Raw genomic sequence first — 113,212 nt, 5'->3', positions numbered from 1 at the left:
CGCGCGACAGCGGCGTCTTCATCCCAGCCGTCGACCTGGGTCAGACCGTAACGGCCGGCCAGACCATCGGCCAGTTGATCGAACCGGCGCGGCCCGACCTGCCCGCGCGCAACCTGGCCAGCCCGCAGGCCGGCACCGTCGTCTGCCTGCGCGCCATCGCCCGCAGCGACGACGGCGATTGCCTGCTGCAGGTGGCCCCCGCCCTTTCCCTGGACTCCCTAGCCTCGTTGTACTGACCCATGCAGATGAATCCCCGCTTGTCCGGCCTGCGCTGCCTGCGCTGCGAAGCCCTGCTGCCTCCCGCCGACTACCCCGAAGGCTGCCCTCACTGCCTTGAAGCCGGCCATCCCGCGTCGCTGGAATGCCGCTACGATGCGGCGCCCGGCGATGCCATGGACCTGCCGGTCTGGTCTCCGGTCACCCTCGGCGAGGGCGCCACGCCCTGCCTGGAGGCCGGGTCCCTGGCGCAGGCCGAAGGCGTCGGGCGGTTGTGGCTCAAGTGCGAAAGCGCCAATCCCACCGGCAGCCACAAGGACCGCATGGCGGCCCAGCTGGTGTCGCGCGCACGCCTGGCCGGCGCCACACGCGTGGCGGCGGCCTCCAGCGGCAATGCCGGCGTGTCGCTGGCGGCCTACTGTGCCGCCGCCGGGCTGCAGGCCGACATTGCCATCACCCGCAATTGCCCGCCCCTGCAACGGGAGGCCATGCAGCGCTTCGGCGCCCGCCTCACGGCCTTCGACGACAGCCTGGCGCGCTGGCCGCACGTGGCGGACCTGTGCCGCAACCAAGGCGCCTTCGCCGGCACCAATTACCTGAATCCGCCGGTCGGCACGCATCCGTACGGGGTCGAGGGCTACAAACCCATTGCCCAGGAAATCCTCGATGCCTGCGGCCTGCCCACCGATATCGTGGTGCCGACCGCACGCGGCGACCTGCTGTGGGGCATCCTGCTGGGTTGGCAGCACCTGCTGCGCGCCGGCCGCATCCCGCGGCTGCCGCGGCTGCACGCGGTCGAGCCCTATGCCCGCCTGTCGCGCGCCCGCAGCACCGGCGATGCGCGCGGCCTGTGGGAAGGCGCGACCGATCAGTACTCGATCGCCGGCGGCACCGTCACGCTGCAATCGCTGGAAGCGCTGAAGCGCTCGGGCGGCTCGCCGGTCGAAGTCTCCGACGCCGCCGCCGCCCAGGCGCAGCAGCGGTTGGAACGCATGGGGGTGGCCACCGAACTGTCGTCGGCGGCGGCGCTGGCGGCGGTCACGCGCTTGCGGCGCGCCGGCCAACTGGACGCCGAATCGTCGGTGGTGCTGATCCTGACGTCCGACGGCCGCCGCGGCTGACCGCCAAGGCCGGCGCGAGGCCCCGCCGCGCCGGATCGGCCGCCTCCCGGGCCTGCGATCGCTCTTCGGCCTCAGCCGCGCTTGAGGCCGTAGCGTTCCACCAAAGGCGCCAGGGCCGCGCGCAGGCAGGTCGCCCAGAACTTGCCGGCTTCCGACAATGGCCGGCTGCCGTGCACGATCATGTGGCATTCGAAATGCACCGGCGCCGCCAGCGGCCGGTGGCACAGCCCCGCGGCCTCCAGCCCCACGGCCGTGGCGGGGTTGGCGATGCCGACGCCGTGTCCCGCCAGCGCCAGGTGGCACACGGTGCTCGAATACGGCGTCTCGATCGCGATCTTGAGCCCCAGGCCGGCCTGCAGCAACAACGCGTCCAGCCGCTGGCGCGAGGCATCCTCGGCATTGAGCGCAATCACATCGGCTTCGGCCAGCTGTGCCAGGCCGACCTGCTGCAGACGCGCCAGGGGGTGCCCATCGGGAAATACCGCCACCGCCCGCAGGCTTGCCAGGCGATGGCCGCGCAGGCCTTCGAGTTCGGACTCATCGGCGACCGCGGCCAGGTCCAGCTCGCCCGATACCACCATGTCGCGCAAGGTATTCGAATCGCGGATCTGCAGGTACAGCGGCGTATCGGGGTAGCGCTGGCGAAAACGCGTGATCGCGTCGCTGACGATCGCACCGCTGTAGGCATGGATGCAACCGATGCGCAAGCGCGGCTGGGCCGCGCCGCGGATGGCGCGGATCTTGCGGCCCAGGGTTTCCAGGCCCACGTTCAGGCGGCGGATTTCCTCGTACAGCAGCGTGGCCTCGGGGGTGCGCTGCATGCGCTGGCGCACGCGTTCGAACAGGCGCAGTTCAATCGCGGCTTCGAGCGCGGCCAGGGTGGCGCTGACGGTGGCCGGCGACACATCCAGGCGCCGGGCTGCGGCGGTGACGCTCTCCGTTTCATAGACGGTGCGGAAAGTCTCGACCTGTTTGAGCGTGAAGGTCATGGCCGGGCTCGCCGCGGGTTCAGATGCGTTGCAGATCCATCAGCACCCGGCGCGTGGCCAGGGGCCGGCCCGCCAGGTTCTCGGCCAGCCGCTCGCGCAGATCGCGGCGCAGCGCCGGCTCGATGACGGGGTCGTCGAAGTCGGGCTCGGCCTCGTCCACGCCATAGCCGGTTTCGCGCAGCAGCGTCCATTCGAAGCGGCGCAAGGCGCCGGCCGCGCGCGTGCCGCCCGACAACTGCTGCAAGGCCATGTCGTAGGCGTCGAACAGCAGGGGATGGGCGTCTTCGCGCGGCAACAGCCGCAGCAACAGTTCATTCATGTACCAAGCCGACATCAGGGCGGTGCCGTTCAGGGCGCGCACGCCCATGATCTCGGCGCGGGTCAGGGTCTTGACCTCGCCGTTGCCGGTCCAGGACAGCAGCAGCGGCTGGAACGCCGACAGCACCGGACGCAGCACGGAATACGGGCGCTTGGCGCCCTTGGCGACCATGGCCACACAGCCGTGGTCGCGCGAGAAAGTCTGAACGATGAGGGACGTCTCGCGCCACGCCGTGGCGTGGAGCATGTATCCCGGGCGGTCCTGGACGCGAGGCGCCCGTCTACTCATAGCCCAGGTCGCGCAGCGCACTCTCGCGGTCGGACCAGCCCTTGCGCACCTTGATGTAGATCTCCAGGTGCACCGGCTTGTCCAGCAGCTTGGCGATGTCCTGCCGCGCCTCGGAGGCGATGCGTTTCATGTGCATGCCGCCGGTGCCCAGCAGGATGGGCTTGTGGCTGTCGCGCTCCACCACGACGCAGGCGGCGATGCGCGCGCCCTTGTCGGTCTCTTCCCATTGCTCGATCACGACCGTACAGCCGTAGGGCAGTTCGTCGCCCACCAGGCGGAAGATCTTCTCGCGCACCAATTCGGCCGCGATGAAGCGCATCGGCCGGTCGGTCAGGGTGTCTTCCTCGAACATCGGCTCGCCTTCCGGCAGGCGCGCGGCGATTTCCTGCAGCAGCTGGTCGAGCTGCTGGTTCTTGGTGGCGCTGACCGGCACCACGGCGCCGAACGGATGCAGCGCCATGATCTTCGAGACGAAGGCGAACAATTCATCGCGGTTCTTGAGCGCGTCGATCTTGCTGACGGCCAGGATGGTGCGCTCCGGCGCCGGCAGCAACGGCAGCAGCTTGGCGTCGCCCTCCGACCACTTGCCAGCCTCGACCACGTGCACCACCACGTCGACGTCGGCCAGCGCCTGCGTCACCACGCGGTTCATCATGCGGTTCATGGCGCCGCCATGACGCGTCTGGAAGCCCGGCGTATCGACGAACACGAACTGCTCGTGGTCGCGCGTCAGCACCCCGTGGATGCGGTGGCGCGTGGTCTGCGCCTTGCGCGACACGATGGAAATCTTGGAACCGATCAACGCGTTCGTCAGCGTGGACTTGCCCACGTTGGGGCGGCCCACGATGGCCACGAAACCGGTACGGAAAGGGGTATCGCTCATTTAGTCTCTTGGGACACTGCCACGGGCAGCGACAACTGCGCGGTCTTGCGCGCCTTGCCCGACTTGCGGGCGGCCTTGGACGCCGGGCTGATGGCCTGCGCCGCCTCCAGCGCCAGCTTGGCGGCCGACTGCTCGGCCGCGCGGCGGCTGGCGCCGGGCGCGTTCACCTTGATCTCGAGCGCCGGAATGGCGCATTCGACCTCGAACTGCTGGCTGTGGGCCGCGCCATGCGTGGCCACCACGGTGTACACGGGCAAGGCCAGCTTGCGGCCTTGCAGGAATTCCTGCAGCAAGGTCTTGGCGTCCTTGCCCAGGGTCTTGGGATCGACCGAGGCCAGCACCGGCTGGTACTGGCGCACGATCACGCGGCGGGCGGCATCGAAACCGGCGTCCAGGAACACGGCGCCGAACAGGGCCTCGACCGTGTCGGCCAGGATCGACGGACGACGGAAACCGCCGCTCTTCAATTCACCCTCGCCCAGGCGCAGGTATTGGGACAGTTCCAGGCGCTGGGCGATATCCGCCAACGAGGCCTGCTTGACCAGATTGGCGCGCAGGCGCGACAGGTCGCCCTCGTCGATTTTCGAATAACGCTCGAACAGCATCGCCGCGACGACGAAGTTGAGCACGGAATCCCCGAGGAACTCCAGGCGCTCGTTGTGGCGCGCACCGTGGCTGCGGTGGGTCAGCGCCTGTTCAAGCAGTGCTGGGTCACCGAAGTGGTGATCCAGCCGGTTTTCTAGCGTGGCTAGCGACATAATCAGTTGAACCGGCCGATGCGGCTGAGATCGCTGAAATTCATCCAGATGAAGAACGCCTTTCCGACGATATTGGATTCCGGCACGAAACCCCAGTATCGGCTGTCGGCGCTGTTGTCCCGATTATCGCCCATGGCGAAGTATTGCCCCTCCGGTACTTTGCAGCGTACCCCATCGCGGGAATATTGGCAGTTCCCGAGGTTGGGAAATTGGTATTGCGGGCGATATTCCTGCGGCCTGCCTTCATCAAGCAGGATATTGTGGCTAACTTCGCCTAATTTTTCTTTATATTGTGCGATATAAGAGACACGATCGGGTTCGAAATAATCGCCATCCCGCACATGCGTCACCAATTGGCCGTTCACGTACAGCTTTTTGTCGATGTACGCCACTTCGTCGCCCGGCAGACCCACCACGCGCTTGATGTAGTCGACGTCCGGGTCCACCGGGTAGCGGAACACGAACACGTCGCCGCGCTGCGGCTTGCCGATATCGACCACCTTCTTGTCGATGACCGGAAGGCGCAGGCCGTAGCTGAACTTGTTCACCAGGATCAGATCGCCGGATTGCAGCGTCGGCAGCATCGAACCCGACGGAATGCGGAACGGTTCCACCACGAACGATCGCAGCACGAACACGAACAGGATCACGGGGAAGAAGCTGACCGCGTATTCGATCCACCACGGCACGCGACGGGCCTTGTCGCCGGCCTCGCGCCGCAGGCGCTCGGCTTCTTGCGAATCGCCGATCAGCGCCGCGTCGTACTGCGCCATCGCCTCTTGCGCCCGGCGCTCGCGGCCGCGCCGCAATACGGCCAGATCGAGCGCCCAGATAATGCCGGTCAGCACCAGCAGAACAAACAGGATCAGGGCAAAGTTCCAACTCATCAGCTAACCGCCTTCTCGGGTTCTATTTGTCTTCCACCTGCAGGATGGCCAGGAAGGCCTCTTGCGGAATTTCCACGGTACCGACCTGCTTCATGCGCTTCTTGCCCGCCTTCTGCTTTTCCAGCAGCTTCTTCTTGCGCGAGATGTCGCCGCCATAGCACTTGGCCAGCACGTTCTTGCGCAGCGCCTTGACGTTCTCGCGGGCGATGATTTCGGCGCCGATGGCGGCCTGGATCACCACGTCGAACATCTGCCGCGGAATCAGGCCGCGCATGCGCGTCACCACGTCGCGCGCGCGGTGGCGGGCGTTGCTGCGGTGGACGATCACGGCCAGCGCGTCGACGCGGTCGTTGTTGATCAGCAGGTCCACCCGCACCACGTCGGCCGAGCGGTATTCGAGGAACTCATAGTCCATCGAGGCATAGCCGCGCGACACCGACTTGAGCTTGTCGAAGAAGTCCAGCACGATCTCGGCCAGCGGGATCTCGTACACCAGGTGCACCTGGCGGCCGTGATAGCTCATGTTGATCTGCACGCCGCGCTTGTTGTTGCACAGCGTCATCACGGGACCGACGTAGTCCTGCGGCATGAACAGCGTGACCTTCACGATCGGCTCGCGGATATCGGCGATCTTGCCGATTTCCGGCATGCGCGACGGGCTTTCGACGGTGATCACCGAACCATCGCGCTGCTCGACCTCGTACACCACCGACGGCGCGGTGGTGATGATGTCCATGTCGAACTCGCGCTCCAGGCGCTCCTGCACGATCTCCATGTGCAGCAGGCCGAGGAAGCCGCAGCGAAAGCCAAAGCCCAACGCCTGCGACACTTCGGGCTCGAACATCAGCGCGGCGTCGTTCAGCTTGAGCTTCTCGAGCGAATCGCGCAGTTGGTCGTATTCGGAGCTTTCGACCGGGTAGAGGCCGGCGAACACCTGCGGCTTGACTTCCTTGAAGCCGGGCAGCGGCGCGGCCGCAGGCTTGCTCGCGAGCGTCACGGTGTCGCCCACCTTGGCGTCCTCGAGTTGCTTGATGCCGGCGATGATGAAGCCCACCTCGCCCGCCGACAGGTGCGGACGCTGCTGCGACTTGGGCGTGAACACCCCGGTCTGCTCGCAAAGGTGGGTGGCGCCGGAAGCCATCAGCAGGATCTTGTCCTTGGGCTTGAGCATGCCGTTGACGATGCGCACCAGCATCACCACGCCCACGTAGTTGTCGAACCACGAATCGATGATCAGCGCCTGCAGCGGCGCCTCGGGATCGCCCTGGGGAGCCGGCACGCGCGCCACGATGGCCTCGAGGATCTCGTCGATGCCCATGCCGGTCTTGGCGCTGGCCAGCACCGCCTGCGAGGCGTCAATGCCGATGACGTCCTCGACCTCCTGGCGCGCGCCGTCTGGATCGGCCTGCGGCAGGTCCATCTTGTTCAGCACCGGCAGCACTTCCACGCCCAGCTCGATGGCGGTGTAGCAGTTGGCCACGGTCTGCGCTTCGACGCCCTGCGAGGCGTCAACCACCAGCAGCGCGCCCTCGCAGGCAGAGAGCGAGCGGCTGACTTCGTACGAGAAGTCGACGTGCCCCGGGGTGTCGATCAGGTTCAGGTTGTAGATCTTGCCGTCCTGCGCCTTGTAGTGCAGGGCGGCCGTCTGGGCCTTGATGGTAATGCCGCGCTCACGCTCGATCTCCATGGAGTCGAGCACCTGGGCCGACATTTCGCGATCCGCCAATCCGCCGCAGCGCTGGATCAGGCGATCGGCCAGGGTCGATTTGCCGTGATCGATGTGGGCAATGATGGAGAAGTTGCGAATATGCTGCATGCTTGAGTTTAAAAGGGACGGAACATTCGGCAAACTGCCGGAAGACGCCGCCACCAGGGTAGGCACGGCTGACAGGGTTGCGGCTGGCGCGTCAAGGGCGGATGCCCGCGGTCGCGCCGCCCGGCCGCCCTGCCCGCCCGCGATCGACGGCGGCACGGGCAAAAACGAGGGGGCGCCAGGCGCCCCCTCTTGCGGCAACCAGCCATTTTAGCCGGTCTTGGGCCTTATTTGCTTGCGGGCACCGCCACCCACTGGGTCTGCTCGCCGCGGCGTACCAGCAGACCGACCGCGCGGCCCTTGTCCAGCTTGCCGACCAGCTCCGCGAACTGTTTGGCGCCGGTGACGTCGGTGTCGTTCAGAGCCAACACAATATCGCCTTCCTGCAGCCCGGCCTTGGCGGCCGCGCCTTCGGCGACCTTGACCTGCACGCCGCCCTTGATACGCAGCTTCTTCTGCACGTCGGCGGGCACGTCCACCACGCCAAGACCCAGCGCATTGGTGACTTCCGGCGCGGGCGTCGCGCCCTTCTTGCCCGGCACCGCCTTGTCCACGGGAATCTCGCCCACCTTGACCGACAGGGTCATCTTCTTGCCCTTGCGCCACACTTCCATGTCGGCGCGCGTGCCCGGCTTGGTTTCACCGACGATGCGGGGCAGATCGGTCCAGCGCTTGATCGGTTCCTTGTTGAAGGTCAGGATCACGTCGCCCGGCTGCACGCCGGCCTGTTCGGCCGGACCATCGACCTCGACACTGCTCACCAGGGCGCCTTCGGCCTTGGGCAGCCCGATGGCCTCGGCCACGTCCTTGCCCACTTCGCCGATCTGGACGCCCACGCGGCCGCGCGTGACCTTGCCGGTGGCGCGCAGCTGGTCCACCACCCGCATCGCCTCGTCGATCGGGATGGCCAGCGAAATACCCATGAAGCCGCCGCTGCGCGAGATGATCTGGGAGTTGATGCCCACCACCTCGCCCGCCAGGTTGATCAGCGGACCGCCCGAATTGCCCGGGTTGACCGCCACGTCCGTCTGGATGAACGGCAGGTATTCGCCCGTATCGCGGCCGATGGCGCTGACGATACCCGACGTGACGGTGGAATCCAGGCCGAACGGCGAGCCGATCGCCAGCACCCACTGGCCCTTCTTGAGCTTCTTGGGATCGCCGATCACCAGCGGCGTCATGTCCTTGGCTTCGATCTTGATCAGCGCCACGTCGGTGCGCTCGTCGGTGCCGATGACCTTGGCCTTGAACTCGCGGCCGTCGGTGAGGGTGACGTAGATGTCGGTTGCGTCGCTGACCACGTGGTTGTTGGTCATGATGTAGCCGTCATCCGAGATGAAGAAACCCGAGCCCACGCCACGCGGCACGGTACGCTCCTCGGGTTGCTGCGGCTGCGGACGCTGGCGCGGACCGGGCGCCTGGCCCGGCGGCTGGAAATCGGGGCCGAAGAACCAGCGGAACAGCTCGGCGGGATCGTTGCCGCCCGGGCCCACTCCGCGGATCGGCACCGTCGCCGTGGTGCGGATGTTCACGACCGCCGGATCGGCCTTCTCGATGATGCTGGTGAAGTCAGGCAGCGCCACCGTCGGAGTCGGCGTGTCGGCCGCCGGGGTCTGCGCCAGGGAGACGGGCGCGAACGCGGCCGACATCAGGAGCCCCGCCGTCGCGGCCGCCAGGAAGCGGCGCAGACCGGGGTTCGACACCATCAATGCTTTCATATGTTGCTCCGAAATCACTTCTTGCCGCGGCGGCCGCGCTTCACTTGGAATCGGCCGCCGGAGCGTTCGTCACGGGTACGTATTCGGTCGCTTCCGCCAATTGTTCCAGCGTCGCCACGGGCACTTCGCCCACGGCCGTCAGCCAGTAGTCGGCGATGCGCGTGCCATACACGGTAATGGAACCGCGCTGCGCCGCGCCAGGCGGAGGATGATGGCCGCGCTGGCTGTCGTAAGGCTCGATGAACACCGAAATGGCCGCCAGTCCATCCGACAGCACCATCTGGTTGACCGTCGCGCCGCGCCCCATCGAGCGCGCCACCTGCATGACCACCACAAAGCCCTTGGGCGCCGGGATGCGCCAACCCTGGGCGCTCAGGTCCACGGACTTCATCGAAGGCTCGAGCACGCGCCAGTCGCGCGTGTTCCAGCGCGACGACAGCGATTGCGGGTCGACGTCGGCTCCCAGGCGCAGGGACGTGAACGACACCTGCTCGACCACGCCGCGGGCGGCATTGAGGGTCTGGGCCTTCAGCAGCAGATTGGTTTCGACATCGGCACAGAGGCGATAGCCATAGCGCAACTTGTCCAGCGGTTCGATAGTGATCAACCGGCATTCGCGCCCGGCGACGCGGTGCAGCGCCGACTCGGTGCGGATCTTGTAGTGTTCGGTCAGGTTGGCGGGATCGCCCAGCAGCAGCCCAGGGAAGCGATCGCCGCGGCGGCGTTCGAGCAACACCGTTTTGCGCTCGGGAATCAGGCACTGCACGTCTTCGTTGTGGCGCAGGTATTCGCGCGGCTGGCCATCGAGGATCTCGAGGCGCTCGCGCTCGCCGGTGCCGTCGACGACGTGCACCAGGCGCGACGACTGGATCGTCTCGCCCTGCTGATACATGAATACGCCGGCGTAGTCCTGCTTGCGCGCAGCCTGCTGGATGCGCGAGAGCAATTGGACCACGTCATCGCCCTGCTGGGCGGGAGCGGCGTCGGCGGCGCGCGCGGGGTCATGCGCGGCCAGAAAAGCGGTCAGAAGCGTAGCGGCGAACCAGCCGGCGCGGTGGGCCTGCCACGAGGCAGCCCTTCCCAGCACCGGCCAACGGGTCGGAAGCACAAGGGCCATCAGCGCCCCGCTCCGACATCGAACGACACCTGGCGCACCGCGCTGGGGCCAGCCATCTGGCGATGGGCCTCCAGGTAGTCGCTCAGGCCCGAAGTGTCGGCGGAGCTGCCCAGGCTGGCGTCGGCCAGCACGCGGGTTTCAGCGCCCGGATTGCCGCCCGCCAGGTAGGGCTGGGCCACCCAGGCCACCGTGGCGACCGCGGCCGCCACCGCCAGGCCGGACAGGCCCAGGCGCAGCGGCGAGCGGCGCCGCGGCGCGGCCACGATCGGCAGCTCGGCATCCAGCGCGCGCGACAGGCGGGCATGGAAACTGGCGCTGGGCGTCAGCGCCAGATCACTGTTGCGCAGGGCATCACCAATGAGGTGATAGGTATCCCAGGTCTGCCGCCCCTCGCGGGTCAACAGGCCGGGAAGAATATCGTCGGTTTCTTCTCCGTCCATCCAGGCGGAAACGGATTCCTCCCAGGAGGACTCCGAGGAAACGACGGACTTGGCTGCTGTAGTCTGCATGACTGCCACTCCTTACCAGCGACGCTCGGCATCGGTGCCTAGCAATGGGCGCAACTTGGTCGCGATGGCCTCTCGCGCACGGAAAATGCGGGAGCGCACCGTACCAATGGGGCAGTCCATGCTCTGGGCGATGTCTTCGTAACTCATACCTTCGATTTCACGCAGGACGATTGCGGTGCGCAGTTCCTCGGGCAATTCCTCGATGGCCGCGTTCACCGTCTCGGCGATCTCGCGGCTGGCAACCATCGACTCCGGCGTGCTTATATCGGTTAGGTTGTCGGTTTCGTTAAAAGTTTCACCGTCTTCCGTTTCTATCGCGTTGGGCGCGCTCGGCCGCCGCCCCTGCGAGGCGAGCCAATTTCGGGCCGTATTGATGGCGATACGATACAACCAGGTATAGAACGCGCTCTCGCCCCGGAACTGGGGCAGGGCCCGATAGGCCTTGATGAACGCTTCCTGGGCCACGTCCTCGATCTCGGCCGGATCGCGGATCATGCGAGCCAGCAGGCGCAGGATCTTGCGCTGGTACTTGAGCACCAGCAGATCGAACGCTTTCTTGTCGCCGCGCTGGACACGGGCGACAAGCTCGGCGTCGACTTCGCGCTCGCTCATGGAGCCTCCCGCAAGCGCACCGCCGCAGGCTGGCGCCGCGCCGCGCCAGCCAATAGGCACAGGCGCCGCCAGCCGTCGGCCGGCAAGGCCGTCTGCCAGACGGTAAAAGTTACGTGTTGGTCGTTAAAGGCCATACTCCCGGAGGGCAAGGGCTGCAGGGTGAGCGTGAGCCATGCCGGTCCGCGTCGCTGATCCACCAGCGACGCTTCCCGCCAGCCGCCCGGCAGGCGTACCTGCCAGCGGCCAGCCCCGGCTGCCGTGCGCAAGGCCGATACCGGGGACGGGCTGAAACGGATCGAGTGTAACAGCCCCGCCGCCAACAGCAATGCGGCCAGTGCGGCGCCGGCCAGCCAGGCCGTGCCGTGCCAGAAAGCCGCGGTCACGATGCTGGCCACCGCGGCGGCCAGCCCCAGGACTGGCAACGCCGCGACGCCGCGCGGCCGCAGGACAGGCACGCCAAACGTCCAGCGCCCCTTGCCCGGGCCTTCCAAATCAGATCCGGCGAACGGCCATGGAGCCGTTGGTGCCGCCGAAGCCGAAGGAGTTGGACAGGCCGACATCGATCTTCATCTGCCGCGCCTCGTTGGCGCAGTAGTCCAGGTCGCATTCCGGATCCTGGTTGAAGATGTTGATGGTCGGAGGCGAGACCTGGTTGTAGACGGCCAGCGTCGTGAACACGGCCTCGATGCCGCCGGCGGCGCCGAGCAGGTGGCCGGTCATGGACTTGGTCGAGTTCACCACCAGCTTCTTGGCGTGGTCGCCGAAAGCCAGCTTCAGCGCATCGGTTTCGTTCTTGTCGCCCAGGGGCGTCGAGGTGCCGTGCGCGTTGACGTACTGGACGTCTTCCAGGTTCAGGCCGCCGTTGCGCAGCGCGTTTAGCACGCCGCGGCGCGGGCCGTCCTTGTCGGGAGCCGTGATGTGATGCGCATCGGAGCTCATGCCGTAGCCCGCGAACTCGCCATAGATGCGCGCGCCGCGCTTCTTGGCGTGTTCGTATTCTTCCAGCACCAGCACGCCCGCGCCCTCGCCCAGCACGAAGCCGTCGCGGTCGCGGTCCCAGGGACGCGAGGCCGTCTGAGGATCATCGTTGCGCGTCGACAGCGCGCGCATCGCGGCAAAACCGCCGATACCCAGCGGCGACACGGTCGATTCGGCGCCACCAGCCACCATGACGTCGGCATCGCCGTACTCGATCAGGCGGGCCGCGTCGCCGATGCAGTGCAGGCCCGTGGTGCAGGCCGATACGACGGCGTAGCTGGGGCCCTTCATGCCGTAGGCGATGGACAGATGGCCGGAGATCAGGTTGATCAGCGAACCCGGCACGAAGAACGGCGAGATGCGGCGCGGACCCTTGGCCATGTATTCGACCTGGGTTTCCTCGATGCGCGGCAGGCCGCCGATGCCCGAGCCGACGATCACGCCGATGCGTTCGGCGTTGGCTTCGGTGACTTCCAGGCCGCTGTCGCGCCAGGCCTGCATCCCGGCAGCCAGGCCGTAATGGATGAAGGTATCCATCTGGCGGGCTTCCTTGGCCGAGATATAGGCGCTGATGTCGAAGTCCTTGACTTCGCCGGCGATGTGGGTGGTGATGGCCGAGGGATCGAAACGGGTGATGCGGCTGATGCCAGAACGTCCGTTGACGATATTGTCCCAAGCGGTGGTCAGGTCGTTGCCGACAGGCGACACGATACCAAGGCCAGTGATGACGACTCGTCGCTTCACGGATGACTCCTCAAACAGACAAAAGAAAGGCGGTTTTCGGGATGCACTGCGCGTGCGGCACACGCAACAGCGGGTCGGGCGTCAATGCCCTTCCCGCGCGTGGACCACACGGCAAATTCCTGAAACCGCCCCGGTTCCCGGTTGGCGCCGAAATCGAATTCGGGGCAACCGGAAGGATATAGGCTGAGCTTACTGCTTACCGTTCGAATTGATGTAATCAATCGCTTGTTGCACGGTCGTGATCTTTTCGGCCTCTTCGTCGGGGATCTCGGTCTCGAATTCGTCTTCGAGCGCCATGACCAGTTCGACCATGTCGAGCGAATCGGCACCGAGGTCGTCAAGGAAGGAGGATTCGTTCTTGATCTCGGCTTCGTTCACGCCAAGTTGTTCAGCGACGATCTTCTTGACGCGCTGTTCGATGCTTTCCATGCAGATCTCCAAATGGGAAAAATCCCGCGAATTATAGCCAAGCGCAGAGTACTGCAAACGCCAGGCCGTGACAAAAATAACACCGCACACTTTGATCTGTCGCCCACGGGGCGCAGGAGTGCCGATATGCGGCGTTTCCGGATGAAGCGCGCGTTGCCCCGCGCCGGAAAGCCCGGCTGCGGCGCGGCGGCCTGGGCCGCCCACGCGCTTCGTGACTTATTGCATGTACATCCCGCCGTTGACGTGCAGGGTGGTGCCGGTAATGTAACCCGCCTGCGGCCCGGACAAAAAGGCCACCGCATGGGCGATATCCGTCGGCGAACCCAGGCGGCCCAGCGGAATCTGCTGCAGCAGCGCCGCCGTCTGGCTCTCGCCCAGGGCGCGCGTCATGTCGGTATCGATGAAGCCGGGCGCCACGCAATTGACGGTGATGTTGCGGCTGCCCAGCTCACGCGCCAGCGCGCGCGACATGCCCGCCACGCCGGCCTTGGCCGCGGCGTAGTTGGCCTGGCCGGGATTGCCGCTCGAGCCTACCACGGAGGTGACGTTGATGATGCGTCCCCAGCGGGCCTTCATCATGTTGCGCAGTACCGCGCGCGAGAGGCGGAAAACCGACGCCAGGTTGGTGTCGATGACGGCGGACCAATCGTCGTCTTTCATGCGCATTGCCAGCGTATCGCGGGTGATGCCTGCATTATTGACGAGGATATGGGGGCCACCGCCTTCTTTGCCGAGCGCGTCGATCAAGGCGTCGCAGGCTTCGGCATTGGTCACGTCCAGCACCACGCCACGGCCGCCGAACGGGGCCAGCGCCTCGGTGATGGCGGCAGCGCCGGATTCCGACGTGGCGGTGCCGACGACAACCGCGCCGCGCGCGGCCAGTTCCTGCGCAATGGCGCGGCCAATGCCGCGCGTGGCGCCCGTGACCAGGGCGATCTTGCCCTGCAGTTCGATCGAGGTGTTTTCCATGGTCTTAGTTTCCGTTGACCGCGGCCAGCGCGGCTTCGAGCGAGGCCGGATCCGTGATGGCCAGGCCGGTGAGCTCGGGGTCGATACGCTTGGTCAGGCCGGTCAGGACCTTGCCCGGACCGCACTCGATGACGTGGGTCACTCCCTGGGCCTTCATGGCGCGCAGCGTTTCGACCCAACGCACAGGATGCCACGCCTGGCGCACCAGCGCATCCCGGATTGCCCCGGGTTCGGTCGGGGCGGCGACATCGACGTTGTTGATGACGGGCATCTGCGGCGCCGCCACCGTCACCGCGGCCAGCGCGCCGGCCAGCACGTCGGCGGCGGGCTTGAGCAGGCTGGAGTGGAACGGCGCCGACACCGGCAGCAGCAGCGCGCGCTTGGCGCCGGCGGCCTTGGCCAGCTCGCAGGCGCGCTCGACGGCGGCCTTGTGGCCGGCGATCACGACTTGCGCCGGCGCATTGAAGTTGACCGCTTCGACCACTTCACCCTGGGCCGCCGAGGCGCAGGCAGCGCGCACGGCGTCATCGTCCAGGCCGAGGATGGCGGCCATGGCGCCGGTGCCGACCGGCACGGCGGCCTGCATGGCGTCGGCGCGCACGCGCACCAGGCGCACGGCATCTTCGAGCGCCAGCGAGCCGGCGGCCGTCAGCGCGGCGTATTCGCCCAGGCTGTGACCGGCGACGACATCGGGATTACGACCGCCCGCCGCGCGCCAGGCCGCGAAGAACGCGGCGCCGGCCGTCAGCATGGCGGGCTGGGTGTTGGTGGTCAGGTTGAGCTGTTCGGTGGGGCCCTGCGCGATCAGCGCGCCCAGGTCCTGGCCCAGCGCCTGCGAGGCGCGCGCCACGGTGTCGGTCACGGCAGCGACGTCGGCCCAGGCATCGAGCATGCCGACTGCTTGCGAACCCTGGCCGGGGAAGACAAAAGCGATTTTCATGATTGACCGTGTGGATTGATTCTGAGTCTGTGGAATGTCGAGCGTGCCATCCGGCAGGCGCGGCACTCCGCGCCATGCCGGACTCGCCCTTACATGCGGGCCAGTACCGAACCCCAGGTGAATCCGCCGCCCACGCCCTGCATCAGGACCAATTGGCCGGCCTTGACGCGGCCATCACGGCGCGCGGCGTCCAGCGCCAGCGGCACGCTGGCCGCGGAGGTGTTGGCGTGGCTGTCGACGGTGATGACAACCTTCTCGACCGGCACGGCAAGCTTGCGCGCCAGGAAATTCAGGATGCGGACGTTGGCCTGGTGCGGGATCAACCAATCGACATCGGCGATCTCGATCCCGGCTTCCGCGCAAGTATCACGGGCCGAGCGGTCCAGCACCGTGACGGCCTGCTTGAACACCGCCTGGCCGTCCATGCGCAGGAACGGATCGCCGGTGACGTCACCATAGGCCACGTTGCCCGCGGCGCTGAGGATCTTCATCTGGCTGCCATCGGCATGCAGCTGCGCGGCCATGATGCCGGGCTTGTCGGAAGCCTTGAGCACCACCGCGCCGGCGCCGTCGCCGAACAGCACGCAGGTGCTGCGGTCGTTCCAGTCGAGGATGCGCGAAAACACTTCGGCGCCGATCACCAGCGCGCAACGCGCGCGGCCGGCGCGGATGAAGCTGTCGGCGGTGGTCAGGGCGTAGACGAAACCGCTGCACACGGCCTGCACGTCGAAGGCCGCGGAGCCCTTGGCGCCCAGGTTGGCCTGCACCAGGCAGGCGGTGCTGGGGAACACGAAATCGGGCGTGGAGGTGGCCAGCACGATCAGATCGACCTCGGACGCGTCGACACCGGCATCGGCCAACGCGCGGCGCGCGGCCTCGGTGGCCAACTGGCTGGTGGTCACGCCGCGCTCGGCCAGGTGGCGCTGGCGGATGCCGGTGCGTTCGACGATCCACTCGTCGGACGTGGCGATATCGCGCGTCGCCAGTTCGGCCGCCAGGGCGTCATTCGAAACCACGCGTTCCGGCAGGAAGCTGCCGGTGCCCGCGATCGCGGAATATTTCATTGCGGTATCCATCAAGCGGTGTCCCCAGCCGCGCCCGGTTCGAGCGCCGAAACACCCGAAGCCGACTGGACGCGCTGGTTGATCTGCGCCACCGTCTGAGCGGTGCGCTCCAGCAGTTTACTCACCACGGCCTCGCGGGCCCGTTGCAAGGCGAAGCCGAAAGCGTAGGCATCGGCCGAACCGTGGCTCTTGATGACCACGCCACGCAAGCCCAGCAGCGCCGCGCCGTTGTAGCGACGGTTATCGACGCGATTGCGCAGGCGGTTGAGCACCGGCTTGGCCAGGGCGCCGACCAGCAGCGTGATCAGGTTGCGTTTGAACTCTTCGCGGATGACGCTGGACAACATCTTGGCCAGTCCTTCCACGGACTTGAGCACGACGTTGCCGACGAAACCGTCGCAGACGACGACGTCGACCGTGCCCTTGAAAATGTCATTGCCTTCCACGTTGCCGTAGAAGTTCAGCGGGCTGGCGCGCAGGAGCTCGGCGGCTTCCTTGACGACCTCGTTGCCCTTGATGACTTCTTCGCCGATGTTGAGCAGCCCCACAGTGGGGCTGTCGCGATGGTCCACCGCCTGCGACAGCGCGGCGCCCATGATGGCGAATTGCAGCAGGTGCTCGGCCGTGCAGTCCACGTTCGCGCCCAGGTCCAGCACCGTGGTGGCGCGGCCCGTCTGGTTCGGAATGGACGTGGCGATCGCGGGGCGGTCTATGCCGTCCAGCGTCTTGAGCACATAGCGGGAAATGGCCATCCATGCGCCGGTGTTGCCGGCGGAAACGCAGGCGTCGGCGCGCCCGTCCTTGACGGACTGGGCGGCCAGGCGCATGGAGGAGTCTTTTTTGCGGCGCAGGGCGACCTCGACCGGGTCGTCCATGGTGACGACTTCGGAAGCCGCCACGATCTCGAAGCGATCACGCTCGACGCCGCGATGCTCGGAGAGCGCCGCTTCGATAGCGTCCGGAAGCCCGACCAGCAACAGCCGGGTGTCCGGAAATTGCCGGGCGAACTCGATCGCAGCCGGAATCGTGACGGGCAGACCGAAGTCTCCGCCCATACAGTCTATGGCGATGCGTATCACGGGTGCCAGGTATCAGCGCTCAGCCGAAATGGTCCGAGTACGAGTTCGGCCCGGGGGCCTTATTCGTCGGCCTTGGTCTTCAGGACCTTGCGGCCACGGTAGAAGCCGTTGGGGCTGATGTGGTGACGCAGGTGCGTTTCGCCCGTGGTGGGTTCGATCGCGGTCGACGGATTCACCAGAAAATCGTGCGAGCGGTGCATACCGCGCTTGGACGGGGACTTCTTGTTTTGTTGAACGGCCATGATGACTCCTAGAAACGGGGCGCATTGTACGCGATGCGGCCCGATGTTGATCTCAATCTTTGTGCTTCAGTTGTTCCAGCACCGCAAACGGCGACGGACGCTTGACAACGGGCTCTTGGGAAGCCTCGCTGTCCTTGGCCTGCGCGCCCGGGCATACATCATGCTTGGGCACATACGGAACGCTCAGAATGAGCTCATCCTCGATCTGGGCCAACAGATCGAAGTGATGCGAACCCACCACCTTTTCAGGCTGGTTGGACACAAAACCATTTCCTGCGTTTCCTGCCTCGCCGTCCTCGTCCTCGTCGTCGAAACCCGCGGCGTGATCGCCGGAGGTAAAGCCGTCGTCGAGGTCGGCTTCGGACTTGACCAGTTGCAGCAGGACCTCGCTGTCCACCGGATAGGCGAACGGCTCATTGCACCGCTGACACACCACGACCGGATTCGCCCGCACATGTATGCGCAGGAGCGGCTGACCTTGCAGCAGCCCGGCCTTGCCCATCTCGCCGCGCACGGACCACGTCACAAGGCCGGCCTCACCCGCCGGTTGCTCGGGAAGTCCGTCAACCGCGCGCGTCAACCGCACAAGAGGTATGGTGCCTTGCGCTTCCTTGCCCGAATGGGCGAATGCGAATGCGTCGATGGGCTTGATGTTCTGTCCTTTCGCACGAGGCCGCCGGAAATGCGCATTCGCGCACAACCCGCACATCCCGTGCATTCGCGGCCATCCCAGGGCGCCAAACCGATGACTGACGCGGGGTGCGCCCCGCCCAAAAGTCATGCTGCCCTGCAAAAATGCCGCAAAACGTTAGATAATACTGTGACTTACGTCCCAGCGTCAAATATCGAATGCCCTCACAACCCAGCCTGATCCTCGCCTCCAGCTCGCGCTACCGCAAAGAACTGCTCACCCGCCTGCGCCTGCCCTTCACCGCCATTTCGCCCGATGTGGACGAAACGCCACAGCAAGGCGAATCACCCGAAGCGCTGGCGCTGCGCCTGTCGGTGGCCAAGGCCATGGCGGTGGCCGGCGGGCACCCCGGCAGCGTCGTCATCGGGTCGGATCAGGTTGCCACGGTGGACGGCCAACCCATTGGCAAGCCTGGCGATTTTACGCGCGCCCAGGCGCAATTGCGCGCACTTTCCGGGCAGATCGTGGAATTTCACAGCGCGTTGGCGGTGACTGACGGCCTCCGGGTGGAAAAAGCCGATATCGTGACGCGGTGCAGGTTCCGGCGCCTGAGCGACCAGGCCATCGACGCCTACCTACGCGCCGAGGAACCCTACGATACCGCAGGCAGCGCCAAGGCGGAAAGCCTGGGCATCGCCCTGATGGAGAGCATCCAGAGCGATGACCCCACCGCCATCATCGGCCTGCCGCTGATCGCCCTGACCCGGATGCTGGCCGGCTTCGGCCTGGACCCCCTGACGGCGCCCGGAGCGGCCGCATGAGTGGCTCGCTGCACCTGATTCCCGTGGGGCTGGGCGACGCCGCCCCCGAAAGCTGGCTGCCCGCCGACGCGCGCGAGCGGGCCGGCAGCCTGGACACCTACATCGCCGAAAACGCCAAGACGGCGCGGGCATTCCTCAAGCAGGTCGGCACCACCCGGCCGCTGCAGGAAATCACCATCCATACCCTGAGCGACAAGACCGACGCCGCCCAGATCGGCGCCTGGCTCGAGCCGGTGCGCCGCGGCGCCGACATCGGCCTGGTATCCGAGGCCGGCTGCCCGGCGGTCGCCGACCCTGGCGCCAAGGTGGTGGACGCCGCCCACCGGCTCGGCATCACCGTCAAGCCCTGGGTCGGCCCCTCCTCCATCCTGCTGGGCCTGATGGCCAGCGGGCTGGACGGCCAGCGCTTCGCCTTCCACGGCTACGCGCCGGTGGACGCCGGCGAGCGCGCCAGGCAGCTCAAGGCGTGGGAACAGCACTCCGCGCGGCACAACCAGACGCAACTGCTGATCGAGACCCCCTACCGCAACGCCGCCATGTTCGCCACATTGCTGGCCAGCCTGAAGGGCGACACCAAGCTGTGCGTGGCGCGCGCGCTGACCACCGCCGACGAATGGATCGTCACCCGCACCATCGCCGACTGGAAGAAGCAGCCCGCCCCGCAGCTGGACAAGATGCCCACCCTGTTCCTGTACCTGGCGCGCTGACGATGATCCGATCTGCAGCGGTATTGCTGGCCCTGGCGGCCCTGGCCGGTTGCGCCCAACGCGGCCCCGCGGGCCTGGACCTGGACACCTCCATCACCGCGGCCAGCCAGAGCAGCCGGGTGCGCTTCGTGGTCCTGCACTACACCTCGACCGACGACGCGCTGTCGATGAAGCTGCTGTCGCAGGGCAAGGTCAGCGCCCATTACCTGATCGATACGCCCGGCCGCGCCTACCGGCTGGTCGATGAGTCCCGCGCCGCCTGGCACGCCGGCGAAAGCGCCTGGTACGGCCTGAACGCCATGAACAGCACGTCGGTCGGCATCGAGATCGTCAACCCCGGCTGGACCGACGGCGATGACGGCAAACCGCAATGGCATGCCTACGGCGACCGCCAGATCCGGGCGCTGACCATCCTGCTGCGCGACATCATCCAGCGCCACGGCATCGCGCCCCGGAACGTGGTCGGCCACAGCGATATCGCGCCCCAGCGCAAGGTCGATCCCGGCCCGCTGTTCCCCTGGAAGCAACTGGCCGCGGCGGGCATCGGCCGCTGGTACGACGAAGCCGGCGCCGCCGCGCACCTGGCACGGCTGCAGGCCCAGGGCACGCCCGACGTGGCCTGGTTCCAGCAGCAACTGCAACGCCTGGGCTACACCAGCCCGCAAACCGGCACCCTGGACCGCGCCACCATCAATGTGCTGGCGGCCTTCCAGATGCACTATCGGCCCGCCCTGCACGACGGCCAGCCCGACGCGGAGACCGCGGCGATCATGCTTGCCATGCTGTAGCCCGACGCCCCGGGCGGTGACCGCGAAAGACACGGCACGCCCGACGAGAGGGGTTCACCCCGGGCGGCGGCGCCACCAGGCGACCAGCCGCCACCCCAGCAGCAGCGCCAGCACCGAGGCATAGAGGATCGGCTGCGACAGGTCGTTCTTGCCGGCCTTGTGCCACCAGTAATGCAACACCGCCAGCAGGCCGATGAGATAGATGGCGCGATGCAATTGCTGCCAGCGCCTGCCCAGCTTGCGCATGGCCCACTGGGTGGAGGTGGCCGCCAGCGCCGCCATCAGCACGAAAGCGGCGAAGCCCACCGTGATGAAGGGCCGCTCGCCAATATCCTGCAGCATGGCGACGGGATCGAGACCACGGTCCCACCAGACCCAGGCCATGAAGTGCATGGCGCCATAGAAGAAGGCGAACAGGCCGCACATGCGGCGCACGCGCACCAGCGCCGGCTGCCCGGTCAAGCGCCGCAAGGGCGTGATCGCCAGCGTCACGAGCAGGCACACCAGCGTCCAGGTGCCCGACGAACGGGTCAGGAATTCAACCGGGTTGGCGGTCAGGCCGTTGGAAAAACCCAGCCAGATCCAGCGCGCGAACGGCGCCAGGCCCAACAGGAATAGCCAGGGCTTGGCGCGCCCCACGGCCCGCGCCGACCATTGCGGCTTGCGCGCCGCGGCCGCGCCGGCGCCATCGGCCACCGGCGGCTTCAATAGTTGGCCTTCAGGTCCATGCCCTGGTAGAGCGACGCGACCTGCTCGGCATAACCGTTGAACATCAAGGTCTTGCGCTTGGGCGTGAACAGGCCGTCCTCGCCGATGCGGCGCTCGGTGGCCTGGCTCCAGCGCGGATGCGGCACGGTCGGGTTGACGTTGGCATAGAAGCCGTATTCCTGCGGCGCGGCCTTGATCCACGACGATACCGGCTGCTTTTCCACCAAACGGATCTTGACCAGCGACTTGCCCGACTTGAAGCCGTATTTCCAGGGCACGGCCAGCCGCAGCGGCGCGCCGTTCTGGTTGGGCAGCATCTTGCCGTAGACGCCGAACACCAGCATGGCCAGCGGATGCATGGCCTCGTCGATGCGCAGCCCTTCGACGTAGGGCCAGTCGAGGATGGCGGCGCGCACGCCCGGCATGTTCTCGCGCTGCACGGCCGTCACGAATTCCACGTACTTGGCATTGCCGGTGGGCTCGACCTGCTTGAGCAGCGCCGACAGCGAATAGCCGACCCAGGGAATCACCATGGACCACCCCTCGACGCAGCGCAGCCGGTAGACGCGTTCTTCCATCGGCGCGAGCTTGAGCAGTTCGTCGATATCGAAGGTGCGCGGCTTGCCGACCTCGCCCTCGACGCTGACCGTCCAGGGCCGGGTCTGCAGCTTGCCGGCGTTGGCCGCGGGCTCGCCCTTGTCGACCCCGAATTCATAGTAGTTGTTGTATGACGTGATATCAGCGAAGGACGTCTGCTTGTCCATGACGCTGAACGCCGCATTGGGCTGGCCCGCCAGGACGCCGGCACCGGCGCCCTGGGCGAAGGCGCTGCGCGTCGCCCACCCCGGCAACCCCAACCCCGCCGCCGTCACGCCGGCGCGCAGGATCAGGTCGCGGCGCGACCGCCAGACCGCTTCGGTCGTGATCTCGGAAGGAACGATGTCATCGGGCTTGCGTATCAACATGGGAATCTCCTGGGGGCCGGCGCGGCGAGTCGCGTCGCTGCCGCCCCGCTCAAACCGTGGACGTTTCGCGACCCCATGATATTCCGCCGGCGTAGCCGGCGGCGATCGGTAATAGACCGCCCCGCTCTCCCGGCGTTCCCGTCGGGACGGGACGCCTGCGGCCGTCAGGCAGCGGCCGTCAGGGTTCGGCTGAGCAGCCAGTCGCGCACCAGCGGCACGCTCTCCAGCACCGCTTGCGGGCCACAACCCTCAAGTTCCTTCAGGGTGTGTGCGCCGTAGGTCACGCCCAGGCCGTGCACGCCGGCATTGGTGGCCATCTGCATGTCGTGGGAGGTGTCGCCCACCATCACCACGCGGGCCGGATCGACGTCCAGCTCGCTCATCAACTCGTGCAGCATGGCCGGATGCGGCTTGCTGAAGGTTTCGTCAGCCGTGCGGGTGGCGTCGAACATGGGACCCAGGCCGGTCGCGGCCAGGGCGCGCGTCAGGCCCACGCGGCTCTTGCCGGTGGCCACGGCCAGGCGCACGTCGCGCTCGGCCAGCGCCTTCAACAGCTCGGGAATGCCGTCGAAAAGGCGCAATTCAGGATCGCGCAGCAGGTAGTGGGTGCGGTAGCGCTCGAGAAAGCGCGGCAGCATCGCCTGCGTCAGCTGCGGCACGGCGCGGCGCAGCGCGCTTTCCAGCGAGAGCCCGATCACCCAGCTGGCGTCGGAGGCCGACGGCACCGGCAGCTCCAGGTCGCGGCAGGCGCCCTGGATGGCGGCCACGATGCTGTGCGTGGAATCCATCAGGGTTCCGTCCCAGTCAAAAACGACCAGCGAATACGACATATCAGACCGACTCCAGTTGTTTCAGTATTTTCCGGCAGGCGGGCGGCAGTTCGGCCGTCAGCGTCATCGGCTCGCCCGTCAGCGGATGGTTCAGCGTCAATTGGTGGGCATGCAGGAACATGCGGCCAAAACCCATGCGCGAGAACTCGGCGCGAACCTCGTCATGGCCGTACTTGTCGTCGCCGACGATGGGAAAGCCGCTGGCCGCCAGATGCACGCGGATCTGGTGGGTGCGCCCGGTGCGCAGCTCGGCGTCCACCAGACTGTAGCGGCCGAAGCGCTGCTTGAGCGTGATGATGGTGTGGGCGGTCTGTCCGTCGGGATCGACCTTGACGCGGCGCTCGCCCGACTGGGTGGTCCACTTGGACAGCGACAGCTTGATGTGCTGGCGGTCATTGACCCAGTCGCCCTCGACCAGCGCGTAATAGTGCTTGTCGCTGCGCCCCTCGCGCAGCATGGCGTGCAGGGCCAGCAGCGCGCTGCGCTTCTTGGCGACCATGAGCAGGCCGGAGGTTTCGCGGTCGAGCCGGTGCACCAGCTCCAGGAACTTGGCCTCGGGGCGGGCGGCGCGCAGTTGCTCGATGACGCCAAAGGACACGCCGCTGCCGCCGTGGACCGCCACACCGGCGGGCTTGTCCACCACCAGCATCGCGTCGTCCTCGAACACCACCGGAAATTCGGCCGCCGGCACCGGTTTGGGCTTGCCCGGGTCGGGCAGCCGCAGCGGCGGAATACGGACCATATCGCCTTCCGCGACCCGATAGTCCACCGAGATGCGTCCCTTGTTTACCCGGACCTCGCCGCCGCGGATGGCCTTGTAGATGTGGGTTTTGGGGACGCCCTTGCACAGGCGCATCAGGTAATTATCCAGGCGCTGGCCGGCATGCTCGGCGCCCACTTCCACCATGCGGACGGAGGGGGTGGCCATAGGGGAGGAAGTTTCTTTGCGCATTGCGGAAAGCGACATATAATCGGGACAGCCTTAAGGGGCTGAATCAGCCGCTGGCGTAGAGATGCAACTCAAGTACGCAACTCCGTCGAGCGCGTGGGCCGCCATTGTACTGCCTGCTCATTCAACCCCTGGGTCATTTGGTCGCCGGCGCAACCGCGCCCTGCCGGATAGTGGTGTGGCATTCATTTTGCCCGCTGTCCCAGCAGGTCCGTTGCCTGCCGCAAGCGGCTTGAAGCACTGCAAGAATCGTCGCATATTTAAAGCACCAGCTGCGCGTCGGCAACCAATCCGGCCGCAACTGCCGTTCACAGCACATTTCCGTCAAACCACATTCAGTGAAGCTGACCCTCCTGCTGAAAGAACCCCGTGCCCCACGGCACGACGTGCCCGCCTGACCCGCGGCGGATACGCCTGGGCGCCGCCCAGGTACGGTCCGCATCTTCTTGCCCGCTTCAGCCGCAGCCCGAGTGGCCCGAGGTCACGCGCCGATATCGGCGCGTCATGACAACGGAGAAACCCTCTCATGAAGCGCATGCTGTTCAATGCGACGCACCAGGAAGAATTACGCGTCGCTATCGTCGATGGGCAAAAACTCATCGACCTCGACATCGAGACTGCCGGCCGCGAACAACGCAAAGGCAACATCTACAAAGGTGTCATCACCCGGATCGAACCCGGCCTTGAAGCCTGCTTCGTCAACTACGGCGAAGACCGCCATGGCTTTCTTCCCTTCAAGGAAGTGGCCCGCAGCTTCTTCAAGGAAGGCGTCGACGTCCGCACCGCCCGCATCCAGGACGCCCTGCGCGAAGGCCAGGAACTGATCGTCCAGGTCGAAAAGGAAGAGCGCGGCAACAAGGGCGCCGCCCTGACCACGTTCATCTCGCTGGCCGGCCGCTACCTGGTCCTGATGCCCAACAACCCCCGTGGCGGTGGCGTTTCGCGCCGCGTCGAGGGCGAGGACCGCCAGGAACTGCGCGACACGATGGAGCAGCTCGAGCTGCCCCAGGGCATGAGCATCATCGCCCGCACCGCCGGCATCGGCCGCAACGTCGAAGAACTGCAATGGGACTTGTCGTACCTGTTGCAGCTCTGGACCGCCATCGACGGCGCCGCGCGCGACAACTCCGCGCCCATCCTGATCTACCTGGAATCCAGCCTGGTCATCCGCGCCATCCGCGATTACTTCTCGCCCGAGATCGGCGAGATCCTGATCGACACGGACGAGATCGCCGACCAGGCCACCGCGTTCATGAGCGTGGTGATGCCGGACAACGTCCAGCGCGTGAAGCGCTACCGCGACGACATCCCGCTGTTCTCGCGCTTCCAGATCGAACACCAGATCGAAACGGCCTACTCGCGCACGGTGCAGCTGCCCTCGGGCGGCGCCATCGTCATCGACCACACCGAAGCGCTGGTGTCCGTGGACGTCAACTCGGCCCGCTCGACCCGCGGCGCCGACATCGAGGAAACCGCCCTGCGGACCAACTCGGAAGCCGCTGACGAAGTGGCCCGCCAGCTGCGCTTGCGCGACCTGGGCGGCCTGATCGTCATCGACTTCATCGACATGGAAGACAGCAAGAACCAGCGCGCCGTCGAACAGCGCCTGCGTGACGCCCTCCATTTCGACCGCGCCCGCGTCCAGATGGGCAAGATCTCGCGCTTCGGCCTGATGGAACTGTCGCGCCAGCGCCTGCGTCCGGCCCTGAACGAAGGCTCGCACATCACCTGCCCGCGCTGCAACGGCACCGGCGTGATCCGCGACGCCGAATCCAGCGCCCTGCACGTCCTGCGCCTGCTGCAGGAAGAAGCCATGAAGGAAAACACCGCGGCGGTCCACGCCCAGGTGCCGGTCGACGTGGCAACTTACCTGCTGAACGAAAAGCGCGCCGACATCACCAAGATGGAAGCCCGCCTGAAGGTCAACCTGGTGCTGATCCCCAACAAGCACCTGGAAACGCCGCACCACCACATCGAGCGCCTGCGCCACGACGATCCGCGCCTGGAGGAAGTGAAGACCAGCTTCGAACTGGTCGAGGCGCCGGCCACGGACGCTCCGTGGCAGCCGCGCGAAAGCGAAATCAAGGCGCGCCCCGAAGCGCTGGTCAAGGGCATCACGCCCTCGCAGCCGGCGCCCGTGTCGACCCCCGCCCCGGCGCCCGCTCCCGCGGCCGCCCCGGTGCAATCGGGCGGCGGCCTGCTCAAGCGCCTGTTCGGCTGGCTGACCGGCAATTCCGAGCCCGCCAAGACCGCGCCCGCCGCTGCCCAGGAAGAGACCAGCGCCAAGCGCGCCGCCTCGCCGGCACGTGGCAAGGGCCGTGGCGCCCATGACGGCCAGGAACGCCGCGGCGAACGCCATGGTTCCGACCGCAATCGCAACCGTCGCGGTGAATCGCGCACGGAAGGCGCCGAGGGCGGCGAAGGCGGCCGTCATCACATCCGTGGCAACCGCCGGCCCGAAGGCGAGCGCGGCGAACGCCAGGAACGCGGCGAGCGCAACAATCGCAACGAGCGTGGCGAACGCGACCAGGCAGTGCAGGCCGCACAGGCCTCGAGCCGTCCCGATGTCGCGCCGGAAGCCGCTGGCGACGACGCCGGCGCCGGCCGCAACCGCCGCCGTGGCCGCGGCCGCAACCGCCGCGAGGAAGGCCAGGCCGATACGCCGATGAGCGAACAGGAAAGCATGGTCGCCGCGCTGGCCCAGTCGGTCGCGACCGCCCTGCCTGAAGCCAAGCAGCCTGCCGATGCCCAGGCCGAACCGGCGGAAGCCGTCGAACTGGCCGCCGAGGGCGTGCCCGCCGCCGAAGGCGCCGAAGCCGGCGCCGATCCGGAACGCAAGCGTCGCCGCCGCCGCAGCCGTCGTGGCCGCCGCAGCGCGGACGAGGCCGGCGTGGCTGGCAGCGACGAGCAGCTGGAAGACGGCGCCGAAGACGACGCCGGCGAACAGGCCGAGAACCTGGCCGCCTCCGCGCCGGCAGCAGCCGCTCCGGTGGCAGTGGCAGCCCCCGCGGCCGACGTCCCCGCGACGCCGGTTCAGGCTCCCGCGCAACAAGCCGAAGCCGTCCAGGCTGAAGCCGCGCCGGCGCCGGTCCAGGCCGAACAGACGCCCGCCGCCGCGATCGAGCCGCAGGCCGAGCAGCCCACCCAGACTGCCGCGCCCGAGGCGACCGCTCCGGTGGCCGTCGAGCCCGCCAGCCAGGTTTCCGAGCCGGCCGCGCCCGTCGCGGCGCCGGTGCAAGCCGCTGTGGTGGAACCGGTGGTCGAACCCGTCGTGACGACGGCGCCCGCCGCGCCGGCCGAACCCGAAGCCGCTGCGGCCCCGGTGGTCACGCCCGCCCCGGCCGCCGCGCCGGCGCAGGCCGCGCCCACCAGCGCCCAGCCCATCGTGGTGCCGGCGACGGCGCCCTCGGCCAAGGCCCAGGCCCTGCATGAAGTGGTCAACGCCGCTGGCCTGCAGTGGGTGGAAACCGATCCCGAACGCCACGCGCAGACGCAACTGCGCATCGCCGCGGCGCACACGCCGGTCCGCCTGGGCCGCGAGCGCAAGCCGGTGGCGCCGGTCTCGAACGAACCCCTGGTTCAGGTCGAAACCCGCCACTGAGGCAATCCGCAAGCAAAAGCCCCCATCGAATGATGGGGGCTTTTTTTATTGCCTGTCGCTTGCCGCGCAAGCGTCTGGCACGGCCTGGCGAGGCCGAAAAAAAACCCTCGTTACCGAGGGCTTTTCATCACGCCGGATCGCGCAGCGATCAGAACTGGTACGTGTAGGTCAGCTGCACCGTATCCAGGCCCGGGTTCGGGCGCTTGATGCTGGCGTTGGAAAAGTGCGAATAGCGCAGGCCGATGCGGTTGTTCGGCGTCAGCAGGAAGCCCAGGCCGACGTGGTCGCCGAACTGGAAGGCGGTGCTGATGTTCTCGTTGGCGAAGCGGGTGCGCGAGAACACGGTGGCACCGATACCGGCTTCGAGGTAGAAGCGCTCGCCAGTCCACCAGCGGAACATCGGGATGGCGTTCAGCTGCCACACGCTGCTGGGCGAACGGTCGCCATCGGCCCACCAATACGACACGCCCAGTTCAGGCGTGAGATCCAGGCGCCCCCAATTGCCGCCGAACTGGTGGGTCCAGACCGACGGGGTTTCGTAGTTCAGCGTGAAGCGCTGGTAGTGGTCTCCCACGCCGTAGTGCAGGCTTACCCCGCCCTGGGTACCTTCGGACGACTGCGCGCTGGCGATGGTAGCGGCGCCAGCCAGGGCCAAACCGATGAGGCGGACAAGCATTTTCTTCTTCGTCGACTGCATTGGGAGCAACTCCGTATTTTTGTTGGGGCAAAAATCCCGGCATGATTCACGAGATTTTTCATCACTACGCAACATAGCAAAAACCAGACCAGAAGGCTTGCCCTGTGTCGCAATCTGGCAACACAAATCATGGAAAACACTGTTCCGCCCGGAGAACGAAAAATTCCATTTCCGGATCGGCTCGCATGTGGATGAAAAACGCCGCCGGCACGGTCGTGGCGGCGGCGTCTGGGTGCGGGCAGGAGGATCAGGCAGCCGTGACGACGTCGGCCGGCTGGTTGGTCAGCAGCGCGAGCAGGCGCGCGATTTCCTCGCGCAACTGGCGGCGGTCGACCACCATGTCGATGGCGCCCTTCTGCAGCAGGAACTCGGCGCGCTGGAAGCCTTCCGGCAGCTTCTCGCGCACGGTCTGCTCGATCACGCGCGGGCCGGCGAAGCCGATCAGGGCTTTGGGTTCGGCGATGACCACGTCGCCCATGAAGGCGAAGCTGGCGGACACGCCACCCATGGTGGGGTCGGTCAGCACGCTGATGAACGGCAGGCCCGCGGCCGACAGGCGCGTGAGCATGGCGTTGGTCTTGGCCATCTGCATCAGCGACAGCAGGCTTTCCTGCATGCGCGCGCCACCGGAAGCGGCGACACAGATGAAGGGCGTCTTGTTGTCCAGGGCGGCCTGGGCGCCACGCGCGAAGCGCTCGCCGACCACCGACCCCATGGAGCCGCCCATGAACTCGAACTCGAAGCACGCCAGCGTCGCCGGCACGCCGCGGATGGAGCCGCTGACCACCACCAGCGCGTCGGTTTCACCGGTCTGCTTGACGGCTTCGGCCAGGCGCTCGGGGTACTTGCGCGTGTCCTTGAATTTCAGCGTGTCCACCGACCGCGTCGACTGGCCGATCTCGACCCGACCTTCGAGGTCGAGCAGCGAATCGATACGGGCGCGGGCGCCGATGCGCATGTGATGGTCGCACTTGGGGCAGACGTGCAGGTTGGCCGCCAGGTCTTCGCTGTACAGCACCGTTTCACACGACGGGCATTTCACCCACAGGCCTTCGGGCACGCGGCGGGCGCCGCTGTCGCTGGTTTTGTTGATGCGAGGCGGCAGGAGTTTTTCGATCCAGCTCATTGTTTGTTCATCCCGTAAGGAGGTCGCGCCGGGCCGTTCAGGCCGACACGCTCGGTCGTTTCACTTGATCCAGCGCCTGCCGGATGGTGCGCAGCCAGCCGCTGGCGGCGGCGACTGCGGCGTCGGTTTGCTGGGCCGCGGGGACGTTCGCCACCGCCTGCTCCATGGTTTCAATCAGTTTGCTGCCGATGACGACCGCGTCGGCCACGCGCGCCACGCGCTGCGCGCTGTCGGCATCGCGGATGCCGAAGCCCACGCCGACCGGGATATCGCGCACGTGGCGGCGGATCACCGCCACGCGTTCGGCCACGTCATCGGTGTTGAGCGAGCCGGCGCCCGTCACGCCCTTGAGCGAGACATAGTAGACGTAGCCGCGGGCCACCCTGGCCACGGCCTGGATGCGTTCCTCGGTGGAGGTGGGCGCCAGCAGGAAGATCGGGGCGATGCCGTGGCGCCCGAGGGTGCCGGCGAACTCGACGACTTCTTCGGGCGGGTAGTCGACCACCAGGACCCCATCCACGCCGGCGGCCTCGGCACGGCGGGCGAATTCGGCCTGGCCCATGCGTTCGATCGGGTTGGCGTAGCCCATCAGCACGACCGGGGTGGCCGTGTCGCGCTGGCGGAACTCGGCCACCAGGTCGAGCACGCGGCCCAGGCCCATGCCCTGGGCGATGGCGCGCTCGGCGGCGCGCTGGATCACCGGACCGTCGGCCATGGGATCGGAGAACGGCACGCCCAGTTCGATGACGTCGGCGCCGGCCTCGACCAAGGCGTGCATCAGCGGGACGGTGGTGGCGGGCGACGGATCACCGGCGGCGATGTAGGGAATGAGCGCCGCGGCGCGGCCGGATTCGGCGGTGCGCGCGAAGGCGGCGGCAATACGATCGGAGCGTGAAGTCGTCATGTTAGAGCTCGATACCGGCACGTTCGGCGACGGTATGCATGTCCTTGTCGCCACGGCCCGACAGATTGACCAGGATGACGGCGTCGCGCGGCAGCGTGGGGGCCATCTTCACGGCCTGGGCGATGGCATGGGACGACTCCAGCGCCGGCATGATGCCTTCGATGCGGCAGCAATCGTGGAAGGCCTTGAGGGCTTCGTCGTCGGTGATGCCGGCGTACTCGGCGCGGCCGGAGTCCTTGAGCCAGGCGTGCTCGGGGCCGACGCCGGGGTAGTCCAGCCCGGCCGAGACCGAATGCGTTTCCTGGACCTGGCCGTCGGCGTCCTGCATGACGTAGGTGCGGTTGCCGTGCAGCACGCCGACCTGACCGGCAGCCAGCGACGCGGCATGCTTGCCGCTGTCCATGCCTTCGCCGGCGGCCTCGACGCCGATCAGGCGCACGTTTTCGTAGGGAATGTAGGGGTGGAAGATGCCCATGGCGTTGGAGCCGCCGCCGACCGCGGCCACGACGTAGTCGGGCTGGCGGCCGATGGCCTCGGGCATCTGCGTCAGGCATTCATTGCCGATGACGGTCTGGAAATCGCGCACCATGCGGGGATAGGGATCGGGGCCCGCCACCGTGCCGATGATGTAGAAGGTGTTCTCGATGTTGGTGACCCAGTCGCGCATGGCTTCGTTGAGCGCGTCCTTCAGGGTGCGCGAACCGGACGTGACGGGCACCACCGTGGCCCCCAGCAGCTTCATGCGGTAGACGTTGGAGGCCTGGCGGCGCACGTCTTCGCTGCCCATGTAGACCACGCATTCCATGCCGTAGCGGGCGGCCACCGTGGCCGTGGCGACGCCGTGCTGGCCGGCGCCGGTCTCGGCGATGACGCGCGGCTTGCCCATGCGCTTGGCCAGCAGGGCCTGGCCGATGCAGTTGTTGACCTTGTGCGCGCCGGTGTGGTTGAGGTCTTCGCGCTTGAACCAGATCTGGGCGCCGCCCAGTTGTTCGGACCAGCGGCGGGCGTGATAGACGGGGCTGGGACGGCCGACGAAATGCTTGAGTTCGTAGTTGAACTCTTCCAGGAAGGCGGGATCGACACGGTAACGGTCATAGGCGGCACGCAGCTCGTCGAGCGCGTGCATCAGCGTTTCCGCCACGAAAACACCGCCATAAGGGCCGAAATGGCCCTGGGCATCCGGAAAATCGTAAGGTTTCACCAAGCATCTCCCCCGGCATCACGGCCAGCCTCTGCGGCCCGTGAATCCGGTTTGCAACCCGTCATTTTACCTGACGCCGGTCGCGGGCGGGGGCCGCGCCCCCTGCCCCCTCACCGGGCGCCCCGGGGCCGGGCCTGCCCGGCCAGGCGCTTCAGAGCGATTGCCCCATGCGGCGCAGGAAGGTCTCGCAGGCGGCGAGCTGGTCGAGCGCGACGAACTCATTGGGCTTGTGCGCCTGCTCGATGTGGCCGGGGCCGCAGACCACGGTAGGAATGCCGATGCCCTGGAACAGGCCGGCCTCGGTGCCGTAGGCCACTTTGCGGGTGGCGCGGTCTTCGGTCAGGGCGCGCACCAGCTGGGTGATGGCGGCTTCCTCGGAAGCTTCCAGGGCAGGCGCGGCGGCGCCGGTCTCGATCTCGATGCTGGCGCCGTCGAATTCGGCCTTCATGCGCGGCAGGAGCTCATCACGCACGTATTTTTCGACTTCGGCCTGGATCTGGTCGGGTTGCATGCCCGGCAGGTTGCGGAATTCGTAGGTGAATTCGCACAGCTCGGGGATGGTGTTGACCGCGATGCCGCCACGGATCTGGTTGGTGGTCATGGTCGAGAACGGAACATCGTAGAACTGGTCGTACGGGCCGTTGGCCTTGAAGCTGTCGGCCAGGTCGCGGATGCGACAGATCAGGCGGGCGGCGTATTCGATGGCGTTGCAGCCGCGCGGCGTCAGCGACGAGTGCGCCGCCTTGCCGTGCACCTTGCAGCGGAACAGGTTGATGCCCTTGTGCGCCACCACCACCTGCATGCCGGTGGGTTCGCCCACCACGCAGCCTTCGGGACGAATGCCGCGCTCGTGCAGGTCGGCCAGCATGTACGGCGCGCCGGCGCAGCCGACCTCTTCGTCGTACGAGAACGCCAGGTGGATCGGCTTCTTGCGCGGCATGGCCAGGAATTCCGGCACCAGCGCCAGCGAGCCGGCAATGAAACCCTTCATGTCGCAGCTGCCACGGCCGTACAGGAGGCCGTCTTTCTCGACCAGCTTGAACGGGTCCGTGCTCCAGTCCTGGCCGTCCACCGGCACCACGTCGGTGTGGCCCGACAGGACGATGCCGCCCTGCTGGTTGCCGTCCTGGGCCGGCAGGGTGGCGAAGAGGTTGGCCTTGGTGCGCTCGGGGTTGTGCGCCAGCCACGCATCGACGCCCTGGCCCTTGAGCCAGTCACGGACGGTTTCGATGAGGGCAAGATTGGAATTGCGGCTGGTGGTGTCGAAACCGACCAGCGTCTCCAGCCAGGTGCGCGCGTTCATGTAGCAACTCTCTTGGGGAAAAGGGAGAGTGTAAAGCCAGGACGCGTCCGCGTCGCGCGCCCGGGAACGGACCCGGGCCGCGCCTGGGCCTAGAATGACGGCCTTGAAACAGCACAAGCCCCCAAGGAGAAACCGTGCAGCACAAAGCAGTTCCCACGCGCAATATCGTGGCGGCAGTCATCGGCAACGCCCTCGAATGGTATGACTTCCTGGTATTCGCGTTCATGACGCCGATCATCTCGAAGCTGTTCTTTCCGACCGATCCCAGCGTTCCCGGCAGCGAACTGAACGCCATTCTGATGACCACGGCGATCTTCGGCGTCGGCTTCTTCATGCGGCCGGTGGGCGGCATCATCCTGGGGCTGTATGGCGACAAGAAGGGCCGCAAGGCGGCCATGGTGCTGGTGACCTCGCTGATGGCGGTGTCCATCGCCCTGATCACCGTGGCGCCCACCTATCACGCGGCCGGCATCCTGGCCCCCATCTTCATCCTGATCGCGCGGCTGCTGCAGGGCTTCTCGGCCGGCGGCGAGTTCGGTACCTCGACCGCCTTGCTGATCGAGATGGCGCCCAACGGCAAGCGCGGCTTCTACGGTTCGTGGCAAATGGCCGGGCAGATGCTGGCGCTGCTGATCGGCGCGGCCTGCGGCACGCTGATCACCGAATTCTTCACGCAGGAGCAGATCGCGGCCTGGGCCTGGCGCCTGCCGTTCGCCTTCGGCCTGGTGATTGTGCCGATCGCCATCTATATCCGCCGCAACATCGACGAAACCGACGCCTTCAAGCAGATGAAGGAAGAGGAGCGCCAGGCCGCCGCGCGCGGCGAAGTGCAGCGCCTGAGCCTGGGTGAGATGGTCCGCACCCACACCCGCGAGACGCTGATCGGCGTGGGCCTGGTGGTGACGGCGACGGTGTCGATCTACATCACCTTCACCTACCTGGTGACCTACTCGACCCAGATCCTCAAGCTGCCGCTGAACCAGACCTTCCTGGTGCAGATGGCAGGCGCCGCGCTGATGGTGCTGCTGACGCCGTTCATGGGCGCCTGGTCCGACCGCGCCGGACGCCGCCCCATCGTGATCGGCTCGCTGATCGGCTACCTGGTGGTGCTGTATCCGCTGTACTACTGGCTGTCGGACGCGCCGTCGATCGGCCGGCTGCTGACCGTGCAGATCGTGGTGTGCTTCTTCGTGTCGGCTTTCTTCGGCGTGTTCAGCACCGTCATGGCGGAACTGTTCCCGGCGCGGGTACGCTCGGTGGGCCTGTCGCTGGCCTATAACGTCGCGGTGATGATCTTTGGCGGTTTTGCCCAGTTCATCGTGACCTGGCTGATCAAGACCACGGGTTCTCCCATGGCGCCGGCCTACTACGTGATGTTCGGCGTGGCGCTGGGGCTGGTGGCGTCGTTCTTCATGCGCGAACGCGCCCACGAGAACCTGGATCACTGATATTCCCGGGCCGCGACGGCCCGGGCGGTCCATTACGGGGCGCCCCTGGCAACGGCCTTGCATGGGCGCCCTCTGCCGAGCCGCCCGCCCCTAGGGCGGCACGTCTTGCGCGTCGCAAGCTAGCGGCGCACCGCCGACGACACGCCCGGCACTTCCGCCAGGGCATCCAGCGCGCGCGCCAGCGATTCGCCGCCGCGCACTTCCACCGTGAACACCATATGGGCCAGCGACTGCCGGCTCTGGGTGTTCACGCCCACCACGTTCAGGCGCAGCCGCGCGAACACTTCGGACAGGTCGCGCAGCAGGCCGGAGCGGTCGTGCGCGCGCACGCTGATGTCGACCGGATAGAACGTGTCCGCAGGGGTCTCGCCCCAGGCCACCTCGATCACGCGCTCGGGCTCGCGCGCGGCCAGCGCCAGATAACTGTGGCAGTCGCTGCGGTGGATCGACACCCCGCGCCCGCGCGTCACGAAACCGGCGATGGCGTCGGGCGGGGCCGGGCGGCAGCAGCGCGCCAGCTGCGTCAGCAGCGAGCCCACGCCCACCACCAGCACCCCGCTCTTGCCGCTTTTCTCGGCGCTGCCGGCGCTGGCGTGGCGCAGTGCGGCCGGCTGCGGCTCGGCGGCGGGCGCCGGCTGCTGGAACACGGCGTCGATCTGGCGCAGGCTGAATTCTTCCTTGGCGGCGGCCACGTACAGGTCGTCGGCGCGGGCGAACCCGAGGTTCTGCGCCAGCTGTTCGAGATTGACCGCGGTCTTGCCCAGCCGTTGCAGTTCCTTTTCGACCAGCGCCTGGCCTTGCGTAATGCGCTGCTGCAGTTCGATGGCGTTGAACCACATGCGCACCTTGGCGCGGGCGCGCGGGCTGGCCAGGAACCCGAGCTGTGGATTGAGCCAGTCGCGCGACGGGCCGCCGGACTTGGCCGAGATGATCTCGACCGTCTGGCCGGTGGCCAGGCGTGTCTGCAGCGGCACCATCTGGCCGTCGACCCGCGCGCCGCGGCAGCGGTGGCCCAGGTCGGTATGCAGGTGATAGGCGAAGTCGACTGGCGTGGCGCCGGCCGGCAGCTCGATCACCCGCGCCTGCGGCGTCAGCACGTAGATGCGCTCGTCCGTGGGAGCCGGCGTGACGGCGGCGTGGCGGCTCTTGCCCGGGCCGGACTTGGCGGCGGCGGGCTTGGCCGCATCGGACTTGTCGGCCGCGGCTCCATCGCCCGCCTCGACGTCCGTGTTCCAGGCCAGCAGTTGGCGCATCCAGGCCAGTTGCCGGTCGTACTCGCTGGAGGCCGCCACCTGCCCGCCCTTGGCGCCGGCTTCCTTGTAGCGCCAGTGCGCGGCCATGCCGTACTCGGCGAACTGGTGCATCTCGCGGGTGCGGATCTGCACCTCGAACGGACGGCCGTCGTCGTCCGCCACCACTGTGTGCAGCGAACGGTAGCCGTTCGGCTTGGGCCGCGAGATGTAGTCGTCGAATTCGTCGGACAGCGGCGTCCACATCTCGTGCACCATGCCCAGCGCCATGTAACAGGCGCGCACGTCGTCGACGATGATGCGCAGCGCGCGCAGGTCGTACATCTGCGAGAAATCCAGGCGCTTGACCCGCATCTTGTTCCAGATGCTGTAGATGTGCTTGGGCCGGCCGCTGACCTCGGCTTCGATGCCATGTTTGGCCAGCGCCGTCTGCAGGCGTTCGATGGCGCCGGCGATGAAGGCTTCGCGCTCGACCCGCTTTTCCTCGAGCAGGCGGGCGATCTGCTTGTAGCGGTCGGGCTCCAGGAAGCGAAACGCCAGGTCTTCCATTTCCCACTTGATCTGCCAGATGCCCAGGCGGTTGGCCAGCGGCGCGTACAGGTCCAGGGTTTCGCGGGCGAAGGCGGTCGAACAGGGCGTCTTGCTTTCGGCGTGCCAGCGCAGAGTGCGCAGGCGCGAGGCCAGGCGCATCAGCACGATGCGCAGATCGGCCGCCATGGCCAGCAGCATCTTGCGCTGCATTTCCTTCTGCGAGCCGGTTTCCGCTTCGGCGTCGCTGGCCTGGCGCGCGACCACGCCCAGCCGCAACAGGGCCCGGGTGCCCTGCACCAGGCGGGCGACCTCGGCGCCGAAGGCGGTGGCGACAGGGTCGTTGCGCAGCGCGGGAGCCGGCGCGGTCAGGTCGGTCGGCAAGGCGGCCAGCAGGGCCGCGGCGCGCGTGGCGGCGTCGGTGTGCAGGCCGGCCAGGATCCGCACCACGCTGGCGCCGTGCGAGGCCAGCGGTTCGCCAGTCAGGGCCTGCTGACCCTCGAAACGGGGAACCGACCAGGCCACCGCCTGGTCGATAAGCGCAAGGCCGTCGGCGTCGAGGCCCGCCCCCGCCTCCTGTCGCCAGGAAGCGTCGAAAGGCGAAGGCGCATCAGGAACGGGCGGGGCGGACATCGCGGGCGTATTGCGGTTACGGTAAACGAAGATTCCGACACTCTACACTAGGAATCAATGCTGAAAACCCCGGCCAACGCCGGGCACATATTCAAGGAACCCAAGCTTATGTTGCGCTGGCTCAAGGGCCGGGGAGCGCGCGCCGCCGAGGTGGCGCAGATGCAGGCCCGGATCGCGCCCGACCTCTGGCGGCAGGTGCTGCAGGCCCACCCCTTCCTGGCGGCGCTGGACGCCGACGAATCCGCGCAGTTGCTGGCGCGCTCGGCCTGGCTGCTGGCCAGCAAGACCATCAATGGCGCCCGCGGCCTGGAGATCACCGACTTCATGCGGCTGTCGATCGCCGCCCAGGCCAGCCTGCCTATCCTGAACCTGACGCCCACGCTGTACGAAGGCTGGGACGAAATCATCGTGTACCCCGCGGGCTTTCGCATCCCGCGCAAGCAGATGGACGAGGACGGCGTGATGCACGAATACCTGGAGGACGCCGCCGGCGAGGCCTGGGAAGGCGGCCCGCTGGTGCTGTCCTGGGAGGACACGCAACTGTCCGAGGGCGGCTTCAACGTGGTGATCCACGAGTTCGCGCACAAGCTCGACCTGCAAGCGGGCTTTGCCGACGGCATGCCGTCGCTGGCGGCGCACGGCGATATCAAGCCGCGCGACTGGCGCCGCGTCCTGGACGACAGCCTGGACCGCTTCATCGCCGCGGTGGACGCGGTGGAGGCCGCGATTCCGCATGACGTGGACCCGGAAAGCGCCGAGGCCGACGCCTGGTACGGCCAGTTGCCGCTGGATCCCTACGCCGCCACCGACGAGGCCGAGTTCTTCGCCGTCAGTTCCGAGCACTTCTTCGTCGATCCCCACCCCATGGCCGAGGCCCTGCCCGAATGGTTCGGCCTGCTGCGGGCCTACTACCGCCAGGACACCCTGGCGCGCTACCCATGAAACGGCTGCTGATCGTGTGGCATTCCCGCACCGGCGCGGCCCGCCAGATGGCCGAGGCCGCCGCCCGCGGCGCGGCCGCGGCGGCGGCGCAGCTGGAACAGCCGGACGACCTGGCGGTGACGCTGCGCCGCGCCGCGGACGCCGGCGTCGACGAGGTGCTGGCCAGCGACGGCTTCCTGTTCTGCGCGCCGGAAAACCTGGCCAGCCTGAGTGGCGAAATGAAGGAGTTCTTCGACCGCTGCTACTACGGCGTGCTCGATCGCATATCCGGCCGGCCCTACGCCTGCCTGGTCAGCGCCGGCAGCGACGGCGCCGGCGCGGCGCGCCAGGTGGAGCGCATCTGCACCGGCTGGCGGCTGCGGGCCGTGGCGCCGGCCCTGATCGTCAACCTGGGCGCCCAGACGCCGGAACAGATCGCCGCCCCCAAGACCGTGGCCCCGGCCGAGCTGGCGCGCTGCGAGCAAGCCGGCGGCCTGCTCGCTGGGCTGCTGCTGACGGCGGGTTGACGCGGGCCAGCCGCCGGTCAGCGCGGGCCGGCCGACCCGGCGCGCGTCGCCAGAGTCGGCAATTCTTCCCGGCGGTCACGGCGCCGTGACGCCACGCGACGGCCTGCGCAAACAAAAAAGCCCTCCGGCCTGCCGGAGGGCTTTTCATCGCGCGGACGCGCCGATCAGGCGACGGCGGCGGTGACGACGATCTCGACCTTGAAGTCGGGATTGGCCAGACGGGCCTCGACGGTGGCGCGCGGAGGCGAGTTGCCGTCGGCGACCCAGGCGTCCCAGGCCTTGTTCATGCCGTCGAATTCCTTCATGTTGGCCACGTAGATCTGGGCCATCAGGATCTTGGTCTTGTCCGTGCCGGCTTCGGCCAGCAGGCGGTCGATGGTGGCGAGCACTTGCTCGGTCTGGCCGGTGATGTCCAGCGTGGAATCGTCCGGCACCTGGCCCGCCAGGTACGCGACGCCGTTGTACACGGCCATGTCCGACAGGCGCTTGGCGACGTGGAAGCGCTTGATGCTGCTCATGAATATTCCCCTAATGACGAGTTGCGGGTTGAACAATGCGAAGAATGGCGAACTTTACCCTGACCGGGTTTCAGGCGGGCGGCAGCTGGAACACCTGGCGCAGATAGGCCAGGTAGGCCGGATCGTCGCACATGGTCTTCTCGGGCGCGTCGGACACCTTGGCCACCGGCTGGCCATTGCAACGCACCATCTTCATGACGATCTGCAGCGGTTCGTGGCCGAGGTCGTTGGTCAGGTTGGTGCCGATGCCGAATGACACCTTGCAGCGGCCGGCGAACTGGCGCGCCAGCTCGATGGCGCGCGGGAAGGTCAGCGAATCCGAGAACACCAGCGTCTTGGCGCGCGGGTCGACGCGGTTCTTGCGGTAGTGCTCGAGCAAGCGTTCGCCCCAGACGAAGGGATCGCCCGAATCGTGCCGCGCGCCGTCGAACAGCTTGCAGAAATACATGTCGAAGTCGCGCAGGAAGGCATCCATGCCATAGACGTCCGATAGCGCGATGCCCAGGTCGCCGCGGTATTCCTTGGCCCACACTTCCAGCGCGAACACCTGCGAATCACGCAGCCGCGGACCGAGCGCCTGGCAGGCCTGCAGGTATTCGTGGCCCATGGTGCCCAGCGGCAGGACTTCGTGCTGCTTGGCCAGCAGCACGTTGCTGGTGCCGGCGAAGTGCGGCCCCATCTGGGCCTTCATGGTCGACACGATCTCTTCATGCCAGACCTTGGAGAAGCGGCGGCGGGTGCCGTATTCGGCCACGCGGAAATCGGCCAGCGCCGGGTCGTCCAGCACCAGGTGCATCTTGGATTGCAGGCGCTTGCGGCCCTCGGCCCAATCCGGGTTCTTGCGCGTGTTGCGGAAGTAGACCTCGTTGACGATGGCCAGCACCGGGATCTCGAACAGGATGGTGTGCAGCCAGGGGCCCTTGACCTCGATGCTGATCTCGCCCGGCCCTTCGCCCTCTTCGATGCTGATGCAACGCTCGGGCAGGTGGAACAATTCGAGGAAATCGACGAAGTCGCTTTTGATGAAACGCAAGCCACCCAGATATTTAAGTTCGTCCTCGGTGAAGCGCAATTGGCACAACTGGTGCACTTCTTCGCGAATTTCGTCCAGGTAGGGGCGCAGGTTGACCCCCGGAGTCCGGCATTTGTAACGGTACTCGACCTGGGCAGCGGGAAACTGATGCAGCACCACCTGCATCATGCTGAATTTATACAGGTCGGTGTCGAGCAGCGAGGTGATTATCATGATTGCGCGTATCGTTTCGCGACACCATAGCATAGCGGGCCCGGCCGAACCCCCATTGCGCCACGATGTCAACAGGGTATTGGCGGCGTATCGGCCCCGCATTGGGTAAAATTGGCGCAACAAGACACAAATGCCGCCAGCCCGGAGCTCCTGAGAATGACCCACGTAGTCACCGAAAACTGTATCAAGTGCAAGTACACCGATTGCGTCGACGTATGCCCGGTGGACTGTTTTCGTGAGGGTCCGAACTTCCTGGTTATCGACCCCGACGAATGCATCGACTGCGCCGTGTGCATCCCCGAATGCCCGGCCAACGCCATCTACGCCGAGGAAGACGTGCCGCAGGACCAGCTCAACTTCATCGCCCTGAACGCCGAACTCTCGCCCGAGTTCGCCAGCATCAGCCGAGCCAAGAAGCCGCTGCCCGACGCCGACGAATGGAACGGCAAGCAGGACAAGCTGCAATACCTGGAAAAATGATCCGCGAGCGCGCGGCCGCCAGCGGCCCGCGCCGCGCGATGCGCCGATGACCGACGATTCCAAATACACGCGCCAGACCGTCACCCACGTCCATACCTGGGTGCCCGACAAACTGTTCTCGGTGCGCGTCACGCGCGACGACGCGTATGCCTTCCAGCCGGGCCAGTTCGCCCGCGTCGGTCTGCCGGGCGCGGACGACCCCGATGGCCTGCCGACGCTGTGGCGCGCCTATTCGATGGTCTCGGCGCCACACCAGCCCTGGCTGGAGTTCTATTCCATCGTGGTGCCCGAGGGCCTGTTCAGCCCGCGCATGGCGCGGCTGCAGCCCGGCGACGCGCTGTATGTCGAGAAAGCGCCCTACGGCTTCCTGACGCTGGAGCGCTTCGCCCCCGGCGGCGACCTCTGGCTGCTGGCCTCCGGCACCGGCCTGTCGGCCTACCTGTCGATCCTGCGCGACCCGGCCGTGTGGCGTGCCTACCGCCGCATCGTCCTGGTGCACGGCGTGCGCACCGCGGCGGAGCTGGCCTACCGCGAGGAAATCGAAGGCTGGCGCAATGACCCGTCCCTGGCGGAGCTGTTCGCGGCCGAGCCGGACAAACTGACCTACCTGCCGATCGCCACTCGCGAGACGCTGCCCGGCATGCCGCAGGCGCGCCTGACCGCCCTGATCGCCGACGGCGGACTGGAACGCCTGGCCGGCCTGCCGCTGGACCCGGAGCAAGCGAAGATCATGCTCTGCGGCAATCCGGACATGCTGGCCGACGCCCGCAAGCTGCTGGGCGAACGCGGCTTCAAGCCGGGCCGCCGCGGCATCCCCGGCAACCTCGCGGTGGAAAACTACTGGTGAGTCTTCGCCCGGTCCGGATCGGCCCCTCCTGGCCCGTCCGGCCTAGGGCGAAAATCCGCCGTTTTACCCTCCAATGCAACACGATTGCGCCCTAAACTGGTGCGCAAGGGATGACGGGTCGCATTTTTGCAACACAAAATCCGGTTTTCGGGCGCTTTCGTCAGACAAATTGGAAATACCGTTACTCCCCGGCGCAATAATCGGGGCACACGCACGACCCAGAAGGACTTCCCCAAATGCTGTACCAATTGCACGAAATGCAGCGCGCCTTCCTGACTCCGTTCGCTGCATTCACGGATGCCGGTTCCCAGCTGTTCTCCAGCCCTTACAGTCCCCTCGCCTACACCCCGATCTCGCGCCAGATGGCCGCGGGATACGAGCTGATGACGCGCATCGGCAAGGAATACCAGAAACCCGCCTGGAACCTGCCCGCCACGGAAATTGCCGGCAAGCCGGTCCGGGTGACGGAATCGGTCGTGCTGGACAAGCCCTTCTGCCGCCTGGTGCATTTCCATCGCGACGTGCGCCAGACCCCGCAGGACGATCCCAAGGTGCTGCTGGTGGCGCCGCTGTCGGGCCATCATGCCACGTTGCTGCGCGATACCGTGCGCGCCTTGCTGCCCGGCCATGACGTCTACGTCACCGACTGGATCGACGCGCGCATGGTGCCGCTGTCGGCCGGCCCGTTCCACCTGAACGATTACGTGCGCTACGTGCAGGACTTCATCCGCCACCTGGGGCCGGACGTGCACGTGATTTCCGTCTGCCAGCCCACCGTGCCGGTGCTGGCCGCCGTGTCGCTGATGGCCTCGGCCAACGATCCCTGCCAACCGCGCAGCATGGTCATGATGGGCGGCCCGATCGATCCGCGCCAGTCGCCCACGCAGGTGAACCGCCTGGCCACCACCAAGCCCTATTCGTGGTTCGAGAACCAGGTCATCCACCCGGTGCCGCCGCGCTACCCGGGGTCGGGCCGCAAGGTCTACCCGGGCTTCCTGCAGCATGCCGGGTTCATGGCCATGAATCCCGACCGCCACATGAAGTCGCACTACGACTTCTACCTGGACCTGCTGCGCGGCGACGACAGCGACGCCGAGGCCCACCGCCGCTTCTACGACGAATACAACGCCGTGCTGGACATGCCGGCCGAGTTCTACCTGGACACCATCCGCATGGTGTTCCAGGAATTCGCGCTGCCCAACGGCACCTGGGAAGTCGACGGCCAGCTGGTGCGCCCGGCCGACATCAAGAAGGTGGCGCTGTTCACCATCGAGGGCGAGCTGGACGACATCTCCGGCCAGGGCCAGACGCGCGCCGCCATCAAGCTGTGCAAGAACATCCCGGCCGACCGCAAGATGCACTACACCGCCCCCAACTGCGGCCACTACGGGATTTTCTCCGGCCGCCGCTGGCGCGAAATGATCTGTCCTAAAATCGCGGAATTCATCCGGCAATCGGCCTGAGGCCTTTCACCGTCCGTCCACGGGGGCCCTCGCGGGCCCCTTTGCTTTTCCCGTTGTCCGCCATGTCCTGTCGCTCACTCGCCGATCGCATCGACGCCCTGCTGCCCCAGACGCAATGCACCAAGTGCGGCTACGACGGCTGCCTGCCGTACGCCGAGGCCATCGCCGCCGGGGCCGCTCCGATCAACCGCTGCCCGCCGGGCGGCGACGAAGGCATCGCCGCCCTGGCGGCGCTGCTGGAGACCCCCGCCCTGCCGCTGGACGCCAGCCGCGGCGAGCCCGGTCCGCTGCTGGTGGCCCGCATCGACGAGGCGCACTGCATCGGCTGTACGCTGTGCATCCAGGCCTGTCCGGTCGACGCCATCGTCGGCGCCAACAAGCACATGCACACCGTGCTGCCCGACTGGTGCACCGGATGCGACCTGTGCGTGGCGCCCTGTCCGGTGGATTGCATCGAGATGGTCCCCGCCGGCCGCGCCTGGAGCGCCGCTGACGCCGCCACCGGCCGCCAGCGCCATCGCCACCACCAGGCGCGCATGGAGCGGCTGGCGGCCGACAACGCCCGCCTGATGGCGCCCGAGCCCGCCGCCGCGCCGGCGCCCGCCGCCCCTTCCGATGACGCGCAAGGCGAAGACCGCAAGCGCGCCGCCATTGAATCCGCGCTGGCCCGTGCCCGCGCCCGCCGCAACGCCCCGCGCCCATGAACGCCGCCAAACGCCGAGAGATCTTCGCCCGCCTGCAAGCCGCCAATCCGCAGCCCACCACCGAACTCGAATACGACACGCCCTTCCAGCTGCTGATCGCGGTGCTGCTGTCGGCGCAGGCCACCGATAAGTCGGTGAACATCGCCACGCGCAAGTTCTTCCCGCGTTACGGCACCCCGCAGGCGCTGCTGGCGCTGGGCGAGGAAGGCCTGTCCGATTACATCAAGACCATCGGCCTGTACCGCACCAAGGCCAAGAACGCCATCGCCACCTGCCGCATCCTGATCGAACAGCATGGCGGCGAAGTGCCGCAGACCCGTGAAGCGCTGGAAGCGCTGCCCGGCGTCGGTCGCAAGACCGCCAACGTGGTGCTGAACACGGCCTTCGGCCAGCCCACCATGGCGGTCGACACGCACATTTTCCGGGTCTCGAACCGCACCGGCCTGGCGCCCGGCAAGAACGTGCTGGAAGTCGAGTTGAAGCTGGAGAAATTCGTGCCGCGCGAGTATCTGCAGGACGCGCATCACTGGCTGATCCTGCACGGCCGTTATGTGTGCGTGGCGCGCAAGCCGAAATGCCCGCAATGCGGCATTTCGGATCTCTGTGAATTCAAAGCCAAAACTCCCGCCTGAGATCCGCGCCGCCCGCGCGGCGGATTCGCGCGGAAAGTTCGTTCGCGCATGGGCAAATCCGGGTTTTTCCCGATGATTGCAACGATGACGGATTGATGACGGTCAATACGGATTTGCTGCAACGCATTGCATGAGGATATAGGGTTTTCGCCCAGTAGCCATGCGAATTGTCCGCTATCCGACAATTCACCTTTCCGCACCGCAAAACCTATGACAAACCCTCATGGAATTTTGATTCGGAGGTGCGCATACTCGCCGGCAACTCTTATAGAAAACCGTGGCATCGCCATGATTTTCCTTACCCCGCGGGGGGCCCTGCGAATAACGCCGGGCAGGGTCCAAATAAATACAACGCCGGTGCAGCGGACATGGACGACACGATCCTGGAGACAAAAGGCCTCACCAAGGAATTCCGCGGTTTTGTCGCGGTCAATGGGGTCGATTTGCGTATCAAGCGAGGCGAGATTCATGCCTTGATCGGGCCGAACGGCGCGGGCAAGACCACATGCTTCAACCTGCTGACCAAGTTTCTCTCTCCCACCTCGGGAACCATCAAGTTCAATGGCATCGACATCACCGGTGAGCGCCCGGCGCAGATCGCGCGGCGCGGGGTGATCCGCTCGTTCCAGATTTCGGCGGTGTTCCCGCACCTGACCGTGCTCGAGAACGTGCGCATCGGCCTGCAGCGCAAGACCGGGCTGTCGTTCCATTTCTGGCAGAGCACCAGGCGCCTGGCCGCGCTGGACGAGCCGGCCCGCGCCCTGCTCGACCAGGTCGACCTCGGCGCCTTCGCCAACGAGACCACGGTGAACCTACCGTACGGCCGCAAGCGCGCGCTCGAGATCGCCACCACGCTGGCGATGGAACCGGAGCTGATGCTGCTGGACGAACCCACGCAGGGCATGGGCCACGAAGACGTGGACCGCGTCACGCAGCTGATCAAGCGCGTCAGCGCCGGCCGCACCATCCTGATGGTGGAACACAACATGAACGTGGTGTCCTCGATCGCCAACACCATCACCGTGCTGGCGCGCGGCGCGGTGCTGGCCGAGGGCAACTACGCCGAAGTGTCCCGCCATCCCGCCGTGATGCAGGCCTACATGGGCACCACCGACGGCGAACTCCAAGGAGCGCACGCATGAGTACCCCGGCACTGGAAATCTCGGGCCTGCAGGCCTGGTACGGGGAATCGCATATCCTGCACGGCGTGGATATGCGCGTGGGGCAAGGCGAGGTCGTCACGCTGCTGGGCCGCAACGGCGCCGGCCGTACCACCACGCTGCGGGCCATCCTGGGCCTGACCGGTTCCCGCAAGGGTTCCGTGCGCATCCACGGCACCGAGGCCATCGACCTGCCGACCTACAAGATCGCCCATCTGGGCGTGGGCTATTGCCCCGAGGAACGCGGCATCTTCGCCAGCCTGTCGTGCGAGGAGAACCTGCTGCTGCCTCCCGTGGTGGGCTCGCTCGGCGGCGGCATGTCGCTGGCCGAAATCTACGACATGTTCCCCAACCTGCAGGAACGCCGGCATTCGCCCGGCACGCGCCTGTCGGGCGGTGAACAACAGATGCTGGCGGTGGCGCGCATCCTGCGCACCGGCGCCAACCTGCTGCTGCTGGACGAGATCTCCGAAGGCCTGGCGCCGGTCATCGTGCAGGCGCTGGCCCGCATGATCACCGCGCTCAAGCAGCGTGGCTACACCATCGTCATGGTGGAACAGAATTTCCGCTTCGCGGCGCCGCTGGCCGATCGCTTCTACGTCATGGAGCACGGCCAGATCGTCGAGCATTTCGAAGCCGCCGAACTTTCAGAAAAACAGGACACGCTCAACGAATTGCTGGGCGTCTGAATAACCTGTCATCCGCCGGGTTCCCGGCATCCCATACACCAAAGGGAAGAGGAGTCATCCCATGAAGCTGCACACCATCACTGCTGCACTGGCCATGGCGGGCCTGGGATTCGCCGGGGCGACCGCCCAGGCACAAGGCATCTCCGACGATGTCATCCGCATCGGCTTCATCACCGACATGTCCGGCGTGTATTCCGACATCGATGGCAAGGCGGGCCTGGAAGCGGTCCGCATGGCGATCGAGGACTTCGGCGGCAACGTCAACGGCAAGAAGATCGAGGTGCTGTCGGCGGACCACCAGAACAAGGCCGACGTGGCCTCGGCCCGCGCGCGCGAATGGTTCGACCAGCAGAAGGTCGACGTCATCATCGCCGGCACCAACTCGGCCACCAGCCTGGCCATGGCGGCCGTGGCCGCCGAGAAGAAGAAACCCTTCATCGCCATCGGCGCGGGCGCTTCGGACCTGACCAATGCCCAATGTTCGCCGTACACCGTGCACTACGCCTATGACACGGTCGCGCTGGCGCGCGGCACCGGTTCGGCGGTGGTGAAGGATGGCGGCAAGAGCTGGTTCTTCCTGACCGCCGACTACGCCTTCGGCCACGCCCTCGAACGCGACACCATGGCCGTGGTCAAGGCCGCCGGCGGCGAGATCAAGGGCCAGGTGCGCGCTCCGCTGGGCGCCTCCGACTTCTCGTCGTTCCTGCTGCAGGCGCAGTCGTCCAAGGCGCAGATCCTGGGCATGGCCAATGCCGGTGGCGACACCATCAACACCATCAAGGCCGCCAACGAATTCGGCGTCACCAAGACCATGAAGATGGCCGGCCTGCTGGTGTTCATCAACGACGTGCACTCGCTGGGCCTGGAAGCCACCAAGGGCATGTACCTGACCGACGGCTGGTACTGGGATCAATCCGACGCCTCGCGCGCCTGGTCCAAGAAGTTCGAAGCCAAGGTCGGCCGCAAGCCGTCCATGCTGCAGGCGGGCGATTACTCGTCCGTCACGTTCTACCTGAACGGCGTGAAGGCCACCGGCACCGACGATGCCGACACCCTCATGAAGTGGATGAAGTCGAACAAGATCAACGACTTCTTCACCCAGGGTGGCTATGTGCGCGAAGACGGCCGCATGATCCACGACATGTACCTGATGCAGGTGAAGACGCCGGCCGAATCCAAGGGCCCGTGGGACTACTACAAGGTCGTGGCCACGCTGCCGGGTGACGAGGTCTACACCAAGCTGTCCGAGTCGACCTGCAAGCTGGTCAAGAAGTAATTCCCGTCGATGCGACCCATTGATGCGACCTGGCCCGCGCGGCCGGGTCGCATCCTGAATTTGCCCGCTTCCCTTCGTACGCGCAGGATTTTTACAAGATGACTGATATTTTCGGCATCCCCATACAGGCCTTGTTCGGCCAGTTGCTGCTGGGACTGGTCAACGGTTCGTTCTACGCCATGCTGTCGCTCGGCCTGGCGGTTATCTTCGGACTGCTGAACGTCATCAACTTCGCGCACGGCGCGCTCTACATGCTGGGCGCCTTCCTGGCCTGGATGGGGCTGTCGTACCTGGGGTTGAATTACTGGGTCATGCTGATCCTGGCGCCGCTGGTGGTCGGGTTGTTCGGCATCATCATCGAAAAGCTGTTGCTCAAACACCTGTACAAGCTCGACCACCTCTACGGGCTGCTGCTGACCTTCGGTTTGACGCTGCTGATCGAAGGCCTGTTCCGCAGCTTCTACGGCGTGTCGGGGCAGCCCTACCCCACGCCCGACGCCCTGCGCGGCGCCACCAACCTGGGCTTCATGGTGCTGCCCAACTACCGCGGCTGGGTGGTGGCGGCATCGGTGGTGGTGTGCCTGGCGACCTGGTTCGTGATCGAACGCACGCGGCTTGGCGCCCTGCTGCGCGCCGGCACCGAGAACCCGCGCCTGGTCGAGGCCTTCGGCGTCAACGTGCCGCGCATGATCACGCTGACCTACGGCTTCGGCGTGGCGCTGGCGGGCTTTGCCGGCGTGCTGGCGGCGCCGGTGCTGCAGATCTCCCCGCTGATGGGGTCCAACCTCATCATTGTGGTGTTCGCGGTGGTCGTGATCGGCGGCATGGGGTCCATCATGGGCGCCATCGTCACCGGCCTAGGCCTGGGCGTGATCGAAGGCCTGACCAAGGTGTTCTGGCCCGAGGCGTCCAGCACGGTCGTCTTCATCATCATGGCCATTGTCCTGTTGCTCCGCCCGGCCGGGCTGTTCGGAAAAGAGAAATGAATCGTCAATTCCTGGGCTATGCGGTCCTGGCCGTCGTGGTGGCCATACTTCCTTTCGTCGGGGTGTATCCGATCTTCGCCATGAAGATCATGTGCTATGCCCTGTTCGCCTGCGCCTTCAACCTGCTGCTGGGCTTTACCGGCCTGCTGTCGTTCGGCCACGCCGCCTTCCTGGGCAGCGCCGCCTACGCGGCCGGCCACGCGCTCAAGGTATGGGGCGTGCCGACCGAGATCGGCCTGCTGTTCGGCGTTGCCGTGGCCACGCTGCTGGGCCTGGCGATGGGCGCGCTGGCGATCCGCCGCAGCGGCATCTACTTCGCCATGATCACGCTGGCGCTGGCGCAGATGGTGTTCTTCTTCTTCCTGCAGGCCAAGTTCACCGGCGGCGAGGACGGCCTGCAGAGCGTGCCGCGCGGCACGCTGCTGGGCATCATCGACCTGTCCAAGGACCTGAACCTGTACTACCTGGTGATGGGCGTGTTCATCATCGGCTACTTCATCATCTGGCGCACGGTGCATTCGCCGTTCGGCCAGGTGCTGCAGGCGCTGCGCGAGAACGAGCCGCGCGCGATCTCGCTGGGCTACGACGTCGATCGCTTCAAGCTGCTGGCCTTCGTGCTGTCGGCCGCCATCGCCGGCCTGGCGGGCGCCACCAAGACGCTGGTGTTCGTGTCCGCGACCCTGTCGGATGCGACCTGGCAGATGTCGGGCCTGGTGATCCTGATGACGCTGATCGGCGGGCTCGGCACGCTGACCGGGCCTATCCTCGGCGCGTTCATCGTGGTGCTGCTGGAAAACAAGGTCGGCGACTTCGGCCAGATGATGGCCAGCCTGACCGGCGTGGACTGGTTCCTGCGCCTGGGCGAATCGGTGACCATCGTGATCGGCCTGATCTTCGTGATCTGCGTGCTGGCGTTCCGCCGCGGCATCGTCGGCGAGATCGGGGCGCTGATCGAGAAGCGGCGCGCCGCGCGCGCCTGATCCGCGCGGCCGCCGGCCGCATCGCCTGCCTGACCTTCGGGGCCGCTGCACGCGGCCCCGATTGCATGGCGCCTTTACAATGACCGGCACGCAATCAGAAAGGTGCTCCATCATGCGCATGAAGCCTTTGCTCGCCGGCGTCCTGGCCCTGTCCGCCGCCTTGCTCGCGCCCGCCGCCGCCCACGCCGCCAAGCCGGTCTGCGAAGTCGACCGCCCGGTCCGCTTCAGCGGCCTGAACTGGGAATCCAACCTGGTGCTGGCGGGCATCGAACGCTACGTGATGGAACACGGCTACGGCTGCAAGACCAGCGTCGAGATCGGCGAGACGCTGCCCATGCTGGCTGCCCTGCAGCGCGGCGACGTCGACGTCACGCCCGAGGTGTGGCCGGGGCAGATCGAGGTGGCCTGGAAAAAGGCGCTGGCCAGCGGTCGGGTGCAGGGCCTGGGGCATGTCTACGACGCCGGCGAAGGCTGGTACGTGCCGCGTTACACCGTGCAGCGCCATCCCGAGCTGAAATCGGCGGCGGACCTGGCGCGCTTCAAGGAAGTCTTCGCCGACCCCGAGGATCCCGGCCGCGGCCGCATCTACGGCTGCCCGGCCGGCTGGGCCTGCGGCACGCTCAACGACAACCTGTTGCGCGCCCTGGGCCTGGAGCGCGACTACAGCCTGTTCGCGCCCGGTTCCGGCGCCGCGCAGAAGGCCGCCATCCTGTCGGCCTACAAGCGCAAGCGCGACATCGTCTTCTACTACTGGACGCCCACCGCGCTGGTCGGCGCGCTCGACCTGGTCAAGCTGGAACTACCGGCCTTCGACCAGACCGCCTATACCTGCCTGACCGATACCAAGTGCGCCAAGCCGGTGGCCACCGAGTTCAAGCCCAACCCCGTGGTCACCGGTGTCAACAGCGCCTTCGCCAAGGAGGCGCCGCAGTTGGCCGCGTTCCTGGCCAAGCTGACCATTCCGAGCGACGCCATCGACGCCACGCTGGGCTGGCTGGAGAACGAAGGCAAGGAGCCCGAAGAGGCGGCGCGCTATTTCCTCAAGCGGTACGGCCCGGTCTGGCGGCAGTGGATGCCGGCCGATGCGGCCGAACGGGTGCAGGCGGCGCTCGACAAGGAGTGAGGCGGTCCGCGCCTCATGTATCCTGACGTTTCGGCGCCGAGATGCGCCAACCTGACACCGAAGGAAACCACCATGGACGCCTTGTTCTGGCACAACGGTCACTGGACCACCGAAAACCCCAAACTGCTCGGCCCCGCCGACCACGCCTTCTGGATGGCCAGCATGGTCTTCGACGGCGCGCGCGCGTTCCGCGGCCTGACGCCCGACCTGGACCTGCACTGCCAGCGCGTGGTGCGCTCGGCCGAAAAGATGCTGATGAAGCCGCAGATCAGCTGGCAGGAAATCCAGGCGCTGTGCCTGCAGGCGGTGGCCAAGTTCCCCGAAGGCAGCGAGCTCTACATCAAGCCGATGTTCTTCTGCGCCGACGGCTTCCTGCTGCCGGATGCCGACAAGACCCTGTTCGTGCTGCACGTGTTCAAGGTGCCGATGCCGGGCGACCAGGGCTTTGCCGCCTGCTTCTCCAGCTTCGCGCGTTCCTGGCCCAACATGGCGCCGACCGACGCCAAGGCCTCGTGCCTTTACCCCAATGGCCAGCGCGCCATCCGCGAGGCGATGGACAAGGGCTTCGACAACGCCATCATGCTGGACGGCGCCGGCAACGTCGCCGAGTTCGCTTCCAGCAACCTGTGGATCGCCAAGGACGGCGTGGTTTCGACCCCGGTGGACAACGGCACCTTCCTGAACGGCATCACGCGTCGCCGCGTGCTGGCGCTGCTCAAGGCCGACGGCGTGGAAGTCCAGGAACGCAGCCTGACGCGCGCCGATATCGAGGCCGCCGACGAAGTGTTCTCGTCCGGCAACTACGGCAAGGTGGTGCACGTGAACCGCGTCGAAGACCGCAAGCTGGAATACGGCCCGCTGGCGCGCCGCGCCCACAAGCTGTACATGGACTACGCCGAAAGCACCCGCAAGCGGTAGGCGCCCCGCGGCGCCACGGAACGCGCCGCCCCGTCCGGGACGGCGCCGCATGACAAGGACACCCCGCAAGGACACCCCCCGCATGCAATCCCGACGCGAATTCCTGCGCGGCGGCGCCGCGATCGCCGGCGCCGGCAGCGCCCTGGCGCTGCTGCCCGCCTCCATCCGCCGCGCGCTGGCGATTCCCGCCAACCGCAGCAAGGGCACGATCGAGGACGTCGAGCACATCGTCATCTTCATGCAGGAAAACCGTTCGTTCGACCATTACTTCGGCGGCCTCGCCGGGGTGCGCGGCTTCGGCGACCGCTTTCCCATCCCGGTGCCCGCCAGTCCCGACTTCGAACGCCGCACGGTCTGGGCGCAGTACAACGGCCGTCCCGATGCCGGCGCGCCCCGCAGCGTGCTGCCGTTCCGGCTCGACACCGGCGCGGCCTACGAGGCCATGCGCGTGGCCAGCACGCCGCACACCTGGTCCAACGCCCAGGACGCCTGGGACGCCGGCCGCATGGGCCAATGGCCGGCCGCCAAGAAGAACCATTCGATGGCGTACTACACCGAGGCCGACATGCCGTTCCAGTACGCCATGGCGCGCGCCTTCACCGTGTGCGACGCCTACCACTGCTCGTTCACCGGCGGCACCAATACGAATCGGCTGTTCCTCTGGAGCGGCACCAACGACGGCCTGGGGCGCGGCCACGGGCCGGCGCTGGGCAACACCTACAACAAGCTGGGCGGCGGCGATCCGGCCGGCGCCTACACCTGGACCACCTATCCCGAACGCCTGGAGCGCGCCGGCATCCGCTGGCGCATCTACCAGGACATGGCGGACAACTACTCGCTCAACCCGACCGCGGGCTTCAAGGCCTACCGCGACGCTTACCACGGCGTGCCGGGCTCGCTGGCCGCGCTCAAGGACAAGGCGTTGACCACCCGCGGCCTGGACCTGCTGCGCCAGGACGTGCTCGATGGCACCTTGCCGCAGGTGTCGTGGATCTGCGCCACCAAGGCCGGCTCCGAGCATCCCAGCCCCTCCAGCCCGGCGCAGGGCGCGGACTACACGGCAAAGGTGCTGGACGCGCTGACCGCCAATCCCGAGGTCTGGAGCAAGACCGTCCTCTTGCTGATGTTCGACGAGAACGACGGCTTCTTCGACCACATGCCGCCTCCCGCCCCGCCCTCGCGCGGCCCGGACGACCGGCTGGCGGGCGCGTCCACCGTGGACACCGCCGGCGAATACCACGAGATCGTCACCGGCGCCGAAAAGGACGATACGGCCGCCCACCTGCACGGCGTCTACGGCCTGGGGCCGCGCGTGCCGATGTACGTGCTGTCGCCCTGGACCAAGGGCGGCTGGGTCAACTCCGAAGTGTTCGACCACACCTCGGTGCTGCGCTTCGTCGAGCGCCGCTTCGGCGTCGCCGAACCCAACATCTCGCCGTGGCGCCGCGCGGTCTGCGGCGACCTGACGTCGATCTTCGATTTCGCCACGCCCGATGGCGCCAACCTGACGCGCGGCCTGCCGGCCACCGCCACGCGCGCGGCGCGGGCCGCCGCGCTGCCGGGCACCATCACCCCGCCCGCGCCCGAACGGCCGGCCCTGGCGCGGCAGGCGGCCGGCACGCGGCCGTCGCGGCCGCTGCCGTATGCCTTGTCGGCGCGGGACCGCGTGGCGGATGAACGCATCATGCTGCGTTTCGACAATACCGGCAGTGCCGGCGCCGTGCTGCACGTCTACGACCGCCAGCGGCTGGAAGACGGCCCGCGCCGCTACACGGTGGAAGCCGGCAAGCACCTGGAGGATGGCTGGCAGGTGACGGGCGACGACGGCCGCTACGATCTGTGGATACTGGGCCCGAACGGCTTTCACCGCCACCTTGCCGGCCGGCTGCGCGCCGATCCCGCGCCCCTGGCGGTCGAAGCCGCCTGCGATGCCGCCGGCCCGACGCTGCGGCTGAAGATCCACAACCCCGGCGGGCTGGCGCGCGGCTTCCAGGTCGAGGCCAACGCCTATGGCCATGCCGGCCACCACGAGCCGGCGCTGGCGCCCGGCCTGGGCGCCACCCTGGCCTGGGACCTGGCCGCCAGCGGCGGCTGGTACGACTTCAGCGTGCGCGCCGACGACGCGCCCGGCTTCATCCGCCGCTTCGCCGGACGCGTCGAGACCGGCGCGCCTTCCATCTCCGACCCCGCGATGGGCGAAGAATTGATCCTGCAATGGACGCCACCCGCATGAAACCGCCCGCCCCCTACCAGGACGCCGTGACCTTCCAATTCGGCGACTCGCCCGAACTGGCCGACGAACTGCTGGCGTTGGTGCTGTCGGGCGCCAAGACCGCCACCTGCGGCGCGCTGCGCGATTTCAACGAGAAGGAGCCGGTGCCCGAGCCGGGCCGGCGCGACGTGGTGCTGGACGGCCGCGGCCGTCCGGCCTGCGCCATCGAGACGATCAGCATCGTGATCCAGCGTTTCGACGAGGTGGACGAGGCCTTCGCCCTGGCCGAGGGCGAAGGGCCCTACGACGTCTGGCGATCCGGACACATCGATTACTTCGACCGCAATGGCGGCTACGCGCCGGACATGCTGCTGGTGTGCGAGCGCTTCCGCGTGGTCGAAGTGTTCAAGCGCGAGGCGGACTGAAGCGCCCGCCTCGCGGCGTGGATCAGGCTTCGGCCTGCTCCGCGCCCTTGCCCAGGCCGAGATAGCTCTCGATCACCTTGGGATCGCCAGCCAGCTCGCGCGCCGGACCGTGCAGGATGACTTCGCCGGTCTCGAGCACGTAGCCGTAGTCGGCCACCTGCAGCGCCGCGCGCGCATTCTGTTCCACCAGCAGGATCGCCACGCCGGTCTCGCGCAGGCGCGCGATGATGTGGAAGATCTCGCGCACGATGCGCGGCGCCAGGCCCAGGCTGGGTTCGTCCAGCATCAGCAGCGCCGGCTTGGCCATCAGCGCGCGGCCGACCGCCAGCATCTGGCGCTCGCCGCCCGAGAGCGTGCCGGCCTGCTGGGCGCGGCGTTCGCGCAGGCGCGGGAACAGGTCGAAGACTTCGTTGAGCGTGTCGCGCCAGCCGCTTTCGCGGGCGCGGTAGCGGCGGAAACCGCCCAGCAGCAGGTTGTCTTCGACCGACATGCTGCCGAACAGCTCGCGCCGCTCGGGCACCAGCGACATGCCGGCGGCGACGCGGCGCTCGACCGGCCAGCTCGACACATCGGTGCCCGCGTACTGCACGGAGCCGGCCGCGTGGCCAGTCTGCGGCAGCGATCCCATCATGGCGTTCAGCATGGTCGACTTGCCGGCGCCGTTGGCGCCGATCACCGTGACGATGCTGCCGGCCGGAACCGTCAGCGTGGCGCCGGCCAGCGCGCCGACCTTGCCATAGCGGGCCGACAGGTTGCTGACTTCGAGAACAGGCTTGGACGTCGTCATTGCACGCCTCCCGCGGACACCGGCTTGGCCTGGTCGGCTTCCGGCAGGTCGTCGTCGATGCCGCCCAGGTAGGCTTCCAGCACCGCCGGGTTCTGTTGCACCTCGGCCGGCACGCCTTCGGCCAGCTTGGTGCCGAAATCCATCACCACCAGGTGGTTGGTCAGGCGCATCACAAAATCCATGTCGTGTTCAACCAGCAGAATGCTCATGCCCTCGGCGCGCAGCTGTTCCAGCACGCGAGCCAGGTCCTGCTTTTCCTTGTAGCGCAGGCCGGCGGCCGGCTCGTCCAGCAACAGCAGCACCGGATCGCTGGCCAGGGCCCGCGCGATTTCCAGGATGCGTTGCTGGCCCAGCGCCAGGTTGCCCGCTTGTTCGTACAGGTATTCGCCCAGGCCGACGCGCTTGATCTGCTCGGCGGCCTCATGCAGCAGTTGCGCTTCGCGCGCGCGGTCGGTGTGCAGGGCGCCCGCCCACACGCCCACGTCGGAACGCAGGTGCGCGCCCAGCGCGACGTTTTCCAGCACCGTCATGCCCGGCAGCAGCTGCACGTGCTGGAAGGTGCGGCCCACGCCCAGCTTGGCGATCTCGCGCGCCGAACGGCTGTCGATGCGCTCGCCCATGAAGGTGACCTTGCCGCGCGTCACCGGCAGCACGCCGCTGATCAGGTTGAAGGTGGTGCTCTTGCCGGCGCCATTGGGGCCGATCAGGCCCATGATCTCGCCGGAGCGGACCTTGAAGCTGATGTCGTTGACGGCGACCAGGCCGCCGAATTCCTTGCGGATGGCATCCACTTCCAGCACCACCTGCCCGGCCTGCGGCCGCGCGCGCAGCGGCAGCGCCGGCGCCGGCTTGGGCGGCGCCAGGTTGCGGCGCGAGCCGTCGGCGCCGGTGAGGCTGCCCCACCAGCCCGCCAGGATCGGCCAGAGGCCGTTGCGGGCGTATTGCAGCATCAGGATCAGCAGCACGCCGAAGACGATCATCTCGAAGTTGGCGTTGGTGTCCAGCAGCTTGGGCAGCAGGTTCTGCAGCTGATCCTTGAGCACCAGGATGACGCTGGAACCGAGCAGCGCGCCCCAGACGTAGCCGGCGCCGCCGACCACGGCCATGAACAGGTACTCGATGCCGTAGTTGATGCCGAACGGGCTGGGGCTGACGGCGCGCTGCATGTGCGCGTAGAGCCAGCCCGAGACGCAGGCCAGCAGCGCCGCCCAGACGAAGATCACGACCTTGTAGGCGGCCGTGTTCACGCCCATCGACTCGGCCATGCCGGCGCCGCTCTTGAGCGCGCGGATGGCGCGGCCCGGACGCGAGTTCAGCAGGTTGCGGGTGGCCCACAGCGCCAGCAGCACGAACACCCAGATCAGGTAGTAGATGTGGCGGCCGCTGGCCAGCGACATGCCGAAGATGCTGATGGGCTCGATGCCGGCGATGCCGTCATGCTTGCCCAGCCAGTCGAGGTTGCCGAACAGGAAGTACAGCGACAGGCCCCAGGCGATGGTGCCCAGCGGCAGGTAGTGGCCCGACAGGCGCAGCGTGATCGCGCCCAGCAGGTACGCCACCACGGCGGTCAGGATCAGGCCAGCGGGCAGCGCCAGCCACGGCGACACATCGTATTGCGTGGTCAGGTAGGCGGTGGTGTACGCGCCCAGGCCGACGAACGCGGCCTGGCCGAACGAGGTCAGGCCGCCGACGCCGGTCAGCAGCACCAGCCCCAGCACCACCAGGCTGGCCAGCCCGATGTAGTTCAATTGCGTCACCCAGAACTCGGGCGTGACAGGCAAGAGCGGCAGCCCCGCCAGGACGACGATGAAGACGGCAAGCAGAATGCGGTTCATGGCGTTTACTCCTCTTCGTCCACGTGATGGGTGCTGAACGAACGCCAGACCAGAACCGGGATAATCAAGGTGAAGACGATCACTTCCTTGTAGGCGCTGGCCCAGAAGGACGAGAACGATTCCAGCACGCCCACCAGCAGCGAGCCGGCGGCCGCCACGGGGTAGCTGGCCAGGCCGCCGATGATGGCGCCAACGAAGCCCTTCAGGCCGATCAGGAAGCCCGTGTCGTAATAGACCGTGGTGATGGGCGCGATCAGCATGCCGGACATGGCGCCGATGGCGGTGGCCAGCGTGAAGGTCAGGCTGCCCGACATGGTGGTGCTGATGCCCACCAGGCGCGCCCCGCGGCGGTTGACGGCGGTGGCGCGCAGCGCGCGGCCGTACAGCGTCTTGCCGAAGAACAGCCACAGCGCGATGATCAGCAACGCGCAGGTCGCGACCACGAACAGGCTCTGCGCCGACCAGGTGGTGAAGCCCAGGTCGACCTGGCCGCTCACGAACGCGGGCGTGCGCCAGCCTTCGGCGCCGAAGAACACCAGGGCCAGACCGGTCAACGCGAAGTGCACCGCGACCGACACGATCAGCAGCACCAGCACGGTGGCCTCGGCCAGCGGCTGGTAGACGATGCGATAGACCATCGGGCCCATCGGGATCACCAGCAGCAGCGTCAACAGCATGTTGAGCCACAGCGAATTGCCGGCGGCGGTGTAGGTGGTCGTCAGCCACAGCAGCGCGAGCGGCACGACGAGACAGGTCAACACGGCCTTGGGCAGGCCTGCCGCGCTGCGGGTCCGCAGCGCGCGCAGCAGTTCAAGCGCCAGGCAAACGACGCCCAGCAGCGGAAGGAGATAGGCGGTGCCGGGCACCTTGCCGTCCACCAGCATCGCGAGCGTCAGGGCGCCGAACGCCACGAACTCGCCCTGGGGAATGAAAATGACGCGCGTAACGGCGAATACCAGCACCAGCGCCATGCCCAGCAGGGCATAGATGGCGCCGTTGACGATACCGTCTTGCAGCAGAATCAGCGCAATTGAGGAATCCATCTAACAACCTTATTGATTCTTGGTGTTCCGACCCCGCCCGGAACACTGATACGACACACCGGCCGGAGAGGCCGGTGCGAAGCATTGCTCGGGCACCCTTGCAGGCGCCCGTGGATCGGGCAATCCGGGGGAATTACAGGCCGGGCTGGTAGACCCACTTGCCGCCTTCGACCTTGACGATGACGCGCGAACGCTCATCGAAACCGGCGTGGTCGGTCGGCGACATGTTGAACACGCCTTGCGACGCGGCCAGGTCCTTGACGTTTTCCAGGGCGTCGCGCATGGCGGCGCGGAATTCCGGCGTGCCGGGCTTGGCGCCGGTCTTCAGGGCCGCGGGCAGCGCGGCAACGACCAGTTGGCCGGCATCCCACATGTGGCCGCCGAAGGTGTTGGTCGAACCGGCGCCGTTTGCCTTCTCGTAGGTCTCGACGTAGGCCAGCGCCGACTTCTTGACCGGGTTGCTGTCGGGCAGCTGGGCCGCGACCAGCAGCGGGCCGGCGGGCAGGTACATGCCGTCGCAGTCCTTGCCGCAGACGCGCAGCACGTCGTTGTTGGCGGCGCCGTGGGTCTGGTAGATGGTGCCGCCGTAGTTGCGGGCCTTCAGTTCCTTTTGCGGCAGCGCGGACGGGGTGCCGGCGCCGGCGATCAGGATGGCGTCGGGCTTGGCGCCGATCAGCTTGAGCACCTGGCCCGTCACGCTGGTGTCGGTGCGGCTGTATTTTTCGATGGAGACGATCTCGATGCCCTTGGCCTTGGCGGCCTTCTGCATCACGTCCAGCCAGCCGTCGCCATAGGCGTCGGCAAAGCCGATGAAGCCCAGCGTCTTGACCTTGGACTTGGACATGGCGTCGGCCAGCGCGCCGGCCATCAGGGCGTCGTTCTGCGGGGTCTTGAAGACCCAGCGGCGCTTGTCGTCCACGGGTTCGACGATCTTGGCGCTGGCGGCCACGCTGATCATCGGCACCTTGGCTTCGGCGGCCACGTCCACCATGGCCAGCGAGCCCGGCGTGACCGACGTGCCGATCAGCACGTCGACCTTGTCGTCGGACGCCAGCTTGCGCGAGTTCTTGACGGCTTGCGTCGTGTCGGTGGCATCGTCCAGGACGATCCATTCGATCTTCTGGCCGGCCACTTCCTTGGGCAGCAGCGCAACCGTATTGCGCTCGGGGATGCCGAGCGACGCGGCGGGACCGGTGCTGGACACCGTGACGCCCACCTTGACCTGGGCGCTGGCCAGCAGCGGCAGGGTCAGGGCAACGGCGGCGGCGGCCGCGGACAAGCCGAAGTGCTTGCGCATGTTTTGTCTCCTGTGGTGGCTCTGTTATGCCCCGGTCGAGGCGGAAGCGAGCCTAGTTAAAGTTATACAGAAAAAAATATTATAGGGTTAAAACAGTATCAAATGACTTCGCGCAACTACGGTAAATCCCTGATGTGCTACGGAAACCATGTTTCAGCAAACGCATTCGTTAATGGCGAACTTGTACTTGAAAGCCAAACGGGCGTCAGTTGGGGGATTCCCTGGGGCCATGATCGCTGCGTCGCGCTCACCGGCCACGCATCGGCCAGACCCGCTCGACCCGCGTCGCCACCCACGCCGCCAGCGCGGCCTTGATCAGGTCGCCGGGCACGAACACCACCACCGCCGTCGCCGCCTTGGCCAGCCCCATCTTGGTGACCGTGGCCAGCCACGGCACGCCGAAGGCATAGACCACCGCGATGCCGCCGACCACGCAGGCGATGGCGCAGCCGGCCAGTTGGCCGCCGAACCCCGCCGCCCGCCCCGCCAGGCGCCGCGCCAGCCAGCCGGTGACAAAAGCGCCGGCCACCAGTCCCACCAGGAAACCACCCGTCGGCCCGAAGAACGCGCCCAGCCCCCCGCGCCCGCCCGGCAGCACCGGCAGGCCGATGGCCGCCAGCGCCAGGTACAACAGGCAGGCCAGCGCGCCGCGGCCCGGCCCCAGCATGGCGCCGGCCAGCATGGCGCCCAGCGTCTGCAGCGTGATCGGCACCGGTATGCCCGGCAGCGGGATCGGCGGAATCAGGCTCAGCACCACGATCAGCGCGGCGAACAGCGCCACCAGCACAGTGTTGTTGGATTTCATGGCAATGCCCTTTCTATCTAGTGGGACAGGGAATCAGGGATGGAGTTGGAATGTCACAGGCTGCGCGCGTCGATGGCCTCGGCCACTTCCTGCGCCCGCTTCAGCGTGAGCACCACCAGCGGCACGATCAGCGCCACCGGGTTGGCGCCGAGTCCGCGCGCCGCCTGGGCTTCGCGGATCTCGTGGAAATTGCGCCAGATCTCGGGCACGAAGCGCAGGGCCAGCGCCAGCGCCAGCGACACCTTGCCCGCGTCCAGCAGGCCGATGCGCTGCAACGGCATCAACACCCGCTCGCACACGGCGATCAGGTCGGAACTGCGGGTCGACAGCGTCACAGCCAGCGCCAGCCCGACCATCGCGGCGATCCGCAAGAGTACCGCCAACGCCTCGCGCCAGCCCTGGAACCAGGCCGTGAAGACGCCGACGGCCAGCAGCACCCAGACCAGGCCGCGCACCTGGCGCCAGACGCCGGCTGGCGTGGCGCCAGCGCACCACAGCAGCAGGCCGGCGACCGCGCAGGCTCCCGCAAGGATGGCGGGATCGCGCAGCAGGAACAATCCGGCGCCGGCCGCGGCCAACGCCAGCAGCTTCAGGCCGGCGGGCAGCCGGTGCAGCGGCGAGTCGCCGGGAATATATAGGGGCTCGATCACGCGCAGCGGTCCCGGTACCAGCGCAGCGCGGCGGCCGGCGTGTCGTCGGCGGCGATGACGCCATCCTGGATCACCAGCACCCGCTCGAAATCTTCCAGCAGCGCCAGGTCGTGGCTGACCACGATGGCGTCCTGCGGCATGGCGGCGATGGCGTCGCGCACGCGGTTGCGGTTGCGCAGGTCCAGCTGGGTGGTGGGTTCGTCGAACACCACCAGCCCGGGCCGCATCACCAGCACCGCGGCCAGCGCCACCAGCTGGCGTTCGCCACCGGACAGGGTGTGGCTGGTGCGATCCGCCAGATGCGCCACGCCCAGGGCCGCCAGCTCCGCCTCGATGCGGGCCTCGCGTTGCGCCCGATCGGGTTCCAGTTGTTTCAGGCCGAACGCCAGGTCTTCGCGCACGATCGGGAAGACGATCTGGTTCTCGGGGTTCTGGAACACGAAGCCGACCTGGCGCCGCACCGCCTTCAATTCATGCCGGGTATCCAGGCCGCCGACCCGCACGCTGCCCGAGGATGGCAGCACCAGCCCGTTGACCAAACGCGCCAGGGTGCTCTTGCCGGCGCCGTTCGGACCGACGATGCCGATCCGGCGCCCGTCCAGCGCCGCGCTCACCCCGCGCAACACTTCCGCCTGGGGCGTCGATACAATCGCCTGGTCAAACTCGATTAACATGGGGCGGGATTATGCCCGAACCATTTCGGGCATCGGGACTCCAAGAGCTGATATGGACAAAGTACGCAAAACCGACGCCGAATGGCGGGCCCAGCTGTCCCCGGAAGAATACGTCGTCACCCGTGAAAAGGGTACCGAACGCGCATTCACCGGGCGTTACTGGAACACCTTCACCCCGGGCATCTACCGCTGCGTGGGCTGTGGCACCGCGCTGTTCGCGTCGGACACCAAGTTCGACGCCGGCTGTGGCTGGCCCAGCTATTTCCAGGCGCTCGACCCGGAACTGGTGCGCGAGGAACGCGACACCTCCCACGGCATGGTGCGCACCGAGGTCCTGTGCAACGTCTGTGACGCGCACCTGGGCCACGTCTTCCCCGACGGCCCCGAGCCCACCGGCCTGCGCTACTGCATCAACTCCCTGTCGATGACGTTCGAACCCATAGAAGAATGAAGAAGTTCCTGTTCGACCTCTTTCCGCTGTTCCTGTTCTTCCTGGCCTACCGGTTCACCGACATCTTCGTGGCGACCGGCGTGGCCATGGCGGCGGCGGTGCTGCAGATCGTCTGGCTCAAGGCCACCGGCCGCGCCACCGAAGCCATGCACTGGATCAACCTGACCGTGATCCTGGTGTTCGGCGGCGCCACCATCTGGCTGCACAGCGACGTCTTCATCAAATGGAAACCGACGGTGCTGTACTGGCTGTTCGGCGGCGCCCTGGTGTTCGCCCGCCTGCTGTTCGGTCGCAACCTGATCCGGCGCCTGATGGAAAAGCAGATCCAGCTGCCGGACGCCGCCTGGGACAAGCTCAACCTGATCTGGGCCGGCTTCTTCCTGTTCGCCGGCGCCATCAACCTCTACGTGGCGTTCTCGGGGCATTTCACCGAATCCCAGTGGGTCAGCTTCAAGGCCTTCGGCCTGATGGGCCTGATGATCGTCTTCGTCATCGGCCAGTCCATCTGGCTGGGCAAGCACATCCAGGCCGACGACGGCGCCAACACCCCGCCCAAGGCCTGACGCATCCCGACCGGGCCCGGCGCCCGCTTCCCTCCCAGGGCGCGCCCCGCGCGCCGGAACTTTTACGATCGACGCCATGTCAGAGACCACCGACCGCATCACCCTGATCCGGGAGCGCCTGGCCGTCCTGGAACCGGTTTCCCTGGACATCCAGGACGACTCCCATTTACATGCCGGTCACGAAGGCAGTAAAAACGGCGCCGGCCATTATCGCGTCCACATCGTGGCGTCTTGCTTTGCGGGGCTCTCCGCCGTGGCGCGACATAGGCTGGTGTATCATCATCTGCAAGATTTGATCCCCTATCCGATTCATGCGCTTGCGCTCGACGCCCAGGCTCCCAAATAGAAAGTAAAAGGATATTCATGAAACGCATCGTCATGCTGGCCGCCGCCTGCGTCATCGCCGTGCCCGCTTTCGCCCAGAACGTCGCCACCGTGAATGGCAAGGCCATTCCGCAGAAGAGCCTGGATCAATTCGTCAAGCTGCTGGTCAGCCAGGGCGCCACCGATTCGCCCCAGCTGCGCGAACAGGTCAAGCAGGAAATGATCAACCGCCAGGTCTTCGTGCAGGCCGCCGAAGCCGGCGGCATCGCCAAGCAGGCCGACGTCCAGACCGAAATCGAACTGGCCCGCCAAGGCATCCTGGTCCGCGCCCTGATGGCCGACTACCTCGCCAAGCACCCGGTGTCGGACGCCAAGGTCACGGCTGAATACGAGAAGATCAAGAAAGAACAGGCCGGCAAGATGGAATACAAGGTCCGTCACATCCTGGTCGAAGACGAAAAGACCGCCAACGACCTGCTGGCCCAGTTGAAGAGCAACAAGGGCAAGTTCGACGACCTGGCCAAGAAGAACTCGAAGGACCCCGGCAGCGCCGAAAAGGGTGGCGACCTGGGTTGGGCGCCCCCCACCAACTACGTCCAGCCGTTCGCGCAGGCCGTGACCCAGCTCAAGAAGGGCCAATTGGTCGACAAGCCGGTCCAGACCCAGTTCGGCTGGCACATCATCATGGTCGACGACACCCGTCCGGTTGAATTCCCGCCGCTGGACCAGGTCCGCACCCAACTGGAAGAAATGCTGCGCCAGCAAACCCTGGCCGACTACCAGAAGGAACTGCGCGAGAAGGCCAAGATCCAGTAAACCTGGCGTCTTTCCGCAGAAACTGCCCGCCTTGCGCGGGCAGTTTTTTTTGTCCGCGCAAGAACGTCTCGCGGGGGCGGCCGCAAAAGCCCGATGGAACGGCCCCGAGCGCGGCGAAAATGGAAACAGGCCGCGCGCCAAAGGCGGGCGGCCTGTTCGACAGGGCCAGGCGCCGGGCCGGCAACACGGCCCGGATTAATCAGGAGGAACCCAGCAATTCCTTGAGTCCGTCCTCGTCCAGCACCGTGACGCCCAGTTCCTGGGCCTTGGTGAGCTTGCTGCCGGCGTCTTCGCCGGCCACGAGATAGGCGGTCTTCTTGGACACCGAGCCGCTGACCTTGCCGCCCGCGGCCTGGATGCGCATGGAGGCTTCCTCGCGCGTCCAGTTGGGCAGCGTGCCGGTCAGCACGAAGGTCTTGCCCGCCAGCGTGGTGTCCTGCGGCACAGCCTCGGCCACCGCATGCACGCCCTGGGCCTTGAGCTGCTCGATCACGTCGCGATTGTGCTGTTCGGCGAAGAAGCGGCGGATCGAACCCGCCACCACCGGCCCCACGTCCGGCACGGAGGATAGCGCGTCCTCGTCTGCGTCCATGATGGCCTCGATGCTGCCAAAGTGCCGGGCCACGTCGCGCGCCGTGGTCTCGCCCACGTGGCGGATGCCCAGCGCGAACAGCAGGCGTCCCAACGCCGGCGCGCGCGCCTTGTCGATGGCCTCGACCAGGTTGTCGGCCGACTTCTGGCCCATGCGGTCCAGCCCGACCAGTTCGAGCGGGCGCAGGCTGAACAGGTCGGCCAGCGATTTGACGCGGCCGCTGTCCACCAATTGCTCCACCAGCTTCTCGCCCAGGCCCTCGATATCGAGCGCCTTGCGGCTGGCCGCGTGCCACAGCGTCTGTTTGCGCTGCGCGGCGCAGAACAGCCCGCCGGTGCAGCGGGCGATGGTTTCGTCTTCCAGGCGCTCGATCGCCGAGCCACAGACCGGGCAGGCCTTGGGCATGACGAACTCGCGCGCGTCGGCGGGACGCTTCTCGAGCACCGCGCCCACCACCTCCGGAATCACGTCGCCGGCGCGACGCACGATGACGGTGTCACCGATGCGCACGTCCTTGCGGCGGATCTCGTCTTCGTTGTGCAGCGTGGCGTTGGTGACGGTCACGCCGCCCACGAACACCGGCTTGAGCCGGGCGACCGGGGTGATGGCGCCGGTACGGCCGACCTGCACCTCGATGTCCAGCAGCGTGGTGGTGGCTTCTTCGGCCGGGAATTTGTGCGCCAGCGCAAAGCGCGGCGCGCGCGCCACGAAGCCCAGCAGTTTCTGCGCCGGCAGCGAATCCACCTTGTAGACAACGCCGTCGATGTCGTAGGGTAGTTCGGGCCGCAGGGCGCCGACCTTGGCGTAGAACGCCATCAGGCCCTCGGCGCCGGTGGCGCGGTGGTTGTGCTTCACATTGACCGGCAGGCCCAGCGACGCCAGCCAGTCGAGCATGGCGCCATGCGATTTCTCGGGCAGGGTCGAGGCATCCGCCGCGCCGGCCGACGCTTCGTCGAACAGGCCGCTCTGCGTGCCCGGCAGGCCCCGCACCTCGCCCCAGCCGTAGGCGAAAAAGCGCAGCGGCCGTTTGGCGGTGATGCGCGGGTCGAGCTGGCGCAGGCTGCCGGCGGCGGCGTTGCGCGGGTTGACGAAGACCTTCTCGTCGCGCTTGGCCTGGGCCGCGTTGAGTTTCTCGAAATCGGCGCGGTTCATCAGCACTTCGCCGCGCACCTCCAGCACCTTGGGCGCCGGGCCGCTCAGCTGCAGCGGGATCGCCTTGATCGTGCGGATATTGGAGGTGACGTCCTCGCCCGTCTGGCCGTCGCCACGGGTGGCGGCCTGCACCAGCCGGCCGTCCTCGTAGCGCAGGCTGATCGCCAGGCCATCGAGCTTGAGTTCACAGAAGTATTCGGCCTGCTGCGCCGGGCCCAGCAGGCCGGCGCCGCGCAGCGTATCGGTGACGCGGCGGTCGAACGCCACCACGTCTTCTTCGTCGAAGGCGTTGCCCAACGACAGCATCGGCACCGCGTGGCGCACGCTGCCGAAGGCCGAGACCGGCGCCGCGCCGACCCGCTGCGTGGGCGATTCGGGCGTGACCAGTTCGGGATGCGCGGCTTCCAGGTCCTGCAGCTCGCGCATCAAGCGGTCGTATTCGGCATCCGAGATCGACGGGTCGTCGTAGACGTAATAGCGGACGTTGTGCTGCTCGATCTCCGCGCGCAGGCGCGCCGCGGTTTCCGCCGCGGGGGTCCCTCCGGCCTTGCTCATTATGCAAACACCCGCTGGGCGCGCTCGCTGCCGGCCGGCAGGCCGGCCTGCTCGAGCTGGCCGAACAACACTTGCAGGCGTTCGTCGATGACGCTTTCCGAACCGTCGGCCAGCGGCTTGCCCTGGTCGTCGACCAGGTCGGCGCGCAGGCGGGCGGCCAGTTCACGGCCCACGTCCACCATGCGGCCGAAGGCGCGGCTGTCGGCGGGGCTGCAGGGCACGTCCAGCAGCAGGTACAGGCGTTCGATGCCCCCCATGCCGGCGTCGAAGGCGGCGCCATCGGCGCGCGCCAGCGTGAAACGGGCCACGCCGTTCTCGGCAGGCCAGGCCAGGCGGTTGCCATCGGCGACGAAGCCGGCGTCGCGGGCCACGTTGAGCACCTCGGCGGCCGGCTGGGCGGTGCCCAGCAACAGGGTCAGGCCGACCTGGGTATCCAGCGCGGCGCAAGTGTCGTCCAGGCGCGCGGCCTGCTCCAGCACGGCCTGCTGGTCGGGGCCCTCGATGGTGGCATCGAAGCGTTCGGCCATGTCCTGGGCGCGGGCCCAGGCCTGCGACCATTCGATGGCGGTCAGCGGGCCGCTGCGGTTGGCCAGCAGCACCGCCAGTTGCATCGAGGCATACGACTCGCCGGCATGGACACGGGCGCGATGGCGGCGCTGGTCGGTTTCGGCGAACACGCGCATGGGCTTGCGACCCACCTGGCGCAGGCTCTGCATGTAGGGCAGCAGGTCGGCGCCGCGCACCGGCTCGGCGAAGTTGATCTCGATGACCACTTCGCAGGCGGGATCGGGTTCCTCGGCATCGTCGGCATCGCTGCCCGGATCGACCGGCCTGGGCTGCTCCGGGTGCGCCTTGGGCGCGTCGCCCATGCCGGGCTCGCGACGCACGGCCGCGGCGCCGGTGGCGGCGTTGGCGCCCGCCCCCAGCAGCGGATCCTGCTCGGAGGTGGGGAAATGGCTTTGCATCTTGCGGCGCACGCGCCGGTCCTGCCACCAGTTGAAGCCCAGCACCAGCAGTATCAGCAAGACGCCCAGGGCAATCAGCCCGATCTGCAAATCACTCATGTGTAAATCCCGCGCCAGGAAGCCGGCGCCATTCTGAATATTGGGTTTATGCCGCTTCGGAGGCCATCATCTGGACGGCCGAATCTATGTCTACCGCAACGATACGCGAAACCCCCTGCTCTTGCATGGTGACGCCGATCAGTTGCTTGGCCATCTGCATCGCGATCTTGTTGTGCGAGATGAACAGAAACTGGGTCTGCTCGCTCATGTTGGCGACCAGGTTGGCGTAGCGCTCGGTGTTGGCGTCGTCCAGCGGCGCGTCCACCTCGTCCAGCAGGCAGAACGGCGCAGGGTTCAGCTTGAACAGCGCGAACACCAGCGCGGTGGCGGTCAACGCCTTTTCGCCGCCCGACAGCAGGTGGATGGTGCTGTTGCGCTTGCCCGGCGGCTGCGCCATCACCTGAACGCCGGCATCGAGAATTTCCTCGCCGGTCATGGTCAGCTTGGCTTCGCCGCCCCCGAACAGCTTGGGGAACAGTTCGCCGAAGTGGCCGTTGACGACGTTGAAGGTCTCTTGCAGCAGGTCGCGGGTTTCGCGGTCGATCTTGCGGATCGCGTCTTCCAGGGTCTCGATGGCGGTCATCAGGTCCTGGTGCTGGTCGTCCAGGAAGCCCTTGCGCTCGCGCGACGTGTTCAGCTCGTCCAGCGCGGCCAGGTTGACCGAGCCAAGCGACTCGATCTGGCGCGAAATGCGGGTGACTTCCGATTGCAGCCAGCTGGCGCGGCGCCATTCGTCCGGCTGGTTGGCCAGGTCCTGGGCCAGGGCCTCGCGGTCGACCTCGCGGGCGTTGAGCTGCTCGGTGAATTGTTCCTCGGCCAGGCGCGCGGCCTGTTCCTGCAGCTGCAATTCGGTGATGCGGGCGCGGCGCGGCTCGAGCGTGCGTTCCTGTTGCAGCCGGTCTTCGTCGGCGCCACGCAGCAGCGCCGCCAGGTTTTCCATTTCCTGGCGGGCGCGCGACAGCGCCTCTTCGCGCTCGGCGCGCACTTCCAGGGCGTCCTGCAGGCCGGCCTGGGAGGCCGAGGCGTCCAGGTCGACCAGGTCAGCCAGCAATTGTTCGAGTTCGACGCTGCCGCGCTGGCTCTGGTCGGCCGCCAGCTGCTGGTTGCGTTGCAGGTCGGTGATGCGGACCTGGATGCCGCGCTCGGCGAACTCGGCTTCCTGGGCGGCGCGCTCGAGTTCGCGCAGGCGGGCGCGGGCGGCCTCGGCCTGGGCGGCCAGGGTTTCGCCATCCATTTCGGCGTCGGCGAAACGGGACTGGTGTTCGGCCAGCTCCTCGTCGAGCGCCTCGAAGCGGGCCTCGGCCTCTTCGCGGGTGGCGCGCAGGTCTTCTTCGTGGGCCGCGATCTCTTCGAGATCCTGGCGCAAGCGCGCGGCGTGCTGGCCGGACTGCTCGGCCTGCTGCTGCAGGCGCGAGTGTTCCAGCTGGATGTCGTGCACCCGGCGGGTCACTTCGGCGACCCGCTGGCGCGCCGGCGCGATCGCATGGCTCACCTGTTGCCAGGCCACTTCGGCGCGGGCGACAGCGGCGCGGGCCTGGTCGGCGATCAGTTGTTGCGCCTTGATCTCGCGTTGCAGGTTTTCGATCTCCTGCTGGCGCGCCAGCAGGCCGGCCTGTTCGGAATCCGGGGCGTAGAAGCGCACGCTGTGCGCATCCACCAGGTGGCCGGCCTTGACCACGCAGGCGGCGCCGGCCGGCAGCGTGGCGCGGGTCGCCAGGGCCTGGGCCAGGTCGGTGGCGGTATAGATGCCGGCCAGCCAGTCATTGAGCAGCGTGCGCAGATCGGGATCGGTGATGCGCAGCAGGCTGGCCAGCGGCGTCAGGCCCGCGGGCGCCGCCGGGGCGGGCGCCGCGGGGGGCAATTGGTAGAAGGCCAGGCGGGCGGGCGGCGCGTCGTCGGAAAAGGCGCGGGCCCAGTCCAGGCTGCGCACTTCAAGGGAGGCCATGCGTTCACGCAGGGCGGCTTCCAGGGCGGTTTCCCAGCCCGGTTCGATGTGCAGCTTCTGCCACAGGCGCGACAGGCCGGCCAGCTCGTGCTTGGCCAGCCAGGGTTCCAGAGCGCCCTGCTTCTGCACGTCTTCCTGCAGCTTCACCAGGGCCGACAGGCGGGCTTCCAGGCGGGCCAGGTTCTGCGCATCGGTCTGGGCGGCGGCCTGGGCGCGGCTGCGCTCGGCGTCGGCGTCCGGCACCTTGCCTTCCAGGGTGGCCAGTTCCGCCTGGGCCTCCTCGAGCTGTTCCTCGCCGGCGACGCGATCGCCGGCCAGTTGCTCCAGGCGCACCGGGTCGGGGCTGTGCAATTCGCGCAGTTCCTGCTGCAGACGCTCGCGGCGCTGCTCCAGGGCCTGCATCTGGCGGTCGGCATCGCGCTGGGTCTGCGCCACCAGGGCCAGGTTCTGTTCCACGCGGGCCAGGGCGGCGCGCATCTCGTCGCGGCCGGAGGCGGCTTCGCGCACGCGCTGCTCGACCGACGGCAGCGCGGCCTGGGCGTCCTCGGCGGCGGCGCGCGCCTCTTCGGTGCGGGCGGCGCCGGCGGCCAGGTCTTCTTCGGCCTGGGCGATCTGCTCGGCGCAGTGCTCGCGCTGGCTGTTCCATTCGGCGATCTGCTGCTGCAGCTGGTCGCGCCGCGCCTGCAGGCGGTTGCGGGAATCCACCACGTGGCGGATCTCGGCCTCGAGGCGGCTGACCTGGGCGTTGGCCTCGTACAGCGCGCCCTGGGCAGTGTGGACCGCGTCGCTGGCGGCGTAATGGGCCTGGCGCCGGGATTCGAGCGCGGCCTCGCCGGCGCGCAGGCCGGCGATGGCGGCTTCCAGCTCGTTCTGGGCCTGGGCCATTTCCTGGGCTTTCTTGGCGCGCTCTTCGCGCGCGCCGGTTTCCTTCAGGAACCACAGCGCATGCTGTTTCTTTTCGCCGTCGGCCTGCAGTTCGCGGTAGCGCGTGGCGACCTCGGCCTGGGCTTCCAGCTTTTCCAGCTGGCTGTTCAGTTCGCGCAGGATGTCTTCGACGCGGGTCAGGTTCTCGCGCGTGTCGGACAGGCGGTTTTCGGTCTCGCGGCGGCGCTCCTTGTAGCGCGACACGCCGGCGGCTTCTTCCAGGAACACCCGCAGTTCCTCGGGGCGCGCCTCGATCAGGCGGTTGATCATGCCCTGGCCGATGATGGCGTAGCCGCGCGCGCCCAGGCCGGTGCCCAGGAAGATGTCGTGGATGTCGCGGCGGCGGACCTGCTGGTTGTTGACGAAGTAGCTGCTGGTGCCGTCGCGCGTCAGCACGCGGCGCACGGCGATTTCGGCGTAGGTGCTCCATTGCCCGGCGGCGCGGCCTTCGCTGTTGTCGAACACCATTTCGACCGAGGCCCGGGCCGCCGGCTTGCGGTTGCCCGAGCCGTTGAAGATGACGTCCTGCATGGACTCGCCGCGCAGTTCCGAGGCCTTGGCCTCGCCCAGCACCCAGCGCACCGCATCGATGATGTTCGATTTGCCGCAGCCATTGGGGCCCACCACGCCCACCAGCTGGCTGGGCACGGGAATCACGGTGGGATCGACGAAGGACTTGAAGCCGGCGAGTTTGAGCTGAGTAAGACGCACAGTACGATGACGACGGGGTGGGTTGAACGAAAGGCGTTAACGGACCTGCCGCACACATTGCAAACCGGCCCCTGGAGGGCCGGCTCGCGGATGGGTCGTATGATACCGCAGGCAGTCTGTCCCCAAACGTGAACAACGGTCAAGCCGGGGACTGCCCTCCCCCTTGCCGCGCGCCGCCTGACCTGCCGCAACCCGCGGGCAAACGCTGAATAGCCCTACCTGCGCCACGGGCTATACTCGCTGACACTTTTTCGCAAGACGCATAATTTTCACGCAGACCGACCGGGCTCAGGTCAAAGTACGGGGACATTCTTGAAACGAGGTTTCTATCTGGTCATGGCCGCGCAGGCCTTCTCGTCATTGGCGGACAACGCGCTATTCATCGCCGCGATCGCCCTGATACAGGAACTGCACGGCCCGGACTGGCTGGCCCCGATCATGAAATGGTCCTTCGCGCTGGCCTACGTGGTGCTGGCGGCCTTCGTCGGCGCCATCGCCGACTCCTACCCCAAGGGCCGCGTGATGTTCTCCACCAACGCCCTGAAGGTGGCCGGCTGCCTGCTCATGTTCTCGTACGCCAGCATCGGCGTCGCCCCCGAATACCAGACCTACCTGGTCTGCGCCGCCTACGGCGTGGTGGGCATCGGCGCGGCGGCCTACTCCCCCGCCAAGTACGGCATCGTCACCGAAATGCTGCCCCCCACCATGCTGGTCAAGGGCAACAGCTGGATCGAAGGCCTTACCGTCTTCTCCATCATTCTGGGCACGGTGCTGGGCGGCCTGCTGATCTCGACCACGGTATCGACCGCGCTGCTGCAACATTCCTTCATCGGCAAGCTGGTCCACACGCCGGCCGAGGCAGCCATCCTGGTCATCGCCTTCGTCTACCTGCTGGCGGCGCTGTGCAATTTGCTGATCCCGCCGACCCACGTGCGCTATCCGCCGCAGCAGAAGAACCCGGTCAAGCTGATGCGCACCTTCTGGGGCTACGTCCGCGTGCTCTGGAAGGACAAGCTGGGGCAGATTTCCCTGGCCGTCACCACCCTGTTCTGGGGCGCCGGCGCGACGCTGCAACTGATCGTCATCGAATGGGGCCGCAGCCACCTGGGCTACCAGCTGGACAAGGCCTCGATGCTGATGGGCGTGGCCGCCCTGGGCACGGTGGTGGGTTCGATCCTGGCCGGCCGCATTCCGCTGCGGCGCGCCCTGGCGGTGCTGCCGGTGGGTGCGGCCATGGGGCTGGTGGTGCTGCTGATGCCGTTGGTCTATTCGCCCTGGAGCGTCTACCTGCTGCTGCTGATCACCGGCGGACTGGCCGGCTTTTTCGTGGTGCCCATGAACGCCCTGCTGCAGCACCGCGGCCACGTGCTGCTGTCGGCCGGCCATTCGATCGCGGTGCAGAACTTCAACGAGCAGCTCAACATCCTGCTGATGGTGGCCATGTACACCCTGCTGCTGTGGCTGCAACTGCCGATCAACATCATCATCGTGATCTTCGGCACCGTGGTGGCCGTGCTGATGGTGGTGTTCATGCGCTGGAGCCGGCGCAACCTGGCGGCCAACCCCGAGCTGCATGACCAGATCGGCCAGGAAGGCCACGGCCACGCGCTCGACCCGCACACGCGCTGATCATCATCGCGGCGGGCCGCCCTTGCGGCCCCGCCCATTGGCGGCCTTGCCGGCCGGGCCCGGCCTAGAGCTGCCGGGCCGCCAGTTTCAGGTCTTGCCAGGCGCGCGCCTTCTCGGCCGGACTGCGCAGCAGATAGGCCGGGTGATAGCTCACGATCACCGGGATCTCGCGCCCCTCTTCCGTCTTCATCTGGTGCACGCGGCCGCGCAGGCTGCCGATGGTCGCGTCCGTGCCCAGCAGCGTCTGGGCCGCGAACCGGCCCAGCACCAGGATGCGCTCGGGCTTGAGCAGCGCGATCTGGCGCATCAGGTAAGGGCTGCAAGCCGCGATTTCCTCGGGCTTGGGATTGCGGTTGCCCGGGGGCCGGCACTTGATCACGTTGGCGATGAATACATCGCGCTCGCGGCTCATGCCCACCGCCGACAACATCGAGTCCAGCAATTGCCCGGAACGGCCGACGAAAGGCTGGCCTTGGCGGTCTTCCTGTTCGCCGGGCGCCTCGCCCACCACCAGCCAGCGCGTGGGCTGGCCGCCGTGGCCGAACACCGCATGGCGCCGCCCGCTGCACAGGCCGCAGGCGGTGCAGGCCACCACCTGTTCGCGTAATTCGTCCAGGTTGGCGTTCTTGACCGCTTCGGCCACCGGAATCGGCGCCGGAGCGGCGTCGGCCGCGACCTCGGGCTTGGGCGCCGGCTTGGGCGGCGGGCCATTGCGCAGGCCCGGGCCGGGCCCGGGGGGACGCGCGGCGACGGGCGACGCCACGGCCGCCGGCGCTGGCGCAGCATCGCGGACCGGCGTCGGCGGCATGCCATCCGGCGCCGCCGTTGCCGGCGAATCCTGTTTGGAAACAACGGTCTGGGGCTCGGACGCGACCGCGGGCCGGGGCGCCGGGCGCAGCCACAGACGCTCCATGCCCAGCTCGCGCAGCCACAGGCGCTGCAGCGGATTGATGCGGGGCGCGGCCGCCGACTGCGTGGGGTTCGGGGCCGTCACGCCGTCGCTCCCTTGGGCCTGTCCAGGCGCTTCTGCATCACCAGGGCATCCTCGCGTCCGCCCTTTTCGGCCGGATAGTAGCCACGCCGCAGGCCGATCTGCAGGTAGCCGCGGGCCTTGTAGAACTCGACCGCCGCGGTATTGGATGGGCGCACTTCGAGCAGCACGCCGTCCAGGCTGCGCTCGCGCGCCTGCTGTTCGCACCAGTCGAGCAGGACGCTGCCCAGCCCCTGGCGGTGCAGGCTGCGCGCCACCGCGATCACCAGCAGATGGGCCACGTCGGGCGCAAACATCAGGATACAGAAACCGGCCACGCGGCCATCACGGCGCAATGTCCAGGCGCCATAGCCGGCCGCCAGCGCGTCAGCGAAATTGCCGCGGGTCCAGGGAAACGACTGGACATTGGCCTCCAGGGCCACCACCTCGTCCAGGTCGGCGTCGGTCAGCGGCTGGGGATATGCCGGCGCCAGCGTGGATTGCGCCTTGGGGTTGCCGCCCTCGCCCCGCAGGCGTTCCGCGGTGGTGAAAGCCACTTTGTCTCGGACGTAGAGCGGCGCGGCCTGTTCCGGCGCGACGGCCTCGCCCCGCGACCAGGCCTGGCGCGCCAGGCGGGCGACGCTGGCGGCCTCGGGCCGCTGCGCCTCGCCGGCGCGCCGCCATCCGGCCGGTATCGACATGTCCGCGGCGTAGGCATCCCAGGCATCGCCCGCCAGCAGGGGCTGCAGCGCCCGGCCAGCGGCGCGGGACCACGCGGGCAGGTGGTGCGCCGTCCAGGGCACGACCTCGGCCGCCGCGATCAGCAAGGGGGCCTGCAGGGTTTCCCAGACGGACTCTCCATCGGCGCCGGCAACCGGGCGATAGACCGCCAGGTAGACTTCATTCATGCGGGCGTCCAGCGCCACCACGATGGCGTCGTCCGGCACGCCGCCCGCCTGGGCGGCCACGGCCTGGTGCGACACCACCGGCAATACCGGGATTCCCAGCCCCATGGCCATGCCCTGGGCCACGCCGCAGGCCACGCGCAGCCCGGTAAAGCCGCCCGGCCCCTGGCCGAACGCCACCGCCTGCAGGGCGCCGGGCGCCAGGCCGGCCTCGGCCAGCAGTTCGTTGGCCATGGGCAAAAGGCGTTCCGCGTGCTCCTGGGAGCCCTCGTGTTCGCGGACGGCGACCTCCAGCCGCCCGTCGAAGGCGCGCAAAAGGGCCACGCCGCAGCGCGACGAAGAGGTTTCCAGAGCCAGCAGGTTTAGTTCCATAGATGCAGATTGTACGAAATACCGGGGGCTTGCCCCCGTATGTAAGGGGGATTTCAACCATGGTTCGCAATGTGTAATATCTTGTGAACGCCCACTAGCCGCTGGTTCTTGTCACTGTTACATTTCCGGCCATGAATACGCAAAACACCACCCCCACCCGAAAAATCCTCGTCGTCGACGATGATCCGCGCTTGCGCGATCTGCTGCGCCGGTATCTGTCCGAGCAGGGATTCAACGTTTTCGTTGCCGAAGACGCCAAAGAGATGGGCAAACTCTGGCAACGCGAGCACTTCGACCTGCTCGTGCTGGATCTGATGCTGCCCGGCGAGGATGGCCTGTCCATCTGTCGCCGGCTGCGCGGTGGCCACGACAACACCCCCATCATCATGCTGACGGCCAAGGCGGAAGAAATCGACCGCATCGTCGGCCTGGAGATGGGCGCGGACGACTACCTGTCCAAACCGTTCAACCCTCGCGAACTGCTGGCCCGGATCAACGCGATCCTGCGCCGCCGCGGCACCGAGGAACATCCCGGCGCTCCCAGCCAGGAAAACGAATCCATCGCCTTCGGCCCCTACGTGCTGAACCTGTCGACCCGCACGCTCACGCGCAACGGCGAACAGGTGCCCATCACCACCGGCGAATTCTCGGTGCTCAAGGTGTTTGCGCGCCACCCGAAGATTCCGCTGTCGCGCGACAAGCTCATGGAACTGGCCCGCGGCCGCGAATACGAAGCCTTCGACCGCAGCCTCGACGTGCAGATCTCGCGCCTGCGCAAGCTGATCGAGCCGAACCCGTCCAAGCCCGTATTCATCCAGACCGTCTGGGGTCTCGGATACGTGTTTGTGCCGGACGGTGGCAGTTGATCGACACGCCCGCCCCGGGCAGGAGCGCAGCCTCGTGCCCCGCTTGCGCAAAACCTTCAGGAACCTGACTTCACGTCTGCGGCTCGGCTTGTTCGGCCGCACGTTCCTGTTGCTGGCCGCGCTCATGCTGGTCAGCCTGGGGGCGTGGCTACAAGTCTTCTTCAGCATGGAGCTGGGACCGCGCGCCAATCAAATGGCGCAGCGGGTGATCACGGCCGTCAATATCACGCGCACCGCGCTGATCTATTCGCACAACGGCGAACGCAGCAAGCTCCTGCTCGACCTGGCCACCAATGAAGGCATCCAGGTCTATCCGCGCGAGGTCACCGACTTCGCCGAAGCCCTTCCCGACGACGATTACTGGCAGCGCGTGGCGCAGCACATCCGCACGCGCTTCGGCCCCGAGACCCAGATCGCCTGGGGCGTGAACCAGGTGCCGGGCTTCTGGGTCAGTTTCCAGATCGAGAAAGACCTATATTGGCTGGTATTCGAGCGCGAGCAAATCGGACTGACGGGCGGCATCGAATGGCTGGGATGGGGCGCCACGGCGCTGTTGCTGTCCCTGGTGGGCGCGGCGGTCAGCGTCGGCTTCGTCAACCGGCCACTGTCGCGGCTGGCGCGCGCGGCGCAGGTGCTGTCGCGCGGCGAGACCCCGGCGCCCCTGCCCGAGCAGGGGCCGCTGGAAATCCGCGACCTGAACGCCTCGTTCAACCGAATGGCCAAGGACCTGCGGCAGGCCGAGGCCGACCGCGAGCTGATGCTGGCCGGCATTTCCCACGACCTGCGCACGCCGCTGGCGCGCATGCGCCTGGAAATCGAGCTGAGCGGCGTGTCGGAAGACGCGCGCCAGGCCATCGACGAGGACCTGGGCCAGATCGACCACAGTATCGGCCAGCTGATGGAATACGCCCGTCCCGCCGGCACCCTGCCGCAACTGGCCACCGATATCTCGGCCGTGCTGGCCGAGCTGTACGAGCGTGAACGCAGCCACACGTCCTCGCTGGGCGGCGAACTGGACGCCACCCTCGAACCAGGCCTGCGCGCGCGCATCACCGCGCTGGACCTGAAACGCATCGTCAGCAACCTGATCGAGAACGCGCGCCGCTATGGCCGTTCGACCGACGGCATGGCCCATCTGGTCATGACACTGCAAGCTGAGGGCGGCATGATCGTCATCGAGGTGTCCGATCGCGGCCCCGGCATCGCCCCCGAAGACGTCGACCGCCTGCTGCGGCCGTTCTCGCGCGGCGAGGCCGCCCGCACCGGCGTCAGCGGCGCCGGCCTGGGCCTGGCCATCGTCGAACGCCTGCTCAAGCACGTGGGCGGCGCCCTGCGCATGCTGCCGCGCGAGGGTGGCGGCCTGACCGCCCGCATAGAGCTGCCCAAAGCGAAGTTTAGGAATTATCAATTAGACAACGATAATCCATAGCGTAGAATTTATGGTTTGAGGCACCGCCTTAATTCCACCAACAACTACTGGGAGTAAACATGAAAACTGTTGGCGACAAACTCGAGCCCTTCAAGGTTACCGGCGTCAAGCCCGGCTTCAACCAGCACGAAGAAAACGGCGTCTCGGCTTTCGAAGACATCACCGAAAGCTCGTTCCCCGGCAAGTGGAAGGTGATCTACTTCTACCCGAAGGACTTCACGTTCGTGTGCCCGACCGAAATCGTCGGCTTCAACAAGCTGGCCAAGGATTTCGAAGACCGCGACGCCGTCCTGCTGGGTGGCTCGAGCGACAACGAATTCGTCAAGCTGGCCTGGCGCCGTGAGCACCCGGACCTGAACAAGCTGGGTCACTACCAGTTCGGCGACACCACCGGCGCCCTGATCGACCAGCTGGGCGTGCGTGAAAAGGGTGCTGGCGTTGCCCTGCGCGCCACCTTCATCGTCGACCCGGACAACACGATCCAGCACGTTTCGGTGAACAACCTGAACGTCGGCCGTAACCCGGAAGAAGTGCTGCGTCTGCTCGACGGCCTGCAAACCGACGAGCTGTGCCCGTGCAACCGTACGGTTGGCGGCGCCACGCTGTAATTTCCAGCCCGGCCGGGACCTGCTCGCGGGTCCCTCGCCGGGCTTTAACTGCGCTAGATTATAGGTAAAAACTATGGAATTTCTGACGACCATTAAGGAACAGCTGCCGGATTGGGCCAAGGACATCCGCCTGAATCTGGACGCCGTGATCGCCCGCTCGACCCTGGCCCCGGAAGACGCCGTCGGCGCCGCCCTGTCGGCCGCCTACGCCGCGCGCAGCCCGGTGCTGATCGAAGCCTTCAAGAGCGGCCTGTCCGAAACCGACGCCAATGCCGCGCTGACCGCCTCGGCGCTCATGGGCATGAACAACACCTGGTACCCCTACGTCGAGATGAGCGGCGACGCCCAGCTCAAGAGCCTGCCGGCCCAGCTGCGCATGAACGCCTACGCCACCCATGGCGGCGTGGAAAAGAAGCGCTTCGAGCTGTTCGCGCTGGTGGCCTCCATCATCGGCAAGTGCCATTTCTGCGTTGGTTCGCACTATGAGAACCTGAAGCAGGACGGCCTGTCGACCGAGCAGCTGCGCGACGCCGGTCGCATCGCCGCGGTGGTCAACGCCGCCGCCCTGGCGCTGGCCGCGCAGGGCAAGTAAGCCCGCCTCCGCCACGCTGGCCCGCCCCGCCGCGCGCGGGCAATGAAAAGCCCGCCTGTTCGCACAGGCGGGCTTTCTTTATTTGCCGGAAGGCGCTTGCGCCGCCCCGCTGCCGCTATTGTCCCTGGGACTTGACGGGAGCCGTCGGCAGGCCGTTGGCGAGCCAGGCCTCCATGCCGCCGCGATACCAGTAGACCGGCCAACCCATCATGCCGGCGCGCAGCGCGGCGTTATAGGAGGAGCGGTCGTTCATGCCGGCGCCCACGATGATCAGCGGCACGTTGTGTTCTTTCTCGGTGCCCGTCTTCTTGTGCAGCCAGCCGTCAAAGGCTTCCTGCATCTGGTCCGTCACACTGCCGTCCGAACCCGCATCGCTCAGCGGGAAGGCGCCGGGAATGGTGTCGCGCAGGCCGCTGGTGTCGATCACCAGGAAGTTCTTGTTCTTTTCATCGGTCAACAGGGCCACCACGTCCTTGGTGGTGATCACCTTGGCGCGGGGATGGGAGTTCGGCGTCGGGCCCTTGTAGGGCGCCGAGAACAGCAGGGTCGTCGGCGGCACGCCGCTATCCTGCAACTCGTCGAAACCGCCGTTGCCGGGCGCGCGCTGCGGCTGGCCGGCGGGCGGTTGCTGGCGCGGCTGCTGTTGCGGGGCCTGTTGCGGGGCTTGCTGCGGCGCCGCCCCGCCCTGCTTGGGCTCGCCACCGACCGTGCCCATCTCGATATCCGAGATCATCACCGCGATATTCTCGATCAGCTCGTAGCACATGGTGATGGAGCCTTCACGCGGGCTGTACCAGGCGTTGAGCTTGCCGCAATCCTTGAAGACCACGTTCACCGGCCGCGGCAACACGTAGGTCTGGCCCAGCAGCTTGATGTTGTTGGTGATGGCTTCGGACAGGTTGTTGGCGAACAGGTTGCCGATGCGGCGCGACGACGGCTCGAAGGTCACGTTCACCGGCGCGCCGGGGGCGTTCGCCGGCTGCTGGCCATCGGGCGACCACGTGCCGACGCGGGTATGCGGCGCCAGGATCCGGCGCCAGGCGCGGTTCTGCTTGGTGAATTCATCCGCGCAGCGCGCCTTGGTGCGGTCTTCGAAGCCGACCTGGTCGACCAGCGATGCGAACACGCCGGGGTTGCCGCCATACATGATGCACAGCATGTTGCGAAAGCGCTTGAGGTCGCCCGTGTGCTCGTCCTGCCAGGGCGAGTTGCCGGCGCCCTTGGCCTCGGCCAGCTTGCCGCTGTAGTACCACTGCAGGGCCGCGTACTTGGCCGCGCCCTGGGCCATGGCGTTGGTGTCCTTGTCGCTGGACGGGTACATGGTCGGCTCGACGATCTGCAGCGCCGAATAGATATCGACCGCGTCTTCCTCGGCGCCGGTCGAGGGCAGTTCCAGTTCGCCGATCAGCGCGTGGCCGAACTCATGCATGAAAATGCTGCGCATGATGCCGATGTACACCGCCACGATGCGCAGCGAGTCGCCGCCAAAGCGCGGATACGGGCCGGAACCCGGCAAGCCGCTGCTGGCGCCGGAATCCGGCGAGGCCTGCGGCGCGCGCGTCGGCTGCTGCTGCGGTTGCCCGCCGCCGCCCTGGCCGGTGTTGGCATTGACGTTCGTGTTGATGGCGAAGTCCGCGATCCCGAAGGTGCCGACCTCGTAAGCCATGATGCCGAGCTCGGAACCCAGCGCGGGTTCGTTCTCGATATCGCCGATCTTCTGGCCATTGACGATGAAGCGCGCCGCGCCCGGCACCTCGACCACCTTGATGCGATCGGAGCCGTCCAGCTTGGCCACATTGGGCACGTTGGCGATATCGCGGCGCTTGTCGCCGTCCAGACAGAACAGCAAGGTCTGCTTGGCGGCCGTGAGCTCGAGCAGGCACAGCCCCTTGCGCGAACGGTTGGTCAGCGCCAGGCCGATGGAAGCCTTGGGATTCTTCGAATTCAGGACCACGTTGACGTCGGTGATGCGGCCGCCTTCGGGCGGTTGCCCGACGTTCAGGTAGAGCGTCTGTTCGCTGCCGGCCGTGGCCTTGTTGCGCAGCGTGAACCAGCCATCCTCGACCCCTGCGGTCCAGCCTTGCAGCAGCTGCGTGCGGACAGCGCCCGCGAGCGGGCCGAGCTGTTGCTCGAATTCTGCATGTGCAGGCGAACCAAAGGCGACGAGAGCCACGAATAAGGCAGCGCCACGTACATGCATCCTAGTGTCCCTATTATCCAGACGTTAAGTAGCGGCAGAATATTCCAGTTCAAATGCCCCGGCAAGACGAAAACACAGGGCGTTTTCGGCCTGTGCGCCCCAAACGACGCGGGATTCACGCCAAACCGCAGCAGCTACGCGGTCCTCGCCCTTTTTTGCGGTTTGTTAATTTGTTGTGGACATGTATCCGTGCGAATAAAACAACGCTCGCGCGCGAAAAAAATGGCGCGGTAAACACCGCGCCATCGATGCCCGCAAGGTACGGGGGGCGGCGGGTCAGGCCCGGGCCAGCAGCGCCACCACCGTCGCGGAGATGCCTTCCTTGCGCCCCAGGTATCCCAGGCCTTCGTTGGTCTTGGCCTTGATGTTGACCTCGGTTTCGGCCAGGCCGGTATCGGCGGCGATGTTGCCGACCATGGCGGGCGCATGCGGGCCGATCTTGGGCGCCTGGGCATGCACCGTGGCATCGATGTTCACGGGCGTCCAGCCAGCCTGGCGCACGCGCGCCACGGCCTCGCGCAGCAACACGCGGCTATCCGCGCCCTTGAAGGCCGGATCGGTATCGGGGAAGTGGCGGCCGATGTCGCCCAGCCCGGCGGCGCCGAGCAGCGCGTCGGTGATGGCGTGCAGCAGCACGTCGGCATCCGAATGGCCCAGCAGGCCGTGGCTGTGCGGAATGGTCACGCCGCCGATGATCAGCGGGCGGCCTTCCACCAGCGCATGCACGTCAAACCCCTGGCCGACGCGGAAGGGAATACTCATAGCCATTTTTCCATCAGTTCGAAATCGTCCGGCCAGGTCACCTTGAAATTGCGCATGGCGCCGGGCACCAGCAGCGGCGCATAGCCCGCGGCCTCGATCGCCGAGGCCTCGTCGGTGACGGCAACGCCGTTCACCGCGGCCGCCGTCAGCGCATCGCGCAGCACGCCGGCGCGGAACATCTGCGGCGTCTGCGCCAGCCACAGGCCGTTGCGGTCCAGCGTGCGCTCGACCCGGTCGTGGCCGGCCTTGACGGTATCGGCCACGGGCAGCGCCAGCAGCCCGCCCACCGCATCCGCGAGGCAGGCGTCGATCAGGCGCGCCAGGGCCGGCGCCGGCAGGCCGGGGCGGGCCGCGTCATGCACCAGCACCCACGTGTCATCGGCCACGCCGCTCTCGGCCAGGGCGCCGGCCACCGTATCGGCGCGCGTCGCGCCGCCGCAGGCGCGCCAGACGGTGCGCGGCAGGCCGGCCAGGGCGTGGTCGACCCAGCCATCGCCGGGCGTCACCGCCACGCGCACCTGCGACACGCGCTCGTCAGCCAGCAGCGCCGCAATGGCATGGCGCAGCATGGGCTGTCCGGCCAACGGACGGTATTGCTTGGGCACGCTCTCGACGCCGGGGTGGCTGGCGCGGGCGCCGACGCCGGCGGCGGGAACGATTGCGATGATTGAGTCAGACATGGTGCGGTGATTTTATAATCTTCCGCTTGATGCCTGCTCCCAGCCTGATGCCCGCTCCCACCTCCTCCGCCACGGCAGCGCCGCCCGTCCCCGCGACCGCCCCCACTCTCGCCGCGCTCAAGCCCGGCACGCGCTATGCGCAACCCCGGCCGCCCGGCTCGGGCGATGCCTGGCTGCTGGCCGACCTGGCTCGGCAGGCCGGCGCGCCGCTGGTGGTGCTGACCGCGGAGCCGCTGGAAGCCCAGCGCCTGGCCGAGGAAATCGCGCTGTTCGCGCCCGGCCTGCGGGTGCGCCAGTTGCCCGACTGGGAAACCCTGCCGTACGACGCCTTCTCGCCGCACCAGGACCTGATCTCCGAGCGCCTGCATACCCTGCATTCGTTGATGATGAAGACGGTGGACGTGCTCACGGTGCCGGTCACCACCGCGCTGTACCGGCTGGCGCCGCCGTCGTTCCTGGCGGCCTACACCTTCTCCTTCAAGCAGAAGGACAAGCTCAACGAAGCAGCGCTGCGCGCGCAGCTGACGCTGGCCAACTACAACCACGTCACCCAGGTCACCGCGCCCGGCGAGTTCTGTCTGCGCGGCGGCCTGATCGACCTGTTCCCGATGGGATCGGCGCTGCCCTACCGGCTTGACCTGTTCGACGACGAGATCGAGACCATCCGCAGCTTCGACGTCGACACCCAGCGCAGCCTGTATCCGGTGCGCGAGGTGCAACTGCTGCCGGGGCGCGAATTTCCCATGGACGAGGAATCGCGCAACCGCTTCCGCGCGCGTTTCCGCGAAGTGTTCGAAGGCGATCCCTCGCGCGCCCTGCCCTACAAGGACATCGGCAACGGCATCCCCTTCGCCGGGGTCGAGTACTACCTGCCGCTGTTCTTCGACGAGACGGCCACGCTGTTCGACTACCTGGCCGAAGGCACGCTCACCGTCACGGTCGGCGACATCGACGACGCCATGATGCGCTTCAGCCAGGACACCGGCAGCCGCTATGGCTTCCTGAAAAGCGACCGCGAACGGCCGGTGCTGCCCCCGTCCGCGCTGTTCCTGGACGAGCAGGCGCTGTACGCCCGCCTGAAGGATTTCCGCCGCCTGGCGCTGGGCGCCGGCCAGCCGCATCCCGACTTCCGCGCCGCGCCCGACGTCAGCGTCGCGCGCCGCGCCGAAGACCCGATCGCCAAACTGCGCGCGCTGGTGGGGCGGCACGATGGCCGCGTGCTGCTGTGCGCCGATTCGGCGGGCCGGCGCGAGACGCTGGTGCAGATGCTGAACGAGTTCGGCGTCACGCCCGACGCGCAACCCGAGACCATCGAGGCCTTTCTCGCGTCCGACGCCCATTTCGGCATCGTCGCCGCGCCCCTGGCCACCGGCTTCGAGCTGCCGCAGGCCGGGCTGGCGTTCCTGACCGAAAACGACCTGTATCCCGGCGTCGCCGCCACCAGCCGGCGCGGCAAGCGCGACCAGGAACGCGCCAGCAATGTCGAAGCGATGGTGCGCGACCTGTCCGAACTGCGGGCCGGGGACCCGGTGGTGCACGCGCAGCACGGCATCGGCCGCTACCACGGCCTGGTCAACATGGACATGGGCGAAGGCGAGATGGAGTTCCTGCATCTCGAATACGCCAACGGCAGCACGCTGTACGTGCCGGTGTCGCAGTTGCACGTGATCGCCCGCTACAGCGGCGCCGATCCGGAAGCCGCGCCGCTGCACCAGCTCGGCTCGGGCCAGTGGGACAAGGCGCGCCGCAAGGCGGCCAAACAGGTGCGCGACACCGCCGCCGAACTGCTGGCGCTGTACGCCCAGCGCGCCGCGCGCGAGGGCTTCGCCTTCAACCTGCCGCTGAACGATTACCAGGCCTTCGCCGAAGGCTTCGGCTTCGAGGAAACGGCCGACCAGGCCGCCGCCATCGAGGCCGTGATCGCCGACATGACCTCGGGCCGGCCGATGGACCGCCTGGTGTGCGGCGACGTCGGCTTCGGCAAGACCGAGGTGGCGCTGCGCGCTGCGTTCCTGGCGGTGGCCAACGGCAAGCAGGTCGCCCTGCTCTGCCCCACCACCCTGTTGGCCGAACAGCACGCGCAGACCTTCTCCGACCGCTTCGCCGACTGGCCGGTGCGGGTGGTGGAGCTGTCGCGCTTCCGCTCGGCCAAGGAAGTATCGGCCGCCATCGAGGGCATCAACGACGGCCGCGTCGACATCGTCATCGGCACCCACAAGATCCTGTCCAAGGACGTAAAGTTCAAGCGCCTCGGGCTGGTCATCATCGACGAGGAACACCGCTTCGGCGTGCGCCAGAAGGAAGCGCTCAAGGCGCTGCGCGCCGAGGTCGACGTGCTCACCCTGACCGCCACGCCGATCCCGCGCACGCTCGGCATGTCGCTCGAAGGCATCCGCGACTTCTCGGTCATCGCCACCGCGCCGCAGAAGCGGCTGGCGATCAAGACCTTCGTGCGGCGCGAGGACGGCAGCACGCTGCGCGAGGCGCTGCTGCGCGAGCTCAAGCGCGGCGGCCAGTGCTACTTCCTGCACAACGAGGTCGAGACCATCCACAACCGCCGCGCGCGCCTCGAAGAGCTGGTGCCCGAGGCCCGCATCGCGGTGGCCCACGGCCAGATGCCCGAGCGCGACCTGGAACAGGTGATGAAGGGCTTCTACCAGCAGCGCTACAACGTGCTGCTGTGCACCACCATCATCGAGACCGGCATCGACGTGCCCAGCGCCAACACCATCGTGATCCACCGCGCCGACCGCTTCGGCCTGGCGCAGTTGCACCAGCTGCGCGGCCGCGTCGGCCGCTCGCACCACCAGGCCTACGCCTACCTGCTGACGCCGGGCGAGGACGCCATCACCAGCAACGCCAAGAAGCGGCTGGAGGCGATCCAGGCCATGGAGGAACTGGGTTCGGGCTTCTACCTGGCCATGCACGACCTGGAGATCCGCGGCACCGGCGAAGTGCTGGGCGATTCGCAGTCGGGCAACATCCAGGAAGTCGGCTTCTCGATGTACAACGAGATGCTCAACGAAGCGGTGCGCGCCCTGCGCGCCGGCGAAGAGCCGGACCTGGACGCGCCCTTCAACCTGGCCTGCGAGGTCAACCTGCATGCGCCGGCGCTGCTGCCGTCCGACTACTGCGCCGACGTGCACGCGCGCCTGAGCGTCTACAAGCGCCTGGCCCACGCCGCCGACGAGGACGACCTGATCCAGATCCAGGAAGAACTGATCGACCGCTTCGGCAAGCTGCCCGAAGCGGCGCAGACGCTGCTGACCACGCACCGCCTGCGCCTGGCCGCGCAACCGCTGGGCATCGTCAAGATCGACGCCAGCGAAACCCAGGCGCTGCTGCAGTTCGGCCCCAAGACCAGCGTCGATCCGGCGAAAATCATCGAGCTGGTGCAGCGGCAACGCCACATCAAACTCGCCGGACAGGATAAATTGCGGGTTGAGATCAAGGCCGCGCAGATCCCGGCTCGCGCCGATGCCGTGCGCGCCGTGCTGCGCGCCTTGAAGTAACCCGCCCCGACCTTCGCATTTTTATGACTATCCATCACCTCGTCGTCCAATCCCCCGGCCTGACCGTCGAACACGCCGAACAGCTCGCCGCCCTGGCGCAGGCGCAAGGCGTGGCCCGCATCAGCGCCACGGCCGCGCGCCTGCTCGACGTGCAGCACGACGACGCCACCCGCGCCGACGTGGTGGCGTGGGCCGATCGCCATGGCATCGACACCGCCTTCGTGCCGGCCGGCCTGAAGCTGTCGCACTGCAAGGTGCTGGCGATGGACATGGACTCGACGCTCATCAACATCGAGTGCATCGACGAGATCGCCGGCGTGGCCGGCGTCAAGGACAAGGTCTCGGAAATCACCGAAGCCGCGATGCGCGGCGAGATCAAGGACTTCGCCGAAAGCCTGCGGCGCCGCGTGGCGCTGCTCAAGGACGTGCCGGCCGAAGCGCTGGAACAGGTCTACACCGAAAAGCTGCGCCTGAACCCGGGCGCAGAACGCCTGATCACCACCGCCCAGGCCGCCGGCATCAAGGTGCTGCTGGTGTCCGGCGGCTTCACCTTCTTCACCGACCGCCTGCGCGAACGCCTGAAGCTGGACAGCGCGCACGCCAACACGCTGGAAATCGACAACGGCGTGCTGACCGGCCGCGTGCTGGGCGATATCCTGGACGCCGACGCCAAGGCCGTCTACCTGCGCGAGTTCGCCCGCACCCACGGCGCCACCAAGGAGCAGGTCATCGCCATGGGCGACGGCGCCAACGACCTGAAGATGCTGGGCGCCGCCGGCTTCCCGGTGGCCTACCACGCCAAGCCGCTGGTGCGGCAGCAGACCCGCTACGCGCTGAACGTCTCGGGCCTGGACGGCGTGCTGAACTGGTTCGAAAGCTGATCTTGGCGGATCCGCAGAGAAGGGCGGCCACCGCAAGGTGGCCGCCCGGTCTGCATACCGCTCAATAGCGCAGTCTCACGGACAGCAGCGCCGCCCTGCCCGTGCCGAGCGCGGCGTGGTTCTTCGGCCTGGCCCGGGTGTAGAAAGTCTGGTCGAACACGTTCAGGACATTGAGCTGCAACGCCAGGTGGGAGCTGAACTTGTACTTGGCCATCGCATCGAAGCGCCAGTACGACGGCACCCAGCGCGCCTTGGGAGCGCCGCTGGCATCGACGCCCGCGTCGGCGTTGCCGTAGACCTTGTCGACATAGTAGGCGCCGCCGCCCAACGTCAGTTCAGGCAGCACCTTGTAGGTGGACCACAGGCTGAACGCATTGCGCGGCGTGTTCGGCAGATCCTGGCCCTCGGCGCCGATGTCCTTGCGTCCGCCCCGGATCAGCTTGCTGTCCAGGAAGGTATAGCCGCCATAGATGTTCCATGCCGGCGTGATGGCGCCGGAGAAGCCCAGTTCGATGCCGCGCACGCGGGTCTGGCCGGCCTGCTCGTATTCGTTCGGCAACACCTCGATGTTGGTGTTCCTGCGCGTATCCTGGAACACCGCGCCCGTGAGCGTCAGGCGTTCATCCAGGACCAGCCACTTGACGCCCGCCTCGACCGAACGGCTCTTTTCCGGCGCCGCCGCCTCGTCCGAGCTTTTCCTGAGGATGTCGGAAGCCGTGGCACCCGCCACCGCGGACGGCGTGGACGACGTGCCATAGGACGCATAGATCGTGCCTTGGGGCACGGGCTTGTAGGCCAGGCCCAACTGGTAGTTGAACAGATTGTCGGTGCGGCTATAGCCCTGCTTTTTCTTGTCGTGGCCGCTGGTGCGGTAATTGTCCCAGCGCAAGCCGACGCTGGCCTGCCATTGTTCGTCGAACTTGAGGGTGTCGAAGCCGTATAGCGCCAGGGTGTCGGTGGCGTAGGGAGCCGGCCAGCTGCGGGCGGTGCGGCAAGGGTAGGCCACGTTCGGATCGGGATTGCGCAGCGAGGTCTGCGTCAGATCGGCCGGGCATTTGGTGACACCATCCGAAGACAGGACCTGGTCGTTGGTATAGGCCATGGTCTGCTTCACGCTGGTGTACTCGAAGCCCAGGTCGAACCCGTGCTTGACGGCGCCGGTCAGGAACTCGCCGCTCAGGTCGGTCTGGTTGGCGAATGCCTTGGTGGTGTAGTACCTGCCGTAGGCCGGCCTGTCCACGATCCCCGCGGGCAGGTTTGCGCGCGTGAGGTCGGGCTGGGTGGCGAGGTAATCGGCGGTTTCGCGGCCATACCGCACCACGTTGCGCAACGTGAGCTTGTCGGAGAAATCGTGCTGGAAATCGACGGTGGCCATGCCATCGCGGGTCTTCATGAAATCGCGTTCGGCCAGGCCGTAGAAGTTCTTGCGGCTGATTCCCAGGGTCTCCGTGACCGGCAGACCCACTCGCGGGTCGTAGGGGATGGAGTAGTCCGGCATGCTGTCGTTCTGGTAGTGGTAGTAGCTCAGCGTGATGCGGGTCGGCGTGCCCATGCCCAGCATCAGCGACGGCGCCACGCCCCAACGCTCGAAATTCACCGCCCTGTCGCGGCCCGGCACGTCACCCTTGGTGCCCATGACATTCAGGCGGAAGGCCGATTTTTCGCCCAGCCGCCAGTTGCTGTCGACGCTTCCCCGGTAGTTGCGATCGGTGCCGATCTGGCCCGTGACCTCGATGGCATCCTTGGCCTTGGGCGCCTTGCTGACCAGGTTGATGCTGCCGCCCGCACCGCCGCGGCCCGAATAGACCGAATCGGGCCCCTTGATGATCTCGACCTGTTCCAGGTTGAAGGTGTCGCGCGCCTGCATGCTGGCATCGCGCATTCCGTCCAGGAACAGGCTGCTGGCGGCATTCTGGCCGCGGATGACGGGCAGGTCGCCGCCGGCGCGCCCGCCTTCGCCAGCAGCGAAGGTGATACCCGGCGAGTTCTGCAGCACGTCCTGCAAGGAGCTGGCAGACTGGTCGGACATGACCTGCTTGGGCACCACCTGCACCGAACGCGGCGTGTCCAGCAGCGGCGCGGTCATCTTGGGCGATTGCGCGGCATCGGGCTGGTAGGGCGAATCCTCGCCCTCCACTTCCACCGGCGCCAGCTGGGTGACGCCATGGGCGCCAGACTGCGCCAGCGCATAGGGACTGATGAACAGTGCGGGAACCGCCACCGCGGCAGCCAGCGAACTGGCCAGGGTATTCAATGCATACGAGTCTTCGTGCTTCACCATCAACCTCCAGAACATGAATGACAAGCATTCCTGTTTATGACAGGTTGCGATTCTGTATTGGAAAGCTGATCGAGTTCAGGCCATGCCCGGAAATCGGACGCGGTAACGCGAGAGTGGCGCGGTGTGATGCCATTTCGCCACGAAAACGGCAATCGACGGCAACGCTGGCACGCATAAGCAAAACGCCCCTTGCGGGGCGTTTGGCAGGTACTGCGAAGGCGTGGCGAGCCGTTCAGGTCCGCAGGCGGGGATGGCGCTTGAAGAGATAGCGATACACGAATCCCGGATAAGCCAGCACCAGGTACAGGCTCAACGTGATGGCGTAGAACTCCCAGGTCTGCGCGAAGCGATTGCCCAGCACGGACTCGAACGTGAAGCCCAGGGCGCCCACGATCAGGTAGAACACCAGTACTTCGACCAGGCGCATCCAGAACGGCTTGACGGCCTCGGCTCCGCCCTGCTTCCACGGCAGCACGGCGAACACGCGCTCCGTCAGGAAAGGCAGGTTCGCGCTGACCAGGGCCAGCGCAATCAGGAGCCATACCGCCAGGGTCTGGTTCATGGCCCGTTCCGCTTACAGGCTGAGCGAGCTGCGGATGGCCTGCACGCACAGGGCCATCAGGCCGCCGGGCAACAGGCCCAGCACCAGGATCAGCAGGCCGTTGACCGACAGCACGCCGCGTTGGCCGCAGGTGGCCGACATCGGGGCGGCATCGGCCGCCGGCTCGTCGAAGTACACGACCTTGACCACGCGCAGGTAGTAGAACGCGCCGATCAGCGAGAACAGCACCGCGATCACGGCCAGCGTGACGTGGCCGGCGCTGACCAGCGCCTGCAGCACCGCCAGCTTGGCGTAGAAGCCCACCAGCGGCGGGATGCCGGCCAGGGAGAACATCAGCAGCAGCACGATGGCGGCATGCCACGGGCTGCGGCGGTTCAGGCCCTTCAGGTCGTCGATGTGCTCGCACTCGAAACCCTGGCGCGACAGCAGCAGCACGATGCCGAAGCTGGCCAGCGTGGTCAGCACGTAGGTCAGCATGTAGAACAGCGACGCGCCGTAGGCGGCGGACGCCAGTTCCGGCTTGCCGGCCACCGAGCCCGACATCAGGCCCAGCAGCACGAAGCCCATGTGCGAGATGGTCGAGTAGGCCAGCATGCGCTTGAAGTTGGTCTGCGCGATGGCGGTCAGGTTGCCGATGGCCAGCGACAGCACCGCCAGGATCATCAGCATCGGCTGCCAGTCGGCCGCCAGGCCGTGCAGGCCGTCGACCAGCAGGCGCAGCGTGATGGCGAAGGCCGCCAGCTTGGGCGCGCCGCCCAGGATCAGCGTGACCGCGGTCGGCGAACCCTGGTAGACGTCCGGCACCCACATGTGGAACGGCACGGCGCCGAGCTTGAACGCCAGGCCCGAAACCAGGAAGACGATGCCGAACACCAGGGCCAGCTTCTCGGCCTTGCCGGCGGCGATGACCTTGGAGACTTCGGCCAAGTCCAGGTGACCGGTGGCACCGTAGACCATCGACATGCCGTACAGCAGGAAGCCCGAGGCCAGCGCGCCCAGCACGAAGTACTTCATGGCGGCTTCGGTGGCGACGACGTTGTCGCGACGCAGCGCGATCAGCGCGTACAGCGCCAGCGACATCAGCTCCAGGCCCAGGTAGATCGAGATCAGGTTGCCCGACGAGATCATCACCATTTGGCCCAGCAGGGCGAACAGCGTCAGCACGTACAGTTCGCCGCCGCGCATCATGTCGCGCAGCTGGGCGTAGACGCGGCCGTAGACCAGCGTGACCGCCACCGCGATGTACGAGGCGATCTTGAGCAGGTGCGACAGCTCGTCGGTGACGTACAGGCCGTTGAAGGTCGAACCCGTGACGCCGTTCTTCCACTGCAGCGCCGACACCACGGTCAGCACGCCCAGCGCCAGCATGGTCAGCAGGAACGTCGGCTTGCGCTCGGGGTGATTGCTGACCGCGTCGACGAGCAGGATAGCCAGGCCGAAAACCAGCAGGAGGATTTCCGGTGTCGCCAGGGCGAAATCGATTTGGGATTGCATCATTGTCTTGTCTTACAGTTTCGAGACGGCAACGTGTTGCAGCAGGGCCTCGACCGACACGTGCATCACGTCGGTGAAGGGCTTGGGATAGATCCCCATGTACAGCACGGCGATCGCCATCACGCCAAGAATCACGAATTCGCGGCGGTTGATATCGGTCAGCTCGCGCACGTGGTCGTTGGCGACGTCGCCCAGGACCACGCGCTTGACCATCCACAGCGAATACGAAGCGCCCAGGATCAGCGCGGTGGCCGCCAGCAGGCCGATCCAGAAGTTGTGCTCGACCGCGCCCATGATCACCATGAACTCGCCGACGAAACCGCTGGTGGCCGGCAGGCCGCTGTTGGCCATCGAGAACAGGATGAAGAACGTGGCGAAGCGCGGCATCACGTTGACCACGCCGCCGTAGTCGGCGATGCGGCGCGAGTGCATGCGGTCATAGAGCACGCCGATACACATGAACATGGCGCCCGAAACGAAGCCGTGGGAGATCATCTGCACGATGGCGCCTTCGACGCCGGCCGTGTTGAAGATGAAGAAACCCAGGGTGACGAAGCCCATGTGGGCGACCGACGAATAGGCCACCAGCTTCTTCATGTCGTCCTGCACGATCGCCACCAGGCCGATGTAGATCACGGCGATCAGCGACAGCGTGATCATCAGGCCGGCCAAGCTGTGCGAGGCGTCGGGCGCGATCGGCAGCGAGAAGCGCAGGAAACCGTAGGCGCCCAGCTTCAGCATGATCGCGGCCAGCACGATGGAGCCGCCCGTGGGCGCCTCGACGTGGGCGTCCGGCAGCCAGGTGTGCACCGGCCACATCGGCACCTTGACGGCGAAGGCCGCCAGCAGCGCCACGAAGATCAGGATCTGCGGGGTGTAGCCCAGCTTGGTCTGCTGCCAGGTTAGGATGTCGAACGAACCGCCCGAGGCATTCCACAGGTAGATGAACGCCACCAGCGTCAGCAGCGAGCCCATCAGCGTGTAGAGGAAGAACTTGAAGGCCGCGTACACCCGGTTCGGTCCGCCCCAGACGCCGATGATGATATACATCGGGATCAGCGTGGCTTCGAAGAACACGTAGAACAGCATGCCGTCCAGCGCGCAGAACACGCCCACCATCAGACCCGACAGGATCAGGAAGGCGGCCATGTACTGCGACACGCGGCTGGTGATGACTTCCCAGCCGGCCAGCACCACGATGATGGTGATGAACGCGGTCAGGAGCACGAACCACAGCGAAATGCCGTCCACGCCCAGGTGGTAGTTGACGTTGAAGGCTTCGATCCAGGAGGTCTTCTCGACGAACTGCATGGCAGCCGTCTTGGAGTCGAACCCGGCGTACAGCGGGATCGTGACGAGGAAGCCGGCGATCGAGCCGATCAGCGACAGGCCGCGCGTCAGGCCGGGACGGTCGTCACGGCCCACCGCCAGCACCAGCAGGCCGAATACGATCGGGACAAAGATCGCAAGCGTGAGCCAGGGGAAAGTGTTGGATGCCATCTCGCTTGCCATCATTGGGGAATCAGCACAAAGAAAGTCACCAGCGCCATGATGCCGATGATCATCGCGAACGCGTAGTGATAGATGAAGCCGGACTGCAGGTGGCGGCTGATCGCCGACACCCAGCCCACCACGCGGGCGCTGCCGTTGATCAGCAGGCCGTCGATGATGCCGCGGTCGCCGGTCTGCCACAGGCCACGACCCAGGCAGCGCAGGCCGCGGGCGATGATCTGCTCGTTGATCCAGTCGACGTAGTACTTGTTCTCAAGCACCTTGTTGACGCCCGACAGGCTCGACTTGATCGCGGCCGGGACCTTCGGGTTGATCAGGTAGCAGTACCAGGCGATGACCGCGCCGGCCACGACCAGCCAGAACGGCAGGGTCTGGAAGGCGTGCAGGCCGAAGGCGACCCAGCCGTGCCATTCTTCATGCAGTTCATGCATGGCGGGATGCTGCGGCAGCACCGTGATCACGCCGTTGAAGAACTTGCCGAACAGCATCGGATCCACCGCCCAGGCGCCGATCAGCACCGACGGGATCGCCAGCAGGATCAGCGGCAGGGTCACGACCCAGGGCGACTCGTGCGGCTTGCCGCCGTGGTGGCCATGGTCGTCGTGGCCGTGCGCGTCGTGGCCGTGGCCATGACCGTGGTCGCTGGTGTCGAAGCGTTCCTTGCCGTGGAAGACGAGGAAGTACACGCGGAACGAGTACAGCGAGGTCACGAACACGCCGATCAGCGTGGCGTAGTAGGCGAAGCTGGCGCCCCAGACGTGGGCGGCGCCGGCCGCTTCGATGATGTGTTCCTTCGAGTAGAAACCCGAGAAGAACGGCGTGCCGACCAGGGCCAGCGTGCCCAAGAGGAAGGTGATCCAGGTGATGGGCATGTACTTGCGCAGGCCGCCCATGTTGCGGATGTCCTGGTCGTGGTGCATGCCGATGATGACCGAGCCCGCGCCCAGGAACAGCAGCGCCTTGAAGAACGCGTGCGTCATCAGGTGGAAGATCGCCACCGAGTAGGCCGAGGCGCCCAGCGCGACGGTCATGTAGCCCAGCTGCGACAGCGTCGAATACGCCACCACGCGCTTGATGTCGTTCTGGATGATGCCCAGGATGCCCAGGAACAGCGCGCCGATGGCGCCGATCACGATGATGAACGACAGCGCGGTGTCCGACAGCTCGAACAACGGCGAGAAGCGCGCGACCATGAAGATGCCGGCCGTCACCATGGTGGCGGCGTGGATCAGCGCGGAGATCGGGGTCGGGCCTTCCATCGAGTCAGGCAGCCAGGCGTGCAGGGGCACCTGCGCCGACTTGCCCATGGCGCCGATGAACAGGCAGATGCAGGCCACGGTCAGCAGCATCCAGTCCGAACCGGGCAGCGTCAGCTTGGACAGCTTGTCGGCCTGGGCGAACACTTCACCGTAGTGCATGGTGCCGGCGTAGGCGAACAGCAGGCCGATGCCCAGCACGAAACCGAAGTCGCCGACGCGGTTGATCAGGAACGCCTTCATGTTGGCGAAGATCGCGGTCGGGCGGGTGTACCAGAAACCGATCAGCAGGTACGACACCAGGCCCACCGCTTCCCAGCCGAAGAACAGCTGCACCATGTTGTTCGACATCACCAGCATCAGCATGGAGAACGTGAACAGCGAGATGTACGAGAAGAAGCGCTGGTAACCGGGATCGTCGGCCATGTAGCCGATGGTGTAGATGTGCACCATCAGCGACACCGAGGTCACCACGACCATCATCATGGCCGACAGCGGATCGATCAGGAAGCCGATTTCCAGCTTGGTCTGGCCGATCAGGCTCCAGGTGTAGACCGCGCCGTCAAAGCGCAGGCCGTTGAGCACGTCGCCCAGCACCACCACCGAACCGATGGCGGAGATGAGCACGCCCAGGATGGTGATGACGTGCGAGGCGCGGCGGCCGATCGGACGGCCCAGGAACCCGGTGCCGAAAAGGCCCGCGAGGATTGCTCCGGCCAGCGGCGCCAGCGCGATGAGCAGGTAGAGATTGGGTGAGCTAGACATTTTCTTCCAATACCCCGTCAGCCCTTCAGGCGATCGAGTTCGTCAACGTTGATCGTGTTCAGGTTGCGGAACAGCAGCACCAAAATGGCCAGGCCGATCGCCGCTTCGGCGGCGGCCACGGTCAGGATGAAGAACACGAACACCTGGCCGGCGGTGTCGCCGAACCAGCTGGAGAACGCCACGAAGTTCATGTTGACGGCCAGGAGCACCAGCTCGATGGACATCAGCAGGATGATCAGGTTGCGGCGGTTCAGGAAGATGCCGAAGATCCCGATGGCGAACAGGATCGCCCCCAGGATCAGGTAATGGGCCAGCGTCAGCGTCATTGTTTTTCTCCTTGGGGCGCGGCGGTGCCGTTCTGGGCCTGGGCGCGCTCGCTCTGGGCGGGCATGCTCACCATGCGGAAGCGGTCCTTCGAGCGCACGCGGACGGCGGCGACCGGGTCGTTGTACTTGACGTCGCGGCGGCGGCGCAGGGTCAGCGCGATGGCGGCAACCATGCCGACCAGCAGCAGCGCGGCGCCGACTTCGATGGCGTAGATGTACTGCGTGTACATCGCTTCACCGAGGGCGCGGGCGTTGTTGTAGTCGCCGGCGACCGGGGCCTGCGGGCCCGCGCCGTACCAGGTCGAACCCAGCACGAAGGCCATTTCCAGCACCATCACCAGGCCGATCACCAGGCCCAGCGGCAGGTAGGTCTTCATGCCCTGGCGCAGCGCATCCATGCGGATGTCGAGCATCATGACGACGAACAGGAACAGCACCATCACGGCGCCCACGTACACCAGCACCAGCAGCAGCGCGAGGAACTCGGCGCCCAGCAGCATCCACAGCATGGCCGCGTTGGCGAACGCCAGGATCAGGTGCAGGACGGCGGTGACCGGGCTGCGCGCGGTGATCACGCGGAACGCCGCGATCACCAGCACGGCGGCCAGTATGTAAAACAGGACAGTGGTAAAAGTCATGGATCAGGACCCTGGGCTCAACGGTAGGGAGCGTCTTCGGCCCGGCGGCGGGCGATTTCGGCTTCGTAGCGGTCGCCCACGGCGAGCAGCATGTCTTTGGTGAAATACAGGTCGCCGCGCTTTTCGCCGTGGTATTCGTGGATGTGCGTTTCCACGATCGAGTCCACGGGGCAGCTTTCCTCACAGAAGCCGCAGAAAATGCACTTGGTCAGGTCGATGTCGTAGCGCGTGGTGCGGCGGGTGCCGTCGTCACGCTGGTCCGACTCGATGGTGATGGCCAGCGCGGGGCACACGGCTTCACACAGTTTGCACGCGATGCAGCGCTCTTCCCCATTGGGGTAGCGGCGCAGCGCGTGCAGGCCGCGGAAACGCGCCGAGGTCGGCGTCTTTTCCTGCGGGTAGCGCAAGGTCACCTTGCGCTTGAAGAAATACTTGCCCGTCAGGCGCATGCCCTTGAGCAGTTCGGCCAGCATCAAGCTGCCGAAGAAATCTTTGATCGCTTCCATATCCTGCCTCTGCCTGGCGGCTTAGCGCCAAATGTTCCAGGGCGTCTGCATCCAGATCGCCACAATGACCAGCCAAACACCGGTCAGCGGGATGAAGATCTTCCAACCCAAACGCATGATCTGGTCGTAGCGGTAACGCGGGAACGACGCGCGGAACCACACGAACAACGAAACCACGACGAACGTCTTGAGACCGAGCCAGATCCAACCCGGGATCCAGGTCAGCGGCGCGATGTCGATCGGCGAAGCCCAGCCCCCCAGGAACATGATCGAGGCCATGCACGACAGCAGGATCATGTTGGCGTATTCGCCCAGGAAGAACAGCGCGAAGGCCATGCCCGAGTATTCGACCATGTGGCCGGCCACGATTTCCGATTCGCCTTCCACCACGTCGAACGGGTGGCGGTTGGTTTCGGCCACGGCCGAGATCACGTAGATCACGAACAGCGGCAGCAGCGGCAGCCAGTTCCAGGACAGGAACGTCAGGCCCTTGTCGGCGAACCAGCCGCGGTTCTGCACATGCACGATCTCGGACATGTTCAGGCTGCCGGACACCAGCAGCACCGTCACCAGCACGAAGCCGATGGCCAGTTCGTACGAGAGCATCTGGGCCGAGGCGCGCAGCGCGCCCAGGAACGCGTACTTGGAGTTCGAGGCCCAGCCGGCGACGATCACACCGTACACGCCGATCGAGGTGATGGCCATGATGTACAGCAGGCCGGCGTTGACGTTGGCCAGGACCACGTCGGGGCCGAACGGCACCACCGCCCAGGCGGCCAGGGCCGGCATCAGCGTGACCACGGGGGCCACGACGAACAGCACCTTGTTGGCCTGGCTGGGGACCACGACTTCCTTGGTCAGCAGCTTGAACACGTCGGCGAACGGCTGCAGCAGCCCCTTGAAACCGACGCGGTTCGGGCCCATGCGCACGTGCATGGCGCCGATCATCTTGCGCTCCCAGTACGTCAGGTAGGCGACGCACAGGATGATGGGCACGGCGATGACCACGATCTTGATGATCGTCCAGAGAACCATCCAGACCGTCGGACCGAGCAATGCCGTTCCGTGGCTTTCAAGAACATTGAGCCATTCCATCAGGCACGCTCCACGCTGAGTTGACCAAATGCGCCACCCAGGGCTGCGGTATTTTCAAAGGCTGCGGCGATGCGCACGGCGCGATCCGCCACGGCGTCGTCCTGCACGGTTTCGAGCTCGACAGCGCCCTGCCCGCCCGTCACGCGCACCTTGACGCCGGCGGTCAGGCCGAGGCTGGTGAGCGTGTTGCCGTTCATGCGCGCGGCGGGCCTCTTCGAAGCCGGCGCGGCCTGCAGCGGTTCCGAGCGGCGCACCATGGCGTCGCTGCGGTAGATCGGCACGTCGGCGACGCGTTCCAGCCCGGTCAAGGGCTGGCCCAGGCCCAGCGGCGCCTTGATGTCGTTGGACAGGCGGCCTTCGACGCCACCGGCCAGCGCGGCATCGCGCACGGACTCGGAGGTTTCGTCATCGAAGCCGGCCAGGTGCAGGACGTTGCCCAGCACGCGCAGGACCTTCCAGGCCGGACGGGTCTGGCCGAACGGCGCGACCGTGCCCTTGAAGCTCTGGGCCAGGCCCTGGGCGTTGACGAACGTGCCCGAGGTCTCGGTGAACGGCGCCACCGGCAGCATGACGTCGGCCCATTCGGCGGCGGCCGAACGGTAAGGCGTCAGGGCCACGGCGAACTGCGCGCCGCGCAGCGCGGCGATGGCCTGCTGGCCGTTGTCGGCATCCAGCAGCGGCTCGGCGTGCAGCACCACGTAGGCCTTGAGCGGCTCGGCCAGCATGGCGGCGGCGTTCTTGCCGCCCTTGCCCGGGATGGCGCCGGCCAGGTAACCGCCGACGGTGTTGCCGCCGGAGGTCAGGAAGCCGAACTTGCCGCCGGCCAGGTCGGCCACGGCGCGGCCGTTGGCGGCCAGGGTCGAGGCCTGGGCGCTGGCCACGACCAGGTTGCCCATCAGCACGGCGGTGTTGGCGCCCGACGCCAGGCTGGCGGCGATGATCTTGGCGTTCTCGCCCGGGGTGACCGAGGCGAACTCGGCCGGCACCGCGGCTTGCTTGGCTTGCGCCAGGGCCACGGCCACTTCGGCCAGGGCGCGCGGCAGCTCGGACGGGGCCACGGTGAGGCGGCCGGCGACCGGCATCAGGGGATCGTCGGCGGCGCTGTCGACCATCAGGATCTGCGTGCCGCGCTTGGCGGCCTGGCGCAGGCGCTGGGCCATCAGCGGGTGGTCCTTGCGCAGGAACGAGCCAACCACCAGGACGCGGTCCAGGTTGTCGAGTTCGGCGATGGGCATGCCCAGCCACGGCGCGCCGGTCAGCGCGGCGTCGAACGCCGGGTCGGTCTGGCGCAGGCGGAAGTCGATGTTCTCGGAACCCAGCGCGCGGACCAGGCGGCCCAGCAACGCGTATTCCTCGGTGGTGGCGTATTCCGACGCCAGGGCGCCGATCTGGCCGGCGCCGAAGCTGTCACGCACGCGCGACAGGCCCTGGGCCACGGCAGCCAGGGCGTCAGCCCAGGAGGCTTCCTGCCACTTGCCGTCGGCGCCCTTGATCATCGGCGCGGCCAGGCGGTCTTCGCTGTTCAGGCCTTCATACGAGAAGCGGTCGCGGTCGCTGATCCAGCATTCGTTGATGGCTTCGTCTTCGAACGGCACCACGCGCATCACGCGGTCGCCCTTGACCTGGACCACCAGGTTGGCGCCCAGGCTGTCGTGCGGGCTGACCGAACGGCGACGGGCCAGTTCCCAGGTTCGGGCGCTGTAGCGGAAGGGCTTGGAGGTCAGCGCGCCCACCGGACAGATGTCGATCATGTTGCCCGAGAGCTCGGACTCGATCGAGCGGCCCACGAACGAGGTGATCTCTGAGTGCTCGCCACGGCCCAGCATGCCCAGTTCCATGACGCCGGCGATTTCCTGGCCGAAGCGCACGCAGCGGGTGCAGTGGATGCAGCGGCTCATTTCCTCGGCGGAAACCAGCGGGCCCAGGTCCTTGTGGAACACCACGCGCTTTTCTTCCTGGTAACGCGAGGAAGAGCCGCCGTAGCCCACGGCCAGGTCCTGCAGCTGGCATTCGCCGCCCTGATCGCAGATCGGGCAGTCGAGCGGGTGATTGATGAGCAAGAATTCCATCACCGACTTCTGAGCGGCACGAGCCTTCTCGGAGCAGGTGTGCACGACCATGCCGTTCGTCACGGGGGTGGCGCAGGCGGGCAGCGCCTTGGGCGCCTTTTCCACTTCGACCAGGCACATGCGGCAGTTGGCCGCGATGGACAGTTTTTTGTGGTAGCAGAAATGCGGCACGTAAAGCCCGACTTTCTGGGCCGCATGCATCACCATGCTGCCCTCGGGCACTTCTACCGTATTGCCGTCGACGGTTAGTTCAACCATTGCTGTTCCTGAGACCTACAGATATTGCGGAACCACACACGACTTGTGCTCGATGTGGTGCGCGAATTCGTCGCGAAAATGCTTGAGGAAGCCACGCACGGGCATGGCGGCGGCGTCACCCAGGGCGCAGATGGTGCGGCCCATGATGTTGCCGGCCACGTTGTCCAGCATGTCCAGATCTTCCGGACGGCCGTGGCCGTTTTCGATGCGGTGCACCATGCGGTACAGCCAGCCGGTGCCTTCGCGGCACGGCGTGCACTGGCCGCAGCTTTCCTCGAAATAGAAATACGACAGGCGCAGCAGCGACTTGACCATGCAGCGCGTCTCGTCCATGACGATCACGGCGCCCGAACCCAGCATGGAACCCGCCTTGGCGATGGCGTCGTAGTCCATCGTGGTTTCCATCATGATGTCGGCCGGCAGCACCGGGGCGCTCGAACCGCCCGGGATCACGGCCTTGAGCTTCTTGCCGCCGCGCATGCCGCCCGCCAGTTCCAGCAGGGTCGAGAACGGGGTGCCCAGCGGGATCTCGTAGTTGCCGGGACGCTCGACGTCGCCGGTGATCGAGAACAGCTTGGTGCCGCCGTTGTTGGGTTTGCCGACTTCGAGGTAGGCCTGGCCGCTGTTGCGGATGATCCAGGGCACCGCCGCGAAGGTTTCGGTGTTGTTGATGGTGGTGGGCTTGCCGTACAGGCCGAAGCTGGCCGGGAACGGCGGCTTGAAGCGCGGCTGGCCCTTCTTGCCTTCCAGCGATTCCAGCAGCGCGGTTTCCTCGCCACAGATGTAGGCGCCGTAGCCGTGGAACGCGTGCAGCTGGAAGTTGAATTCCGAACCCAGGATCCTGTCGCCCAGGAAACCGGCGGCGCGCGCTTCTTCCAGGGCCTCTTCGAAGCGCTCGTAGACTTCGAAGATTTCACCGTGGATGTAGTTGTAGCCGACGCTGATGCCCATCGCGTAGGCGGCGATCGCCATGCCTTCGATCACGATGTGCGGATTGAAGCGCAGGATGTCGCGATCCTTGAACGTGCCCGGTTCGCCTTCGTCCGAATTGCAGACGAGGTATTTCTGGCCCGGGAAGGCGCGCGGCATGAAGCTCCACTTCAGGCCGGTCGGGAAGCCCGCGCCGCCACGGCCGCGCAGCCCCGACGCCTTGACTTCGGCGATCACGTCTTCCGGCTTCATTCCGGTGGTGAGGATCTTGCGCAGGGCTTCGTAGCCGCCGCGCTTGACGTAGTCGGCCAGGCGCCAGTTGGCGCCGTCGACGTCGGCCAGAATCTGCGGCTTGATGTGACGGCCGTGCAGGCACATCGAGTTGGACAGGTCGTTCAGCGGGTTGGGCTCCAGGCCCTGCGCGAACTGCTTGTAGATGTCCGGCGCGTTCATGCCGACTCTCCTTGCGCCTTGAGGGCCGCGACCAGCGCGTCCAGCTTCTCTTCGGTCATGCGCACGCACATATGCTTGTTGTTCACGATCAGCACGGGGGAATCGCCGCAGGCGCCCATGCACTCGCCCTCGACCAGGGTGAACTGGCCGTCGGCGGTGGTTTCGCGGTAGTCCACGCCCAGCTTGCGCTTGAGGTAGTCGCCGGCGCGTTCGCCGTCGCGCAAGGCACAGGGCAGGTTGGTGCAGACCGCGATCTTGGTCTTGCCGACGGGCTTGACGTCGAACATGTTGTAGAAGGTGGCGACTTCCTGCACCGCGATGGGCGGAACGCCGATGTAGTTCGCTACATCTTCGATGATGTCGGTAGCCAACCAGCCCTTCTCTTCCTGCGCGATGGCAAGAGAGGCCATGATGGCGGACTGCCGCTGGTCGGCCGGGAACTTGGCGAGTTCTCGGTCGATTTTCTGGTAGGCCTGTTCGGAAAGCAGCATAGTTTGAATCCGGGTTATGCGGGCGTGCTCGTGACTGTCTGGCGGATCAGCGATCGATCTCGCCGAAAACGATGTCCTGCGTACCAATGATGGTGACGGCGTCGGCGATCATGTGACCGCGCGACATTTCGTCCAGCGATTGCAGGTGGGCAAAGCCGGGGGCCCGAATCTTCAGGCGGTACGGCTTGTTGGCGCCGTCCGACACCAGGTAGATGCCGAACTCGCCCTTGGGATGCTCCACCGAGGCGAACGCTTCGCCCGGGGGCACGTGGAAACCTTCCGTGAAGAGCTTGAAGTGGTGGATCAGCTCTTCCATGTTGGTCTTCATGGCGGTGCGCTTGGGCGGGGCGATCTTGTGGTTCTCGATCATGACCGGGCCCGGGTTGTTGCGCAGCCATTCCACGCACTGGCGGATGATGCGGTTGCTCTCGCGCATTTCGGCGATGCGGACCAGGTAGCGGTCGTAGCAGTCGCCGTTGACGCCGATGGGGATGTCGAAATCGAGCAGGTCGTAGACTTCGTAGGGCTGCATCTTGCGCAGGTCCCAGGCAACGCCCGAGCCACGCAGCATCGGGCCGGTGAAGCCCAGCGCCTTGGCGCGGTCGGGATCGACCACGCCGATGCCGACCAGGCGCTGCTTCCAGATACGGTTGTCGGTGAGCAGGGTTTCGTACTCGTCGACGCAGGCGGGGAAGCGGTTGGTGAAGTCTTCAATGAAGTCCAGCAGCGAGCCCGAACGCGCGTCGTTCATGACGCGCACTTCCTTCTCGCCACGGTATTTGCTGGTCTCGCCGTACTGCGGCATGGTGTCCGGCAGGTCGCGGTAGACGCCGCCCGGACGATAGTAGGCCGCGTGCATGCGCGCGCCCGAGACCGCTTCGTAGCAGTCCATCAGGTCTTCGCGTTCACGGAAGGCGTACAGGAACACCGCCATGGCGCCCACGTCGAGCGCGTGCGAACCCAGCGACATCAGGTGGTTCAAGAGACGCGTGATCTCGTCGAACATCACGCGGATGTATTGCGCGCGCAGCGGGGCTTCGACGCCCAGCAGCTTCTCGATGGCCATGACGTAGGCGTGCTCGTTGCACATCATGGACACGTAGTCCAGGCGGTCCATGTAGGGCAGCGCCTGGATGTAGGTCTTGTGCTCGGCCAGCTTTTCAGTGGCGCGGTGCAGCAAGCCGATGTGCGGGTCGGCGCGCTGGATGACTTCGCCGTCCAGCTCGAGCACCAGGCGCAGCACGCCGTGGGCGGCCGGGTGCTGCGGGCCGAAGTTGAGCGTGTAGTTCTTGATTTCTGCCATGATTCAACGTCCCAAGCCGTAGGTGTCTTCGCGCACCACGCGCGGCGTAATCTCGCGCGGGTCGATCGTGACGGGCTGGTAAATGACGCGCTTCTGTTCCGGGTCGTAGCGCATTTCGACGGTGCCGGAGAGCGGGAAGTCCTTGCGGAACGGGTGGCCGATGAAGCCGTAGTCGGTCAGGATGCGGCGCAGGTCCGGGTGGCCTTCGAAGACGATGCCGTACAGGTCGAACGCCTCGCGCTCGAACCAGCCCACGGCCGGCCAGCATTCCATCAGCGAGGCGACCATCGGGAATTCGTCGTCCGGCGCCCAGGTGCGCACGCGCAGGCGCCAGTTGTTCTCGACCGACAGCAGGTGCGCGACCACGGCGAAGCGCGCGCGATGCACCTTGGCGTTGGCTTCCTCGGGCAGCTGGCGCGTGCCGTTGCCCCAGGTCAGGTAATCGACGCCACAGAGGTCGATACAGATTTCGAAGCGCAGGCCGGCTTCGGTGCGCAGCTTGTTGCAGACGGAGAACCACTGATCCGCGGGCACTTCGAGCGTCAGCTCGCCCAGCGCCTCGGTCAGCGCGATGTCCGCGCCGAGGGTGGTCTGCAAATTGTTTTTCAGGGTTTCGAGCCTGGTCATCATCTTGTACGCTTAGGTGAACCGATACGCTGTTTCGCGGGGTCCTGCGGCGGCGTTTGCGGCGGCCGCGGACCGGAGCGCAAACTCAGCGCGCAATCGTGTTGGTCAGGCGGATCTTGTTCTGCATCTGCAGCAAGCCGTAGACCAGCGCCTCGGCCGTGGGCGGGCAGCCCGGCACGTAGACGTCTACCGGTACGATGCGATCGCAGCCGCGCACCACGGAATACGAGTAGTGGTAGTAACCGCCACCGTTGGCACAGGAGCCCATCGACACCACCCAACGCGGTTCGGGCATCTGGTCGTAGACCTTGCGCAGCGCCGGCGCCATCTTGTTGCACAGCGTGCCGGCGACGATCATCAGGTCGGACTGGCGCGGGCTGGGGCGGAAGATGATGCCGAACTGGTCCAGGTCGTAGCGGGCCGCGCCCGCGTGCATCATCTCGACCGCGCAACAGGCCAGGCCGAAGGTCATGGGCCACATGGAGCCGGTTTTCGCCCAGTTAAGGAACTTGTCGGCGCTGGTTGTGATGAACCCTTGCTTGAGAATGCCGTCTATAGCCATATTCGTCTCTGATAGCGTGCGGTGATGAAATAACCCGGCGGGTCATTCCCAGTCCAGCGCGCCCTTTTTCCATTCGTAGATGAAGCCGACGGTCAACACGGCGAGGAAAACCATGACCGTCCAGAAACCGACGAGCCCGACCGTACCTTGGGCGATGGCCCACGGGAACAGGAACGCGATTTCCAGGTCGAAAAGAATGAACAGAATCGCCACCAGGTAGTAGCGCACGTCAAACTTCATGCGCGCGTCTTCGAACGCTTCGAAGCCGCACTCATAAGGGGATAGCTTCTCGGCGTAGGGACGCCGCGGGCCAAGGAGGGAGCCGGCCGTCAGAAGCGCGAACCCGATAAGGGTGGCCACTACGATAAACAGCAGGACGGGGAAATACTGTTGCAGGTTCATTCAGGCGTCCGTCAAATGCGCAAACCTTAGGATTGTAGCATTCGCGCGGTTACTTCCGGCTGAACTCTGTAGCGTGAACAGCGGGTGAAAGACTGCATTTCTCCAGTGGAACAATCGCAATCTTTGACGGGAAGCAAACAGCTTACCGCAATCGCGCCACGCCCGCGCCGCCAGCACGATAAAACGCCCGCACAGCGGCCAGGCGCGACGCCATTCGCACCCCCTTCGCCGCTGATCGCGCACACCTTGCGACGACACACGACACCCGCCCGCACGCACCGCCATGCGCGCGGACCCGTCGCTTAAAAAAGCAGACATTTCGGACATAAAAAAAGCCACCCCGGAGGGTGGCTTCATATGAACGGGCCGAAGCCCGCTCATGCACTAAGAATCGAGGCAGGACTTGCGCCCTGCTTTCGATTAGAAGCGGTGACGCAGGCCGACGCCGACGGCGGTCGCCTTGACGCCATCGTTGAAGGCGTAGTTCTTCGAGTACGAACCGTAGGCGTACAGGTTGGTACGCTTGGACAGGTCGTAGGTGTAGCCCAGCGAGTACACGTTCATCGTGGAATCGTCGCCCGTCAGCTTGTCGTTCGACGGATCGACACGCTGCCACGAACCGAACAGGCTCGAAGCACCGCCGATCGGGGCCGACAGACCCAGCATGTACGAGTTGGCCTTGAAGCCATCAGCGAAGGCGTTGTTGGTGAAGCCCAGGTCGTTGCCGTTGGCCAGCGTGCCCGAAGCACCGGCCGGGTTCGACGTGGTGAACCAGCCGTCGGTCGTGCGAGCGTAGGCCAGAGCCAGCTTCACGACTTCGAAGTCGTAGCTGCCGCCGATCATGTACGAACGCGGGGTGGCGTCGACTTCGCCTTGAGCCTGCGTGTTGGCAGCCTTCAGCTGGTCGTAGGACAGAGCCACGTTCAGCGGACCGTTGACGTAACGCAGGCCGGTCGTGATGGCGCGGACGTTGTCGGCAGTACGGAAGCCGGTACGGGCAGTGTTGCGATCGTCAGCCGAGAACGAGTAGCCAACGCCGAACTGGAAGCCGCTGAACGACGGGGTTTGGTACATGACCATGTTGTCGTAGCGAGCGGTGTTGGCAGCGCTCATGCCGGTGCCGATGTTGGCGACGTTGAAGCCGGCGCCGAACGGATCGATCGAACCGAAGTACTTCGAGGCGATGTTGGTTTGACGACCGAAGTCCAGTTGGCCCCAGCTGTCGCTGGCCAGACCGACGGTGGCTTGGCGACCGAACAGACGACCGTCTTGAGCGGAGTTGCCGTTACCCGAGTTGAAACCCGATTCCAGTTGGAAAACAGCGCGCAGGCCGTCACCCAGATCTTCCGAACCACGCAGGCCCCAACGCGAACCGTTCTGAACGCCGTTGATCATGCCGATACGGCTGCCGTTGGCATCGCCAGCACCGCTGATCTTGTTGTAGCCGATACCCGTGTCGATGATGCCGTACAGGGTGACAGACGTTTCTGCCTGGGCGACACCGGCGAAACCGGCGAGCAGGGCGGCAGCGAGCAGAGTCTTTTTCATTTAAGAAATCTCCGTTGATTTGAGTGACAAGAGCAGCAATCCAGCAAACCAGCCTGCCGCCCCCCTAACTCCGCGAAGGGAAGTTGACGCTATTGCATCAAAAATCAGGGGGGCTGGCTATGGTAGACACCATAAAAGTGCAGGTTTGCGACAGCCTTGTTGGGATATTGCAACATCAGACCAATCCCGCTAGGGCTAACCCTGAATTTTGCAAACGATCACGTATTCACGCGACTTTCAGCCCTGACCCCAATAATTCGCTGATACCGCCCTTATTTCTTTTGAACGATTTCCCCCGGTCCGCCAGCGCCCGGTTGAGGCCCTGCCGTCCCGCCGGCCCGCGCCCTTGCGTGGCGTGTTGGCGATGTCTTTAATAACGTTGTTATTTAAATAAATCGTCGATATTATTTAACAACACCTCAATCCCCTGGCTGCCGATGCCTACCTCAACTCCGCGCGCTGACCGCAACGAACGCCTGAGCGCCCTGCGCCGCCAGATGATCCTGGACGCCGCACAGCGCGTATTCGAGCGTGACGGCCTCGAAAAGACCACCATCCGCGCGATCGCCAAGGAAGCCGGTTGCACCACGGGCGCGATATATCCCTGGTTCGCCGGCAAGGAAATCCTGTACGGCGCCTTGCTGGACGAATCGTTGCAGCGCCTGCATGCGCATCTGCAGGCGGCGACCGCCGACTGCGCCCCCCCTGCCGCGGCGCGCCAGGCCATCCTGGCCTTCTTCGGCTACTACGCCGAGCGCCGCACCGATTTCTCACTCGGGCTGTACCTGTTCCAGGGCCTGGGGCCGCGCGGCCTGGGCCGCGACATGGACGAACAGCTGAACGGCCGGCTGCGCCAATGCGTCGACGTGCTGGGCCAGGCGCTGGCCCGCACCAAGTCCTGGAGCGCCGGCGCGGTGCTGGTCGAGCAGATGAACGTCTTCACCTACCTCATCGGGCTGTTGTTGCTGTTGCACACCCGCCGCCTGAAATCCCTGGGCCAGCAGGCGGACGTCCTGCTGGATCATTATTGCCACGCGCTGGAACAACGATGACCTCCACCACCCTGCCCTGCGCCCGGGCCGAGGCGCCACTGATCAGCCTGGCCGACTTCCAGCTGTTGCTGGCCGAACAGCATCCCTTTTCCCTGTTGCTGGGCATCGAGGTGCAACGGATCGGCCGCGGCACCGCCCTCGCCGTCCTGCCCGCGCGCGACAGCCACCAGCGCCTGGGCGGGATCGTCGCGGGCCCGATGCTCATGGGGCTGGCCGACCTGGCCATGTATGCCGCGGTGGTCGGCGCCACCGGACAGGCCCATGCCGTCACCGCCAGCCTGACCATCAACTTTTTGCGCAAGAGCCCGGCCGGGGCGGTCCACGCCGACGCCCGACTGCTCAAGGTGGGCCGCCTGTCGGCGGGCGAGGTCATCCTGACCGCGGCCGGCGGCGGCGAACCGCTGGCCCATATCGTCAGCACCTGGTCGGTGCCCAAGCCATGAGCCTGCGCATCAGCATCGTGGGAATGGGGCGCACCGGCACCCAGGCGGCGCGGCGGCTGCTGGCGGCCGAGCCCGATATCGCCCTGACGGTCTATGACATCGACCCGGACCGCTGCGAGGACTTCCGCGGCAGCGCGACCCTGGCCACCTCGGCGCGTGAAGCCCTGGCCGAGTCGGACACCATCGTGCTGGCGCTGCCGCGCGAACGCGAGATCGACCGCACCCTGGAGCGCTTCAGCGACGGCGAAGTGACCGCGCCCGTGGCCGGCAAGCTGATCGTCGACCTGGAACCCCCGCCACCGCACCGGGCGCGCCGGCTCGACCAGGCGATCGCCACCGCCGGCGGCCGCTATGCCTGCGCCGCGCTGAGGTCGCGGGATATCCGCGGAGCCGACGCGCGCCTACTGGATGCGCTGCTCCCGCCGCGCTGAAGCGCTCGCCCGTTCCGTCACGGCCACGCAAATGGCCAGCCAGGCGAAGCTGATGGCAAAACCCGCCGCCACGTCGCTGGCGAAGTGCACCTGCAACAGGACCCGGCTCAACCCGATCGCCATGATCAGCGCGGCGGCCAGCGCCACGCCTGGCAACCGCCAGACCTGAGGCGCGAGACGCCAGGCCAGATAACACGCCGCGCCGTACACCGCCATGGCCGCCGAGGCATGCCCGCTGGGGAAACTCCAGCCCAATGCCGTCGCGAAACCGTGGTCATGTTCGGGGCGGACGCGCTCGAAGCCGTGCTTGAGCAGCCGGTTGAGCACCCCGCCGCCGCCGGTGGCAATGGCGCAGAAAGCAGCCAGGCGCCACTGCCGGTGCCACAGCAATGCGACCGTCATCGCGATGGCCAGCACCGTCAACAGGCTGCGATCGCCCAGGGTGGTGAACCACGACAGCAGCCACAGCACGGAATCCGCCATCGACATGCTCAGGGCGCCTGCCAGGGCGCTATCGAACTCGACCACCACGCCCGGTCGCGTCACGGCCGCGGCCAGCGACAGGAAGACGGCGCAGGCCAGGGCGACCGCACCGGCGAAGCCAGCCAGGCGGGCCGCGGGCGCGGCCCGGACATAGGCCCGCGCCAGCAACACCGCCACGAGCGCGCTGCCCGGCGGCGCCAGCATGAACAGGAGCAGCGCGTGGGACGCCACCCAGGCCGCGCAGGAATCGGTCATCGCGCCCCCGACGGCAGACCGGCCTGGCCATCGCCGCCAGCCGTCGTGACCAGCGTCCTGTCGGCCGGCGCGAAAGCGTGGGCGCCGGCGGCGTAGTCCCAGCGCTCCACGTGGCAGACGCGCGTATCGCCCGCCGTTTCGCAGCTGATCAGGTTGACCGAATTGGGGATATTGCCCCGCACCCGGCGCGAGCATGCGGTGCCGGCCTGCACCACCCAGCCGGCGGCCACGGCCGGGTCGACGCTGGCGGGCAGCACGTAGGGCAGGTGGATATGCCCCCCCAGGATCAGGTCGATCCCCGCCTGGGCCCAGGCGGCCAGCGCACGTTGGCGGCCGATCAGCAGGTTGGAGTGATCGGATTCGACCTTGGCGCGCATCGGGTGATGCGCCACCACCACCCGCAACTGCCCCGGCCTGGCCTGGCGCAGGCGCTGCGCCACGCGCGCGATCTGCGCATCGGAAATCTCGCCGTCCTTGCGGCGGCGGGGCCGCGTGGTATTGACGCCGATGGCCAGCAGCCCGTCGGATTCATAGACCGGCTCGAGCACGGCGCCGAGCGCGCGCTTGTAGTTGCCGTAAGGATTGAGCGCCCGCGCGAACAGGTTGAAGAGCGGAATGTCGTGATTGCCCGGCACCGCCAGCACCGGCAGCGACAGGCGCTCGATGAACTTGCGGGCGGCGGCGAACTGGCCGCGCCGCGCGCGCTGGGTGATGTCGCCGCTGATCACGACCAATTCGGGTGAAAGTGATCGGGCCAGGTCCAGCGCGGCCTCGACCACCGGCTTGCGCTCGGTGCCGAAGTGGGTGTCGGAGAACTGCAGGATGCGCGTCATGGCCGCCCCTCTTCCGGGGCGGCGACCGGCACCACCAGCGGCAGAGGCGTGTCGGACACCTTGAATTCCAGCGGGGTGTCCATCCAGGATATTTCGCCGTCCATGGCGACCTTGACGCGGCGGCGCCCACGGATCGAGACCATCAGACGGTCGAAGGCGAAACTGACGACGTGCTCGGCCTCGCCCAGCCGGCTGAACAGGCCGCGCAGCAACAGGCCGTACAGCGCCAGCGTGCCGACCGGCCGCGCCGCCATGGCCACCAGGTGGCCGCGGTCCAGTTCGGCGGGATCGATGCCGATATGTTCCAGTTGCAGGCGATTGTTGCCCACCACCAGCGTTGGCGAACGCAGGTCGCGCACGCGGCCTTCGTAGTCGAGCCGCAGGCTGAGCTGGCGCGGCGCGCGCATCAGCGTCACGAGCCCGGACCACAGCGCCACCAGGCGGCTGCGGCCGAAGCGCTGTTTGTAGGCTTCGCGGTCTTCGAGCAGTTGCGGATACAGGCCCAGGCTGGCATTGACCAGGAACAGGCGGCCGTTGAGCAGGCCGACCTGCACCGGCCGCAGCTCGCCGCCCAGCAAGCCGCGCAGCGCGGCTTCGGTGTCCTGCGAGATGCCGTAGCGGCGGCCGAAGTAATTGAAGGTGCCTTGCGGCAGGATGCCGAACGGCACGCCCTGCCCCAGCACCTGGCCGGCGACGGCGTTGAGCGTGCCGTCGCCGCCGGCCGCGACCACGATGCCGCCGGCCTCGCGCGCCAGGGCCACCGCCTCGCGCGCGGTGGCGACCAGGCGCGACGGATCGTCGACCGGCATCAGCTGGAAGCGGCGGCCGGCCTGGTCGAGCACGCGGCGGATGATATCCTGCAGCGCTTGCGCGTCGCCGCGCCCGGAGCCGGTGTTCAGGACGATGAAGAGGGGTTCGTGTCCCGTCAGGGGAGGAGCCCCGCTCGCCGGGCTCTGCTGGATAGGCGTCATGGGCAAAAGATAGCCCATGGCGGCAAATCGCCGCAACCGTGCCGGCGCGCGCCGGGCGGGCGCGCCGGCACGAGGCTCAGCGGCCGACCGCGTAGGCCTGCATCAGGCGCGGCGTGGCGGCCGCGTGCAGCAGGCCGTCGGCGTCGCGCGAGGCGGCGGTCAGGCGGCCGACCGACCATTGCGGCACTTCCTCGATCTGGTGGCCGCGGGCGCGCAGGGCGGCAATGGTCTCGGCGCCGAAGCCGCTTTCCACCGCCAGGTGTCCCGGCTTGCGGTCGCGCGGGTAGAACGAGGTGGGGAAATGCATGGTGTGCGACATCGGCAGGTCGATGGCTTCCTGCAGGTTCAGGCCGTGGTGCGCGTGGCGCAGGAAGAACAGCAGTTGCCATTGCTCCTGCTGGTCGCCGCCCGGCGTGCCAAATGCGAGATAGGGCCGGCCCTCGCGCAGCGCCAGCGACGGCGTCAGCGTGGTGCGCGGACGCTTGCCCGGCGCCAGCGTGCCCGGCAGCCCCTCCTCCAGCCAGAACATCTGGGCGCGGGTGTTCAGGCCGAAGCCCAATTCCGGGATCACCGGCGAGGACTGGAACCAGCCGCCCGACGGCGTGGCCGAGATCATGTTGCCCCAGCGGTCGATGACGTCCACGTGGGTGGTGTCGCCGCGCTTGACCGAGGCGCGCATGTCGGCCAGCGTCGGTTCGTTGGTCGCGCTGCCGGGGGCCGACACCTTGGACAGCCGCTGCAGGGTGTCCATCACGCGCGCCACCTGCGCCTCGAAACCGGGGATCTGTCCGGGCCGCAGGTCCTGCGAGGCTTGCTCGCCGATGAGGGCGCGGCGCGCGTCGTTGTACTCGTCGGACAGCAGTTGCGCCAGCGGCACGTCGACGAAGGCGGGATCGCCGTAGTAGGCCTCGCGGTCGGCGAAGGCCAGCTTCATGGCTTCGGTGACGCGGTGCACGAACTCGGCGCTGGTCGGGCCGACGCCGGCCAGGTCCATATCCTTGAGCAGCGCCAGGGTCTGCAGGAATACCGGCCCCTGGCTCCAGGCGCCCGCCTTGGCCACGGTGTAGCCGTGGTAGTCATAGGTGGCGGGCTGGTCGTAGCTGGCCGACCAGCCGGCCAGGTCGTCGGCGGTGATCACGCCGCGATGGCGCTGGCCGCTTTCGTCCATGACCTCGTTGCCGCGCGCGAATCTGTCGATGGCCTCGGCCACGAAGCCGCGGTAGAAGGCGTCGCGGGCCGCCTCGATCTGGCGCTCGCGGTCGGCGCCGGCCTGTTCCGCTTCCCGCAGCACGCGGGTCCAGGTGGCGGCCAGCGCCGGGTTGCGGAACAGCTTGCGGGCCTCGGGCACGTTGCCGCCGGGCAGGTAGACCTGCGCGGTGGTGGGCCAGTGGGCCTGGAAGAAGTCCTTCAGGCCGGCGATGGTGTTGGAGATACGCGGCATCAGCGCGTGGCCGTGTTCGGCGTAGTAGATGGCGGGTTCCAGCACGTCGCGCACGCGCATCGTGCCGTGGTCGCGCAGCAGCTGCATCCAGGCATCGAAGGCGCCAGGGATCACGGTGGCCAGCAGGCCGTTGCCGGGGATCAGCGCGAGGCCTTCGGCGCGGTAGCGCTCGAGCGTGGCGGCGGCGGGCGTGGTGCCCTGGCCGCACAGCACTTCGACGCGGCCGGTGCGGGCGGAATAGAACACCGCCGGCACTTCGCCGGCCGGGCCGACCAGGTGGGGCTCGACCACCTGCAGCACGAAGGCCGAGGCGACACAGGCGTCGAACGCGTTGCCGCCGCGCTCCAGCAGCGACATGCCGGCCGAGCTGGCCAGCCAATGGGTGGACGTCACGACACCAAAGGTGCCGAGGATTTCCGGGCGAGTCGTAAACATCATGGTGCGATCCTGTTGCGGACGGCGCGAGGCCGGCGGCCGCGAGAGACAAGTAAAAACGGGACCCGCAACCGGGTCCCGTGTCTGGCTCGATGCTACTTCCCGGCCAGGGTGACGCCCTTCAGGCGAATCAGGCCATCGGGATACGGCACGAAGCCTTCCAGCTTCTTCTGCGTGCCGAAGGTCCACGGCAGGTAGAACAGGTAGACGATGGGACGCTGGTCCTGCATCACCGACAGCACCTGGTCGTACAGGGCGCGGCGCTTGGCCGTGTCCGGCTCGGCGCGGGCGTCGTTGAGCAGCTTGTCGGCCTGCGGGTCGCAGAACTTGCCGTCGTTCAGGTTGCCCTTGCAGCTCAGGTACTGGTGGATGTTGCCGCTGGGATCGACCCGGCCCGACCAGCCGCTCTGCCCGACTTCGAAGTCACCGCGGGCCAGCGACGATTGCAGCGAGGCGAACTCCACCGGACGCAGGGTGATGTCGAAGCCGGCCTCGGCGCCCATGGCCTGCACCAGCTCGAACACCTGTTGCATGGTGGTGTTGTTGCCGAAGGTGATCTCGAACTTGACGCGGTCGAAGCCCGCTTCCTTGAGCAGGGCCTGGGCCTTCCTGGGATCGCGGCCGGCGTGCTCGAACGACTTGTTGTAGGCGAAGCTGGCCGGCGGGAACGGCTGGTAGGCCGGCTGGTACTGGCCTTCGCCGATGACCTGGTTGAGCACGTCGCGGTCGATGGCCAGATCGAGCGCCTGGCGCACGCGCTTGTCCTTGGCCAGCGGATTGTTGGCGCGCGCGCCGTTGCCCAGGTTGACCGAAATCGACTGGAAGCCCAGGCCCGTGACCGGCGCCAGGCGCAGGTTGGCGTCGTCCTTGACCGCCTTGGCATCGCTGGGCGCCACGCGTTCGATGATGTCGAGGTCGCCGGCGCGCAGGTTGTTCAGGCGCACGGTGTTGTCGGGGATCGGCGTGAACACCACGCGGTCGAAGTGGTAGTTGGCGGCGTCCCAGTACTTGGGAAATTTCTCGAGCACGATGCGGTCGTTCTGCACCCGCTCCTTGAACTGGTACGGGCCGGAGCAAACCGGCTTGCCGCCGGGGTCCTTGTCGAACGAGGCGGGCGAGATCATCATGCCGGCGCGGTCGGACAGTTGCGACAGCAGCGAGGCGTCGGGTTCGGACAGGTGCAGCACCACGGTGCCGGCGTCGGGCGCGTCGACGCTGGCCACGGTGGCCAGTTCGCTCTTGCGGTTGCTGTCGGGCAGCGTGCGGGCGCGGTCCAGGTTGGCCTTGACGGCGGCGGCGTCGATCGGCGTGCCGTCATGGAACACGGCATCGGTGCGCAGCTTGAACGTCAGGGTCTTGTTGTCGGGGCTGGTGCTCCAGGACTGGGCCAGCTGCGGCACGAACTTCAGGTCCGGCGTGATGTCGACCAGCTTGTCGCACAGCGAGGCGAACACGATGCGGCCGACAAAGGTGCGGGCGCGGGTCGGATCGAGCACGTCCGGGTCGTCCTGCAGGCCGACCCTCAGGGTCGATTGGGCGTGGGCCAGCCCGCTGGCCAGCATTCCCGCCATGGCCATGGCGAGGCAGAGTTTACGCATGAATGATCTCCGTCGATTCAGGCGGCCTGCTTCCCCCCGCGCCGGACGGCGCGCCGCCCGGCAAAGAGGGAACAGACCCCGAGCCGTGCTGCATCGCCGGGCCCATCCCCCCGTTGCGCACGTTCTTGTTGGATTCTGCGCCAGGCGCGCGGCGATTGTATAGAGCGGCGGCCGCCAGGCGCCCGCCCCTGGTCCCGGACGACCGCCTTGCGGACGGAACGACGTCGATCCGTCAAGGCAACCGGCAGGGCGCCGAGAAATCCACCGCCTCCAGCACCGCTTCACGCAATCTGGCGACCAGCGGCCGGGCGTCGTCGCGCCGGTACTGGAATGAATACGGCAGCGCCGCCGGCGCCGGCTCGCAGTGCAGCACGCACAGGCTGCCTTCCGCCTGCAAGGCCTGCGCCCAGTGGCTGGGCAGCAGGCCGACGCCGGTGCCCTCGATCAGCAGGCCGGCAATGGCGCCCCAGTTGTTGCAGCACAGGCGCTCGCCGGCCACGTCGCGCCCGGCCAGCCAGTCGTCGATGATGCGGGTGGTGCCGGCGCCCGGCGGCAAGGTCACCAGCGGCAGCCGCGCCAGCAATGCCGGCGACATGCGGGTGTCGCCCTCGAGCACGGCGGGCGCGGCGACCCAGGCGAACGCGGCTTCGCCGATCGGCGCGGAAGCGATGTTGGGCCGCGAGGAACGCCCGGCGATGACGGCGAAGTCCAGTTCGCCGTCGGCGA

The 113,212-nt window shown here is 66.9% G+C and carries 106 protein-coding genes (2 of these 106 cut by a window edge); 37 read left to right on the top strand and 69 right to left on the bottom strand.

All coding sequences use genetic code 11. The features are described from left to right. Both AC6CR5_RS27210 and AC6CR5_RS27205 read left to right on the top strand, forming a co-directional pair. Positions 1-236 carry the end of a M14 family metallopeptidase gene (locus tag AC6CR5_RS27210; RefSeq protein WP_026382566.1) on the top strand. Its footprint begins 742 nt before the window's first position, so 236 of the gene's 978 nt are visible here — the last part of the coding sequence; its start codon lies off the left edge, out of view; it ends in the stop codon at positions 234-236. Between the two features lie 3 nt (positions 237-239). Further along, positions 240-1,337 carry a pyridoxal-phosphate dependent enzyme gene (locus AC6CR5_RS27205; RefSeq protein ID WP_045952807.1) on the top strand — a complete coding sequence of 366 codons (1,098 nt, stop codon included), beginning with the start codon at positions 240-242 and terminating at the stop codon, positions 1,335-1,337. A 71-nt stretch (positions 1,338-1,408) separates the two neighbouring features. Here AC6CR5_RS27205 and AC6CR5_RS27200 read toward each other — a convergent pair whose 3' ends face one another. From AC6CR5_RS27200 to AC6CR5_RS27110, 19 genes are all read right to left on the bottom strand, one after another. Then, positions 1,409-2,326, bottom strand: a complete 918-nt coding sequence (locus tag AC6CR5_RS27200) for a LysR substrate-binding domain-containing protein (RefSeq protein ID WP_020924688.1) — start codon at positions 2,324-2,326, stop codon at positions 1,409-1,411. A gap of 19 nt (positions 2,327-2,345) precedes the next feature. Continuing rightward, on the bottom strand, positions 2,346-2,933 hold the full coding sequence (gene recO / locus AC6CR5_RS27195) for a DNA repair protein RecO (RefSeq protein ID WP_026382568.1): 588 nt from the start codon (positions 2,931-2,933) through the stop codon (positions 2,346-2,348). Then, positions 2,926-3,816 (bottom strand): GTPase Era, encoded by an 891-nt coding sequence (gene era, locus AC6CR5_RS27190; RefSeq protein ID WP_006389299.1) that lies wholly within the window; start codon positions 3,814-3,816, stop codon positions 2,926-2,928. The genes recO and era overlap by 8 nt, the downstream gene beginning before the upstream one ends. After that, positions 3,813-4,574, bottom strand: a complete 762-nt coding sequence (rnc, locus tag AC6CR5_RS27185; protein ID WP_006389298.1) for a ribonuclease III — start codon at positions 4,572-4,574, stop codon at positions 3,813-3,815. Before rnc ends, era begins: the two co-directional genes overlap by 4 nt. A gap of 2 nt (positions 4,575-4,576) precedes the next feature. Next, a complete protein-coding gene (gene lepB / locus AC6CR5_RS27180) occupies positions 4,577-5,461 on the bottom strand; it encodes a signal peptidase I (RefSeq protein ID WP_006389297.1) in 885 nt (294 codons plus the stop codon). A gap of 22 nt (positions 5,462-5,483) precedes the next feature. After that, positions 5,484-7,277 (bottom strand): translation elongation factor 4, encoded by a 1,794-nt coding sequence (gene lepA, locus AC6CR5_RS27175; RefSeq protein WP_006389296.1) that lies wholly within the window; start codon positions 7,275-7,277, stop codon positions 5,484-5,486. Positions 7,278-7,501: 224 nt separating this feature from the next. Continuing rightward, positions 7,502-8,923 (bottom strand): DegQ family serine endoprotease, encoded by a 1,422-nt coding sequence (locus AC6CR5_RS27170; protein ID WP_498085759.1) that lies wholly within the window; start codon positions 8,921-8,923, stop codon positions 7,502-7,504. 109 nt (positions 8,924-9,032) lie between these two features. Further along, a complete protein-coding gene (locus tag AC6CR5_RS27165; RefSeq protein ID WP_006389294.1) occupies positions 9,033-10,109 on the bottom strand; it encodes a MucB/RseB C-terminal domain-containing protein in 1,077 nt (358 codons plus the stop codon). Then, a complete protein-coding gene (locus AC6CR5_RS27160; protein WP_035199528.1) occupies positions 10,109-10,618 on the bottom strand; it encodes a sigma-E factor negative regulatory protein in 510 nt (169 codons plus the stop codon). Before AC6CR5_RS27160 ends, AC6CR5_RS27165 begins: the two co-directional genes overlap by 1 nt. A gap of 12 nt (positions 10,619-10,630) precedes the next feature. After that, positions 10,631-11,230 (bottom strand): RNA polymerase sigma factor RpoE, encoded by a 600-nt coding sequence (gene rpoE, locus AC6CR5_RS27155; protein ID WP_006389292.1) that lies wholly within the window; start codon positions 11,228-11,230, stop codon positions 10,631-10,633. Beyond that, on the bottom strand, positions 11,227-11,721 hold the full coding sequence (locus AC6CR5_RS27150; protein WP_498085080.1) for a hypothetical protein: 495 nt from the start codon (positions 11,719-11,721) through the stop codon (positions 11,227-11,229). Before AC6CR5_RS27150 ends, rpoE begins: the two co-directional genes overlap by 4 nt. A 1-nt stretch (position 11,722) precedes the next feature. Then, entirely contained in the window at positions 11,723-12,952 is a 1,230-nt protein-coding gene (fabF, locus tag AC6CR5_RS27145; RefSeq protein WP_020924694.1) for a beta-ketoacyl-ACP synthase II, read from the bottom strand. A 189-nt stretch (positions 12,953-13,141) separates the two neighbouring features. After that, positions 13,142-13,381 carry an acyl carrier protein gene (gene acpP, locus AC6CR5_RS27140; protein ID WP_005012191.1) on the bottom strand — a complete coding sequence of 80 codons (240 nt, stop codon included), beginning with the start codon at positions 13,379-13,381 and terminating at the stop codon, positions 13,142-13,144. A gap of 216 nt (positions 13,382-13,597) precedes the next feature. Then, positions 13,598-14,350, bottom strand: coding sequence for a 3-oxoacyl-ACP reductase FabG (gene fabG, locus AC6CR5_RS27135; protein WP_006389289.1), 753 nt, complete (start codon positions 14,348-14,350; stop codon positions 13,598-13,600). Between the two features lie 4 nt (positions 14,351-14,354). Continuing rightward, on the bottom strand, positions 14,355-15,290 hold the full coding sequence (gene fabD / locus AC6CR5_RS27130) for an ACP S-malonyltransferase (RefSeq protein ID WP_026382572.1): 936 nt from the start codon (positions 15,288-15,290) through the stop codon (positions 14,355-14,357). An 89-nt stretch (positions 15,291-15,379) separates the two neighbouring features. Continuing rightward, positions 15,380-16,366, bottom strand: a complete 987-nt coding sequence (locus AC6CR5_RS27125; protein ID WP_020924696.1) for a beta-ketoacyl-ACP synthase III — start codon at positions 16,364-16,366, stop codon at positions 15,380-15,382. Further along, on the bottom strand, positions 16,366-17,433 hold the full coding sequence (gene plsX, locus AC6CR5_RS27120; protein ID WP_026382573.1) for a phosphate acyltransferase PlsX: 1,068 nt from the start codon (positions 17,431-17,433) through the stop codon (positions 16,366-16,368). The genes AC6CR5_RS27125 and plsX overlap by 1 nt, the downstream gene beginning before the upstream one ends. A 59-nt stretch (positions 17,434-17,492) precedes the next feature. Then, entirely contained in the window at positions 17,493-17,675 is a 183-nt protein-coding gene (gene rpmF, locus AC6CR5_RS27115) for a 50S ribosomal protein L32 (protein ID WP_006389284.1), read from the bottom strand. A 52-nt stretch (positions 17,676-17,727) separates the two neighbouring features. After that, complete coding sequence (locus AC6CR5_RS27110; protein ID WP_047992206.1) at positions 17,728-18,384, bottom strand: YceD family protein; 657 nt, start codon at positions 18,382-18,384, stop codon at positions 17,728-17,730. Between the two features lie 140 nt (positions 18,385-18,524). On the opposite strand from AC6CR5_RS27110, the gene AC6CR5_RS27105 reads away from it, so the two are divergent. Genes AC6CR5_RS27105 through AC6CR5_RS27095 form a run of 3 tightly spaced genes read left to right on the top strand, consistent with a single transcriptional unit; the run spans position 18,525 to position 20,622 of the window. Then, positions 18,525-19,127, top strand: a complete 603-nt coding sequence (locus AC6CR5_RS27105) for a Maf-like protein (RefSeq protein ID WP_024068102.1) — start codon at positions 18,525-18,527, stop codon at positions 19,125-19,127. Then, complete coding sequence (locus tag AC6CR5_RS27100) at positions 19,124-19,834, top strand: SAM-dependent methyltransferase (protein WP_020924700.1); 711 nt, start codon at positions 19,124-19,126, stop codon at positions 19,832-19,834. The genes AC6CR5_RS27105 and AC6CR5_RS27100 overlap by 4 nt, the downstream gene beginning before the upstream one ends. Further along, the gene (locus AC6CR5_RS27095) at positions 19,831-20,622 is read left to right on the top strand and encodes an N-acetylmuramoyl-L-alanine amidase (RefSeq protein WP_370445591.1); all 792 of its coding nucleotides are present in this window, start codon (positions 19,831-19,833) and stop codon (positions 20,620-20,622) included. The genes AC6CR5_RS27100 and AC6CR5_RS27095 overlap by 4 nt, the downstream gene beginning before the upstream one ends. 54 nt (positions 20,623-20,676) lie before the next feature. On the opposite strand, the gene msrQ is transcribed toward AC6CR5_RS27095, so the two are convergent. From msrQ to AC6CR5_RS27075, 4 genes are all read right to left on the bottom strand, one after another. Beyond that, positions 20,677-21,330, bottom strand: a complete 654-nt coding sequence (gene msrQ, locus AC6CR5_RS27090; protein ID WP_006389279.1) for a protein-methionine-sulfoxide reductase heme-binding subunit MsrQ — start codon at positions 21,328-21,330, stop codon at positions 20,677-20,679. Then, on the bottom strand, positions 21,327-22,295 hold the full coding sequence (gene msrP, locus AC6CR5_RS27085; RefSeq protein ID WP_149894895.1) for a protein-methionine-sulfoxide reductase catalytic subunit MsrP: 969 nt from the start codon (positions 22,293-22,295) through the stop codon (positions 21,327-21,329). The genes msrQ and msrP overlap by 4 nt, the downstream gene beginning before the upstream one ends. A 164-nt stretch (positions 22,296-22,459) precedes the next feature. Beyond that, positions 22,460-23,125 (bottom strand): HAD family hydrolase, encoded by a 666-nt coding sequence (locus AC6CR5_RS27080; protein WP_047992201.1) that lies wholly within the window; start codon positions 23,123-23,125, stop codon positions 22,460-22,462. Position 23,126: 1 nt separating this feature from the next. Further along, positions 23,127-24,092 (bottom strand): RluA family pseudouridine synthase, encoded by a 966-nt coding sequence (locus tag AC6CR5_RS27075; RefSeq protein ID WP_100505113.1) that lies wholly within the window; start codon positions 24,090-24,092, stop codon positions 23,127-23,129. Positions 24,093-24,600: 508 nt separating this feature from the next. Between AC6CR5_RS27075 and AC6CR5_RS27070 the strand changes: the two genes are divergently transcribed. Next, on the top strand, positions 24,601-27,675 hold the full coding sequence (locus AC6CR5_RS27070) for an Rne/Rng family ribonuclease (RefSeq protein WP_054445393.1): 3,075 nt from the start codon (positions 24,601-24,603) through the stop codon (positions 27,673-27,675). A 148-nt stretch (positions 27,676-27,823) separates the two neighbouring features. Here the strand turns inward: AC6CR5_RS27070 and AC6CR5_RS27065 are convergent, their stop codons facing one another. From AC6CR5_RS27065 to argE, 5 genes are all read right to left on the bottom strand, one after another. Beyond that, a complete protein-coding gene (locus AC6CR5_RS27065; RefSeq protein WP_006389273.1) occupies positions 27,824-28,372 on the bottom strand; it encodes an acyloxyacyl hydrolase in 549 nt (182 codons plus the stop codon). 247 nt (positions 28,373-28,619) lie between these two features. Beyond that, on the bottom strand, positions 28,620-29,498 hold the full coding sequence (accD, locus tag AC6CR5_RS27060; protein ID WP_006389272.1) for an acetyl-CoA carboxylase, carboxyltransferase subunit beta: 879 nt from the start codon (positions 29,496-29,498) through the stop codon (positions 28,620-28,622). A 37-nt stretch (positions 29,499-29,535) separates the two neighbouring features. Continuing rightward, positions 29,536-30,402, bottom strand: a complete 867-nt coding sequence (trpA, locus tag AC6CR5_RS27055) for a tryptophan synthase subunit alpha (protein ID WP_006389271.1) — start codon at positions 30,400-30,402, stop codon at positions 29,536-29,538. A 1-nt stretch (position 30,403) separates the two neighbouring features. After that, on the bottom strand, positions 30,404-31,603 hold the full coding sequence (trpB, locus tag AC6CR5_RS27050; RefSeq protein ID WP_024068098.1) for a tryptophan synthase subunit beta: 1,200 nt from the start codon (positions 31,601-31,603) through the stop codon (positions 30,404-30,406). 151 nt (positions 31,604-31,754) lie between these two features. Continuing rightward, positions 31,755-32,906 (bottom strand): acetylornithine deacetylase, encoded by a 1,152-nt coding sequence (gene argE / locus AC6CR5_RS27045; RefSeq protein WP_026382580.1) that lies wholly within the window; start codon positions 32,904-32,906, stop codon positions 31,755-31,757. 134 nt (positions 32,907-33,040) lie between these two features. Here argE and AC6CR5_RS27040 point away from each other — a divergent pair, with 134 nt between their 5' ends. Next, positions 33,041-34,354 (top strand): MFS transporter, encoded by a 1,314-nt coding sequence (locus AC6CR5_RS27040; RefSeq protein ID WP_026382581.1) that lies wholly within the window; start codon positions 33,041-33,043, stop codon positions 34,352-34,354. Positions 34,355-34,473: 119 nt separating this feature from the next. Here AC6CR5_RS27040 and AC6CR5_RS27035 read toward each other — a convergent pair whose 3' ends face one another. Beyond that, on the bottom strand, positions 34,474-36,765 hold the full coding sequence (locus AC6CR5_RS27035) for a RelA/SpoT family protein (protein ID WP_026382582.1): 2,292 nt from the start codon (positions 36,763-36,765) through the stop codon (positions 34,474-34,476). 108 nt (positions 36,766-36,873) lie between these two features. On the opposite strand from AC6CR5_RS27035, the gene AC6CR5_RS27030 reads away from it, so the two are divergent. Together AC6CR5_RS27030 and AC6CR5_RS27025 are read left to right on the top strand one after the other, a co-directional pair. Beyond that, positions 36,874-37,707 (top strand): M90 family metallopeptidase, encoded by an 834-nt coding sequence (locus tag AC6CR5_RS27030; protein WP_026382583.1) that lies wholly within the window; start codon positions 36,874-36,876, stop codon positions 37,705-37,707. Further along, the gene (locus tag AC6CR5_RS27025) at positions 37,704-38,213 is read left to right on the top strand and encodes a flavodoxin family protein (protein ID WP_026382584.1); all 510 of its coding nucleotides are present in this window, start codon (positions 37,704-37,706) and stop codon (positions 38,211-38,213) included. Before AC6CR5_RS27030 ends, AC6CR5_RS27025 begins: the two co-directional genes overlap by 4 nt. A 164-nt stretch (positions 38,214-38,377) precedes the next feature. Here AC6CR5_RS27025 and AC6CR5_RS27020 read toward each other — a convergent pair whose 3' ends face one another. Together AC6CR5_RS27020 and pncB are read right to left on the bottom strand one after the other, a co-directional pair. Beyond that, positions 38,378-38,731 carry a RidA family protein gene (locus tag AC6CR5_RS27020; RefSeq protein WP_006389266.1) on the bottom strand — a complete coding sequence of 118 codons (354 nt, stop codon included), beginning with the start codon at positions 38,729-38,731 and terminating at the stop codon, positions 38,378-38,380. Between the two features lie 70 nt (positions 38,732-38,801). Beyond that, positions 38,802-39,977, bottom strand: a complete 1,176-nt coding sequence (pncB, locus tag AC6CR5_RS27015; protein ID WP_006389265.1) for a nicotinate phosphoribosyltransferase — start codon at positions 39,975-39,977, stop codon at positions 38,802-38,804. 156 nt (positions 39,978-40,133) lie between these two features. Between pncB and fdxA the strand changes: the two genes are divergently transcribed. The 14 genes from fdxA (at position 40,134) to AC6CR5_RS26945 (ending at position 53,872) form a co-directional block, all read left to right on the top strand. Continuing rightward, positions 40,134-40,457, top strand: a complete 324-nt coding sequence (gene fdxA / locus AC6CR5_RS27010; RefSeq protein WP_006389264.1) for a ferredoxin FdxA — start codon at positions 40,134-40,136, stop codon at positions 40,455-40,457. A 46-nt stretch (positions 40,458-40,503) separates the two neighbouring features. Next, positions 40,504-41,304, top strand: coding sequence for a ferredoxin--NADP reductase (locus AC6CR5_RS27005; protein WP_020924712.1), 801 nt, complete (start codon positions 40,504-40,506; stop codon positions 41,302-41,304). Between the two features lie 236 nt (positions 41,305-41,540). Next, entirely contained in the window at positions 41,541-42,767 is a 1,227-nt protein-coding gene (locus AC6CR5_RS27000) for a polyhydroxyalkanoate depolymerase (RefSeq protein WP_020924714.1), read from the top strand. Between the two features lie 62 nt (positions 42,768-42,829). Next, positions 42,830-43,471 (top strand): electron transport complex subunit RsxB, encoded by a 642-nt coding sequence (rsxB, locus tag AC6CR5_RS26995; RefSeq protein ID WP_047992317.1) that lies wholly within the window; start codon positions 42,830-42,832, stop codon positions 43,469-43,471. Continuing rightward, positions 43,468-44,103, top strand: a complete 636-nt coding sequence (gene nth / locus AC6CR5_RS26990) for an endonuclease III (protein WP_020924716.1) — start codon at positions 43,468-43,470, stop codon at positions 44,101-44,103. The genes rsxB and nth overlap by 4 nt, the downstream gene beginning before the upstream one ends. A 368-nt stretch (positions 44,104-44,471) precedes the next feature. Next, positions 44,472-45,245 carry an ABC transporter ATP-binding protein gene (locus AC6CR5_RS26985; RefSeq protein WP_006389259.1) on the top strand — a complete coding sequence of 258 codons (774 nt, stop codon included), beginning with the start codon at positions 44,472-44,474 and terminating at the stop codon, positions 45,243-45,245. After that, positions 45,242-45,952, top strand: a complete 711-nt coding sequence (locus AC6CR5_RS26980; protein WP_006389258.1) for an ABC transporter ATP-binding protein — start codon at positions 45,242-45,244, stop codon at positions 45,950-45,952. The genes AC6CR5_RS26985 and AC6CR5_RS26980 overlap by 4 nt, the downstream gene beginning before the upstream one ends. Before the next feature lie 61 nt (positions 45,953-46,013). After that, positions 46,014-47,228 (top strand): ABC transporter substrate-binding protein, encoded by a 1,215-nt coding sequence (locus tag AC6CR5_RS26975; RefSeq protein WP_006389257.1) that lies wholly within the window; start codon positions 46,014-46,016, stop codon positions 47,226-47,228. 98 nt (positions 47,229-47,326) lie between these two features. Continuing rightward, the gene (locus AC6CR5_RS26970) at positions 47,327-48,214 is read left to right on the top strand and encodes a branched-chain amino acid ABC transporter permease (protein WP_006389256.1); all 888 of its coding nucleotides are present in this window, start codon (positions 47,327-47,329) and stop codon (positions 48,212-48,214) included. Further along, a complete protein-coding gene (locus tag AC6CR5_RS26965; RefSeq protein ID WP_498085079.1) occupies positions 48,211-49,194 on the top strand; it encodes a branched-chain amino acid ABC transporter permease in 984 nt (327 codons plus the stop codon). The genes AC6CR5_RS26970 and AC6CR5_RS26965 overlap by 4 nt, the downstream gene beginning before the upstream one ends. A 112-nt stretch (positions 49,195-49,306) precedes the next feature. Continuing rightward, positions 49,307-50,317: an ABC transporter substrate-binding protein gene (locus tag AC6CR5_RS26960; protein WP_395501223.1), complete on the top strand. Its 1,011-nt coding sequence runs from the start codon at positions 49,307-49,309 to the stop codon at positions 50,315-50,317. 72 nt (positions 50,318-50,389) lie between these two features. Then, positions 50,390-51,235, top strand: a complete 846-nt coding sequence (locus AC6CR5_RS26955; protein WP_395501222.1) for a branched-chain amino acid aminotransferase — start codon at positions 50,390-50,392, stop codon at positions 51,233-51,235. A gap of 82 nt (positions 51,236-51,317) precedes the next feature. Then, positions 51,318-53,468 (top strand): phosphocholine-specific phospholipase C, encoded by a 2,151-nt coding sequence (locus AC6CR5_RS26950; protein WP_498085078.1) that lies wholly within the window; start codon positions 51,318-51,320, stop codon positions 53,466-53,468. Further along, positions 53,465-53,872 (top strand): ASCH domain-containing protein, encoded by a 408-nt coding sequence (locus AC6CR5_RS26945; protein WP_054496880.1) that lies wholly within the window; start codon positions 53,465-53,467, stop codon positions 53,870-53,872. Before AC6CR5_RS26950 ends, AC6CR5_RS26945 begins: the two co-directional genes overlap by 4 nt. A 22-nt stretch (positions 53,873-53,894) precedes the next feature. Here AC6CR5_RS26945 and AC6CR5_RS26940 read toward each other — a convergent pair whose 3' ends face one another. The 7 genes from AC6CR5_RS26940 to AC6CR5_RS26910 form a co-directional block, all read right to left on the bottom strand. Next, positions 53,895-54,659, bottom strand: coding sequence for an ABC transporter ATP-binding protein (locus AC6CR5_RS26940; protein WP_006389249.1), 765 nt, complete (start codon positions 54,657-54,659; stop codon positions 53,895-53,897). Then, positions 54,656-56,494 (bottom strand): branched-chain amino acid ABC transporter ATP-binding protein/permease, encoded by a 1,839-nt coding sequence (locus AC6CR5_RS26935; protein WP_006389248.1) that lies wholly within the window; start codon positions 56,492-56,494, stop codon positions 54,656-54,658. Before AC6CR5_RS26935 ends, AC6CR5_RS26940 begins: the two co-directional genes overlap by 4 nt. 5 nt (positions 56,495-56,499) lie before the next feature. After that, positions 56,500-57,537 (bottom strand): branched-chain amino acid ABC transporter permease, encoded by a 1,038-nt coding sequence (locus AC6CR5_RS26930; RefSeq protein ID WP_026382592.1) that lies wholly within the window; start codon positions 57,535-57,537, stop codon positions 56,500-56,502. 133 nt (positions 57,538-57,670) lie between these two features. After that, a complete protein-coding gene (locus AC6CR5_RS26925) occupies positions 57,671-58,834 on the bottom strand; it encodes an ABC transporter substrate-binding protein (protein ID WP_006389246.1) in 1,164 nt (387 codons plus the stop codon). 247 nt (positions 58,835-59,081) lie between these two features. Next, on the bottom strand, positions 59,082-59,639 hold the full coding sequence (locus tag AC6CR5_RS26920) for a biotin transporter BioY (protein WP_020924723.1): 558 nt from the start codon (positions 59,637-59,639) through the stop codon (positions 59,082-59,084). Positions 59,640-59,692: 53 nt separating this feature from the next. Continuing rightward, a complete protein-coding gene (locus tag AC6CR5_RS26915; RefSeq protein ID WP_437263034.1) occupies positions 59,693-60,289 on the bottom strand; it encodes an energy-coupling factor transporter transmembrane component T family protein in 597 nt (198 codons plus the stop codon). Beyond that, on the bottom strand, positions 60,286-60,963 hold the full coding sequence (locus AC6CR5_RS26910; RefSeq protein ID WP_024068089.1) for an energy-coupling factor ABC transporter ATP-binding protein: 678 nt from the start codon (positions 60,961-60,963) through the stop codon (positions 60,286-60,288). Before AC6CR5_RS26910 ends, AC6CR5_RS26915 begins: the two co-directional genes overlap by 4 nt. 52 nt (positions 60,964-61,015) lie before the next feature. Here AC6CR5_RS26910 and msrB point away from each other — a divergent pair, with 52 nt between their 5' ends. The 4 genes from msrB (at position 61,016) to AC6CR5_RS26890 (ending at position 63,117) form a co-directional block, all read left to right on the top strand. Further along, positions 61,016-61,414, top strand: coding sequence for a peptide-methionine (R)-S-oxide reductase MsrB (gene msrB, locus AC6CR5_RS26905; protein ID WP_006389242.1), 399 nt, complete (start codon positions 61,016-61,018; stop codon positions 61,412-61,414). After that, positions 61,411-61,977, top strand: a complete 567-nt coding sequence (locus AC6CR5_RS26900) for a septation protein A (RefSeq protein ID WP_020924726.1) — start codon at positions 61,411-61,413, stop codon at positions 61,975-61,977. The genes msrB and AC6CR5_RS26900 overlap by 4 nt, the downstream gene beginning before the upstream one ends. 76 nt (positions 61,978-62,053) lie before the next feature. Continuing rightward, positions 62,054-62,323 (top strand): BolA family protein, encoded by a 270-nt coding sequence (locus AC6CR5_RS26895; RefSeq protein ID WP_006389240.1) that lies wholly within the window; start codon positions 62,054-62,056, stop codon positions 62,321-62,323. A gap of 17 nt (positions 62,324-62,340) precedes the next feature. Next, positions 62,341-63,117: a peptidylprolyl isomerase gene (locus AC6CR5_RS26890; protein ID WP_006389239.1), complete on the top strand. Its 777-nt coding sequence runs from the start codon at positions 62,341-62,343 to the stop codon at positions 63,115-63,117. Positions 63,118-63,316: 199 nt separating this feature from the next. Here the strand turns inward: AC6CR5_RS26890 and ligA are convergent, their stop codons facing one another. From ligA to smc, 3 genes are read right to left on the bottom strand one after another with little or no spacing between them, the layout of a single operon-like run. Beyond that, positions 63,317-65,416 (bottom strand): NAD-dependent DNA ligase LigA, encoded by a 2,100-nt coding sequence (gene ligA, locus AC6CR5_RS26885; RefSeq protein WP_053514646.1) that lies wholly within the window; start codon positions 65,414-65,416, stop codon positions 63,317-63,319. Continuing rightward, on the bottom strand, positions 65,416-66,480 hold the full coding sequence (locus AC6CR5_RS26880; protein ID WP_026382595.1) for a cell division protein ZipA C-terminal FtsZ-binding domain-containing protein: 1,065 nt from the start codon (positions 66,478-66,480) through the stop codon (positions 65,416-65,418). Before AC6CR5_RS26880 ends, ligA begins: the two co-directional genes overlap by 1 nt. 46 nt (positions 66,481-66,526) lie before the next feature. Beyond that, a complete protein-coding gene (smc, locus tag AC6CR5_RS26875; protein ID WP_498085077.1) occupies positions 66,527-70,060 on the bottom strand; it encodes a chromosome segregation protein SMC in 3,534 nt (1,177 codons plus the stop codon). Between the two features lie 312 nt (positions 70,061-70,372). Here smc and lplT point away from each other — a divergent pair, with 312 nt between their 5' ends. Continuing rightward, complete coding sequence (gene lplT, locus AC6CR5_RS26870) at positions 70,373-71,689, top strand: lysophospholipid transporter LplT (RefSeq protein WP_006389235.1); 1,317 nt, start codon at positions 70,373-70,375, stop codon at positions 71,687-71,689. A gap of 64 nt (positions 71,690-71,753) precedes the next feature. On the opposite strand, the gene AC6CR5_RS26865 is transcribed toward lplT, so the two are convergent. Both AC6CR5_RS26865 and tsaB read right to left on the bottom strand, forming a co-directional pair. Continuing rightward, positions 71,754-72,683, bottom strand: coding sequence for a uracil-DNA glycosylase (locus AC6CR5_RS26865; protein ID WP_038503014.1), 930 nt, complete (start codon positions 72,681-72,683; stop codon positions 71,754-71,756). Then, entirely contained in the window at positions 72,680-73,936 is a 1,257-nt protein-coding gene (tsaB, locus tag AC6CR5_RS26860; protein ID WP_054437456.1) for a tRNA (adenosine(37)-N6)-threonylcarbamoyltransferase complex dimerization subunit type 1 TsaB, read from the bottom strand. Before tsaB ends, AC6CR5_RS26865 begins: the two co-directional genes overlap by 4 nt. Positions 73,937-74,067: 131 nt before the next feature. Between tsaB and risA the strand changes: the two genes are divergently transcribed. From risA to AC6CR5_RS26840, 4 genes are all read left to right on the top strand, one after another. Next, positions 74,068-74,802 carry a response regulator transcription factor RisA gene (risA, locus tag AC6CR5_RS26855; protein WP_003813882.1) on the top strand — a complete coding sequence of 245 codons (735 nt, stop codon included), beginning with the start codon at positions 74,068-74,070 and terminating at the stop codon, positions 74,800-74,802. A gap of 34 nt (positions 74,803-74,836) precedes the next feature. Next, positions 74,837-76,231, top strand: a complete 1,395-nt coding sequence (risS, locus tag AC6CR5_RS26850) for a sensor histidine kinase RisS (RefSeq protein WP_006389232.1) — start codon at positions 74,837-74,839, stop codon at positions 76,229-76,231. Positions 76,232-76,290: 59 nt separating this feature from the next. Further along, the gene (locus AC6CR5_RS26845; protein WP_006389231.1) at positions 76,291-76,839 is read left to right on the top strand and encodes a peroxiredoxin; all 549 of its coding nucleotides are present in this window, start codon (positions 76,291-76,293) and stop codon (positions 76,837-76,839) included. A 73-nt stretch (positions 76,840-76,912) separates the two neighbouring features. Then, positions 76,913-77,431: a carboxymuconolactone decarboxylase family protein gene (locus AC6CR5_RS26840; protein WP_006389230.1), complete on the top strand. Its 519-nt coding sequence runs from the start codon at positions 76,913-76,915 to the stop codon at positions 77,429-77,431. Between the two features lie 115 nt (positions 77,432-77,546). Here the strand turns inward: AC6CR5_RS26840 and AC6CR5_RS26835 are convergent, their stop codons facing one another. The 3 genes from AC6CR5_RS26835 to ispD all read right to left on the bottom strand — a co-directional run bounded on the left by AC6CR5_RS26835 (position 77,547) and on the right by ispD (position 81,073). Further along, entirely contained in the window at positions 77,547-79,604 is a 2,058-nt protein-coding gene (locus AC6CR5_RS26835) for a DUF4344 domain-containing metallopeptidase (RefSeq protein ID WP_227740054.1), read from the bottom strand. A 303-nt stretch (positions 79,605-79,907) separates the two neighbouring features. Further along, positions 79,908-80,393, bottom strand: coding sequence for a 2-C-methyl-D-erythritol 2,4-cyclodiphosphate synthase (ispF, locus tag AC6CR5_RS26830; RefSeq protein ID WP_047992188.1), 486 nt, complete (start codon positions 80,391-80,393; stop codon positions 79,908-79,910). After that, positions 80,390-81,073 (bottom strand): 2-C-methyl-D-erythritol 4-phosphate cytidylyltransferase, encoded by a 684-nt coding sequence (ispD, locus tag AC6CR5_RS26825; RefSeq protein WP_269878642.1) that lies wholly within the window; start codon positions 81,071-81,073, stop codon positions 80,390-80,392. Before ispD ends, ispF begins: the two co-directional genes overlap by 4 nt. A 29-nt stretch (positions 81,074-81,102) precedes the next feature. On the opposite strand from ispD, the gene mfd reads away from it, so the two are divergent. After that, entirely contained in the window at positions 81,103-84,585 is a 3,483-nt protein-coding gene (gene mfd, locus AC6CR5_RS26820; RefSeq protein ID WP_448684718.1) for a transcription-repair coupling factor, read from the top strand. A 23-nt stretch (positions 84,586-84,608) separates the two neighbouring features. Continuing rightward, a complete protein-coding gene (gene serB, locus AC6CR5_RS26815; RefSeq protein ID WP_006389225.1) occupies positions 84,609-85,466 on the top strand; it encodes a phosphoserine phosphatase SerB in 858 nt (285 codons plus the stop codon). 61 nt (positions 85,467-85,527) lie between these two features. Here the strand turns inward: serB and AC6CR5_RS26810 are convergent, their stop codons facing one another. From AC6CR5_RS26810 to AC6CR5_RS26730, 17 genes are all read right to left on the bottom strand, one after another. After that, positions 85,528-87,762 carry a TonB-dependent receptor gene (locus AC6CR5_RS26810; protein WP_437257660.1) on the bottom strand — a complete coding sequence of 745 codons (2,235 nt, stop codon included), beginning with the start codon at positions 87,760-87,762 and terminating at the stop codon, positions 85,528-85,530. A gap of 217 nt (positions 87,763-87,979) precedes the next feature. Continuing rightward, a complete protein-coding gene (locus AC6CR5_RS26805) occupies positions 87,980-88,309 on the bottom strand; it encodes a DUF2818 family protein (protein ID WP_024068076.1) in 330 nt (109 codons plus the stop codon). A 12-nt stretch (positions 88,310-88,321) separates the two neighbouring features. Then, the gene (gene nuoN / locus AC6CR5_RS26800; protein ID WP_006389222.1) at positions 88,322-89,806 is read right to left on the bottom strand and encodes an NADH-quinone oxidoreductase subunit NuoN; all 1,485 of its coding nucleotides are present in this window, start codon (positions 89,804-89,806) and stop codon (positions 88,322-88,324) included. A 9-nt stretch (positions 89,807-89,815) separates the two neighbouring features. Then, positions 89,816-91,318 carry an NADH-quinone oxidoreductase subunit M gene (locus tag AC6CR5_RS26795; protein WP_026382603.1) on the bottom strand — a complete coding sequence of 501 codons (1,503 nt, stop codon included), beginning with the start codon at positions 91,316-91,318 and terminating at the stop codon, positions 89,816-89,818. Continuing rightward, on the bottom strand, positions 91,315-93,336 hold the full coding sequence (gene nuoL, locus AC6CR5_RS26790; RefSeq protein WP_054445382.1) for an NADH-quinone oxidoreductase subunit L: 2,022 nt from the start codon (positions 93,334-93,336) through the stop codon (positions 91,315-91,317). The genes AC6CR5_RS26795 and nuoL overlap by 4 nt, the downstream gene beginning before the upstream one ends. Positions 93,337-93,353: 17 nt before the next feature. Beyond that, positions 93,354-93,662: an NADH-quinone oxidoreductase subunit NuoK gene (gene nuoK, locus AC6CR5_RS26785; RefSeq protein ID WP_006217969.1), complete on the bottom strand. Its 309-nt coding sequence runs from the start codon at positions 93,660-93,662 to the stop codon at positions 93,354-93,356. Beyond that, entirely contained in the window at positions 93,659-94,300 is a 642-nt protein-coding gene (locus AC6CR5_RS26780) for an NADH-quinone oxidoreductase subunit J (protein ID WP_054445381.1), read from the bottom strand. The genes nuoK and AC6CR5_RS26780 overlap by 4 nt, the downstream gene beginning before the upstream one ends. A gap of 17 nt (positions 94,301-94,317) precedes the next feature. Further along, positions 94,318-94,806, bottom strand: a complete 489-nt coding sequence (gene nuoI / locus AC6CR5_RS26775; RefSeq protein WP_006389216.1) for an NADH-quinone oxidoreductase subunit NuoI — start codon at positions 94,804-94,806, stop codon at positions 94,318-94,320. A gap of 21 nt (positions 94,807-94,827) precedes the next feature. Then, on the bottom strand, positions 94,828-95,901 hold the full coding sequence (gene nuoH / locus AC6CR5_RS26770) for an NADH-quinone oxidoreductase subunit NuoH (protein WP_006389215.1): 1,074 nt from the start codon (positions 95,899-95,901) through the stop codon (positions 94,828-94,830). Continuing rightward, on the bottom strand, positions 95,901-98,228 hold the full coding sequence (gene nuoG, locus AC6CR5_RS26765; protein WP_437263039.1) for an NADH-quinone oxidoreductase subunit NuoG: 2,328 nt from the start codon (positions 98,226-98,228) through the stop codon (positions 95,901-95,903). The genes nuoH and nuoG overlap by 1 nt, the downstream gene beginning before the upstream one ends. A gap of 15 nt (positions 98,229-98,243) precedes the next feature. Then, positions 98,244-99,611 carry an NADH-quinone oxidoreductase subunit NuoF gene (nuoF, locus tag AC6CR5_RS26760; protein WP_026382606.1) on the bottom strand — a complete coding sequence of 456 codons (1,368 nt, stop codon included), beginning with the start codon at positions 99,609-99,611 and terminating at the stop codon, positions 98,244-98,246. Further along, on the bottom strand, positions 99,608-100,102 hold the full coding sequence (gene nuoE / locus AC6CR5_RS26755; RefSeq protein ID WP_006389212.1) for an NADH-quinone oxidoreductase subunit NuoE: 495 nt from the start codon (positions 100,100-100,102) through the stop codon (positions 99,608-99,610). The genes nuoF and nuoE overlap by 4 nt, the downstream gene beginning before the upstream one ends. 46 nt (positions 100,103-100,148) lie before the next feature. After that, on the bottom strand, positions 100,149-101,405 hold the full coding sequence (locus AC6CR5_RS26750; protein WP_498085076.1) for an NADH-quinone oxidoreductase subunit D: 1,257 nt from the start codon (positions 101,403-101,405) through the stop codon (positions 100,149-100,151). A gap of 3 nt (positions 101,406-101,408) precedes the next feature. Continuing rightward, positions 101,409-102,035, bottom strand: coding sequence for an NADH-quinone oxidoreductase subunit C (locus AC6CR5_RS26745; protein ID WP_026382607.1), 627 nt, complete (start codon positions 102,033-102,035; stop codon positions 101,409-101,411). Positions 102,036-102,117: 82 nt separating this feature from the next. After that, the gene (locus AC6CR5_RS26740; protein WP_006217960.1) at positions 102,118-102,594 is read right to left on the bottom strand and encodes a NuoB/complex I 20 kDa subunit family protein; all 477 of its coding nucleotides are present in this window, start codon (positions 102,592-102,594) and stop codon (positions 102,118-102,120) included. 42 nt (positions 102,595-102,636) lie between these two features. After that, positions 102,637-102,996, bottom strand: a complete 360-nt coding sequence (locus AC6CR5_RS26735; RefSeq protein ID WP_006217959.1) for an NADH-quinone oxidoreductase subunit A — start codon at positions 102,994-102,996, stop codon at positions 102,637-102,639. A 420-nt stretch (positions 102,997-103,416) separates the two neighbouring features. After that, a complete protein-coding gene (locus AC6CR5_RS26730; RefSeq protein ID WP_047992181.1) occupies positions 103,417-104,544 on the bottom strand; it encodes a porin in 1,128 nt (375 codons plus the stop codon). Positions 104,545-104,981: 437 nt separating this feature from the next. On the opposite strand from AC6CR5_RS26730, the gene AC6CR5_RS26725 reads away from it, so the two are divergent. From AC6CR5_RS26725 to AC6CR5_RS26715, 3 genes are read left to right on the top strand one after another with little or no spacing between them, the layout of a single operon-like run. After that, positions 104,982-105,596 (top strand): TetR/AcrR family transcriptional regulator, encoded by a 615-nt coding sequence (locus AC6CR5_RS26725; protein ID WP_200220940.1) that lies wholly within the window; start codon positions 104,982-104,984, stop codon positions 105,594-105,596. Continuing rightward, positions 105,593-106,039: a PaaI family thioesterase gene (locus AC6CR5_RS26720; RefSeq protein WP_020924747.1), complete on the top strand. Its 447-nt coding sequence runs from the start codon at positions 105,593-105,595 to the stop codon at positions 106,037-106,039. Before AC6CR5_RS26725 ends, AC6CR5_RS26720 begins: the two co-directional genes overlap by 4 nt. Further along, positions 106,036-106,470 carry an NAD(P)-binding domain-containing protein gene (locus AC6CR5_RS26715; protein ID WP_409142800.1) on the top strand — a complete coding sequence of 145 codons (435 nt, stop codon included), beginning with the start codon at positions 106,036-106,038 and terminating at the stop codon, positions 106,468-106,470. The genes AC6CR5_RS26720 and AC6CR5_RS26715 overlap by 4 nt, the downstream gene beginning before the upstream one ends. Here AC6CR5_RS26715 and AC6CR5_RS26710 read toward each other — a convergent pair. The 6 genes from AC6CR5_RS26710 to AC6CR5_RS26685 form a co-directional block, all read right to left on the bottom strand. After that, entirely contained in the window at positions 106,441-107,208 is a 768-nt protein-coding gene (locus AC6CR5_RS26710) for a phosphatase PAP2 family protein (RefSeq protein WP_491008063.1), read from the bottom strand. The two genes, AC6CR5_RS26715 and AC6CR5_RS26710, sit on opposite strands and share 30 nt — an antisense overlap. Further along, entirely contained in the window at positions 107,205-108,041 is an 837-nt protein-coding gene (locus tag AC6CR5_RS26705; protein ID WP_047992176.1) for a metallophosphoesterase family protein, read from the bottom strand. The genes AC6CR5_RS26710 and AC6CR5_RS26705 overlap by 4 nt, the downstream gene beginning before the upstream one ends. Continuing rightward, the gene (locus tag AC6CR5_RS26700; RefSeq protein ID WP_049055054.1) at positions 108,038-109,012 is read right to left on the bottom strand and encodes a diacylglycerol/lipid kinase family protein; all 975 of its coding nucleotides are present in this window, start codon (positions 109,010-109,012) and stop codon (positions 108,038-108,040) included. Before AC6CR5_RS26700 ends, AC6CR5_RS26705 begins: the two co-directional genes overlap by 4 nt. Before the next feature lie 76 nt (positions 109,013-109,088). Then, on the bottom strand, positions 109,089-110,888 hold the full coding sequence (locus AC6CR5_RS26695) for a gamma-glutamyltransferase family protein (protein ID WP_173011273.1): 1,800 nt from the start codon (positions 110,886-110,888) through the stop codon (positions 109,089-109,091). A gap of 95 nt (positions 110,889-110,983) precedes the next feature. Beyond that, positions 110,984-112,486, bottom strand: a complete 1,503-nt coding sequence (locus tag AC6CR5_RS26690; protein WP_024068067.1) for an ABC transporter substrate-binding protein — start codon at positions 112,484-112,486, stop codon at positions 110,984-110,986. Positions 112,487-112,718: 232 nt separating this feature from the next. After that, a protein-coding gene (locus AC6CR5_RS26685) for a LysR family transcriptional regulator (RefSeq protein WP_006389200.1) crosses the window boundary here: on the bottom strand, positions 112,719-113,212 show its 3' portion. The gene runs 403 nt beyond the window's last position; only the last 494 of its 897 coding nucleotides appear in the window; its start codon lies off the right edge, out of view; its stop codon occupies positions 112,719-112,721.

It is taken from the genome of Achromobacter sp. EG18 (genome assembly GCF_059759395.1).
The sequence above is the reverse complement of the archived record's forward strand: the minus strand, read 5'-3'. Positions and strand labels throughout refer to the sequence as shown.

Excerpts from the sequence above, each read along its gene's own strand:
- AC6CR5_RS26940 (WP_006389249.1), bottom strand. The coding sequence starts at position 54,659 with ATGACGACGTCCAAGCCTGTTCTCGAAGTCAGCAACCTGTCGGCCCGC.
- AC6CR5_RS27075 (WP_100505113.1), bottom strand. The coding sequence starts at position 24,092 with ATGTCGCTTTCCGCAATGCGCAAAGAAACTTCCTCCCCTATGGCCACC.
- AC6CR5_RS27065 (WP_006389273.1), bottom strand. The coding sequence starts at position 28,372 with ATGCAGTCGACGAAGAAGAAAATGCTTGTCCGCCTCATCGGTTTGGCC.
- AC6CR5_RS26935 (WP_006389248.1), bottom strand. The coding sequence starts at position 56,494 with ATGAACCGCATTCTGCTTGCCGTCTTCATCGTCGTCCTGGCGGGGCTG.
- AC6CR5_RS26730 (WP_047992181.1), bottom strand. The coding sequence starts at position 104,544 with ATGAAAAAGACTCTGCTCGCTGCCGCCCTGCTCGCCGGTTTCGCCGGT.
- AC6CR5_RS27110 (WP_047992206.1), bottom strand. The coding sequence starts at position 18,384 with ATGTGCGGGTTGTGCGCGAATGCGCATTTCCGGCGGCCTCGTGCGAAA.
- AC6CR5_RS27030 (WP_026382583.1), top strand. The coding sequence starts at position 36,874 with ATGTTGCGCTGGCTCAAGGGCCGGGGAGCGCGCGCCGCCGAGGTGGCG.
- AC6CR5_RS26740 (WP_006217960.1), bottom strand. The coding sequence starts at position 102,594 with ATGGCTATAGACGGCATTCTCAAGCAAGGGTTCATCACAACCAGCGCC.
- rsxB (WP_047992317.1), top strand. The coding sequence starts at position 42,830 with ATGTCCTGTCGCTCACTCGCCGATCGCATCGACGCCCTGCTGCCCCAG.
- accD (WP_006389272.1), bottom strand. The coding sequence starts at position 29,498 with ATGAGCTGGATCGAAAAACTCCTGCCGCCTCGCATCAACAAAACCAGC.
- trpA (WP_006389271.1), bottom strand. The coding sequence starts at position 30,402 with ATGACGACTTCACGCTCCGATCGTATTGCCGCCGCCTTCGCGCGCACC.
- AC6CR5_RS27070 (WP_054445393.1), top strand. The coding sequence starts at position 24,601 with ATGAAGCGCATGCTGTTCAATGCGACGCACCAGGAAGAATTACGCGTC.
- serB (WP_006389225.1), top strand. The coding sequence starts at position 84,609 with ATGACTATCCATCACCTCGTCGTCCAATCCCCCGGCCTGACCGTCGAA.
- AC6CR5_RS26945 (WP_054496880.1), top strand. The coding sequence starts at position 53,465 with ATGAAACCGCCCGCCCCCTACCAGGACGCCGTGACCTTCCAATTCGGC.
- tsaB (WP_054437456.1), bottom strand. The coding sequence starts at position 73,936 with ATGGAACTAAACCTGCTGGCTCTGGAAACCTCTTCGTCGCGCTGCGGC.
- risA (WP_003813882.1), top strand. The coding sequence starts at position 74,068 with ATGAATACGCAAAACACCACCCCCACCCGAAAAATCCTCGTCGTCGAC.
- AC6CR5_RS26780 (WP_054445381.1), bottom strand. The coding sequence starts at position 94,300 with ATGACTTTTACCACTGTCCTGTTTTACATACTGGCCGCCGTGCTGGTG.
- AC6CR5_RS26970 (WP_006389256.1), top strand. The coding sequence starts at position 47,327 with ATGACTGATATTTTCGGCATCCCCATACAGGCCTTGTTCGGCCAGTTG.
- AC6CR5_RS26715 (WP_409142800.1), top strand. The coding sequence starts at position 106,036 with ATGAGCCTGCGCATCAGCATCGTGGGAATGGGGCGCACCGGCACCCAG.
- AC6CR5_RS26695 (WP_173011273.1), bottom strand. The coding sequence starts at position 110,888 with ATGTTTACGACTCGCCCGGAAATCCTCGGCACCTTTGGTGTCGTGACG.
- rpoE (WP_006389292.1), bottom strand. The coding sequence starts at position 11,230 with ATGAGCGAGCGCGAAGTCGACGCCGAGCTTGTCGCCCGTGTCCAGCGC.
- AC6CR5_RS26890 (WP_006389239.1), top strand. The coding sequence starts at position 62,341 with ATGAAACGCATCGTCATGCTGGCCGCCGCCTGCGTCATCGCCGTGCCC.
- AC6CR5_RS27160 (WP_035199528.1), bottom strand. The coding sequence starts at position 10,618 with ATGCAGACTACAGCAGCCAAGTCCGTCGTTTCCTCGGAGTCCTCCTGG.
- AC6CR5_RS27100 (WP_020924700.1), top strand. The coding sequence starts at position 19,124 with ATGAGTGGCTCGCTGCACCTGATTCCCGTGGGGCTGGGCGACGCCGCC.
- AC6CR5_RS26955 (WP_395501222.1), top strand. The coding sequence starts at position 50,390 with ATGGACGCCTTGTTCTGGCACAACGGTCACTGGACCACCGAAAACCCC.
- AC6CR5_RS26880 (WP_026382595.1), bottom strand. The coding sequence starts at position 66,480 with ATGAGTGATTTGCAGATCGGGCTGATTGCCCTGGGCGTCTTGCTGATA.
- nuoN (WP_006389222.1), bottom strand. The coding sequence starts at position 89,806 with ATGATGCAATCCCAAATCGATTTCGCCCTGGCGACACCGGAAATCCTC.
- nuoH (WP_006389215.1), bottom strand. The coding sequence starts at position 95,901 with ATGGAATGGCTCAATGTTCTTGAAAGCCACGGAACGGCATTGCTCGGT.
- nuoI (WP_006389216.1), bottom strand. The coding sequence starts at position 94,806 with ATGGAAGCGATCAAAGATTTCTTCGGCAGCTTGATGCTGGCCGAACTG.
- AC6CR5_RS26910 (WP_024068089.1), bottom strand. The coding sequence starts at position 60,963 with ATGTTAATCGAGTTTGACCAGGCGATTGTATCGACGCCCCAGGCGGAA.
- ligA (WP_053514646.1), bottom strand. The coding sequence starts at position 65,416 with ATGAGCAAGGCCGGAGGGACCCCCGCGGCGGAAACCGCGGCGCGCCTG.
- nuoE (WP_006389212.1), bottom strand. The coding sequence starts at position 100,102 with ATGCTGCTTTCCGAACAGGCCTACCAGAAAATCGACCGAGAACTCGCC.
- AC6CR5_RS26980 (WP_006389258.1), top strand. The coding sequence starts at position 45,242 with ATGAGTACCCCGGCACTGGAAATCTCGGGCCTGCAGGCCTGGTACGGG.
- AC6CR5_RS26985 (WP_006389259.1), top strand. The coding sequence starts at position 44,472 with ATGGACGACACGATCCTGGAGACAAAAGGCCTCACCAAGGAATTCCGC.
- AC6CR5_RS26975 (WP_006389257.1), top strand. The coding sequence starts at position 46,014 with ATGAAGCTGCACACCATCACTGCTGCACTGGCCATGGCGGGCCTGGGA.
- AC6CR5_RS26745 (WP_026382607.1), bottom strand. The coding sequence starts at position 102,035 with ATGATGACCAGGCTCGAAACCCTGAAAAACAATTTGCAGACCACCCTC.
- AC6CR5_RS26920 (WP_020924723.1), bottom strand. The coding sequence starts at position 59,639 with ATGAAATCCAACAACACTGTGCTGGTGGCGCTGTTCGCCGCGCTGATC.
- ispF (WP_047992188.1), bottom strand. The coding sequence starts at position 80,393 with ATGAGTATTCCCTTCCGCGTCGGCCAGGGGTTTGACGTGCATGCGCTG.
- fabG (WP_006389289.1), bottom strand. The coding sequence starts at position 14,350 with ATGGAAAACACCTCGATCGAACTGCAGGGCAAGATCGCCCTGGTCACG.
- AC6CR5_RS26960 (WP_395501223.1), top strand. The coding sequence starts at position 49,307 with ATGCGCATGAAGCCTTTGCTCGCCGGCGTCCTGGCCCTGTCCGCCGCC.
- nuoG (WP_437263039.1), bottom strand. The coding sequence starts at position 98,228 with ATGGTTGAACTAACCGTCGACGGCAATACGGTAGAAGTGCCCGAGGGC.
- rpmF (WP_006389284.1), bottom strand. The coding sequence starts at position 17,675 with ATGGCCGTTCAACAAAACAAGAAGTCCCCGTCCAAGCGCGGTATGCAC.
- AC6CR5_RS26930 (WP_026382592.1), bottom strand. The coding sequence starts at position 57,537 with ATGGATTCCTCAATTGCGCTGATTCTGCTGCAAGACGGTATCGTCAAC.
- AC6CR5_RS26700 (WP_049055054.1), bottom strand. The coding sequence starts at position 109,012 with ATGACGCCTATCCAGCAGAGCCCGGCGAGCGGGGCTCCTCCCCTGACG.
- AC6CR5_RS27080 (WP_047992201.1), bottom strand. The coding sequence starts at position 23,125 with ATGTCGTATTCGCTGGTCGTTTTTGACTGGGACGGAACCCTGATGGAT.
- AC6CR5_RS27205 (WP_045952807.1), top strand. The coding sequence starts at position 240 with ATGCAGATGAATCCCCGCTTGTCCGGCCTGCGCTGCCTGCGCTGCGAA.
- AC6CR5_RS26845 (WP_006389231.1), top strand. The coding sequence starts at position 76,291 with ATGAAAACTGTTGGCGACAAACTCGAGCCCTTCAAGGTTACCGGCGTC.
- msrP (WP_149894895.1), bottom strand. The coding sequence starts at position 22,295 with ATGTTGATACGCAAGCCCGATGACATCGTTCCTTCCGAGATCACGACC.
- nuoL (WP_054445382.1), bottom strand. The coding sequence starts at position 93,336 with ATGTCTAGCTCACCCAATCTCTACCTGCTCATCGCGCTGGCGCCGCTG.
- AC6CR5_RS27025 (WP_026382584.1), top strand. The coding sequence starts at position 37,704 with ATGAAACGGCTGCTGATCGTGTGGCATTCCCGCACCGGCGCGGCCCGC.
- AC6CR5_RS27035 (WP_026382582.1), bottom strand. The coding sequence starts at position 36,765 with ATGTCCGCCCCGCCCGTTCCTGATGCGCCTTCGCCTTTCGACGCTTCC.
- AC6CR5_RS26705 (WP_047992176.1), bottom strand. The coding sequence starts at position 108,041 with ATGACGCGCATCCTGCAGTTCTCCGACACCCACTTCGGCACCGAGCGC.
- AC6CR5_RS26735 (WP_006217959.1), bottom strand. The coding sequence starts at position 102,996 with ATGAACCTGCAACAGTATTTCCCCGTCCTGCTGTTTATCGTAGTGGCC.
- AC6CR5_RS27165 (WP_006389294.1), bottom strand. The coding sequence starts at position 10,109 with ATGGCCCTTGTGCTTCCGACCCGTTGGCCGGTGCTGGGAAGGGCTGCC.
- msrB (WP_006389242.1), top strand. The coding sequence starts at position 61,016 with ATGGACAAAGTACGCAAAACCGACGCCGAATGGCGGGCCCAGCTGTCC.
- fabD (WP_026382572.1), bottom strand. The coding sequence starts at position 15,290 with ATGAAAATCGCTTTTGTCTTCCCCGGCCAGGGTTCGCAAGCAGTCGGC.
- AC6CR5_RS26925 (WP_006389246.1), bottom strand. The coding sequence starts at position 58,834 with ATGCGCAAGCACTTCGGCTTGTCCGCGGCCGCCGCCGCCGTTGCCCTG.
- acpP (WP_005012191.1), bottom strand. The coding sequence starts at position 13,381 with ATGGAAAGCATCGAACAGCGCGTCAAGAAGATCGTCGCTGAACAACTT.
- fdxA (WP_006389264.1), top strand. The coding sequence starts at position 40,134 with ATGACCCACGTAGTCACCGAAAACTGTATCAAGTGCAAGTACACCGAT.
- nuoK (WP_006217969.1), bottom strand. The coding sequence starts at position 93,662 with ATGACGCTGACGCTGGCCCATTACCTGATCCTGGGGGCGATCCTGTTC.
- ispD (WP_269878642.1), bottom strand. The coding sequence starts at position 81,073 with ATGTCTGACTCAATCATCGCAATCGTTCCCGCCGCCGGCGTCGGCGCC.
- AC6CR5_RS27125 (WP_020924696.1), bottom strand. The coding sequence starts at position 16,366 with ATGGATACCGCAATGAAATATTCCGCGATCGCGGGCACCGGCAGCTTC.
- AC6CR5_RS26895 (WP_006389240.1), top strand. The coding sequence starts at position 62,054 with ATGTCAGAGACCACCGACCGCATCACCCTGATCCGGGAGCGCCTGGCC.
- AC6CR5_RS26900 (WP_020924726.1), top strand. The coding sequence starts at position 61,411 with ATGAAGAAGTTCCTGTTCGACCTCTTTCCGCTGTTCCTGTTCTTCCTG.
- AC6CR5_RS26690 (WP_024068067.1), bottom strand. The coding sequence starts at position 112,486 with ATGCGTAAACTCTGCCTCGCCATGGCCATGGCGGGAATGCTGGCCAGC.
- nth (WP_020924716.1), top strand. The coding sequence starts at position 43,468 with ATGAACGCCGCCAAACGCCGAGAGATCTTCGCCCGCCTGCAAGCCGCC.
- AC6CR5_RS26750 (WP_498085076.1), bottom strand. The coding sequence starts at position 101,405 with ATGGCAGAAATCAAGAACTACACGCTCAACTTCGGCCCGCAGCACCCG.
- lepB (WP_006389297.1), bottom strand. The coding sequence starts at position 5,461 with ATGAGTTGGAACTTTGCCCTGATCCTGTTTGTTCTGCTGGTGCTGACC.
- mfd (WP_448684718.1), top strand. The coding sequence starts at position 81,103 with ATGCCTGCTCCCAGCCTGATGCCCGCTCCCACCTCCTCCGCCACGGCA.
- nuoF (WP_026382606.1), bottom strand. The coding sequence starts at position 99,611 with ATGAACGCGCCGGACATCTACAAGCAGTTCGCGCAGGGCCTGGAGCCC.
- AC6CR5_RS26720 (WP_020924747.1), top strand. The coding sequence starts at position 105,593 with ATGACCTCCACCACCCTGCCCTGCGCCCGGGCCGAGGCGCCACTGATC.
- AC6CR5_RS26950 (WP_498085078.1), top strand. The coding sequence starts at position 51,318 with ATGCAATCCCGACGCGAATTCCTGCGCGGCGGCGCCGCGATCGCCGGC.
- AC6CR5_RS27170 (WP_498085759.1), bottom strand. The coding sequence starts at position 8,923 with ATGTCGGCCGCGTTCGCGCCCGTCTCCCTGGCGCAGACCCCGGCGGCC.
- AC6CR5_RS27005 (WP_020924712.1), top strand. The coding sequence starts at position 40,504 with ATGACCGACGATTCCAAATACACGCGCCAGACCGTCACCCACGTCCAT.
- lepA (WP_006389296.1), bottom strand. The coding sequence starts at position 7,277 with ATGCAGCATATTCGCAACTTCTCCATCATTGCCCACATCGATCACGGC.
- AC6CR5_RS26795 (WP_026382603.1), bottom strand. The coding sequence starts at position 91,318 with ATGATGGCAAGCGAGATGGCATCCAACACTTTCCCCTGGCTCACGCTT.
- rnc (WP_006389298.1), bottom strand. The coding sequence starts at position 4,574 with ATGTCGCTAGCCACGCTAGAAAACCGGCTGGATCACCACTTCGGTGAC.
- recO (WP_026382568.1), bottom strand. The coding sequence starts at position 2,933 with ATGAGTAGACGGGCGCCTCGCGTCCAGGACCGCCCGGGATACATGCTC.
- pncB (WP_006389265.1), bottom strand. The coding sequence starts at position 39,977 with ATGATAATCACCTCGCTGCTCGACACCGACCTGTATAAATTCAGCATG.
- AC6CR5_RS27020 (WP_006389266.1), bottom strand. The coding sequence starts at position 38,731 with ATGAGCAGCATCAAGCGCTTCCACGTCGCCAAGCGCCTGTCGGACATG.
- AC6CR5_RS26810 (WP_437257660.1), bottom strand. The coding sequence starts at position 87,762 with ATGTTCTGGAGGTTGATGGTGAAGCACGAAGACTCGTATGCATTGAAT.
- era (WP_006389299.1), bottom strand. The coding sequence starts at position 3,816 with ATGAGCGATACCCCTTTCCGTACCGGTTTCGTGGCCATCGTGGGCCGC.
- argE (WP_026382580.1), bottom strand. The coding sequence starts at position 32,906 with ATGAACGCGCGCACCTGGCTGGAGACGCTGGTCGGTTTCGACACCACC.
- AC6CR5_RS27000 (WP_020924714.1), top strand. The coding sequence starts at position 41,541 with ATGCTGTACCAATTGCACGAAATGCAGCGCGCCTTCCTGACTCCGTTC.
- AC6CR5_RS27200 (WP_020924688.1), bottom strand. The coding sequence starts at position 2,326 with ATGACCTTCACGCTCAAACAGGTCGAGACTTTCCGCACCGTCTATGAA.
- AC6CR5_RS26840 (WP_006389230.1), top strand. The coding sequence starts at position 76,913 with ATGGAATTTCTGACGACCATTAAGGAACAGCTGCCGGATTGGGCCAAG.
- AC6CR5_RS26805 (WP_024068076.1), bottom strand. The coding sequence starts at position 88,309 with ATGAACCAGACCCTGGCGGTATGGCTCCTGATTGCGCTGGCCCTGGTC.
- AC6CR5_RS27105 (WP_024068102.1), top strand. The coding sequence starts at position 18,525 with ATGCCCTCACAACCCAGCCTGATCCTCGCCTCCAGCTCGCGCTACCGC.
- AC6CR5_RS26725 (WP_200220940.1), top strand. The coding sequence starts at position 104,982 with ATGCCTACCTCAACTCCGCGCGCTGACCGCAACGAACGCCTGAGCGCC.
- AC6CR5_RS26710 (WP_491008063.1), bottom strand. The coding sequence starts at position 107,208 with ATGACCGATTCCTGCGCGGCCTGGGTGGCGTCCCACGCGCTGCTCCTG.
- AC6CR5_RS26965 (WP_498085079.1), top strand. The coding sequence starts at position 48,211 with ATGAATCGTCAATTCCTGGGCTATGCGGTCCTGGCCGTCGTGGTGGCC.